Source organism: Hyphomonas chukchiensis (genome assembly GCF_000682695.1).
GTDB lineage: Bacteria > Pseudomonadota > Alphaproteobacteria > Caulobacterales > Hyphomonadaceae > Hyphomonas > Hyphomonas chukchiensis.
In genome coordinates, this window is the sequence record NZ_AWFG01000010.1 from 1 (window position 1) to 106,191 (window position 106,191).

A 106,191-nucleotide genomic window follows, 5' to 3' on the forward strand; every position below is an offset into this window, starting at 1 on the left:
AATTGACAATACAAGGGTGGGTTGAGCGGAGCGATACCCACCTACAGGCCTCTCCCTCACAACACACAATTCCCAATCCCGCGTCACCCCCGACCGCGTAGCGGTCTGGGGGCCCAGCTCTAAACCTCTCCCCACATCCGTGATCCCGGACTTGATCCGGGATCTCAGGCGAAGGCTTCCGGGCGCCGTCGCATGAGACCCCGGCTTTCGCCGGGGATGCGGAGAGGTTTAAAATACCGGGCTTGACCCGTGATCTCTCACCGTGATTTTCTCGACCCTTCGCATGAGGCCCCGGCGCGCGCCGGGAACACGGGGAGCGGGGGCAAGAAGGTGGCTTTCTTCACCTATATCGTGACGAACAAGCCGCGCGGCTCGCTCTATTGTGGGCAAACGGACGATATCAACCGCCGCGCCTGGGAACATCGCAACCGCGTCCTCAAGGGCTATTCCCATCAATACAATTGCACCGCGCTCGTCTGGTTCGAGACATTCGAGTCCCGTGAGAACGCCCTTGCCCGCGAACGCCAGATCAAGAACTGGAAACGCGACTGGAAGATCGAGCTGATCGAAGCCGCCAATCCCGACTGGCGCGATCTCGCCGATACACTGATCTGAACCCACTCTCCTCATCCGCCTTCCCGGGCTTGACCCGGGATCTCGTGCGAGGGCTTCCCTGCGCCGCCGCGAGAGCCCCCGGGTCGAGCCCGGGGATGCGGCGTGAGGGAAGCAAGTTCCTGATCCAATCCTTCCCCACACACGTAAGAATCCCCATGACCACACCTTACGAAACCGGCACACGCGTCGAGTGGGACTGGGGCCGCGGCACGGCGCAGGGTTTCATCACCGAGACCTTCACGCAGCCCGTCGCGCGCACCCTCAAGGGCGCCCACGTCAAACGAAACGCCAGTGATGACAACCCCGCCTATCTCATCCGCCATGACAGCGGCTCGGACGTGCTGAAAAGCCATTCCGAACTGCGCGAGGCCTGAGAGACCCCCACCTCTCCACATCCGCTTTCCCGGGCTTGCCCCGGGATCTCATGCGAAGGCTTCCGGGCGCCGCCGCGGGAGACCCCGGATCAAGTCCGGGGATGCGGATATTTTGCAAATATCTGTCTCAAGCCAGCCGCATCTCCACGCCCGCCACGCGCACGCTGCGCCCGTCCACATCCAGCCCGGCCTCGCGTGCCCGCGCCAGCACGGCCTCGCCATCCGGCAGCGACAGGTCAAACGCCACCAGCCGTTCCACGTCGCCCTGGCTGAACACGATATCCCCGTCATCCATCTTGAGTGCGTTGCCGCTGCCCTCCGCGCCGAGCGCGCTCGCCCAGCGCGCCATCAGGCGTATCGGGTCCGGGCTCGTCAGTTCCGCGCCGATCAGACGCCCCACCGTACTGCGTCGGCGCCAGTCCGGCCCGCCCCAGCGCCACTCGCCGGCCGGCTTTGGCTGGTCCACCGAGACAATCGCCCCGCCCAGGTCTGCCGGGTGCAGATGGCTCGCGGCAATGTCTTCAAGGTCAATATCCCACACCCGGCGAATGCCGAGCGTATCCACCCGCGCGCGCGTCGCGGCCAGGTCCTCCACCTCGAAGATCGCCATGTACCCGCCCGGCCCGCCGCGCGCCATGAACCGCGCCGCCGGCGCCGTCTCCACCGTCGGCACCACGACTTCCAGAAACTGGTCGCCAATCGCGAACACGCCATTCACCAGGCCAAACTCCGCCACGCCGGGGTCCGGGAATGGCGCGTCCAGCCCGAACACGGTTTTCAGCGTGTCGATCGTGTCAGTCGTCTCGCTGGCAATCACCAGCTGGCGCAGGCGCGGGAATGGCATGGGTGGGCTCCTCCTAGGCTTCATTTTTGCGGACATCAGCGCATGCACGGCACCTTCGTGCAAGGGGCCGCCCGTTCGTGCAGGCTCCGTGCACTTTCCGTGCTTTTTACGTGCAATCATTCGTGCAGGCCGGATGGGGGAAAGCTCCGCGCTTTTGCAACGCTATCACACACGAATTGACCCCGGCCCCAAAGAACGCCACCTGAAGCCCATGAGCAGTCATTCACACGACCACGATCACGACCACGCCGATCATCAGGGCCATGGCCACAGCCATGACCATTCCCATGCCGCAGACATGACCTCGGCCGACAGCCGCCGCCGTGTCGCGATCGCTGCCGTTCTGACGGGCGCCTTCATGTTCGCCGAAGTGGCGGGCGGCCTCCTCTCCGGCTCCCTCGCCCTGCTCGCCGATGCGGCCCACATGCTCACCGATTGCGGCTCGCTCGTGCTCGCCTGGGTCGGCTACAAGCTGGCCGAGCGCCCGGCCGACCCGCAGCGCTCCTTCGGCTTTGCAAGGATGAAGATCCTCGCCGCCTTCACCAACGGCATCCTGTTGATTCTATTGGCCATCTGGATCGTCTGGGAAGCCATTCACCGCCTCATGGACCCGGTCGAGGTCATGGGCGGCATGCTCATGGCCGTCGCCGTGGGCGGGCTCGTGGTCAACATAATCGCCTTCTTCGTGCTGCATGGCGGCAGCAAGGAAGACCTCAACATGCAGGGCGCGCTCTGGCATGTCGCGGGCGATATGCTGGGCTCGGTCGCGGCCATTGCGGCCGCCGGCATCATCATGGCCACGGGCTGGATGGCGGCCGACCCGATCCTCTCCGTCCTTGTGGCCGGGCTCGTCCTCGTGGCGGGCATCCGCATCGCGCGCCAGTCCGGCCATATCCTCCTCGAGGGCACGCCGGAAGGTCTCTCATCTGCAGATATCAGTGCAGATCTCATCATGAGCATCCCGGCCGTTTCCAGCGTCTCCCACGTCCACGCCTGGGCCCTGACGGAGACAAAGCGCCTGATCACGCTGGAAGTTACCGCTGAGCCCGGCGCGTGTATCGAGACCGTCCGGCGCGACGTGAAGGCCCGCCTGTCAGAAGCGTTCGACCTCAGCCACGCCACCGTGGAAGTGGTTTCCGAGCCGCTTTAGCCCTGCTGAACGCGCACATGAGACACCCCGCCCCTTTTACTTTGGGCCGCGAGTCGCCATACCAGTCCTGAACAGTTTCCACGCCCCTTCAGGGAGGCCCCGATGGCCGATACAGACACGAATACCCGCCACGCCGAAATCCTTATCATCGGCTCCGGCCCCGCTGGCTGGACCGCTGCCGTCTACGGCGCCCGCGCCCTGCGCGATGTCCTCGTCGTCACCGGCATCCAGCCGGGCGGCCAGCTCACCATCACGACAGAGGTCGAGAACTGGCCCGGCGAGACCCAGATCATGGGCCCTGCCCTGATGGAAAAAATGCACGAACACGCCGTCGCCATGGGCGCCAAGGTCGCCGACGACCATATCTCCAGCGTCGATTTCGATTCGCGCCCCTTCCGCGCAATTGGCGAAAGCGGCACGGTCTATACCGCCGATTCCGTCATCATCTCGACCGGTGCCCAGGCCAAATGGCTGGACCTTCCCTCCGAGCAGAAATTCAAGGGCTTCGGCGTCTCCGCCTGCGCCACATGCGACGGCTTCTTCTATCGCGGCCGTGAAGTCCTCGTCGTTGGCGGCGGCAACACAGCTGTTGAAGAGGCCCTGTTCCTCACGAACTTCGCTTCCAAGGTCACCGTCATCCACCGCCGCGACCATTTCCGCGCCGAGAAAATCCTGCAGGACCGCCTGTTAAAGAACCCCAAGGTCGACGTGCGCTGGAACACGACGCTCGAAGACGTTCTGGGTGACACCGATCCGCTCGGCGTCACGGCGGCGCGGCTGAAAAATGTCGAGACCGGCGAGATCGAAGACCTGCCGGTCCACGGCATCTTCATCGCCATCGGCCACGCCCCGTCCACAGAGCTCTTCACCGGCAAGCTGGCCATGAAGCCGAACGGCTATCTCATCACCGCGCCCGATTCGACCGCGACCGACATTCCCGGCGTCTTCGCAGCGGGCGACGTCACCGACGAGAAATACCGTCAGGCCGTCACCGCCGCCGGCATGGGCTGCATGGCCGCGCTCGAAGCCGAACATTTCCTCTCCGAACAGGAAGCGCATGCAGAGGCCGTCGCGGCCGAATAGGCCCTACAGCATCCCCTCTGCCAGGGCCTCGATATCCCGGTTTTTCTGCGTCGCCATGGCCTGTGCCAGTATGCGGGCCCTGTCCTGCATGACGCGCTCAAGCTGATCGTCCACGGGCGCGGCCAAAGCCGCGTCCAGCGCCGCGGAAATCTCGTCGCGATACTTGCGGGCATTGAGCGTCGCCAGTGCCCTTGCGAACTGCCAGTTCAGGGCGGCGTCGCCCGGGGAGGCCGCCGCCGCAGCCTCGTAATGGGCCTCGGCCGCATCCAGGCTCGCGCCCATGATCATCGCGCCCAGCATGCCGCCGCGTCGCATCACTTCCAGGTTCCAGACGGCCAGAAAACCATGCGCATAAGCATTCTGCGGGTCGTCCCGCAGCACGCTCTCGGCCAGCTGGCGCGCCTCTTCGCCATAACCGGAATCGCGCGCTTCCCTGAGGCTCATCGGACGGGCCATCAGCGACAGGGCAATCGCCTTCTGCAGGCGCCCCTCGATATGGCCGGGATCAGCCGCCAGGGCGGCATTGGCCTCGTCCAGCGCGCCCTGCAGCAGGCCGGGCGCCGGCTGGGCCTCGCCGCTGATCGCCTTGGCCAGCAGGCTGCGCGCGCTGAAAGCACAGGCATCTGCCCCGCGATCTGCAGCGACATCAGCGATTGCCGCATCATAATGGCCAGCCGTATAGGCCTCCATAGCCGACGGACTCTGGCCCCAGGCAGCCTGGAAAACCACAAAAATCAGGAATGACATCACCGACAGCATGACGCGTATCATATCGCCAATCTAGGGCGGTCGGAGAGGTTCGGCCAGCGTATTGTAAAATGCCGCGCAAAAGCAGCAGGAGACACGCTTGCGAGGCGGCTCACACCCGTGTAAGAGGCGCCCTCGCATCCAGCGAAACGGTTCGGTAGCTCAGCTGGTTAGAGCGCGCGACTCATAATCGCGAGGTCGGGAGTTCAAGTCTCCCCCGAACCACCACTTTTCCTTCCGCAATGGATCAATTCGCCTGCAGGGCGATGTCGGCATACTGGATGTCGTGTCGGTCGTCGCCCACGGTCACGGGCACGACCAGTTGGCTGATGCGCGGCATGGGTTTGCGAAAGGCGACTTCGAAACTGGTCGTTACGCCAGCGGGAATGCGGGCCTCCCTCTCACCGTTCATTTCCACCAGACTTGATGATGACTTTATCTCCTCCCCGGCTTCATCGGTCGCCCGGGCCCCGTCCACCCTGAACCGGACCGTCTCGTCGGTGGGATTGCGCACATCGAAAACGCATTTCGGATTGTCCGGGTTTGCGCAGCCCAGGAAAACGAATTCCATGTCCCCCAGCTCGAAAATGCCGTCCGGCACATAGGCCGCGTCGCGCCTCAGCGCCTTGATGGCCGGCGGCTCCGCATCACTCAGGTTCAGGTTTGTGAATGCCCTGGGATAGGACTCGTATTCGATATTGAGATCGGGCCAGAAGGACTGAAAGAATTCGGCCGGCGTGCGGAACGTCACGTCCCAGCTGGTAACGATTCCCGGCGGCAGCTTGCCGTCCGACTTGCCCGTCAGGCTGAGGACTGATTGGGCCGCTTTCCGCTGCCGGCTCTGGCTGTTGACGGCCAGGCCGCCATAGGTGGAAATCATCCGGTCGCTGGTGCCGGTGTTCGTCAGGTCGAACCGGCAGATCGGCGCGTCGGGATTGGAACAGCCGAGGAAATGCACCGCCACATTGTCCACCTCATAAGCATATTCCGGGTGATCCGCAGGGACAGGGCGCATGGCCCGCACATCCACCTGCCGTCCGCCGCGAATGGCAATGTCCCGGAATTCCTTGTTGAATTCGACATTGTTCACATGCAGTTCGAAACGGACCAGCTGGAAGGTGTTGGCGGGGCGATTATAGGTCACCTCGATCTGCGAGGCCTCCAGCGAAGGGATGTTCCACGTATAGTGTGATGAGGCGACGATATTACGTCCCTTGTCGTCCAGCCACCGGCCCTGCTCATTGATGGCCGAGGATGACCCGATCCAGAAATTCACGGTGTCGGGCGTCGTGTTCATGACTGACAGGACGCATTTTGGCGCATCGGGGTTTTCACATCCCTGAAATTCGAATTGCAGGCCGGAGAGTTCGAACTTCGCCCGGGGGATGGCCTTTACCGCATTCTTCTCGGCCGTTTCGGCCTTCAGTTTCTTCACCCGCGTTTGCAGGACCGGATTGTCCGGGTCGAGTTCCAGCGCCTTCTGATAGGCGGACAGCGCCTTGGCCGGGTCGGAGGGCACGAGAATATCGCCGGCATTGCGCAGCAGGTCGGCGCGGCCCTGCGCCGGGATCGCTTCGCTCGCGCCGGAGGTTTCGGCCGTCGTGACCAGCTTTTCGGCGGCCGCTTCGGCCTGCCCCGAAACCGCCAGGAACCGCGCATCGGTCAGCGTGGGGTCTTCGGAGGCCAGCAGGGATGTCAGCGCGGCCTCGTAATTGTCCTGTTGATCGGCAGACACATTCTCACCGCGCGCATCCGCGCCAGCCATGGCGGACGTGATGGAGGCCTGAACGATCATCGCGATCCGTTCCTCGCTGAGCTGGAGCTGTTCCTTCACATCGGCGCGGGTCGCGGCGTTCTGGTCCGGAAAGAGGCGGCCCCGGACTTCGTCATTGACGAAGACATAGATGCCAAGAACCGCTGAAAGGACGCCGACGGTCCATGCAAAGCGCGACCAGAAATGTCCCCTGGATTGATTGTCGTCGGCCATGCTGCCCTCCCCTGAATCTCCAAGGAGAAAAAGCTAACCAACGTGCCTCGCAAGGCCAGAATTTTCTGGATTTGCGCGGGTCTGCCTGAGGGAGTGTGATGCATTTATGCAACATATCCTGCAGTGGCCCTTTCGCGGGCAGGCTGTCCTCTCAGGGAACCATTGCCTTCACGTTCCGTTGGTTTTTTTGACACAGCTCACACAACAGGACATTCCCATGATTAAATTAGCGCTCCTATTTCTGGTGATCGCAATAGTGGCCGGTATTCTTGGGTTCAGCGGCCTCGCCGGCGCGGCCGCAAATATCGCCATGTTTCTGTTCGGCTTGGCATTGATCATCTTTATCGTACTGCTGGTTCTAGGGCTGACCGTATACAAGAAAATCACGTGAGCGGCGGCAGAGACCCGTCCACTTTATGGGGCTTCACGGCACGACTGTTATTGACGATTCTTCTGGTCGCCCTCGCGCTGTTCCTGTGGGTGGTGAAGGATGCCGTCCTTCTTGGATTTGCAGCGGTGCTGCTGGCCATTGCAGTGCACGGAGTCGCGGATGCCTTGATGAAGGTGGCGCCGCTCCCCCGTAGTGCTGCCTTGGGCCTCGGCGCGCTCCTGCTAATTGCCATCATCACAGGTATTCTCTGGCTTTTCGGCGCGCAGCTCAGCGCCGAGCTATCCGGCGTTTTTGATCGTCTTCCTTCGGCGTGGGAGCAGGCCAAGGAAACGCTGCAAGGCAACCCTGTTGGCGCTGCCATCGTCTCCGAAATTCAGCATCTTACATCAGGCGACAGCGGCGGCTCCGCGATTGACATGGTCTCCAGCGCAGGCGGCTTTGCCTTGCCCGCAGCGTCAGCCATGACAACGGCGCTCCTCGTTTTCTTTACTGCGGCATTTCTGACGAGCTCCGCGTCTGTTTATCGCCGGGGTGCGCTTCTCCTCATCCCCAAGGGTCCCGATGAAAAGGTGGCGGCAGCCCTCGACCATTCAGCGCTCGCGCTGAAAAAGTGGTTGCTGGGCATAACGGTGGACATGATGATCATCACCGTTCTTCTTGCCGTCGCACTATGGGCATTGGGTGTCCCGGCATTCATCGGGCTTGCATTGCTGGCGGGCTTTTCGCAATTCGTACCGACGGTCGGTCCGCTGATAGCGGCCATTCCCGGTATATTGCTGGCTTTCACCCTTGGTCCCATGACCGCCTTGTATACAGCAGCGGCCTATCTCGTCATTTCACAGCTTGAGGCCAATCTGATCTATCCAATCATCCAGAAACAGGCAGCGTCCATTCCCCCCGCCCTGAATCTCGTGGCCATACTTGCCTTTGGGATGCTCTTCGGGCCTCTCGGTGTGCTCCTCGCAACGCCCATCCTGATTGTCGTCACCGTGTGGATAACGAAGCTTTACGTGCAGGACACGCTTGGCAAGGATGCTGCGATTCCCGGCGATTAGCGGCAGGACAGCCCGGCGGGATGGGGGTCGTGATCACGCCCGTTTTGCGCTGAGTTCCCAGCCGGTGTCTTCATCCGCCATCAGCACGTCAGCGAGCGTTGCCACCAGCGCGCGCGGGCGGATGGGCTTCTCGATGAGCGCCGTAAAGCCGGCCGCCTCGCAGGCGGCGCGGCGCTCGGCGCTGAGGTCGGCAGTCACCGCCAGGATCGGGGTCAGCTGGTTCGGCCCGTCCGAGCGGCGCAGCGCCCGGACAACCATTTCACCATTGGCGCCCGGCATGTGAATGTCGGTGAGGATCGCCTGATATCGCCCGGCCATGGCATTGGCGATCGCGGCTTCGCCATTCGCGACCGTGTCGACCTTCCAGCCCGCCGCAGTCAGGGCCCGCGACATGACCATCATGCTGACTTCATGGTCTTCGGCGATCAGGATATGGCCCAGCGTCAGGCTGCGCCTGCGCGGCTTGGGCGGCGTCTGTGCGGCGAGGCGCGGCCCGGCCCGCAGCACAGGCAGCGTGACCGTGAAGACCGAGCCACCGCCCGGATTGTCCGCCAGGGCGATCTTGCCCCCGAGGCGCGCCGTCAGCCCCTTGGCGATGGAGAGGCCGAGGCCCGAGCCGCCATGCGTCTGCGCCGTCGTGGCGCTCGCCTGCTCGAATGCCTCGAACATGCGAGCCTTGTCGCTGTCAGAAATGCCACAGCCCGTGTCGGAAACCGTCATGCGCAGCGACAGCTTGCCCGCCGTGTCGTCCGTTGCGAGCACGACGCTGACATGGCCCTGCTCGGTAAATTTCAGTGCATTGCTCATCAGGTTGAACAGGATCTGACGGATGCGCATGGCATCGGCCTCAATCCGCATCACGCTGCCGGACTCCACCTGGATGCGCAAGTCCAGCCGCTTGCCGGCAATGCGCGACTGCCAGAGGTCGCGCGCCTCGGCGGCAAATTCATGCAGGTCGAACGGCAATGGGTTGATGGGGAGCTTGCCGGCCTCAAGGCGCGACAGGTCCAGCAGGTCGCCCAGCAGGCGGTCGAGATGATTGCCGCTCTCGCTGATCGTGCGCGCGAGCCGACGCGGTTCGGCGCCGGAGACGCTGTCCTGCAATATGTCGGCAACGCCAAGGATGCCGGTCAGCGGCGTGCGGATTTCGTGGCTGAGAACGGCGAGGAAGTGTGACTTGTCGCGCGCGACGTCCTGCGCGCTGGTGCGGGCCTGGGCGAGGCGCTTGCTGGCTGACTGCATGGCACGCGCCCGCTGGGCATTTTCCTGCGCCACGGCCGAGAGGATGGCGCCGGGACTGACCAGGCCGCTATAGCGCCCGTCCCGTATTACGATCACGCCGTCGGTCAGGGCAGACGTATTCCCGTCAGCGGCCAGCTTTGCGATCAGGGCAACGGATGTGCCCGTTTCGACCATCACCGGATGCGGCGTCATGAAATTGGTGATGCAGCGCGCGGCGTAGATATCCCGCCCGCCGGGCCCGGCCATGATTTCGGTGAGCCGCCCGCGCGTGACATGGCCAAGCGCGGCGCCATTGACCACGATCGGCAGGGCAAAAAGGGCAGAATCGGAGAGGAAGAGACCGAGCGCCGCAGAGGCGGAGGTTTCGGCATCGATGGGACGGATGGCGACCGCAATATCCTCTATACGCACCGGCATTGCTTAAGACGCATCCCTTACCCGTTAAGGATGTGACCTTCCGTCAAAATCGTTTACGCGCCGCAAACGTATCCCTAACGGAAAGTAAACCCGGCGCCGGATGCATGAACGCCCGGACGCGAGGGCCCGGGCGTTTTTAAGGTCTGCGGAAGGGGCGTTGCGGCCCGTTCGCTGCCTATTTGATCTCGCCGCGATGGGTGACGATCTTGTTCACGAGGCCGTATTCCACGGCTTCCTCGGCGCTCATCCAGAAGTCACGGTCGGTGTCCTTCTTGATCTGGTCGAGGCTCTTGCCTGTGGCATCGGCGAAGATCTGGTTCAGGCGTTCGCGCATCTTGATGATCTCGCGGGCCTGGATTTCCACGTCCGTGGCCTGGCCGCCAACGCCGCCGCGGGGTTCATGAAGCAGGAAGCGGGTGTTCTTCAGGGCGAAACGGTTCTCTTTCTTGGCCGCCGAATAGATCAGCGCGCCAGCCGAAGCGACCCAGCCCGTGCCGAGGATTTTCACAGGTGCCCCGACAAACTTGATCATGTCATGGATCATGTCGCCGCTCTCGACGTGGCCGCCGGGCGAGGAAATCACGAGCAGGATCGGGTCGGTGCTCTCCGAGGACAGGGCCAGCAGGCGTTCGCACACGCGCTTGGCCTGTTTGAAGTCGATCCCGCCGGTCAGCAGGATGGTGCGGGCCTTGAAGAGGGCTTCTTCAAGGAACGCATTCGGCTCGCCCATTGGCGGGCTTTCGGCTTCTTCGTCGTCAAGGCGTGAATAAGGGGACATGTCATCTCCGGCAGAGGGATATTCGATTGGCACCATAGGTGAGGCGCCACGGCGCCCGGGTCAAGGCTGGAGAGGTTAAACCCGTGGAAAACGCTGTTTTTGCTGGATTGTGGGATTCAGCGCTTACGCCGCTTCCGCGATAATCCGGGCCACGTCTTCAGCGTAGCGCTGGGCCTTTTTCTCGCCGACGCCGCTGATCTGGCGCAGGGCATCGGGCGATCCGGGGCGTTCGCGGGCGATTTCGGCGAGGGTGCGGTCGTGGAAGATGACGTAAGGCGGCACGCCGCGCGCCTTGGCCGTATCGGTCCGCCAGGTTCGCAGGGCATCGAACAGGTCCTGGTCGCGGCCTGACAGGTCAGCGACGGCGGCCGCAGAGGCCACTGAGCGGCCCTTCGCGGGTTTCTTGCGGGCGGCGGCCACATCCTCGCGCAGCATCAGCGTCCGTTCGCCCCGGAACAGGGCGCGGGCCGCCTCGCCATCGGGCACGATGATGGAGGGCCGCATCAGGTCGCCGCCCTCGGCCAGCATCCCGTCAAACAGCAGCGCATCGAACACGCGGTCCCAGCCGGCCTTGGGCAGGTCCTTGCCGACGCCGAACGTGGACTGGGTGGAGAGCTGCTCGTCGAAGCCGTCTTTCGTGGTGCCCATCAGGTGCAGCACGAGCCGTCCCCGGCCCACTTTCTGACCGCATCGGATGACAGCCGAGACCGCCATCTGGGCCCAGCGGGTCGCATCATGCGCCTGCCCCGGCTCGGCCGTGCAGACATCGCAGACGCCGCAGGGCTCGACCTTTTCCTCGCCGAAATAGCGCCGCACCGCGCCGCGCCGGCATTCATCGCCATTGAAGAAAGCGAACAGTTGCCGCGTCTTGGTCAGCTGGACGCGTTTGACCTCTTCCGGCGCATCGCCCTGATGCGTCCACGAGAGGGACCGCGCCATGTCCGAGGGTCCGTAAAGCGCGATGCCTTCAGCCGGTTCACCGTCACGCCCTGCCCGGCCGACTTCCTGCCAATAGGCTTCCAGTGTCTTCGGCGGATCGGCATGGATCACAAAGCGCACATCCGGCTTGTCGACGCCCATGCCGAAGGCAACTGTGGCGCACATGACGAGGCCCTCTTCGAGCAGGAACCGGCGCTGGCGCTCGGAGCGCACTTCCGCGTCGAGACCGGCATGATAGGCGAGCGCGGGAATGCCTGCCCGTTCCAGCGCCTCGGCCACGTCTTCGGTGCCCTTGCGCGTGGCGGCGTAGACGATGCCCGAGACCCCGCCGCGCGCCTTGACCAGCTGGACAACACGCGCCGTGCGGCCGCCGCCCTTCGGCTCAGCCGAGAGGGTGAGGTTCGGGCGGTCAAAGCTCGCCACGTGGAGAGCCGGATCGGTCAGCTGCAGCTGGGCGAGAATGTCGTCGCGGGTGCGTGTGTCGGCGGTGGCGGTCACGGCGAGGCGGGGCACGCCGGGGAAGAGTTCCCGCAGGCGGCCAAGGGCGCGATAGTCCGGCCGGAAGTCATGGCCCCACTGGCTGACGCAGTGCGCTTCATCGACGGCGATAAGCGACACGTCCATGCCCGCAAGGCGCTGGGCAAGGCCGGTGCCGAGGCCTTCCGGCGACACATAGAGCAGGTCCATCTCGCCGCGCTGGGCCGCATTCAGCGCCTCGGTGCGCGCATTGAAATCCATCGAGCTGTCCAGCCGCTCGGCCCGCACGCCGACCTGTTTCAGCGCGTCGACCTGGTCCGACATCAGCGCGATCAAAGGCGACACGACAATGGCGCAGCCGGGCCGGATCAGCGCCGGGATCTGGTAGCAGAGCGACTTGCCGCCACCGGTCGGCAGCACGGCGAGGGCGTCGCGGCCCTCAAGCACATCGCTGATCACGTCTTCCTGAAGGCCGCGAAAGGCCTTGAAGCCGTAAACGCGCTGCAGGATCGCACGGGCTTCATCGAGTTGGGGGCGGGTCGGCATGGAATGTGTTGTGGCGGCTCGCGTGAGTCGGAGCAAGAGGCGGTGTGCGAACGGCTAGCTGACGAAATCGATACAGTCGTCATAAATCTCGAACGACCAGCTGCTGGCCTGCTGGCGCTGCGTTTCCTCGGCAACGAAGGCGATGATGGCCTCGCGCTCTGCGAGCGGACGGCCCGTCACGCTTTCCCACCGATCCGGTGATGGCAGGTCAATGCTGAAATGGACCCGGCCAGTACACATCTCGTGCGGGAAAGGGATACGGATATCGCCGTCGACATAGGTGATGGTTCCGGCGCGGGCATTGCCGTCGAACTCAAGATGCCGACCAAACTGCGAAACCATTCGCCCCAGCACGCGCGCACGCAGCGCAAGGTCCTCGTCCGGAAGGATATTTCCAAAGCCGTCGCGGTATACGATGGGTCCAGTCGAGGGCTCGGGCTCTGGCATGGGTTCAGGCGGAGGTGCGATGCCTGCTTCCAGCTTCTCGAGCGGCAGGACATGGCACCAGCCATCGGAATGGTGGATCTCGATACGGTAAGGGCCGGGCGGCCACGGGAAGGTATCAATCAGAATCTGGACCCGGCCATTCAGGCGCGCCGTGACGTCTGCCTCGTCGACGACACCCCCGCCGGGGCCAAGAATGCAGAACCTGCTATAACCCGCATAGCCGTCCTGCGGCAGCCATAACGTGACCTGCTGACTGCCGGGATAGCGCACGAACCGGGATGCAAGATCACCGACACCCGCCACCGCTTCGGACAGCGTCGTATTGCCCAACACGATCGCGCCTTCAAACCCTTCGCCACCTGTCATGGATGTCCCGCCTGATCGTCGCGGCGATCTAGGACCGGATGCCGCAGGTTGCCAAGGGCCATTCCCTCACCTCCCATCGCTGCGCGATGGGCCCCTCCTCTCCCAGAGGGAGAGGGGTTAAGTGGCTCTTCCGGTCAAACTCCTCTCCCTCTGGGAGAGGAGGGACCCGCGCCCGTTAGGGCGTGGGAGGTGAGGGCCTAGGCCAGCGCCGCCACCAAGCCGCAATGCCGCCGGGCGACAGCGCTGGCATCGAAGCTGTAGCCGCCGCCGAGGACGGCGCAGAGCGGCACGTCCGCTGAGGCGCAGGCCTCGGCCACAAAGCGGTCGCGGGCGGCGAGGCCTTCATCGCTCAGGCTGAGCAGGCCGAGGCGGTCGTCGGCATGGGGATCGACCCCCGCATTGTAGAAGACCAGGTCAGCCCCACTGGCGAGGGCTTCCGCGACGAGCCTCTCCAGCGCTGCGAGATAGGCCGCGTCGCCCGTGCCTTTCGGCAGGCCGATATCAAGATCAGAGGGCGGCTTCTCGCGCGGCCAGTTCTGTTCGCAATGGAGCGAAGAGGTGAAAGCGCGCGGCTCTGATGCGAGGATCAAAGCCGTGCCGTCTCCATGGTGCACGTCGCAATCAATCACGGCCACGCGGCGCACAGCGCCTTCTTCAAGGAGCAGCCTGGCCCCCACAGCGACATCATTGAATACGCAGAAACCCGCCGCGCCGTGGTCCAGCGCGAGGCGGGCCGCGAGGCAGGTGCCGCCGACAGCCGCGCGCGACCGCCGGGCAATCGCGGGCGTGATCTCGAATCCGATCCTGCGGGCGGCTTTGGCGTCCAGCGTCTGGCTGAGGATGGCGCCGACATAGGCCGGGTCATGCGCCAGGTGCAGCCAGGCCTCCGGCGCCAGCAGCGGCTCGATGAAGTCATGGCCCGCCGCGCGGAGCATATCCGCCACCAGCGCGTATTTGCGCATGGGGAAGCGATGGTCGTCCGGCACGGTGCGGGCGTCATAGTCAGGATGATGAACGAGCGGGAGCATGGGCATTGAGGTAGCGGATTTCGCAGCGGCGTCCAGCCATGCAGGAATCGCATAAATGTGATCCAGCCCCCGCCCTACACGAGATTTCCAGCCATGCCATATAGGTCTCAACACCAACACATAGCTCATGGAGCACACCGATGATTGACATTCGACGCTTTGAAAACCTGGGCCGCTTCAAGAATGAGTGGCTCAATGCCAACTACCACTTCTCCTTCTCGGGCTATCACGACCCGCGCCGCATGGGCGAAGGCGCCCTGCGCGTCTGGAACGATGACACGATCGAGCCGCATACCGGCTTCCCGCCGCATGGCCACCAGTCCATGGAGATCATCACCTATGTCCGCAAAGGCGCGATCACCCACAAGGACTCGATGGGCAATCATGGCCGCACAGAGGCCGGTGACGTTCAGGTGATGAGCGCGGGCAGCGGTATCCAGCATGCGGAATGGAACGAGGAAGACGAAAAGACGACCCTGTTCCAGATCTGGATCCAGCCACGCTCGGCCGGCGGCAAACCCAGCTGGGGCGCCCGCAAGTTTCCGAAAGGCGAACGGTCCGGCAGCTGGGCCCTTCTGGCCTCCGGTGACGGCGACAAGGACAGCCTTGTCATCAACCAGGACGCCAAGGTGCTCGGCGCAACCCTCAAGGCCGGCGAAAAGCTGACCTATGAAGTGACCGCAGGCCGCCACGGCTATCTCGTCCTCGCTGACGGATCGGTCACGCTGAACGGCGAAACGCTGAAAGCCCGCGACGGCGTTGCCGTGACCGGGGCCGAGACGCTGACGCTGGAAGGCGTTGAGGATGCCGAGATCGTCTTTGTTGATACGATCTAACGGTAAGCTCACAGCCCCGTGACTTCAGGAACAGGCGGCAGCATGCTACGTTGATCATGAGGACAATTCAGGAGAATGATCCCATGAAATACCTACTTGCTGCTGCCTCTTTCGCCCTCTTCGCCACGCCTGCTGCGCTGGCGACCGAAATCGATGTGGGCTATTCGCCGGACTTTCAGGAAAAGCTCCAGGATGATTATGGCGCACGCGAAGGCACCTATCTTGCCGACTCGATCAGGGAAGACCTCATGCGCGAATTCAAGGCCGCCGGCCTGAATGTCGAGCGCGTCAGCGTCACCATCGAGAAAGCCACACCGAACAAGCCCACGTTCAAACAGCTCGGCGACAAGCCCGGCCTCGATTACGGCGCGTCCCGCAGCATTGGCGGCATGAAACTGTCCGCCACGGCGTTCGATGCGAGCGGCTCGGAAATGGGCACGATGACCTATGACTGGTTCGAGACGGACATCCGCTATTCCGGTATCGCCACATGGCAGGACGCCAAGCGCGCCTCTGACCGGTTTGCCCGCAAGTTTGCGAAACAGCTGGCCGGCGCGCCCGCTGACGACGTGGAATCCTGATCGCTTGCGCGAGCCGGTTTAAAGCACCAGTTCGCAGCGCTCATTGAGGCTTGGCCGGGCCACCGCAACGCGGGTGAGGCCCGGCAGGCCCGGCGCCAGGTCAGCCGCTGCCCAGAGGCAGATGCGCTCCAGCGTCGGCACGTCCAGCCCTTCAATCTCGTTCAGCAGCTTGTGGTCCAGCTTCGCAGCTGTCGCTTCGAGCGTCGCTGTGAGATGCGAGAAATCCTCGACCCACTGCTCCCCGGCCTTCACCGTTCCGGCCACCGTTGCTTCAAGACGGAAGGAATGCCCGTGGACATTGCGATAGGGATGGCCCTCGGGCTTGCCGCCCATGAAGTGTGCCGCCTCGAAGGTCACCGCTTTGGAGATTTCGAAGACACGGCCTTCCACGCTCAGGGAAGCCCGATCAGTTTGTGCGTTTGCAAGCTCAGTCGCCATTGGGGATTCTTCATACAATAGGTCGTTGCGGCCTGAATATTTCGGGCCTGATCGGGGTCGTCCTTCGGTTGCAGGAAAAAGTGCGAAAAGTCCAGTTTCGAGAACCGTTCGGGCTGCGCTTCGGCCTCGTCCTGCGGATAGACCAGTTTCAGCTCGCTGCCGCTTGTCTGCACCAGGGGCGCATTGGCCTTGGGGCTGACGCAGATCCAGTCGAGCCCATCAGGCGCCGCAATGGTGCCATTGGTCTCGACGCCGATCTCGAAGCCTTCGGCCTTGAGAGCGGCAATCAGAGGCGCGTCAAGCTGCAGCAGGGGCTCGCCGCCCGTGCAGACGACATAGCGCGGGCCTTCATCGCCCGCCTCGGCCTCCCAGATCGCTTTCACATGGGCCGCAAGATCTTCCGCCGCGCGGAACTTGCCGCCATTGACGCCATTTGTGCCGACAAAGTCTGTATCGCAAAAACGGCACACGGCCTTGTCACGATCGCGCTCAAGCCCCGACCACAAGTTGCATCCGGCAAAGCGCAGGAAAACCGCCGCCCGGCCGGTCTGCGCGCCTTCGCCCTGAAGCGTGTAATAGGCTTCCTTGACGGTCCAGGTCATGCGCCGGCTTTCCAGCGCTGCCAGCCACTGGAGCGCAATTCGCAGGCCGGGCATGTGCCGCAGCCATAGCCCCATTCATGCCTGTGGGTGCGGTCGCCGAGATAGCAGGTATGGGTCTCTTCCGTGACCAGATCGACCAGCGCCTGACCGCCGGTCGCTTCGGCGAGCGCCCATGTGCCCGCCTTGTCGACATACATCAGCGGCGTCTCGATCCGGACCGTGGAATCGAGCCCGAGCTGGAGCGTCTGCTCCTGCGCGGCGAGGGTGGCAGCGCGGCAGTCGGGATAGCCGGAATAGTCGGTTTCGCACATGCCGCCGACAAGGACGTCAATGCCCCGGCGATAGGCCAGAGCCCCGGCCAGCGTGAAGAAAAGCAGGTTGCGGCCGGGCACGAAAGTCGACGGCAGGCCCGCCTCTGTCATCTCGATGGCAACGTCGTCCGTCATGGCGCTTTCGCCCAGCGACTTCAGCACGCTCGCGTCCAGCATGTGGTCCACGCCGAGGCGCTCGCCCCATGCGGGAAACTGCGCGCGAAGCGAATCGATGAAACGCGTCCGGCATGCCAGTTCCACACGGTGGCGCTGGCCGTAATCGAAGCCCAAAGTCTCGACCCTTCCGTAACGAGATAACGCTACGGCAAGGCAGGTGGCCGAGTCCTGTCCCCCTGAGAAAAGCACGAGTGCGGATGTGTTCTTGTCTGTCATGGATCGCCTGTAACAGCCTGTAGGTATTGGGCCAAGCGGCAGCGTTACATTTATGACACCTGCGTCAAACCAAATGCATGGGGGCCATGCAAATCTGTTGACATTGGGGGCCCACTCAATTTCTGATGATCAATGAAGTCGTCCCGTCAATGAGGACACTCGTCAAAATCATATAAATCGCGGCCTGCCATCCCGACGGGCCCGAGGGGAGGAAAATTTAGAATGACTCGGAAAACAGACTCGAAAACCGTCTTGTTTGCCGGCGCTTCGGTGCTCGCAATCGGACTGTTCGCCCAGGGTGCCTGGGCCCAGGAAGACGACGCGCCGGAATCGACCCGCACGCTCGCCACGGTCACGGTGACAACCCAGAAGACAGAACAATCCATCCAGGACGTCCCGATCGCCGTTTCGGCGTTCGATGAAGACGCCATCAACCGCCTGCAGCTGACTGGCGGCGCCGACCTCGTGAAAGCCGTTCCGAACGTCTCGTTCACCAAGGGCCAGTTCACGGGCGCCAATTTCAAGGTCCGCGGTATCGGCAACGACGCCGTGGCGCAGTCCTCCGATGCCGGTGTGGGTATCCACCAGAACGACGTGCCGCTTGGCGCCAACTTCCTTTTCGAACAGGAATATTTCGACATCGAACGCGTCGAAGTTCTGCGCGGACCACAGGGCACGCTGTACGGCCGTAACGCAACGGGCGGCGTTGTGAACGTCATCACGCGCAAGCCTGTGCTCGGCGAATTCCAGGCTGATGCCGAACTGACCTATGGCAACTATAACACGATCAAGGGCAAGGGCATGGTCAACATGCCCATCGGCGAGTTTGCCGCCCTGCGTGTTGCAGGCGCACTCACGCAGCGCGACGGTTACACGAAAAACACCGTCGACGGGAACGATATTGACGGACGTGACATCTGGTCGATCCGTGCGACGCTCGGTTTCGAGCCGACCGAGAATTTCCGCGGCTGGATTTCCTGGGAGCACTTCGAGGAAGACGACGATCGCCAGCGCTCAGGCAAACAGCTTTGCAAGAAAGACCCTCTGAAGACGAGCTTTGCCGGCATACCGATCACCGGCTCCGACCTGCTCGTCACCTCACTCGGCTGCCAGGATGCATCGCTTAACGACAGCTATGAAAAAACCAACTCCGTCGGCAACCTCGCAGGAGGTCTTGCCATTGCGGCCGGCCTTCTTAACGGCGACGTCTTTACCTCACCACTCGACAAGGACCTGCGCCACATCCAGTCGGCTTTCAAACCGATCTACAAGGCTGAACAGGATCTCTACACCCTGAAGCTGGAATATGATGTCACCGACGCCCTAAAGCTGACATCGATCACCAGCCAGAACGAGACGAGCCAAGCCTCAGTCCAGGACGTCAACAGGCTGGTTCCGGACGTGTTGTTCAACGACCTGACGGGTGCAGGACCTGCAGCGGCGCTGTACAATTCCCTCTTCCCAGGTGGTTACGTTGCCGATCCGCAACTCGGTACGCTGAACACGTTGGTTTCAGCCGACCTCTCCGGCGGTGGGACGAAAACGTTCACGCAGGAAATCCGCCTGCAGTCTGATTTTGACGGCAAGCTGAACTTCAACCTGGGTGCGATCTATGTCGATGGCGAGGCCCTCGATCCGCAAGATCAGAACGCTAGCTATTACGTGTTCTCAAATGCTCTGACCGCCCTCACCCAGTTCAACAACGCACTGGTCGGACTCAACATCCCAACAGCCACCTCCACCTGTCCGGACCTGGGGGCCGGGAAACTGCCTGGCCTGTTCTGCGGTACTGTGCCGATTGCCACATCGGACGGAACAGCCAGCCTGTTCAATGGCCAGGTCGATGGCGACAGCGGCAACTATTTCCGCTCGATCTCACCCTACCGGCTGAAGTCCACAGCGTTCTTTGGCGAACTGTATTATGACGTCACCGACACGCTGAAATTCACGCTCGGCCTGCGCAACACGAAGGACGACAAGGAACAGGACGTCCTGCCGACCTTCCTGTTCACGCCGACTTTTGCCTATCCAGCCGTTCAGAATGGCGATCCTCTGACACCGACCGGCATGCTCAAGGCGAACTTCAAGGAAACGACCGGACGGATCGGTCTCGACTGGTCACCAGAAGTCAGCTTCACTGATGATACGCTGATCTACGGCTTCTACTCCAAGGGCTACAAGGGTGGTGGCATCAACCCGCCGCAGCCGGTCGAAAATCCATCCGCGTTTCCATCAACCTTCGAGCCTGAATTCGTGAACGCTTACGAAATCGGTACAAAGAACACGTTCGCGAACAATACCCAGTCTCTGAACGCGACGGCGTTCTACTATGACTATGAAGGCTACCAGATCTCCCAGATCGTTAACCGGACAGCGGCAAACTTCAACGTGAATGCCGAGCTCACCGGCCTCGAACTGGAATACCTCTGGACCCCCGCCGACAACTGGCTGCTGACGGCAAATCTCGGCCTGCTCGATGCCAAGCTGGTAGATGTAGACAGTGTTGACGTGCTTGACCGGACGAATGGCAATCCGAACTTCGTTACCCTGAAGAATGCGTCGACCTATGCAAACTGTGTCGTGTCGGCCCAGGGTTACGCCACGCTTCTGGGGGCAATCGCCACCGCTCGGGCACCTAACGGGGCGACCCGCGGGATCTGTAGCGGCGCCTTCGCATCGGGCCTCTATGACCAGGTCAACGGCACCACCGGCGGCAGCGGCGACACGGCCACCAATATAGCGTTCGCAGAAGCGGCGCTCGGTCTCGGCACTGTCACCTATGTCGATGGCGCAGGTGTGACCCACACTGTTGGTGCCCTCACCCCGTTCGACGGCATCTCGAAAAATGTCGACGGTAACAAGCTGCCAGGCGCGCCGGACATGACGCTGAACCTCGCTGCGGAATACACATTCCAGTCGGTACGGGATTCCAACTGGGATCTGACCATTCGCGGCGACTACTACTACCAGGCCGACAGCTACGCGCGGATCTTCAATACGGTCCATGACGAGCTCGACAGCTGGTCGAACGTCAACCTGTCCGTTATCCTCACCAATTCGGACAATGGCTGGGGCGTTGAAGCCTTCGCCAAGAACCTGACCAATGAGGAAGTCATCACAGGCAGCTATGTCGGCGATGACAGCCAGGGTATTTTCACCAACGTCTTCCTGACCGAGCCAGCCCTTTACGGCATCACGCTCCGTAAATCCTGGTAGGACGCCACGAACTGCGCGGCAGGCCTCAAGACCCGCCGCGTCATAAACTGGGGCAGCTCTCGCGAGCTGCCCCTCTTTTTGTTTGGCCCCAAAGCCGCAGCAGACTATCCTCCGCGCACATTGCAGAACAAGGATACGGGCTATCATGCGCTTTTACCCAGCAGGCCTCGCCGCCGCCCTCATGCTCGCCGCCTGTGGCAGCGCCGCCGAAAACACACCGACCGTCAGCAGCGACGTCAAACTGAAGCTCACCCCGGTCGTCACCGAAGCCGAATTTCCCTGGGGCATGGCCTTCCTGCCGAATGGCGACCTGTTATTCACGGAAAAGGAAGGCGGCCTGAAATATGTCGCCGGCGGCGAAGGCACGCCGACGCCTGTCAGCGGCCTGCCGCCAGCCTATACGGAAGGCCAGGCCGGCTATCTCGGCATCGCGCTGGACCCGGACTTTGCCACCAACCGGCAGGTCTATATTTCCTATTCCAAAGGCGATGACGCGGCCAATGGTGCGGCGATCATCCATGGCCGCCTCAGCGATGATGGCAGCGCGCTGGAAGACGTGACTGAAATCTTCTGGGCCGATCGCCGCGATACGGCCTATCATTTCGGCTCGCGCCTTCAGTTCGCCAGCGACGGCACGCTCTATGCGACGCTGGGCGAGGGCTTCAAATACATGGAGCAGGCGCAGGACCCGAAGATCACGCATGGCTCCATCATCCGCATCAACAAGGATGGCAGCATCCCGGCCGACAATCCGTTCGCCGATGGCGCGGTCGGCAATCCGGCGGTCTGGTCCTATGGCCACCGCAATGAGCAGGGCCTCTATTACGATGCCGATACGGACACGCTCTACGAGACGGAACACGGGCCGAAGGGCGGCGACGAGTTCAACATCATCAAGAAGGGCGCCAATTATGGCTGGCCCAAAATCACCTATGGCGTCGACTATGACGGCACGATCATCACCGACCAGACCGAAGCCGAAGGCATGGAACAGCCGCTGACCTATTGGGTGCCATCCATCGCGCCGTCAGGCCTCACCAAGCTGACCAGCGATGTCTATCCGGGCTGGAAAGGCGACATGTTCACGGGCGGCATGAACGGCCCGGCAGGCCTGAAACTGGTGCGCATCGACATGGAAGACGGCAAGGTTGCAGGGCGTGAAGACCTGCTGGTGGATGAATATCCGATCCGCGACGTGATCCAGGGGCCGGACGGCCACCTCTATGTCGCGACCAAGGACATGGACGGCATCTTCCGCGTGGACCTGGCGGAATAGCGCCTAGCGCTTGACGTCCCGGCGCGACCTGAGGGCGGCGGCCAGCGTGCCGTCGTCCAGATGGTCCAGCTCGCCGCCAACCGGCACGCCATGGGCAAGGCGCGTGACTTCCACGCCCGTTCCCTCCAGCATGTCGGCGACATAATGGGCCGTTGTCTGTCCGTCCACGGTGGCATTGAGGGCGAGAATGACTTCGCGAATGCCGCCCGCCTCGACGCGGCCGACCAGCGGTCCGATATGGAGGTCATCCGGGCCGATGCCGTCAATCGCCGAGAGGACACCACCGAGCACGTGATAGCGGCCGCGGAATGATCCGCCGCGCTCCAGCGCCCAGAGGTCCGGCACGTCTTCGACAACGCAGATGACACCATCGTCGCGGCCATCGGCCTGGCAAACGGCGCAGGGCTGGACCGTGTCGAAGTTCCCGCAGATCTCGCAGCGATCGATCTTCTCGCCTGCGTCGCGCAGGGCATCGGCCAGCGGCAGCAGCATCTGGTCCTTGCGTTTCAAGAGGAACAGCACGGCGCGCCGGGCCGAGCGCGGGCCAAAGCCGGGCAAACGGGCCATCAGCTCGATCAGGCGAAGAAGTTCAGGACCAGCGGAGCGTTGGGACATGCGACCAGTCTCTGCCCGAGTCTGCCGTGACAAGGCAAGGCCGAATGCGGGTTCAGCCCCGTCGGACGTCAGTCTTCGCGGTCCTTGTCAGCCAGAACCTGTTTGATCGTGTGACGCGAGCGCTCTGAAATATCGGGGTTGATATCCCGGTAGTAGGCCAGTGCCACCAGCGCGACGGAGAGGGCCCATCCGCGCCCGCGCGCCCATGTGGCTGCATCAACGGACAGGGCGGATCGGAAGACAGCACGGGAGGATGGCGTCAGCAGGCTCCAGCCAACCATCAGATCGCAGGCCGGGTCGCCAATGCCCATCAGGCCGAAGTCGATCAGGGCGCAGAGCCTCCCCTCATGCGCGAGGAGGTTGCCGGAATGGATATCGCCATGAATCCAGACGGGTGCTGCGGTCCAGACGGGCGCCGCCAGGGCCGCATCCCACAGGGCGGTGAGCACCGGGAGGTCATATTCGTCTCTCAGCGTTTCCATCGCCTTGCGGGTCACGCCATCGCGCAAGGCAAGGGGCACGCCGCGATATTGATTATGGGCGCCACTTGGCGGGCCGTCTGCGGCATCCACTTTCTGAAACGCGTTGAGCAATGCAGCTAGTGTTGCGGCGGCCTCATCCATATCGGCAATCTGGTCGGGCGTGGCGGGTGCGCCTTCAATCCAGCTATAGATCGACCAGCTCCAGGGATATGGGGCATCGGTCCATCCATGGCCGAGGGGCACCGGAATGGCGAGGGGCAGACCGCCGAGCCGGGGTAGCCAGACCTGTTCCTTGTCGACCTGCCCGGCCGCCCGGGCAACACGTGGCAGACGCACGCACATCTCTGTGCCCAGCCGGAACATGACATTGTCCGTGCCATCGGAGGCGACAGGCGTCAGCGGCAGGTGAGCCCATTGCGGGAACTGCCTGTCCAGCAGATGGCGGACAAGCGGCACATCAATGGACAGATCAGGTGGGAGAGCTTCGCTGATGTTCAGTCCTTCACGATCACTCTGTCAGGCAGCCCTCGGCACGGGGCCATAGTCGCAGGGCGGCGTGGCATGGAGCCATCGCATCGCCTCAGAATGGCAGCTTGAAGCCGGGGAGCATGCCGCCGCCGAGGCCCTGGGTTGCGGCTTTCATGGCCTCTTCCATCGCTTCGTCGAGGCGCTTGCGGGCATCGGAATGGGCGGCCTTGAGCAGGTCTTCGAGGATTTCCGGATCGTCACCCATCAGGGACGGATCGATCTGGACGGAGATCAGGTCGCCCTTGCCCTTGAGGCGGATGCGGACGAGGCCTGCGCCAGCGACGCCATCGGCCTCGGTGGCTTCGATCTTGGCTTGCGCTTCCTGCATCTTGCCCTGCATTTCCTGGGCCTGCTGCATGATCTTGGCGAGGTCTTTCATGGCGGTGCTTCCTCTTATTATTAGCGCCGGGCGGCGAGCTGGATGACATTGTCACCCGCTGGCCCGGTTTCAAGCGGTTCGGGGTCGATCACATCCACAATCACTGCGCCCGGCAGGCTGGCCAGCGCCTCGGCGACGGCCGGATGGGCGGCGGCGGAGGCAAAGCGCTCCTCGCGGGTGCGGATCTCGGTCTGGCGCACGGTCTCGCCGCCGCCGGAGACGCGCTCGACCACCCAGTCCATGTCGGTTTCGTTCTCGAGGAATTTCTTCAGCCGGGCCAGCAGGTCTGCGGGGGCGCCGGGCTCCAGCTCGCACTGGAGCAGGCCGGGCGTGATCTTGCCGGGGCGGACGTATTTCTCGAGTTCGACCTGAAGGTTCACTTCGCGCAGTTCGTCGAGGCAGGCGATGATATCGGCAAAGCTTGTGATGCCGCCGGGATGGTGCGGCGCCTCAGGGGGGGCGTCAGACTTTCCCGGCGAATCTGTGCCTCCGCTGGCGAGGAGGCGCGCGGCCTCCTCGGGCGATGGCAGGCTGCAGGCGGCGGTCAGGCGCAGCAGCACCATGTTCAGCGCCGTCGCCGTGTCGGGCGCGGTCTGCAGATCATTGAAGCCGGAGAGCAGGATTTGCCAGCAGCGCGAGGCCTGCGCCGGTGTCAGCTTCTGCGCGAGGGCCTGCGTGCGGGCGGCCCAGTCGGCCGGGCCGCCCGGATCGTAGTCGCCGCCCGTGGCCTGCGCGACGGCGACGTCGGCGGCAATGTCCATCAGGTCCTTCAGGATGACCGAGGGGTCAGCCCCGGCATGGACCTGATCCTTGATCTCGGCGAGGGCGGCCTTGGCGTCGCCATTGATGGCAAAGCTGAACGCATCGAGCAGGCGGCCCCGGTCGCCGAGGCCGAGCATGTCGCGCACGGCGGGGCCGGTGACCTCGCCGCCATCCATGGTCTGGACGATGGCCTGATCGAGAATGGAGAGCGCATCACGCACAGAGCCTTCGGCGGCGCGGGAAATGAGGGCGAGGCCTTCTTCTGACACCTTGGCGCCTTCGCGCTCGGCGATGCGCTTGAGGTGAGCGGCGAGTTCGACCGAGTCGAGCCGCTTCAGGTCAAACCGCTGGCAGCGCGACAGGACCGTGACCGGCACCTTGCGGATTTCCGTCGTGGCGAAGATGAATTTCACATGCGGCGGCGGCTCTTCCAGCGTCTTCAGCAGCGCGTTGAACGCGGCGGTCGACAGCATGTGAACTTCGTCGATGATGTAGACTTTATAGCGGGCCGAGACGGGGGCGTAGCGGGCGCCGTCCAGCAGGTCGCGCATGTCGGCGACGCCTGTGCGGGAGGCGGCATCGAGTTCCAGCACGTCCGGGTGGCGGCTGGCCATGATGGCTTCGCAATGATCGCCCGGCGGGTCGAGATGGATGGAGGGCGCGTCGTGGCCCTCGCGTGTGTAGTTGAGGCCGCGGGCGAGCAGGCGCGCCGTGGTGGTCTTGCCGACGCCGCGCACGCCGGTGAGCATGAAGGCATGGGCGATGCGGCCCGTCTCGAAGGCGTTCGAGAGCGTGCGCACCATGGCCTCCTGACCGATCAGGTCGGTGAAGAGGCGCGGGCGATATTTACGGGCGAGGACCTGATAGGCCTTGGGCTTCGCGCCAGCCTCTTCCTCTCCGAACATGGAGAAGGTCTGGTCGTCGCGCTCGGGGGTATCAGATTCGCTCATCGCGGGGACATTAGCGGCTTCGCAGGCGCGGGGGCAATGGGGAGTCTCCCGCCACCTGCCATGAGACTGCGGCACTACCTCTCGAATTCGTAACTCAAGCTGTGATTGGCTTGCTGCTATGCCTGCAATCATGGGTGGGATGAAACATGCGCAGAGGCTGGCGAAGGCCATGGCAGGGTCGCGCTGGGCGAGAGCCTTGCTGTCGGTCGGGTTGCATGCGCTGGTGCTGGGCGCCGTGCTGCTGGTCAATCCGTGGCGCCCGCGCCCGCCGGTTGCGACTGCACCGCTGATTGTCGACCTGATCGTCGAGCCGCCTCCCGAGACACCCCCGCCGCCAGCCCCTGCCCCGCCCGCGCCCGTCGAGACAGTCCCTGCCCGCCGCGCCCTGCCGAAGCTGGAGACACAGGCGACGCGCGCACCGCCTGCCGCCGCGCCTGACGATGCGCCGGGCGAGACGCTGATCCTGCCGGAGGAGAGCGCCCCCGGCACACAGGAAACGGGCAATGTGCCCGAGGGGCCGGGCGTGGACCCTGCCGTGCAGACAGCTTTGGCGATGATGTTTTGCGGGCGCATGAGCCCGGAGGAACGCGAGGCCGCAGACTGCCCGCCGGAGCCCAAGCCTGATCCGTTTGACCGGGAGCCCTGGTTCAGGCTGGCCACGCCGGAAGAGAAACGCCTGCAGGCGCTGTATAGCGAAAAACTGGCGCGGACAGGTGGCTATGACAATCTGCTGGAATGGTATGTCGAACATGACAAGCCCATTCCCAAGGTCCTGCCGGGCGGGATCGACAATTCGATCTTCGTCGACCGCAAGAGCGAGGCGGATATCCAGCATGACCGTTTGATGCGCGGCGGCACGATGGAGTGGGAAGACGATATCCGCCGGGCGCACGGCCAGTAGGCGCCCGCTGAAGACCGGGCGACCGGCGCAAGGCAAACACGGTCAAATCGCAGGTTTGACCATTTCACACCGACCCATAAAGTGTGGAGCATAATGCCGCGTATCGGTCTGCTTTTCATGATGGTCTTCCTGTCGGCGTGCGCAAAACAGCCGCCGCCGGTGGATGACGCCCTGTGCCAGGACGCTCCCGCCATAAAGAAAGCGATAAAGAGCGACCAATTGAATTATGCCCCCGATCACGTTCTGAACCCTGCCCTAAACGCCCGCGAGCCATCCCTCCTCGATCCCATCAAGATACGGCCGTGTGATGTGGTGGCGCTGGATATCCAGACGTGGGGCGAGCACCCTAACGGAAGACTGTTTCATAACTCTTTTGACAAATTCGACGGTGAGGGACGTCTTGAGTTTGTATCCGAGACCTGGGAGCGCAGCTTTGTTCGAAACACGGACGACGACAGCTACCATGTTGCGGTGCAGACTCGAAAATTTTACCTCGTCACCTCGGCCAAGCCTGTGACATGGCAAATATACTATTCACATGAATCAGACACCGTCTGGATGGCCCCGGACCTTCTGATGTCCGTTCAACTTGGGCCCTAGCGCTCGATCAACCGGTCGCGAATCGCCTGCTGCATGGCGTCGTCGACGCCGAGATGGTCGGTCAGGTAGGCGTCGATGGAGCCGGATTCGGCGTTCATCGTGGCGAAGGCGGTTTCGAGATAGCGCAGGCGCACGCCGAGGAAGGGCCGGTAGACTTCCGTGTCATGGTGCTTGCCCAGCATGTCGTTGAAATACTTCGCGGCGTCCGGGAGGAAGAGCGAAACATTCACCGCCTTGTTGGTCAGCTCGTAATCCTCGCGAATGTCGGCCTCGCTGACGCCCAGGACATGATGCGTGAGGGCGCAGAGGATGCCGGTGCGGTCCTTGCCGGCGGCGCAATTGACGAGGCCCGCCTGATCGCCGTCCAGGGCGGCCAGTTGGCGGAACCAGTCACCAAACATCTCGGTATGGTGGGCCTTGTAGGGGGCCATCTGGTAATAGGTGTTCATCCAGCCATCGGCGGCCTCGGCATTGACCTCGACTTCCTGCAGGAAGCGGGTGTGCGGGGCCTCGGTCTCACGTCCGCCATCATGGGTGATCGTGGTGGGAGCCGACCAGCGGCCGGGCTGTTTCTCGCGCTCGTCAGGGCGGCGCAGATCTGCCTGCAGGGCGATGCCGAGCGCTTCGATTGCTGCGATATCGGCTGGGGAAGCCTCGCCATAATGGCCGGAGCGGAACAGGAGGCCGGGCTTCACCGCACCCCCGTAGCGGGAGGCGTAGCCGCCGAAATCACGGAAATTGCGGACGCCTTCGAGCGGGTAGATGCGGGTTTTCATGCCTTACCAGCTAGCGCGCGATCTTTCCCCCGTCCAGACAGGACCTTGCGTCAGCTGTGAATGGCCGGGAACCAAGTCCGTTCTTCCGCGTAGTGAGGGCCTACGGCATGTGTGCCGACAAAGGAGATACCTCTATGTCAAAATTCCGTTCTGCCCTACTCGCTGCCTGCCTCGTGGTTGGCGCGCCCGTCCTGACGACTGCGTGCACAAGCATGCCGGACGAAGTCAGCCGCGCTGATATCGATTCCCAGAGCACGCAGGCCCTGAACCGCCTGACCGCTGACAACTCGGCCGCAAAAGCGATCGCCTCGAAGGCGCGCGCGGTGTTGATCTTCCCGTCGATCGTCAAGGCCGGTCTCGGTGTTGGCGGCGCTTATGGTGAAGGCGAAATGCGCAAGGGCGGCGCCGTCCAGGACTATTACAGCACGTTCACCGGCTCGTGGGGCCTTCAGGCTGGCGCGCAGCAATATGGCTATGCCGTGTTCCTGATGAATGATGATGCCGTGAAATATGTTGAGGATTCCGATGGCTGGGAAATCGGCGTCGGCCCAACGGTCGTGCTGGTCAATGCCGGCGTTGCCGAGAACCTTTCGACCTCGACCCTTCAGGAAGACGCCTACGCGTTCATCTTCGACCAGAAGGGCCTGATGGCCGGCCTGAGCATCGAAGGTACGAAAATCACGAAGCTTGATGCCAAATAGGCTTTGGGCTTTTGAACTGAATGGCGGGCGCTCCTTCGGGGGCGCCCGTTTCGATTCCGGGTTGTCTCCGGGAAATTTTCGTCTGAAACTTTGCCCTGTGGAAACGGGACGGAGACGGAAAAGGGGGGACCGAAATGCCCGAATGGATTCTTCGCTGGATGGCCATCGGCCTTTTGGCGCTCATCACGTTCATATTCATCGTGCTGGGAGCAGCTGTACTCAGCGGCCTGACCAATGACCTGTTCCATGGCTTCCTGGAACTGACCTGGCCCGACAGGCGCGTGGCGGCCATGGCCTCGTTCGAACCGGATTCGCGCGAGCAGATTTCCTTCTCCATCCTGAATTATGGCATCACGGCGCTCGGCACGGCCTGGGTCGCGTCCTTTGCCTATCTCGTCGTGATGCGGAACCAGCAGAAGCAGACCGAGCAGCAACTCTCCATGGCGCGCCTGCAGCTGACGACGGACCTTGACGAGCAGATCCTCCAGGTACTGGAATCCGAAGGCGTCGTGGATTTCACCACTGACGGCAAGCCGACACGCGTGCGCCTGATCAGCGTGATGGACCGCAACACGCAATGGCGCACCGGATCGGACCGTGACTGGAAATACCGGGAGGGTGAACGCACGGTTGCCTTTGTCGACACCTCCACCGTGGTCAGCCAGAAGGCCGAGGTGAGCGTCTCGGCCCTGCAGCGCTATCTCGGCTGGATTCGGCGCATCATGCGGGCCATCGAGACGGGCGTGCTGCACGACCGCGACGTGCTGCTGTTCTGGCGATGGGTCGTGATCGGCTGCTACAAGGGACGATACCCCTTCATGCGCGACATCTTCTTCAAGGACGACCTGGATGATTTCGTGGCGCTGGTCGACCGGATCATCGTGACCGGCGCCCGGGAAGGCAGCGGCCGCGACTTTGTCGCCTACCTGCAGACTCTCGGCGAACCGGCGCTGATCGCCCTGCTGTCGGACGAGGCGAAGGCGATTGTGACGCCAGATGGGCCTTAGGTTTCCGGACTGAATGACGGGCGCTCCTTCGGGGGCGCCCGTTTTCTTTTGGGCGCGTGAAATAGCGTCACATGCCGACAATCAGACTGACTGCACACGCGATACGTGGGTGGCTTCCAGGTAAATGGCCGCTCCCAAATATGTCGTTATGACCTGAGCAAATACTCCGACAATTGAGAGTATGACCAGGGTGCTCACTCCCAGTGACAAGCCTTGATCCGCAAGCAGTATCAAGCCTGCAAAGACCATGACGGGCACCGTCACGACAAGGTAACAAGCCGCAACTCTCCAGAACCGCGGCAGGACCAATCGGGCGCCCTCAATCAGTGCCCCCATGATGCCTGTGTCCTCCCGAAAGAGGACAGACGGTGCGCAGCTGACCAGGATTGCCAGTGCTATACCGGGAAGGACCATAAGTTTGAGCCCGAGATGAAGCAGCACGAAGGTTATAAAGAGCACGACAACGAACTGGACATAAAGCAACCGGCCAGCCTTCAAGGCATTTGATAAAGTTGGCTGATTGGTTGAAAGCGCAGCCGCCGTAAATGCGGCAACGAAAAATGGCCCGACAAGTTGATTTAATCCGACAAAGCCTTGCACTTCAGACGGAATGTATTCTGACAGCATAGAGGCGATGGCGGCCACCACGGCCCAGATCACTCCTAGCTGGAGGATCAGGACGAGGTCCCGGGCGAGCAGCCAACGCAACCCCTTCAGCGCCCGCGCTATGTCAAAAGCCTCCCCGCCCATCGTTCCTACCGGAACGGCGGTTCGTCGAAGGCGCGGAGTTTGCGCGAGTGCAGCTTGGCGCCCTTGTCGGCGGCGAGCATTTCGAGGGTTTCGATACCGATGCGGATGTGTTCGCCGATGGCGCGTTCGTAGAAGCGGTTGGCTGCGCCGGGGAGCTTGATCTCGCCGTGGAGCGGCTTGTCGGAGACGCAGAGCAGCACGCCATAGGGCACGCGGAGGCGATAGCCGTTGGCGGCGATGGTGGCGCTTTCCATGTCGATGGCGATGGCGCGGGACTTGTTGAAGCGCCGGGCGCTGGCGGTGAAGCGCAGTTCCCAGTTGCGGTCATCGGTGGTGACAACCGTGCCGGTGCGCAGGCGCCGCTTCAGGGCATCGCCGGTTTCGCCGGTGACGCGGGCAGCCGCTTCCTGCAGGGCGACCTGGACTTCGGCGAGGGCCGGGACCGGGATTTCCGGTGGCAGGACGGAATCGAGGACATGGTCTTCGCGCAGGTAGGCGTGGGCAAGCACATAGTCGCCGATGGACTGGCTGTGACGCAGGCCGCCGCAATGGCCGACCATGAGCCAGACCTGCGGACGCAGGACCGCGAGATGATCCGTGATCGTCTTGGCGTTCGACGGGCCGACGCCGATATTGACCAGCGTGATCCCTGCCCCGTTGGGCGCGCGCAGGTGATAGGCCGGCATCTGGAAACGGCGCCATGGGGCGGCGTCGATGTCAGCGCGCGAGGCTTCGGTGACGTCGGAGACTTCCAGCCCGCCGGGGACGGAGAGCGAGGTATAGTGGCTGTCGGTGCCGATCTGGGTCAGCGCCCAGTCGCAGAAGGCGTCGACATAGCGGTGATAGTTCGTGAAGAGAACATAGTGCTGGAAATGCTCGACCGGCGTACCGGTATAGTGCTGGAGCCGCTTCAGCGAGAGGTCCACTCGCGGGCCGTCGAACAGGGCGAGCGGGTGGGTCTCGTAGGGCTCGTAGAGTTCGCCATCGGCCACTTCGTCGCCAATGTCCGCCAGTTGCGGGCTGGGGAACCAGCGGGCGAGTTCGGCGGGCGAGATTTCCTCAAGGCCTTCGGCCTGGCCCTGTTCCCAGACATAGGCATAGGGAATTTCCTGCGACGAGCGCTCGACGACGACCTCGATGTCATAGTCGCGCATCAAAGGCGTCAGCTGTTCGATCAGGTAGGGACGGAAGAAATCCGGCCGGGTGAAGCTGGAAATATAGATGCCGGCTTCGGACATCTTGCCGAAGGCGCGGGAGATGGGCGGCGGCGGGCCGTCGGGATCATAGGTGAGCCGGATCTGCGGATAGCAGAAGGCGCCGCTGTCGCGCAGATTGGTGTCGGGCGGCGTGCCCTTGTGGAGGTAAAGGTCGAGCGCGCCGGAAAGGGCCTCGACGGCTTCGCTGTAAAGCTTGTCCAGCGCGTCAACGACCGCTGCAGGTGTGGTGAGTTTCGTCATAGGCCCAGATGCCGGAAATGGACTGAGTCGTCAATTGCTGCTGCCAGCGAAGGCGATATCGCATGGCGCACTTCCCTCAGGAGTTGAGAGGGCTTGGCGCGCGCAAAAATCGGAATAGTTTCAGTCGCAACCTTGGGAGGGGATAATGCGTGCACGCCTGTTTGACGGCGCCGTGGCCCTGTCGGCCGCAGCGGGGGCCGGGCTGGAAATGATCCTGTCACTGGCTCCGCCCAATCCGCACGGGCTGGCGGGCACGGTGATCGAGTATTTCAGCTATTTTACGCTGGATACGAATGTGCTGGTCGCTGTGGCCATGGGCTGGAGCGCGCTGGCGCCGGAGAGCGGGCCGGGAAAATTCTTTTCGAAACCCGGCCTGCGGGCCGCCATCACGCTCTACATCCTGCTGGTGGCGCTGGTGTATCACTTCATGCTGCGCGAGCTGTGGACGCCCCATGGCTGGGAGAAGATCTCCAATTTCATCCTCCATTATGTGACGCCAGTCATGATGCTGAGCAACTGGCTGCTGATTTCGCGCAAGGACGGGCTGCGGCTGTCACAGGTTCCGGCCTGGATGGCGTTCCCGGCCGTCTATGCCACGCTGGTGCTGCTGCGCGGGCAACTGACCGGCATGTATCCCTATGGCTTCCTAAATGTCGCCGAGATCGGGTGGCGTGCTTCGCTGACCCATATTGTCGAACTGATCCTGGCCATGGGGCTGGCGGGATGCGTGATGGTCGTGGCGGCGCGCAGGCTGCCGCAAGCCCCGTTAAGCGTGATGCCCGCCAAATAGGCGCCCTGTCGATTATTGCGGCGTGAGAGACAGGGATTTTCGACGGCTCTCGTACATCGTGTAGAGGATCAGGCCGACGAGAATGGCCAGGAGAACCGCGCTTGAGCCCGCCGTGCCAATGCCGAGGCCGCCCTTGTCCGGTGACTTTGTGAGCAGGTCTCCCATCGTTGCGCCGAAGGGCCGCGTCAGCACGAAAGCCGCCCAGAACAGCGCCGTGCGGGAAATGGGCGTGAAGAAATAGCCGAGCACGCAGAGACCGATGGCGCCGGAGATTATGAGGTTCGACAGCCCGTAGCCAAGGCCCGAACTGTCAGCGAGATAGTCTCCCAGCGCCGTGCCCAGCGTGTTGGAGACGAGGATGGCCGCCCAATAGAACAGCTCGACCGGCGGGCGGTGGATATGGTCGACCCGGATGGAGCCCATGGCGAAGCGCCATGTCAGCAGCACGGCAACGAGGAGGCCGGCGAGAATGCCCGCGCCGGTGGCATAGCCAAGGCCGAGCGAGCGGTCCATGTAATCGGAAATCGTGGTGCCCGCCGTGGAGGTGGCCAGGATGACGGCCCAGTAGAGGAAGGGGTGAAAGCCTTTGGCGCGCATCTGCAGGGCCAGCGCGACGAGGAAGAAAGCGATGAGGATGAGCGAGCTGGCTGCGTAGCCGATGTTCAGTGTCATCGAGAGCAGGTCGCCGCCTGTCTCGCCGACCGTGGTGGCGCAGATCTTCATGATCCAGAAGATGAAGGTGACGTTTGCGACCTTGTTGGCAATCTCGGTCGTGTCATTGGCGGGTGTGGGGAGGATCATGCTGGCGCGTTCCTTTTGGGCAAGGCAGCCTGTGGTCTTGCGGACAGGTTCGGGGCTACACCCAATGACCACGGATGTAATCATATCTTTTTGTAATATTCCGAAGGCACTGCAGCACGGGCGACCGGTGCAGGTGGTCCCTGCCCGGCCGATCTTGCGTTGCGGTTGGCGCCTGCGGGGTCAGGACGTGTCGGCGTGCGCGAGGGCTTTCAGCGCGACAGCGTGAATGTCCTGCATGGCTTCGCGTTCGTCCCTGTCCTGACGGCGACTGCGCACGATTGGCGGCAGCTCTTCGGCGAGGAGCGGCGCAGGCTCGGGCGCGCCGAGGTCTTGCGCGAGGCGCTTTGCCATGCGGGCAATGTGGCGGGCCGGGTCGGCATAGACATCGCGCAGGGCGACGGCGCGGCGCACGAGCGCCTGGGCGGGAATGAGATCGTCCGGACGGGGCGGATATTCGCCGGGCTCCGGTGGCGGCAGGGGCTGGTCGAGATACAGCAGGCGCGGGCGCGGGGCCGCGGCGCGCCTCGGCGGCCTGGGCGCGATGGCACCGGGGCGCGGCCGGGGATCGGAGAGGCGGAAGACGGGACGCGTGAAGAGCGGGCGGCGCGCAGGGCGGGCTGGCCTGGGGCCGGGCTCTCTGGCCTGATCGCGGCTGCGCACGGGGAGAACCGGCAGAGGCTGTTCCAGAACCATCAGCACGAGCAGGCGGCGCGTGAGCATTTCCAGCCGGACAAGGCGCGCCTTCAGGAGGGCGCATTCGGCCCGCTTGAGGAAGGGCCGGCAGAGCGTGAGACCGAGGCGCAGGCTGCCCGCCAATTCATGGGCGTGATAGTCCGCCCGCCGCCAGGAGACGATGACAAGGCTGCGCAGGGAATCGGAAAGGCTGAACATGGGATTGATCATGCCACGGGTCCGGGAGGGGGCGGAAAGCGGAGGGGCAAAAGGGCCGGAATCGCCGATGCCTGCTGGAGTGTCGGCATGTACAGGTGTGGGACAGACTGGCGCCTGCGTGCGAATCAGCCGCCGGGACCACCGCAGGGTCTCGCGGGCGGTGCCGGGCGCACGATCCACCCACGATGGCGCTGGGGATCGTGTCCGGCCCCTGTAGAAGGCCTTGCAGATTGCGGCGCTGGCTGGCGGTTTGGCCCTGCCCTGTTATGCCGGGCCATGACAGGGCGCAGGGGCGGCGCGAGCCTGCGGAATTTTGGACCAAATCGACTCGAATCCCCACATGTATTGTTTTTATGATATTTATGGCCAAATATTCCGCTACGGAAGGCTGCGAAATGAGCCACTTATCATGCAAATATGCATGCCAGACCTCCAGATTTCGGGATTCTTAGCGCCATTTCAGATGAAGGTTTGGGCAACCGCGCCCGCTAAACAGGCGATGACAGAACAGACGCAGCGTTTGACATAAAATTCGCGTTTCAATCGTTGCGTTGCTGCGCCTGCGAGAACATTATTGCAGTGCAGCATGAGTTGGCTGTTCCCGGTTGGCCAGTGCGCGGATGAGCGCATTACGGGGAGCAGCGGTCATAAGGCTCAGTTGCGGGGGGAGTTTCCTGTCGGATTTTCCGGCGCTAACTTCTTGAAGGGCTAAACCCATGTTGAAACCAATTGCATCGATCATGGCCGCTGCCGTGATCCTCTCTCCAGTCGCTTTTGCGGAAGCGCAAACCCCCATCACTGTCGAAATCGAATACGACAAGGACCTGGTGGCGCTCGATTCCGGCGCACCTGTCGTGATGGCTTCCATCGAATCCCAGGCCAAGAAAGCCTGCACGAGCTATGTTCCCGTCTTCGGCGGCTATTACACAGACCGCAGCTGTGTCGACGATATCGTGTCGGCCGCCATCTCCAAGATCAACGAACAGCAGGCAAGCGAAGGTCGTAAAACGGCTGACAAATTCGCTCAGCAGGCCGTGATGATCCTCGCCGACGCGGAACAACGCTAGGCCATTTCCTCCCGGTCTTGTGCGTTGGAGGGGTCGCCCACGGCCACGGGCGGCCCCTCACTTCACCTATTGAGGGAAATCTGTATCCTGTTCTAGAATCTGAAGGACAAAGTGATCGAACCATGTATGTTCGTGCTTTGAACAGGGCGGCGTGAGAGCGCCGCCTTGTCTGCTTTGGTGACTGGACCGGCCATTATGGCCGATGATGGATACGGGATGATTTTCAAGCACGGAAACGGCGCGTTTCCTTCCAGTCCGACTGACCCGCGGATGCTGCAGCTCGCGATGAATGCGGCTGGCATCGGCGTATTCCTGTATGACGTCGCCAATGACCGGCTGAGCTGGGATGCCCGCACCCGCGAATTGTTCGGCGTGCCGCATTTCGACAGCGTGCAGCCCATCGACATCATGATCCAGCTGACCCATGAGGACGACCGGGCCTGGGTGGCGCGGGCGGCCAGTGATGCCCTGAACCCGAAGGGGAGCGGCACCTATACGGTCGAGCATCGCACCCTGATGCAGGACGGTAGCGTGCGCTGGGTGGCCGTGAACGGACGCACCGATTTCGAAACCGTGGGCGATAAGCGCCGCGCGGTGATGACCTGCGGTGTCGTGCGCGACATTACCGAGGAACGCGCCATCATGGACGAGCTGATGGTGACGCAGACGAACCTGACCACCGCGGTCGAGGCGGCCAATCTCGGCATATTCCAGTCCGACTTCATCAATAATACATCGCGCTGGGACCGGCGCGCCGTGATGCTGTTCGGGGCTGACGCCGAGGGCGCGCAGCTGGGCGAGCGGGAAATCTTCGAGTCGATCCATCCCGATGACTATGAAGAGGTGATGGCGGCGATCCAGCGCTCGATGGACCCTGATGGCGATGGCGAATACAAGGCCGACCACCGCATCAAGGGCCCCGACGGCGCGTTCCGCTGGATCGGCGTGCGCGGCAAGACCGAGTTCGGAATCCACAAGGGCCAGCGGGCGCCCCTCTTCCAGCGCGGCGTCGTGTTCGACCGGACCGAGGACAAGCTGCGCGAGGAACTCTCGGCGCTGCATGTGCGCGAGATGAACCACCGCGTGAAGAACACGCTGTCGCTGGTCACGTCGATCATGAACCAGACGCTGCGCTCGTCGGAAGACCTCGACGATTTCCGCGAGAAGTTTTCCGGACGGGTCGGGGCGATTTCATCGGTGCACTCGATCATCGTGGATGGCACCAGCACGCCGGCGCGCCTGCGTGACCTGATCGAAAGCCAGGTGCAGCCCTATGTGCCGGACACGGGCGACTGCCTGGAAGTCGAGGGCGAGCCGGTGCTGCTGACCGCGGAGCGGGCGCGGGCGCTCGGCCTCGTGCTGCACGAACTGGTGACGAATGCCAGCAAGTATGGCGCGCTGAGCGTGGCCGAGGGCAAGGTGCGGATTGGCTGGACGCGCGTGAGCGAAGACGGCCACGACTTTGTCGACATCCGCTGGGAAGAGACGGGCGGGCCAGCCGTCTCGCCGCCGGAGCGCACGGGCTTTGGCAGCAAGCTGATCCAGAGCCTGCTTGGCAAGGGTGACGGATCTTTCGCCAACATGGATTACCTGCCCGGCGGCGTGCAGGTTCACATGCGGGTCGGCCTCGAAGCGGACTGATCCGGCCGCCGGGCCATTCCTCCATTTCGATTGAAGCGAGGCCCCCTTCCGGCGGCCCTGCCCAGATTTCGATTGACGCGCGCCGTATTTGTAACAGTATTACATTACATTAATTGACACGGGACCGGATGACCGGCCCGGCAAAACCGGAGGAAACACGCATGCTGAACTCAACTGCAACTCGCACACCGGCCGCCGCACTGATGGCCCTGCCCGTCGCTTATGGCCTGTTCCTGCTGATGAATTCGCTGATCGACGTGAAAGAGATCACGCTGGAGCCGGTCGCCTCGCGTATCCTGGATGTGATCACGCCGCAGCGGCCGGACCCGGATGCGCCGGTGACAAAGCGCACAAAGCCCACTCCGCTGGAATCGGCCACACAGCCGCCCCCGCCGCCACGCGCCTCAGCCACGCATACGGACATTATCCTGCCGACGCCGTTCATACACGGCGCCGTGCCGACCGGCGTGCCGACCCATGTGAAGATGCCGACCATCGGCCCGGTGATGATTTCCTCGCGCGACTATCAGGTCGTGCGCCCGCCTTTGCCCACCTATCCGCGCCGGGCCGCCGAGCGGGGCATTTCGGGAACCTGCAACGTGGCCTTCAGCATCGACCCGCGCGGCAAGCCGTTCCGCGTCTCGGCGGTGTGTTCGGACCCGATCTTTGTGAGCGAAGCGGAAGGCTCTGTCGCGAAAGCCGAGTTCGCCCCGCAACTCGTCGACGGCCAGTTCGTGACCGTGACGGGGCTGGAATACCCGCTGGAGTTCAAGTTGGGGGAGTGAACGTCTCCGCCTCAACCTCCCCCGCGTGCGGGGGAGGTTGAACGGGACTACTCCGCCGGAACGGAGGCGGATTTGCGTTTGTCGAAATTGGTCCAGACGCCGTCTTCGCCGTGCCAGTCGCCGCGGGTTGCGCCCTTGGAATATTCGGTGGCGCGCTGTTCGAAGAAGTTGGCGTGCTCGACCCCGTTGAGGATTTCCGAGAGCCAGGGCAGCGGGTGCTTTTCGAGGCCGTAGATCGGCTCGAGCTTCAGCTGGCCGAGGCGCCAGTCGGCGATATAGCGGATGTATTGCTTGATATCGTCGGGTGTCATGCCTTCGATCTCGCCGGCTTCGAAGGCCAGTTCGATGAACTTGTCTTCAAGGGCAACCACGGTGCGGCAGCATTCGCGGATCTTCTCGCGCAGGGCGTCGGTCATCACGCCGGTTTCCGCGCAGAAAGCGTGGAAGAGCTTGATCATGCCTTCGCAGTGGAGCGACTCGTCCCGGATCGACCAGGTGACGATCTGGCCCATGCCCTTCATCTTGTTGAAGCGCGGGAAGTTCATCAGCATGGCGAAGCTGGCAAAGAGCTGGAGGCCCTCGGTGAAGGCGCCGAAGACGGCCATGGAGACGGCGATGTCTTCATTGGTCTCGCAGCCGAACTGGCCGAGATAGTCGTGCTTGGCCGACATCTCCTGGTATTCCATGAAGGCGGAGAATTCCGAATCGGGCATGCCGATGGTTTCCAGCAGCAGCGCATAGGCCGCGATGTGGATCGTCTCCATGTTGGAGAAGGAGGCCAGCATCATCGACACTTCGGTCGGCTTGAAGAGCGGCATGTAATTGGTCATGTAGTTCGCGCCGACTTCGACGTCGGACTGCGTGAAGAAACGGAAGATCTGCGTCAGCAGGTTCCGCTCGCCGTCAGACAGCTTGACCGCCCAGTCCTTGCAGTCCTCACCCAATGGCACCTCTTCGGGCATCCAGTGGACCTGCTGCTGCTTCTTCCAGAACTCATAGGCCCACGGGTAGCGAAACGGCTTGTAGGCAAAGCTGGGGGTCAGCAGTCCTGGCAAATTCTGGTGTCCGTCAGCCATGGGGGCCTCCTTGGGTGTTCATGTCGATATGTGGAGCAATATACACCACATATAGTGCTTCAATCAGGTTAATGCCGCAAGATGTTCCGGTAACGATTGCGACACTTGTCCACAGGCCTGCACACAGGAAATGCGCTGGCGACGGCTTTGCGGGCAGCTGCGCGCCCCTCATCCTTATACGCCGAAACCGGGCATGAGTCCCTCCCGGGCTGATAAGGGGTGTGGCGGCAGAAACGCGGACAGCCTGAAAGCGCATTATCGCATCGGATTTGCACGTCACATTAGCTTATTGTTTATCACATAGAATATATGGTCGTGATGTGTGCAGTTGATAGCCCTTCCTCCGACCCTGAATGGCCTGCGCTCTGGCTAGCGCATCCATAGGCTCAGTAGAGACACTCCCGATGATCGTCGCACTTGAACACCTTCGACAGGTTTTTGATGCCCTGCCTTATCCGATCTTCGCCAAGAACGCGAAGCATCAATGGATCTATGGCAACACCGCCTTCGAGCATCTCATTGGCACCAAAGACTATATCGGAAAGGATGATACTGCCTACTTTCCGATGGAGCAGGTCAAGGTGTTCCGCACCCAGGACCGCCGCGTCTTTGGTAGCGAAGAGAGCCTCAACGAGGAAGAGATCGGCGAGGGCCTTTTTGCGCTGACCCGCAAGATGCCCCTGACACTGCCGGACGGCTCGGTCGGCCTGGTCGCCATCATTCTCGCAACGCTCAAATCCGATAAAAACCGCACGGATAGATCATGGATATCCGAAGCCCTGAAACGTGAGCCGGCAGCCCAGGCCGAGCATCTTGAATCGACCTGGTCGCAGCGGACCGAAGAGCTGCAGAAGCGCCTGAACGCCGTCGAGAGTATGCACTCCAGTACACTGCAGATTGCACGGACGGATACGGCGACAGGCCTGATGAACCGTCTCGGGTTTGATGCCGAACTGGAAAAAGCCATTCATGCCGCCAAGGAGACCGGCAAGCCTTTCGGCGTCGCGTTCATCGATGTCGACCGGTTCAAGCAGATCAATGACCGGTTTGGCCATGCCGCCGGCGACAAGGTGCTGACCGCAGTGGGAAGGCGTCTGAACGAGTTGCCTGATGTCTTTGCGGTGGCGCGCTGGGGCGGCGATGAATTCGCGCTTCTGACCGAACTGCCAAATATCGGCCAGGAAGCCTTGAGGCAGGGATTTGAAGAGGCGCGCCAATACGCCTTCCGCCCAGTCAAGGACCATAATCGCAGGATCAATATTTCCGGTTCTGCCGGAATGTCTGTCTATCCTGATGATGCGACCGATCCCGAAGAGCTGATGCGTTATGCAGACATCGCCCTGATCCAGGCCAAGCAGTCCGGTCGCGGGCGCGTGGTGCTTTTTGACCACAAGCTCAACGAGGCCGAAAAGCGCCGCACACAGATCATGCGTGACTTGCCGGAAGCCATCACAAATGGTGAAATCGTTCCCTATTATCAGCCCATCATCTGCACGTCGAAGCGTCTTGTACGCGGCGTGGAAGCGCTGGCGCGCTGGACGCACAAGGATTTTGGTCCCATCGATCCGGCTGAATTGTTTGAACTTGCCCATATGTGCACAATGGCCGGTGATCTCGACAAGCATCTGCGCGGGAAGGCCTTTGAGCAGGTCAAGCCATGGCTGGACAATGGCCTGATCAATTACCTGTCCCTCAACATTTCGCCGCAGGACATCGCCTGTGAGGATTTCGCGACGAAATTGCTCGGCAGGCTCGCCGCTATGGCAATCAGTCCCGAGCAGATATGCGTTGAGATTCTGGAATCTGCCATTGTCGGCGATCTTGAGTCAGCGCAGGCCAATCTTGAGCAACTCAGTTCAGCCGGCGTGCAGATTGCGCTGGACGATTACGGCACGGGATTTTCAAACCTGCGGGCGCTGCTGGACCTGCCGCTGGACAAGCTGAAACTGGACCAGTCCCTGGTGCGCGCGCTTGGCGCGAACAACAAGGTGGCCAACCTGCTGACCTCGATCATGGAACTGGCAAAGGCGATGAATGTGCGCGTGGTGGCCGAGGGTATCGAAACGCGGCTTCAATCCACCTTTGTCACCTCCATCGGATGTGACCTGATGCAGGGCTATCTGTTTTCACAGCCCCTGCCCTACGCCCAGATGGATGCGTGGCTGTTTGAATATCGCGAGAAAGTCGCCTGAGACCCGACAGCTGAAAGCGCCGGCGACGGATTTGCTGACTGACGCCGTTGAATGATATCCTGAGCCAAAGCGAGGATCGCGTGGAATGCGGATATGGATCTGTCTGGCGGCCGTCATGGCCTTTTGGCTCGCGCCCGTGCCCTCCGCGCAGGCGGAAACCTATCTCGATGTGCCCTATGCAAGCCTGCCGGGCGTCGATCCCGAAAGCCTCAGTCTCGACATTTATACGCCGGAAGGGGCGAAGGATGCGCCGGTCCTGGTGATGGTGCATGGGGGCGGATGGCGACGTGGCAGCAAGACCAATGCGGTCGGCGACAGCCATGTGCCCTATTTCACCGGGCAGGGATTTGTCTACGTCTCGATCAATTACCGGCTGGCGCCGGATGACCCTTTCCCGGCCTTCATGGAAGATGCCGCTGCAGCGGTCGCCTTCGTGCACCGCGAGATTGGACGCTATGGCGGCGACCCGGACAATATTTTCCTGATGGGGCATTCGGCGGGGGCGCATATTGCGGCGCTGCTGTCGGTGGATGGGCAATACCTTGCGGCGCAGGGCCTGACGCCGGCGGTGCTGAAGGGCACCGTGCTGCTGGATGGGGCGGCCTATGACATTCCGGACCTTGCCCGCTTTGGCGGACGGCGCCTGCCTCGGCTTTACCGCCAGCCCTTTGGCGACGACCCGGCCGTGTGGCGGGCAGCATCGCCGACGCTGCAGGTGAAGGCCGGAACACCGACGCCGCCCATGCTGATCTTCCATGTCGACCGGCCCGGCGCTGGCGAGGCCTCGAACGCGCTGGCAGATGCGCTGCGCGGCGCGGGCCATTCAGCACGCGTGGTGGAGGCGGCGGACCGCTCGCACCGTACGCTCAATCGCAGCCTTGGCGAGGCTGACGATGCCTACGCCCCGATGATCGCGGAATTCATCCGGCAGGAATAGCGCTTCAGCGCGCGTGGCGCGGACGGGGCGACGCGGGCGGTGGCGGGAGGATGGAACGCGCCGCGGTCGGACCCACGGCGTTTATGCCAGCGCCGATGGCTGGCATCGTCGGCATGTCGAGTGGGACGACCTCCGTTTCGGACTCCAGCCGGTGCTCGGCGCGTATTGCGCGGCGATAGACCACGAAAGCCAGAACGGCGAGGCCGACAACCGAGATGGCCAGCGCGATGTTCACGATTGTCTGAGGGGTGTGGAGTTCCGCGAGGAGGGTCCAGACGGCGGTGAGGTCGACTATGGCCGTGATCTCCATGATGAGGAGCGTCATGACCAGGGCTTTCAGGAAGCGGCCCATGAGATGTGTTGTCCATGAAAACACCAGCAAGCGCTGGCACAGATGACATTATCTGCTTCTGCCGAATGGCCCGCAAGATGGATTTCTCAGATGCCTAGTGAATCGCCGCGCAGGCCGCCGGGACATGCGCGCCGAGCATGGGGAGGCCCTCGGTGCAAAGCTCAAGCCCGCCCTGCCACATCATGTGCAGCGCGACATAGACGATGATGCCAAGGCCGACAAAGGCGATCCAGCGATGCTTGCCGAGTATGCGCGCGATGAATGATGAGGCGAGCCCCATCAGCAGGATCGACAGCGTGAGGCCGAAGACCAGCACCCAGGGGTGTTCGCGCGCGGCACCGGCGACGCCAAGCACATTGTCGAGCGACATGGACACGTCGGCGAGAATGATCTGCATGACGGCGGCGCGCAGGGACTTGGCAGGCTTTTGCCCGGCAATGGTGCCATCGCCGTCAAGGTCTTGCCCCGCAAGGGCTTCGGCCGCGTCATGGGCGGCGTGTTCCTGCAGCTCGCGCCACATCTTCCACGCGACCCAGAGGAGCAGGACACCGCCGGCAAAGAGGAGGCCAACGATCAGCAGCAGCTCGGCCGCGATCAGCGCGAACAGGATGCGCAGCACGGTGGCGGCGATGATGCCGATGAGGATGGCCTTGGCGCGCTGGTGCTTTGGCAGGCCAGCTGCCGCCATGCCGATGACCACGGCATTGTCGCCCGCCAGGACGAGGTCAATTGCGATAACGGCGAAGAACGCCTGAATGAGTTCCGGCGTCAGGAAATCTGGCGTCATGGGGGACCCTTATCCCCGGAACGGGCCGGAGGATTGCTGCACCTTCAATATGGGAGGCGTCGCGCGGCGGGGCAATGGCACAGGTTCAGGCGCAGGTGTGGAGAATGCAGTTCGTGCAGGGGCAGCATGTATCGGAATGCGGGCGCGCGTCGGCAGGCGTAAACCCCATCCATGCCAATATGGAGACGGACATGAAAGACCTTGAGAGACTGGTTTACGGATTTGGCGACACACCGCACGGGCGGATCGTGGTGGCCCGGAGTGAGAGCGGCATCCGCGCGGTGCTGTTCGGCGCGGATAATGCGGCGCTGGCGGAAGACTTGGCGGCGCGCTTCCCGGACGCCGACCTTGTGCCGGCCGGGATGGGGATGGACCGGGCGATTGCGCAGGTCGTTGATGTCATGCTGGGCGAGGCGCCGGTGGGCGAGTTGGTGCTGGACCTTAAGGGCACCGCGTTTCAGCTGGCGGTGTGGGATGCCCTGCGCGCGATACAACCCGGCGACACGGCCTCCTACGCGGAAGTGGCGGCGGCCATCGGCAAGCCGGGCGCGGTGCGAGCGGTTGCGGCCGCCTGTGCAGCCAATCCGGTGGCGGTGATTGTGCCGTGCCACCGCGTGGTGCGGAGCGATGGGAGCCTGAGCGGCTATCGCTGGGGCGTCGAGCGCAAGCGGGCGCTGCTTGCCTGGGAGACGGCTGCGTGAATGTTGCGGCGATTGACTGGACCTCTGTTGAGGCAGGGCTGGATGCGACCGGCTTTGCCTCGCTGGGCGTATTGATCGAGGCGGATGCGCGGGCGGGCCTGATCGGTGCCTATGGTGAGAGCGACCTCTACCGGAGCCATGTGCATATGGCGCGGCACGGGTTTGGGCGGGGCGAGTACAAGTATTTCCGCTATCCCCTGCCCGGCCCGATCGCAGCGCTGCGCGAGGCGCTCTATCCCGCCTGCGCAGACATCGCCAATCGCTGGGCCGAGCGGATGCGGACGGAGATGCGCTACCCACCAGATCATGCTGAGTTTATCGCGACATGCCATGCAGCGGGACAGACGCGGCCGACGCCGCTGATGCTCTCCTATAAGTCCGGGGACTATAATTGCCTGCATCAGGACCTGTATGGCGGGATCGTTTTTCCGCTCCAGGTCGTTATCCTGTTGAGTGAAGCAGATGATTTTGACGGCGGTGAATTCGTGATGACCGAGCAGAGACCGAGGATGCAGTCGCGGCCGCACGTGGTGCCGCTGCGCGCTGGCGAAGCGGTCGTGTTTGCGGTCAACGAACGGCCCGTGAAAGGCGCGCGCGGCGAGTACCGCGTGAAGATGCGGCACGGTGTCAGCACGCTGACGCGGGGCGCGCGGTTTGCGACGGGCATTATCTTCCATGAGGCGACGTGATGGCTGACCTGTTGAGCGATCTGAGGCCGGGCGAGGCGTGGCATGGCGAGGGCGTGCTGCACCTGCCGGGCTTTGCCGATGCGGCGGCGATGTGGGCCGCGCTGCAGCCTGTGCTGGCGGCGGCGCCGTTCCGCCACCTCGTGACGCCGGGGGGCAAGACCATGTCGGTGTCGATGACGAATTGCGGACGGGTCGGCTGGGTGTCTGACAGGGCGGGTTATCGTTATCAGGCGGTTGACCCGCTGAGCGGGCGGCCCTGGCCGGACATGCCGGAGGCTTTGCGCGCTGTCGCGGTGCGGGCGGCGACGGCGTTCGGAGCGGCAGGTTTTGACCCGGATGCCTGCCTGATCAATTGCTATGAGGTGGGCGCGCGCCTCACGCCACATCAGGACCGGGACGAGCAGGACCTTGGCGAGCCGGTCGTGTCCGTATCGCTCGGCCTGCCGGGGCGATTCGTGATTGGCGGGACGGAACGGTCAGGGCCGAAGCAGACAGTGCTGCTGGAGCATGGCGATACGCTCGTATTCGGGCGCAGTGCGCGCCTTGCCTATCATGGCGTGCTGCCGGTGAAGGCCGGTGATCACCCGATGATGGGCGCAAGGCGCATCAGCCTGACGTTTCGCAAGGCGGGGTGATTGCCTCGACAAAGCCCCTGCCCGCGTGTCACGCTGCAAAAAAACGAGGGAGAAGACGATGCAAGTTGCCGCCTATGCCGCCAAGAGCCCGGAATCGCCGGTTGAGCCACTCGAGATCACCCGGCGCGACCTGCAGCCGAATGATGTGCTGATCGACATTACCTGGTGCGGGGTGTGCCACAGCGACATTCATACGGCACGCAATGAATGGGGCCGGACGAAGTATCCCATCGTGCCCGGACACGAGATTATCGGAAAGGTCAGCGCGGTTGGCGCGGATGTGACCAAGCACAAGGTGGGCGACACGGTTGGCGTGGGCTGCCTTGTCGATGCCTGCCTCTCGTGTGGCGCCTGTCATGATGGCGACGAGCAATATTGCGAGAAAGGTTCGGTCGGCACATATGGCGGCACCGAGCCGGTGATCGGCGGCGTGACGCAGGGCGGCTACTCGAAACAGATCCTCGTGCGCGACGAATTCGTGCTGAAGGTTTCAGACAAGCTCAATCCGGCGGAAGTGGCGCCCCTGCTGTGCGCAGGCATCACCAGCTGGTCGCCACTGAAACACTGGAACGTCAAAAAAGGCGACAAGGTCGGCGTGATCGGGCTGGGCGGGCTTGGCCATATGGGCGTGAAGTTTGCCGTGGCGATGGGCTGCGAAGTGGTGATGATCACGACGTCGGAAGAGAAAGGCGCCGATGCCAAGCGGCTGGGCGCGCATGATGTTCTGGTGTCGACCGACCGGGAGGCGATGAAGGCGCAGCGGGGCAGTTTCGACTTCCTGCTGAACACCGTGCCGGTGAAGCACGACCTGAACCCCTACCTGATGCTGCTGGCGCGCAATGGCACGATGGTGATTGTCGGTGCGATCGAACCGCTGGAGCCGATGCATGGCGGCCTGCTGCTGAGCGGGCGCAAGCGCGTGGCGGGATCAGGCATTGGCGGCATCGCGGAGACGCAGGAGATGCTGGACTTCTGCGCCGAGCATGGCGTGACCAGCGACGTGGAAGTGATCGCGATGAAGGATATCAACGCCGCCTATGACCGCGTGGTCAAAGGCGACGTGAAATACCGGTTCGTGATCGATATGGCGACGCTCTAGCGGGCGACCGAGATGGAGAAGGCGCCAAAGCGCTGCGGCGTGATCTGGGCGTCGAATTCCTCGGTGCGGTTCACATAGGTGAAGGCGAACTGGACTTCGCGATAGTGTATTGCGAGGCCGGCCTGCAGGTCGCCGACATAGGTCTTGCGATCATCGACGCGGGGGCTGTCGCGCCAGAGGTTGCCATCGAGGAACATGTCGCGGCCGACGGCGCGGCCAGCGACGCCCATGAAGAAATAGCCGCCCATCGGATTCTCGTCGGTGCCGGGGATGAATTCGCCCGCGCCTGACAGGGCGGGACGGATGCGCGGCGGGCCGAAACTGGAATCGAGATCCCAGCCGATCCGCGCGGTCAGGCCGGAGGAGGCATAGGTGCGCACATTGCCGAGCGCACCGCCAAGGTCGAAGCCGAGATCGGTCTCGACGCCGAGCGGCAGCGTTGGCCCCGGAAGGCGGTAAAGGCGCTGGGCGATGATCTCGACGCCGGGCTCATCCTTCAGCTGGCTGGTCCAGCCCTGTGCCTCGGCAACGCCGATGATCCGGTGGAAATTGTTCTGGACGAACTCGCCGCCGGCCGAGGGACCGACAATGCCGAGATTGACCTGCAGCGTGTCCTGCGTGTTGCCATTCGTGCCGACAATCGTGCCTGAAGCATAGAGCCAGCCGGCATAGGGCCGGTCTGTCGGGTCGGGCACGGCCAGCGTCTTGTCCTCGGGCGTGAAGATGACGTGGCTGAGGGCAAAGCCCTGGCGCAGCTCCTGGCGCTTCAGATCAAGGAAGGGAATGCGGTCGGCAACCCATTCGAGCGCCGGAAAGATCTCGTCGGCACCGGATACGCGTTCGATGCGCAAACCGTTGGAATAGTTGCGATCGGTGCCGCCGCCGAACTTGTCATTCTCGACGGTGAGCGAGACCACAGCGGGCTTCTTCACCTCCTGGGCATGAGCCAGAGGCGCAACAAAAAGGGCCGCGACAAGCGCGACCCGTGAACATGTGTGGGTCAACTTCATGACCGGTGAAATAGCACCTATCGGCGCATCGTGAAACTTACACCTGCGAAATCTTCAGTGTTGCTGAAGCTGCCATTGCGATCGGAATATTTCACTTCGCGGCGGATATAGCTGAGCGAAAGCTCGCCCCCTGCCCGCTGGATCGATACGCCGGCCTGCATGTCGCCCACAGTGATCTGGTCTGTCAGGGACATGTCGTTGAGATTGGGCGCGAAACTGGTCTTGCCGGCATCCCAGACGAGGGCTTCACCATCGGCCCCGGCGAAGATGTACCATCCCTGTGGCTGGCCGTTCTTGTCGAGGATGTTGAGGTCCCGACCGATCCGGACTTCACCACCGACGCGCTGGCTGAGCAGTTCGCCATCGTCGCGCACGGCAATACGCGGGGCCACGCCCACGTCGAACTTGAGGCCTGTGACCGCGCTCGGCGCCGCGAAAGCGACTTCGGCGGCAATGTCTTTTTCAATCTGGGTTGGCGCGCCCATGCGAAGCTTGCTGCGCTCGGCCGCGAGGGCGACCAGCGCAGGGCTGCCTGTCCACGAAAGTTCCGGCAGGTCCGACGGGACAATGCCCGAAATCGAACCGAAGCTGGCGGCCGTCTGATTATTGAAATCTGCCACCGGGGCTGGCAGCGCGCCGAGGACTGTGCCCGAAAAATGCGCAGGCGCGCCATCGACGACATGAACCGACACATCTGCGGCCGGATCGGCTTGAATATTCTGGGTTCCAAGCGCCGAAGGCACCGCCATGCTCATGCCAAGGCTTGGCGGCACGACCGGTTCGCTCCGGACAAAATCATGCGGAGATGTAGACACACAGCCCTGGCAGGCCATCGTCATGACTGTTGATGCTATTGCGAATACCATACGCCTGACACCCTTCATGGCTAATCCTCGTACGCTTGCGCTTGTAGAGAATTACACCTCACCTGACTTAATGTAGCATAAAGGACACAGGACCCCCAAATGCCTTTCGCCCGTAAAAGATTAATTCTGTCCGATTGTACGCCTTCCTGCAGTTACGGTTCCACAACCCGCAATCTTTTCGTTTTTTCCCGCAAGAACCGCGCCATTTGGCCGGTTTATCTTCTTAATGCGTGTGAATTTTTGTGCGAATTGTGGCAACCTGGGAAGCAACTGCACGCATTTCAGCCAGCCAGACCGTCAACCGGAAAGCGAAAGGCGACCAGCCCGATTGGACTGACCGCCTTGCTGTGAGTGAATTGTATGGCCCGGCCTACTGGCAGGCGAGGCACTCGTCATAATCGGTATTCGGCGTGTCGAGCGTCTGGCCTTCGACACGGTCGGAACCGGCAAAGGCGGCGCGCTGCACCGATTTGGAACGGCAGTAGTAAAGCGACTTCAGGCCGCGTTCCCATGCCGTCCAGTGGAGCATGTGCAGGTCCCACTTGGAGACGTCACCCTTGAGGAACAGGTTCAGCGACTGCGACTGGCAGATATAGGGCGTGCGGTCGGCCGCCAGCTCGATGATCCAGCGCTGGTCGAGTTCGAAGGCCGTCTTGAAGACGTTCTTCTCGTGCTCGTCGAGGCATTCAAGGTGCTGGACCGAGCCCTCATGCTCGAGGATGGACGTCCAGATCTCGTCACTGTTGAGCCCCTTTTGCTCGAGCAGGGTTTCGAGCTGCTGGTTCTTCACCGTGAACGAGCCCGACAGGGTCTTGTGCGTGTAGACGTTGGCCGGGATCGGCTCGATGCCTGCGGATGTGCCGCCGCAGATGATCGAGATCGACGCGGTTGGCGCCACGGCGAGCTTGTGGCTGAAGCGGGCCATCATGCCGACATCGCGGGCATCCTCGCAGGGACCACGTTCCTTGGCGAGCTTGACCGAGGCGGCATCGGCGCCCTGGCGGATGTGCTTGAACATCTTCTCGTTCCACACCTTGGCCATCGCGCCTTCCATCGACACGTTCATTGACTGGAGGAAGGAGTGGAAGCCCATGAGGCCGAGGCCGACCGAGCGTTCGCGCTTGGCGGAATAGACGGCGCGGGCCATTTCCGGCGGGGCGCGCTCGATGAAGTCTTCGAGCACGTTGTCGAGGAAGCGGAAGATGTCTTCGAGGAAGCGCTCTTCCTTCGACCATTCCATGAACTTCTCGGCATTGACCGAGGAGAGGCAGCAGACCGCCGTACGGTCCTGTCCGCGATGGTCGACGCCGGTTGGCAACGTGATCTCGGAGCAGAGATTCGACTGGGTGACCTTGAGGCCGAGCTTGCGCTGGTGGGCAGGCATCGAGTTGTTCACGGTATCGGTGAACAGGAGGTAGGGCTCGCCGGTCTGCATGCGCAGCTCGAGGATTTTCTGCCAGAGCTTGCGGGCATTGATCGTGCGCAGGACTTCGCCCGATTTCGGGCTGACCAGACCATAGTCCTCATCATTGCGGACGGCTTCCATGAAGTCGTCGGTGATATTGATCCCGTGGTGCAGGTTGAGGCTCTTGCGGTTGAAGTCGCCGGACGCCTTGCGGATTTCGAGGAATTCCTCGATTTCCGGGTGGTGCACGTCGATATAGCAGGCAGCCGAGCCGCGGCGCAGGGAGCCCTGGCTGATCGCGAGCGTCAGCGAATCCATCACGCGGATGAAGGGAATGATGCCGGACGTCTGACCGTTCTGGCCGACCTTTTCACCGATGGAGCGGACATTGCCCCAATAGGTGCCGATGCCGCCGCCATTGGAGGCGAGCCAGACATTCTCGGTCCAGGTCTCGACGATATCGTCAAGCGAATCGCCGACCTGGTTGAGGAAGCAGGAAATCGGCAGGCCGCGCGCAGCGCCGCCATTCGAGAGAACCGGCGTCGACGGCATGAACCAGAGCTTGGACATGTAGTCGTAAAGGCGCTGGGCGTGCTCGGCATCGTCGGCGAAGGCCAGCGACACGCGGGCGAACATGTCTTGATACGACTCACCGGGCAGCAGGTAGCGGTCGCGCAGGGTCGTCTTGCCGAACTCGGTCAGCAGGGCGTCGCGCGACGGATCCGTCTGCACGGGCGCGCCTTCGACCACGCGCAAAACCGCCTCGGCACCGGCTTTCGGCTTGCCTTTACGGGGCGAATTTTTGGTCACAGACTTGGCCTCGGATGCAGACATGTGCAGCCCTCCAGTTTCGTTGTTAAATATAGGAACTGAAGCCCCCGGTTGCCAGATATGGCGCCCAACTTCTCTCCTGACACTACATATAGTGTCCGAAGGTTAACGGTCGGTCAACGGGACAATTCTCAAAAGTGTCAAATTTGGCGTGGAATTCGGGTTAATCAAACGTTAACGCGGGGCCGGATCACCCGTCCCAAAAGGCGAATTGCGCCACTGCTTATTCGTGCAGCAGGCGACCCTCTGGGTCAATCCGGAAATCGGGGAAAAAGGCGGAGACAGGCGAACGACCCGGGCGGAACTCGTTGGGGCTGCTTCGTTCCCGATCTGACCCGATTGGCGAATGGCCCGTCCGCCACCTGCCTCCTCCGGGCTATATGCGCGGAGAGACAGCGAATCGCAAGGGCGGGGATGAGTCGGTTTCAGGTATCCCCAAGAATCGCGCGCTCTTCGGGAGAGAATGTGCGGGCCCGCGAGAGGAAGCGCTGCTCGCGGCCATTGTCGAGCGAAAACATGCCGCCACGGCCCGGCACGACATCCAGGATGAGCTGGGTATGCCGCCAGGCGTCGAACTGGCTGGACGATATATAGACGGGCACACCGTCGACGGTGCTGAGGCAGATGTCGACGTCGCCAAGATGGAACTCGCCCGCCGGGTAGCACATGGGGCTCGACCCGTCGCAGCAGCCGCCCGACTGATGGAAGATGATGTCGGGATGATCCTTGCGAATCTCCGCAATGAGCCGCAGCGCCGCCGGGGTGGCGGTGACGCGTGGCGGGATGGTCTGGGCGTCGGTCATGCGACCTCCGGTTTCCGGCACCTGGTAAAGCCTGGGCGTGTTCCGGCGCGCGACAGGGAGGCATGCGCGCCGGAACCGCTTATCGGCCTGAAGGGGCGCCTTCAGGCGATCAAAAGAAGCCGAGCTTTTGCGGGGCATAGCTGACCAGCATGTTCTTGGTCTGCTGGTAGTGATCCAGCATCTTCGAATGATTCTCGCGGCCGATGCCCGACTGCTTGTACCCGCCAAAGGCCGCATGGGCCGGATAGGCGTGGTAGCAATTGGTCCACACGCGGCCCGCCTGAATGGCACGGCCGAAGCGGTAACAAGTGTTCGCGTCGCGGCTCCAGACACCGGCGCCGAGGCCGTAGAGCGTGTCATTGGCGATGGCGAGGGCTTCGGCGTCATCTTTGAACGTGGTGACCGAGACGACCGGGCCGAAGATCTCTTCCTGGAAGACGCGCATCTTGTTGTGGCCTTTGAGGACCGTCGGCTGGACGTAGTAGCCGCCTGCAAGGTCGCCGCCATGGTCGACAGCGGCGCCGCCGATAAGGACTTCAGCGCCCTCCTGACGGCCAATGTCGAAATAGGAGAGGATCTTCTCTTTCTGCTCGGAGGAGGCCTGCGCGCCGACCATGGTGGACGGATCGAGCGGGTTGCCGAGCTTGATGGCCGCGACGCGCTTCAGGGCCCGTTCCATGAAGCGGTCATAGATAGACTCGTGGATCAGGGCGCGCGACGGACAGGTGCAGACCTCGCCCTGGTTCAAGGCGAACATGACGAAGCCTTCGATGGCCTTGTCGAGATAGTCGTCATCCTCGCGCATGACGTCAGCGAAGAAGATGTTCGGCGACTTGCCGCCGAGTTCAAGCGTGACCGGGATGATGTTCTCGGAGGCGTATTGCATGATCAGGCGCCCGGTCGTTGTCTCGCCGGTGAAGGCGATCTTGGCGATGCGCTTGCTGGAGGCGAGCGGCTTGCCGGCCTCGAGGCCAAAGCCGTTGACGATGTTCAGCACCCCGGGCGGCAGGATGTCCGCGATCAGCTCGGCAAAGACGAGAATCGAGGCGGGCGTCTGTTCGGCGGGCTTCAGCACGACGCAGTTACCGGCAGCGAGCGCCGGGGCGAGTTTCCACACAGCCATCAGCAGGGGGAAGTTCCACGGGATGATCTGGCCCACGACGCCGAGTGGCTCATGGAAGTGATAGGCGACCGTGTCATGATCGATCTCGCTGATGCCGCCTTCCTGCGCGCGGATGCAGCCGGCGAAATAGCGGAAGTGATCGACTGCGAGTGGCATGTCGGCGGCCATGGTTTCGCGGATGGGCTTGCCATTGTCCCAGGTCTCGCAGGTGGCGAGGAGTTCGAGGTTTTCCTCCATGCGGTCCGCGATACGGTTGAGCATCAGGGCGCGTTCGGCAACCGAGGTCTTGCCCCAGGCGTCTTTCGCGGCATGGGCAGCGTCGAGAGCGAGTTCGATGTCTGACGCATCCGACCGCGCGATGGCGCAGATCGTCTGGCCCGTGATGGGCGACGGATTGTCGAAATAGCGCCCGGCCCTGGGGGCGACAAACTTGCCGCCGATGAAATTGTCGTAACGCTCCTTGAACGGAGACGTCATTGTCGTGGAATCGAGAAACTGGGTGTCGGCCATGCTGATATTTCCTCCATTGGCTTCTTCGTCGTGATGCGAAGACTGGAGGCAAACATTGTCCCGAACGGACGTGCTGTCAGGTGGGGCGAAACGGGGAGCGGTGGCCAAGTGTCTCAGAACTGAGACAGGTTGCGCCAGAAACGTCAATCCGTGCTGAGGCCCAGCCGGTCCATGCGGCGATAGAGCGTGGCGCGGCTGATGCCGAGGGCGCGCGCGGCGGCGGCCATGTTGCCGTCTGCGCGGGCAATGGCGCGCTTCAGCTCGCGCCGTTCAGCGCTGTCGAGACCCACGCCGCGCTGGTCGGAATCGCCGAAAATGTCGCCGGCGGGGCGCGGGGTGGCGAAGGCGCCCTGGCCAAGATTATAGGCCTGCCGGGCCGCGCGGGTGGCACCGATGACGAGGTCGTCGCCATTGACGGCGAAGAGGACGGCGCCGCGCTGGCCATCGCCCTGCCCGCGCACGATGCGCTGGCCGGCAAAGGCGCTCTGGAAATGATCCGCTTCGATCTGGCGTGCGGCGTCGGCCACGGTCTGCGCGATCAGTGTGGCAAAGGGCTGGGTCAGGTCTGAGCGGCAGGAGGAGACATCAAGCACGGCGGCGAGTTCGCCATGCTCGTCGAACACGGGCGCACCCATGCAGGTCATCACCGTGTTGCTGTCGTGGAAGTGCTGGTCGCGATAGATGGTGACAACCCGTTCCTCGGCAATGCAGGTGCCGATGCCGTTTGTGCCCTGCGTGGCTTCGGACCAGTCGGCGCCCTGCCAGAGCCCGGCGGAGCGGAACATCTTTTCATCCGAGCCGGGTGCGCGCTGGTCAAGCACGATGCCGCCGGTGTCGCAGAGAAGGATGCTGCAGCCCGCAAGGCCGAGACTGGCATGGAGACGGTCCATGACCGGATTGGAAATGGCAAGCATGCGGCCGAGGACGTCGCGGCGCTCTGCGAGGGCCGCTTCGTCAATTCGGACATCCCTGTGCGGGGCATCGGGCGCGAGGCCGTGCGTGGTGAGGGAGCGGGCCCAAGAGGCGGCAATGGCGGACTTGGCTGCGGCACTTCTTGAGAGCGCGATCTGGCGCACATGGTCCGCATGCGCCCCGGTGGGCACGGTTGCGGACGGATCAGGCTTGCTCTCCATGGGCAGAGCCTAGCACGCGGCATCGCGGCCTCAAAGTGGGCAAGACATGCCCCGTTTTTGAGTTGTCCGGGGCAAAGCCTGCTGGTAGGTCTCGCTCTCGCGAAAAACCAGAAGGGGGAAGCGATGACATTCCGACACATCTTGTTGGCAGGCGTCTCTGTCATGTTGGCGGCAGGCAGCGCCGTGGCGAAAGAGGACGAGGCCCCATCCCGGCGCTTCACCGCAGACCGCGTGTTCGACATGGAATACGCGACCGACCCGCAGGTCTCCCCCGATGGCAAGAGCATTGTCTATGTGCGCCATTCGATGGACCGGATGACCGACAAGGACACTGGCCAGATCTGGATGATCGACCTTGCGACAGGTTCCAACCGTCCTCTGGTAAATGGCGGCACGGGCGCATCGTCGCCGCGCTGGTCGCCGGACGGCACACGCCTCATCTATGCGACCGCAACCGACGGCAAGCCGGAAGTGCGCCTGCTTTATCTCGACAGCGGACGGAGCTTCCCGCTGGCCCAGTTCCTGGAAGGCCCGTCAGAGGCGGTGTGGTCGCCAGACGGCAAGCATGTGGCGTTCAGCATGTTCGTGAAGGGCGAGGCGCCGAGCTTCGCCAAGGCGCCAACGCCGCCGGAAGGCGCGACATGGAATGACGGCGTCAAGGTGATCGACAAGCTGACGTTCCGTTTCGATGGCGCAGGCTATCTGGAAGACGGCGCGACGCAGGTGTTCGTATTGCCGGTCGATGGCGGGACGCCGCGTCAGGTGACGTTTGGCGACGCTGACATGCAGAGCCCGGAATGGCTGGACAATGACACGCTGCTCGTTTCGGGCAACACGGCCGACGACCGCGATCTCGACCCCGTCGAAAGCGAGATTTATGCGGTGGAGCTGTCTGACCTGTCGATCAAGCCGCTGACGACGCGTGACGGGCCGGACATGTCGCCCGTTGTTTCGCCAGACGGCAATACGATTGCCTATCGCGGATTTGACGACAAGACGCTCTCCTACCAGCAGGCCGACCTTTACCTGATGAATGCGGACGGCTCGAACCAGCGTCCGCTGGCGGCAGACTTTGCCGGCGAATTTGGCGAGACGGTCTGGGCGCCTGACGGCAAGAGCCTTTACAGCCTGTCGGAAGACCATGGCGTGCTGTCGGTATATCAGATCGACCTCAAGGGCAACGTATCTCAAGTGGTAACGGGGCTTGGCGGCGCGTCAATCGGGCGCCCCTATGCCGAAGGGAGCTTCTCGGTGAGCGGCGGCAAGAAACCTGTGATCGCCTATACGGCCGGCTTCATGGACAAGCCTTCGGAAATCGGGGTGATCGGCGCAAATGGCAAGGATGCCAAAGTGCTGACCGATCTCAATGCGGATGTTCTGCCCTATCTCGACATGGCGAAAATCGAGGAAGTGAAGGTCAGCTCGAAACATGACGGCAAGGAGATCGAGGCATGGGTTGCCCTGCCGCCGGACTTCAAGGCCGATGGCAGCTTCCCGCTGATCCTGGAAATCCATGGCGGGCCCTATTCGATGTACGGGCCGTTCTTCGCAAGCGAGATCCAGCGCTATGCGGCGGAAGGCTATGTCACGATCTGGTCGAACCCGCGCGGGTCGACAGGCTATGGCGAGGATTTCGCGCTGGAGATCGACCAGGCCTATCCGGGCCATGACTATGATGACCTGATGACGGTCGTCGACGAGATGGTGGCGCGCAAATATGCCGACCCGGACCGCCTGTTCGTGACGGGCGGATCAGGGGGCGGTATCCTGACGGCGTGGATCGTGACGCAGACGGATAGGTTCAAGGCGGCCGCGTCGGTCAAGCCGGTGATCAACTGGATGACGATGGCACTTGCCGGCGATATCGCTCAGGTCGTGCGGCGCCACTGGATACGTGCCGAGCCATGGTCTGACCCGGAAGCCTTCCTGAAGCATTCGCCGATCCGTTTCGTCGACAAGGTGGTGACACCGACGATGATCATGGTGGGGGAAGAGGATTACCGCACGCCTGCCTGGGAAGCAGAGCAGTTCTATACGGCGCTGAAGATGCGCGGTGTGGATACGGTTTATGTAAGAGTGCCGGGATCACCGCACTATATTGCTTCGCGCCCGAGCCGCCTGATTGCCAAGACGGATAATATCATGGGCTGGTTTGCGAAATATGATCCTGCGAAGAAGGACGAGGCTGACGAAAAAGCCGGGGACGAATAATCCCCGGCTGGATCAGCGGCCGGTCTTGCGACGGGTGCGGGCGGGAACTAGGGCACGTTCCTGCTTGCGCGCGATGAGGGCTGCAAAAAGGCCCATGACGGCTTCCTGCATGATCTCATCGGTCATCGTCTTGAGACGCAGATCGATATGATTGGTCAGGCGCTGGACACCGTTACGGGCCAGAAGGTCGACGCCGCGCTTGCGCTTGGGGCTGGATTTAGTCGGCTGGCGATTCATCTTTGGTCCTCGTCTTTGCGACCCCGGTAATTATGCCGAGGCCAATGAGAATAACGGAACAGATACCGATCCAGATAAGCGCCACGCCGAGCATGAATGCGCCATAGGCCAGGCCAGCGATAAGTATGATGAAGCCGATGAGATAGAGCGCAAAAGAGGACATGGGGAATACCTTCGGGTCTGACTGTACTGATGGCATAACTCCAGTCAGACGCCCCGGTTCCCCGCCTGCACGGATATCCTCCTAGTGCGCCCCTAACCCGCCGGAAGTCATGATGGGCCATAGGGTGGCGAGTAGCAGCAGCGCGGCGGTGATATTGAAGGCGCGCAGCCGCGCCGGCCGGTTGAGGAAGCGGCGCACCTGCGTTCCCAGGACGGCCCAGGTGGACGTGCTGACAAGGCCGACCATGGCGAACACTGTCACCATGATGCCGAGGCTGACCAACGGGTGGTCTGGCAGGGTGTAGGCGCTGATCGCTGTGAGAACCATGGCCCAGGCCTTTGGATTGACCCATTGAAACGCAGCCGCCTGAAGGAAGCTGAACGGCTTGCCGGTCGCTTCGCCCTGCCCGGCTTCCGGCGGCGGCGCGGCATTTGCGATCTTCCAGGCCAGATAGAGAAGATAGACGGCACTGACTGTCTTCAGGACGACGAGCGCAAAGGGAAAGGCTTCGAACACCCGCGCGAGCCCAAGGCCGACCAGAACGATCATGATGGCAAGGCCGACAATGATGCCGCTCATGTGTGGCAGGGTGCGCTTCAGCCCGAAATTCGTGCCGGACGCCATGAGCAATAGATTGTTCGGCCCCGGTGTGATCGAGGTGATGAACGCGAAGGCCATAAGGGCGAGAAGGAGCTGTATGGGCATGATGCCGCAATAATATGCGATATACGGCGCAATGTGCTTGTGTTTTGGGGCGCGTAAACAGTATTTATGCAATCCATGAGCGATATGGACACCATAAACCGCAATATATTGCGTGAACTTCAGGCCAATGGCCGGATCAGCAATCTTGAGCTGGCCGAAAAGGTGGGGCTGTCGCCATCGGCTTGCCTGCGCCGTGTGCAGGAGCTGGAGCGCACAGGCGTGATCCAGGGATACCGCGCTTTGGTCGACAGGAACGCCATTGGCGGCGGCTTCCTCGCCTATATTACCGTCGGGCTGTCACAGCACACGAAAGCGCACCAGATGGCCTTCGAGAAGGCCATGCAGCGGGCGCCGGAAGTGCGCGAGTGCCATAACGTGACGGGCACGATCGAATACCTGCTTCGCGTGGAGGTGGCCGACCTTGCGGCCTACAAGCATTTCCACACGGAAGTTCTCGGCACCGTGCCACAAGTCAGCTCGATCACGTCCTATATCGTGATGGGCTCGCCCAAGGACCAGCGGGCCTGACAGGCCGGCCTAGCGCGGGCGGTGCTCTGTTCCCTCGCCAGCCGTGATGAAGACCGCTGTGGCGCTTTCAGGAACGTCAGCGATGTGCCAGACGCCGGGCGGGTTGATCGCATACTCACCAGCCGACAGCGTGACGCTCTGCTTGCTGCCGTCCGGATACTCCTGGTGCAGGGTCATGCTGCCGGCTGTGCAGAGCACAAGCTCTGATCCATGAGGATGAACCTCCCAACCGGACCAGTCTTCGGTGAACGTGTGCATCGAAACCAGCCGCCCTTCGATGCCGTCATTCGGATGGAGCCTTCCATAGGCTTCGTACCATTCCATTCCGCCCGTCATTTCCGGCAGCACATGCGCCGTGGCGCCGAGGCCGAGATGGACGGGAAACTGCGTGAGCGTCATGGGTTTGGTCATGAGAGCCTCCTGTACTTCAGGAGTCTAACATCCCTTGCCGGACGATCAAAATCTTCCAGCCAGACTTGTAAGGCCCAGCGAGCGGGCGCAAAATCAGGTCAGGATCGCGGGAGAGCGCAATGATTCTGATCGGCATGTATGACAGCCCCTTTGTTCGGCGCGTCGCCATTGCGATGAAACTCTACAAGATGGAATTCGAGCACAAGTCCTGGTCGACCTTCGGCGATGCCGAGAAGATCGTGGCGTACAATCCGCTCATTCGCGTGCCGACACTGATGCTGGACGGCGGAGAGGTGCTGATCGAAAGCGCGGCCATCCTGGATGCGCTGGACGACATGGTGGGCCCTCAGCGGGCGATGACGCCCACCAATGGTGCTGCGCGACGTTCGGCGCTCAAACTGTGCGCGCTGGCCTCAGGCATGGCCGACAAGGCCGTGTCGCTTGTTTACGAGCGTCACGTGCATGAACGTCCGAACCCGAAATGGATCAAGCGATGCACGGGGCAGATTTCCCGTGTGTTGAACGTGCTGGAAGTCGAGCGCGCCGGCCAGCACACACCCTACTGGTTTGGCGAGCACATGGCGCATGGCGATATCATGGTGAGCTGCGCAGTGAACTTCATGCGAGATGCCCTGGCCGACGATATCGACCTTTCACCCTGGAAAGCCCTGAGCGAACATACCGACAAATGCGAAAGCCTCCCGGAATTCCGGGAGGCCTTCATGAAGTTCAAGATCGGATAGAGGTCTGGCCTAGTAGTCGTGGTTCGACTTGGCGTGGCGCTTGCGCTCATGCGGGTCGAGATAGATCTTGCGCAGGCGAATGTTCTGCGGCGTGACTTCGACCAGCTCATCGTCGGCAATATAGGCCAGCGACTTCTCAAGCGTCATCTGGAGCGGCGGCGTGAGGCGGACGGCCTCGTCCGTGCCCGACGCGCGCATGTTGGTGAGCTTCTTGCCCTTGAGCACGTTCACTTCGAGATCGTTGTCGCGCGTATGCTCGCCAATGATCATGCCGGCATAGACCTTGTCACCCGGATGGATGATCATCGGGCCACGGTCTTCGAGGTTCCAGAGCGCGAAGGCCACGGCCTCGCCCTGTTCCATTGCGATCAGCACGCCCGTGTGGCGACCCTGGATACGGCCCTTGTGCGGGGCGTATTCATGGAAGATGCGGTTCATGATGGCTGTGCCGCGCGTGTCGGACATCAGCTCGCCCTGGTAGCCGATCAAGCCGCGTGTCGGCGCGTGGAAGACCATGCGCGTGCGGCCGATGCCGGAGGGACGCATGTCCAGCATGTCGGCCTTCCGCTCGGAAAGCTTCTGGACGATGATGCCGGTATGGTCGTCATCGACGTCGATGATGACTTCCTCGATCGGCTCAAGCTTCTCGCCGTTCTCGCCTTCCTGCATGACGACCTGCGGACGCGAGACGCCGAGTTCGAAGCCTTCGCGGCGCATGGTTTCGATCAGCACGGCGAGCTGGAGTTCGCCGCGGCCTGAGACGGTGAAAGCTTCAGCGTCGGTGGCGCGCTCAACCTTGAGGGCGACGTTGCCTTCGGCTTCCTTCACGAGACGGTCCCAGATGATGCGGGACGTGACCTTGGTGCCTTCGGTGCCCGCGTAAGGGGAGTCGTTGACGCGGAACGTCATCGAGATGGTTGGCGGGTCGATCGGCTGGGCTTCGATCGGCGTATTGACCGACGGGTCGCAGAACGTGTCGGCGACGTTGGCCTTGGTCATGCCGGCGAGCGAGACGATGTCGCCTGCCATGCCTTCGTCGACCGGGATGCGCTCAAGGCCGCGGAAAGCGAGCACCTTGGACACGCGACCCTGCTCGACGAGCGAGCCATCACGGGCGAGGACCTTGATCGACTGGTTCGGCTTGATCGTGCCGGACGAGATGCGACCGGTCAGAATACGCCCGAGGAAGGGGTCGGACGAGATTGTCGTGGCGAGGAGGCGGAACGGACCCTCTTCGACTTTCGGGGTCGGCACGTGGTCGACAACCATCTGGAACAGCGCGTCCATGTCGGTGGTCGGGTTCTCGTATTCGGTGTTCATCCAGCCCTGCTTGGCCGACCCGTAAAGGATCGGGAAGTCGAGCTGCTCGTCAGTCGCATCAAGGTTGGCGAAGAGGTCGAACACTTCATTGATGACTTCGTCAGGACGGCGCTCGGGCTTGTCGATCTTGTTGACGGCCACGATGGGGCGCAGGCCGACTTTCAGGGCCTTGGACACAACGAACTTGGTTTGCGGCATCGGGCCTTCCGATGCGTCAACCAGCACGATGGCACCGTCAACCATCTGGAGGATGCGTTCCACCTCACCGCCGAAATCGGCGTGGCCTGGCGTATCGACGATATTGATACGGTAGCCATTCCATTCGACCGAGGTCGTCTTGGCGAGGATGGTGATGCCGCGCTCGCGCTCGATATCATTGGAATCCATCGCGCGTTCGACGGTTTTCTCGTTTTCGCGGTATGTGCCGGACTGTTTGAGCAGTTCGTCGACCAGCGTTGTCTTGCCGTGGTCAACGTGGGCGATGATCGCGATATTGCGCATTTTCTCGATAGACTGGGACATAGGGATATAAAGGCTTTCGGGAGGAGGAATCGGGTGTCTGGCGCGCCCACTAGCCGAACATGGAGCTTTTGGCCATGGGGGATGGGCAGGATTGCCGACGCCGGGTAAGGAATTCCCTTCTTTTGGCAAACCGGTAGTGTCCCATTCCATGACAAACTCCAATGACATGCCGCTGGCGGCAAAACCCCTTGATCGCGCTGCCCACAGGCGCACAGACGAAGCCTGGCTGGAAAAAGCCATGCAGGATGATGCGTCCCTTTTCTTCCTGATGCGGGCCGGTGAACCCTTCGTGGAAAAGCGCGGCCTGTTCTGGATGGGCCCCGAAGCCCGCAAACTGTCTCCCGGATCGCCGGTCTTGTTCATGGGAGAGGACAAGACCGGCGCGCCCGTGTTCGCGATGAACCTGCCGGAGCGTTTTGACGTCGCTGCATCGCTGATTGCCGGAACAGGCGAGTTCATGGATTTTCGCGGGGCGGTCGGCGCCATGGCAGAGATGGAAGCCAACCTTGCCTCGACCGCGCGCAGCCTGTTCGCCTGGCATTCGAGCCACGGGTTTTGCGCCAAGTGTGGCGGCGTGGTCGGGATTGTCGACGCAGGCTGGAAGAGCCAGTGCCAGGCCTGTGGCGCCGAGCATTTTCCGCGCACGGACCCGGTCGCCATCATGCTGGCCGTGAAGGACGGGAAATGCCTGATCGGACGCCAGGCGATGTGGCCGGCGGGTTTCATGTCGTGCCTAGCGGGCTTCTGCGAACCGGGCGAGACGATCGAGCAGGCCGCCGCTCGAGAACTGTTCGAGGAGGCAGGCATAAAATGTGATCCGGCGAGCGCCGAATACGTCGCCTGCCAACCCTGGCCCTTCGCCTCGTCGCTCATGGTGGGACTCATTCTGGAAGCGGAAACGACGGAAATTACGGTCGACAAAACAGAGCTCGATGAAGCCCGATGGATCACACGCGCCGAAGCACGCGAAATTCTTTCCGGCAAACATTCTGAACTTTACGCGCCGCCGCCGATGGCAATTGCGCATCATATATTGAAGACCTGGGCCCTTCGCGACGAATAGACGTGTACGGATATTCGGTTGCTGCTCGCGCCTCAGGTGAAAATCAAGAGTTGATTTCCCGCGAATCACAATATTATTGGCTCGCCACTGACAGGAGATTGGAAATGGCGACTGCAACGAAAAAACCGGCCGCAAAAAAACCGGCCGCAAAACCAGCAGCAAAAAAGCCGGCCGCTAAGCCAGCCGTAAAAGCTGCGACCAAGACTGCTGCTAAACCAGCTGCGAAAAAACCAGCTGCGAAGCCTGCTGTGAAAAAACCGGCCGCTAAGCCTGCTGCGAAAGCCGCTGCCAAGCCAGCCGTGAAAAAAGCTGCTGCGAAACCAGCCGCGAAAAAGCCAGCCGCAAAAAAGCCGGCCGCAAAAAAGAAATAAGTCTACGGACGATAATTCGAAAAACGGGCGAGCATGTCTCGCCCGTTTTTTTATTTGTTTTCAGATATTTATGCAGGTTTCCAAAAAGAAGCCCCCGCACTCGCTCGGAGCACGGGGGCTGTCCTGCCTTGCGGTCAATTCAAGGGCTGCCCGCTTGGTCGGACCTTCAGAAGCGGCCTAGAACTTCAGGACATAGGCAATGTCGATCACGTCGACGGAGTCGTCATAGTCCAGATAGGTATAGCCGAGACGCACGCCCTGGTTCGGGGCGAAGTAATAGTCGCCGCCAATGCCGAGGGCCGCTGCATCATCATCCGCAGAAGCCGAGAAGCCGCTGGCGGATGCCTTGATTTCCGTGCTCACGTAACCGACGCGGCCGAACACGTCAGCCTTCTCGGAAAACGGGATCCGGCCCACGGCATAGGCGCCGTAGGAATTTTCCAGTTCAACGTCCACGTCGACGCCAGCGATCGAGGTGGACTCGTCGGCAACGCCGATCGCGCCCTCGATTTCGGCACCCAGGAATTCGTTGAAGTTGTAGCCTCCACGCAGCTGGATGGCGCCAAGGTCGGCATCATCGGCACTGTAGTTTCCGTAACCGAACGTGCCGTAAAAACCCTTCTCCTGCGCGAGGGCGGGAGTAGCGGCGAGGGCAGCGATCGTCAGGGCCGTGGTGAGTGCAAGTTTCATGGGAGGTATTTCCTTATGTTGTTCCCGTCTCCGGGAAACCGGAATCTAGCGACGGATTGTGGCAAGGTGTGTGAATTCGGATTCATGTTTGCATACGGCCAAACTGTGTGGCCGGCGCGCAACGCCTGTGATTCCGTGCCTTGAGAATACATGGAAAAACATGCGGTCCGCCGTCGAAATGAGGGCGGGCCGAGGTAAAAATGCGATTCAGATATGTGGCAAAACCTGCCTTAATGGTTAAGCGCGGACCATTCAGTATCGGCTTTGGAAACGAAGCCCGGAATGTCCGCATTCCATTTACCCTGGATGTCGGAATTGTAATTCAGGTAGAGCTTTCCATCGACGATCTTCCAGTAGCGCGCATCGCCCTTGGCGTACTTCCCATCCGCCATCGCCCATGCGCAGTAGCCGCCATATTGCGGGGCGTAAGCCTCAGGGTCTGCGATGAAGGCGTCGCGATGCTCGGCGCTGGTGAACAGGAATGTCGCGCCCTTGTATTCGGTCGAGATGTCCTTCGATCCCTTGGCGGGCGCACCGGTCTCGAAATAGGCGACAGGGTCGTATCCCTGCAGCGCCGTGGTCGAGAAGCGACCGGTATAGATCGCGGGTTCGGCAGCAGCCGCGGGAGCATAGGCCATGGCTGGCGCGAGGAGCAGCGCGGCGACGAAGAGCGTGGAACGGATTTTCATGATGGCACCCATGGTATGGATTGAAAAAAGGGTCGCCGGGGCGGAGAGCGAACGAGGCAGGAAGGGGCAATGCCTCGCCAACAAATCCCCGGCGACCAGACAGGAACTCAGACAGCTTTCGCCTGCGTTCCTGTGACGGTTGACGACGGGGCGCGATCCACCCCGGGAAGAATGGCCTCGCGGATGCCGCCAAGAATGCTGAAAAGCGTCTCGCGCCTGAAGATGAGCAGGGCCAGCGACCCCAGCCAGACCGTGACAGCCATGGCGAAGAGACCGCCGCCATCATTATTCGGATCAATGCCGAGCGGCGTGAAAAGGTGGAAACTGACAGCGCCGCTCATCACCGCCACGGCAATCAGGGCGGCCAGTGTCTGGAGGCGGCGCAGGGCCGGGAAAAGACCGAGCAGGAAAAGGACCGAAGCCACAAGCTCGGCCGAGCCGATCACATATTGGCTGAAGAGGCCCGTTTGCGCGAACAGGCCCCCTGCCCCGAAACTGGCAGCCCAGGCATCCAGCCGGCCGAAGATGACCTGCGTTTCGACCGCATTGGTAAACTTGTACCGCAGGCTATCGAGGAACACCGCTGCAGCGATAAGGCTGAAGATGATCGGTGCGTACGTCTTGATCCTGGCGAGCATGTGAGCGTCCCTCTCCCTGTTTATGAACGCAATATCTCATGGAAGACCGCCGCCTGACAAAGCAAACCGGCGTAACGCGGGCCCACAATTCCGTGAGCGGCCCATTACCGGTTGTGAAGCGGCAAAGCGCACGCCTAACCCGCAAGACAGGCCCTTGTGCAGGGCGCCCAGGCAAAGGGTTTGTAGGCCTTGTTGAGCGGTGTTTCGGCGACATGGTTGGTGTAATTGGAGAGGGTCTTGAGGGACACGCCCAGGATCACGCCCAGAATATCGGCCTTGTCCCATCCGGCATTCAGGAAGACCGAGACTTCCGTATCCGACACGAAGCCCCGCTGACGCACCATGCGCCGCGTGAACACGCGCAGGGCTTCCAGACGGACATCGGCAATCGGCTTGTTGTTTCGCACCGCCGTAATGACAGCCGGATCGAGCCCCGCCTTCGCCGCCGCAGCCGAATGGGCCGCTACGCAGAAGTGGCAGGCATTCTCGATGCTGACCGTCAGCAGCACAACCTGACGCGCGAGGGGATTAAATCCCGAGTGCTCGAAGCTATGCGACAGGGCGAGATAGCCTTCCAGCGCCGCGGGATTCTCTGCCAGTACGCCCAGCATGTTCGGGATCATGCCATGGGTTTTCTTCACGCGCGTAAGCGCATCGCGCGCATCAGCAGGGGCTGTTGCCTCGTCATGTATCTTCAGGTCACTCATCGGATGGCTTTCCTGGATCAATTGCGGGACGGGGAATTACCGGCCCTGTTGATAGAGGATTTAGGCGCTTTGGCTCTTCGCAGAACGCCGAGAGACCCCATATGCTTCATTCTGAATATGCATAGGAGGCCCGGGGTTGGACCGTATTGATGCCATGCGCCTGTTCATTCGCGTTGCGGATGCAGGCAGTTTTTCGAAAGCAGCGAGTGATCTCGGCCTTGGTCAACCGACCGTTTCACGACGGATACAGGACCTTGAGGGGACGCTGGATGCCGCGCTGTTCATGCGCACAACCCGTTCGCTGAGCCTGACGGAGGCGGGCGAGCGCTTCTACAAGCGCGCCGCCGATATCCTGGCCGACTTCGACGATGCGGAGGCCGAAGCGCGCGGGCTGGACCATGAACCGGTTGGCCTGCTGCGGATTTCCTGTGTCTCGTCCATGGCAAGGCTGGTGATCGGGCCCCGGATTGCGAGCTTCATGAAGCTCTATCCGCATATCCGCGTCGATGTTCTGACCGACGACACTTATACCGATCTCGTTGGCGAGGGCGTGGATCTCGCCTTCCGGATCGGGACTCTGGTGGATTCGAGCCTGATGGCGAAAAAAGTGGGCGAGGCACCGCGCGCCCTGTTTGCGGCCCCGGAATATCTTGAAGCGCGGGGCGTACCCCAGCATCCACGCGATCTGACCCAGCATGACGCCGTCACGTTCCGCCAGACGTCGACAACCGAGTGGACGCTGTCGCGCAATGGCGAAACGGAGACGGTCAAGGTCGATGGCCGGTTCAAGGCCTCGTCCGGCGACCTGCTGCTACAGGCGGCCCAGAACGGCCTGGGCCTGTTCCTGGCCGCAAGCTGGCTCGTACATGGATGCGTCAATGATGGCACCCTCGTGCGCGTCCTGCCCGAGTGGACAGCGACACCGAGCCCTATCCATTGCGTGTGGACGTCCGGCAAACTGCGCGGCAAGGCGAAACTGTTCGCCGAGCATGTCGCCGACGCGCTGAAATTCGAAACGCCGGTCTGCTAGAGACCGGCCATCGGCTTGGCGGGGAAGACGCCGAGGATTTTCAGGGATTGGGAGAAGAAGCCAAGCTCTTCGAGGGCAATCTGTACGGGGCGTTCGTCCGGATGGCCTTCGATTTCGGCATAGAACTGCGTTGCCGTGAAGGAACCGCCGATCTGGTAGCTCTCCAGCTTGGTCATGTTGATGCCATTGGTGGCGAAACCGCCCATCACCTTGTAGAGCGCGGCGGGGATGTTACGCACTTCGAACAGGAAGGCCGTCTTCGCAGGCCCTTGCCCTGCTTCGATATCCTTGGCGGTGCGGGACATGATGATGAAGCGGGTCGTATTGTGGGCCGCGTCCTCGATGTCCTCGGCCAGAATATCCAGGCCATAGACCTTGGCGGCGAGGCGGGGCGCGATCGCCGCGACAGCGCGGTTGCCGGCCTCAGCGACTTCACGGGCCGCACCGGCAGTGTCTGCAGCCGTTACGGGCTCGATATTATGGGCTTTCAGGAAGTTACGGCACTGGCCAAGGCCCATGATATGGGACCGCGCCTTCCTGATTTCGTCCAGTTTCACGCCCGGCAGGGCCATTAGCTGGAAACGGATGGGCAAATAATGCTCGGCAACGATCTGGAGGTTCGTCGTGGGCAAAAGATAGTGAATGTCGCCGACACGGCCGGCGATCGTGTTTTCAACCGGAATCATGGCCAATTCGGCTTCACCCTTTTCCACAGCCGTGAAGCAGTCCTCGAACGTACGGCAGGGGAGCGGCGTGAGGCGCGGGTAGGCCTCGTTGCACGCGATATGGGAATTTGCGCCCGGTTCGCCCTGATACGCGATGTGATTAGCCATTCAGCGTCCTTTTTAACCTTCTATGCATGCGTCGGATCGCCGCGACGAAAGGAGAAGCGCCCCTTCCTCACAGCCTTTATGTTGTCTGCACTCCGTTAGCGTGCCAAAAGGCGCGCGCCAAGACACATGACAGATAGATTCGAAGGAATGCCCCAATGGGAGAACTCGGTCTCAACAAGATCCTCGGCGCGTTGCTCGCCACCGCGCTCGGCCTGATGGCCCTGCACCAGCTCTCAGCCATCGTGTTCAGCCATGACGGCGAAGGCCATCATGGTGAAGAGCAAGCTGAAGCGACCTCCCTGAGCGAGCAGATGTGCGCCAAGTACGCCTACTGCGTTGCTGTTGCCGATAGCGGCGGCGGCGGCGAAGCCGCAGAAGAAGTGTTCGATCTCGGTGCCGCGCTTGCAGCCGCTGACGTTTCCAAGGGCGAACGCACTTTCAAGGCGCAATGCTCGACCTGCCACACGATCGACGATGGCGGCGCAAACGGCACTGGCCCGAACCTGCACGGCGTGGTCGGTGCGAAACAGGGTTTCCATCCGGGCTTCGCCTATTCCGCAGCTTTCGGTTCGCTGGACGGGACATGGACCTATGAGCACCTCAATGAGTGGCTGAACAATCCCGGCAGCTATGTCCGCGGCACGGCCATGTCATTTGCTGGCCTGCGTCGCGATGGCGACCGCGCCAACGTGATCGCCTATCTCGCCTCCAATACGCCAAATGCACCGGCCTTCCCGGCCCCAATGGCCGCCTCAGGCGACGAGGCCACGCCAGCTGAAGGTGAAGCTGCTCCTGCCGCTGAGGGTGAAGCTGCCCCAGCCGAAGGCGCATCGACGGAAGCTGTTGAAGGCGACGCGCCAGCTGAAGCTGCGCCAGAACCCACAGAGACGGAAGCCACGCCGGCTGAAGCTCCTGCTGCCGAAGAAGAGCCTGCGATGGAAGCAGCGCCTAACTAGGCGACGGGTTCTTTTTTCCAGTGGGGCACCTGCCCCGCCAAAGTACCCATATCAATGCGCCGGGCCCCTATGGGCTCGGCGTAATACGTTTTGATACGGGTGATCGCCTGCTCGAGCGGCTCGCGTGCGACGGCCATATGCCAGGCATTCGCATGCAGCAGATGGTGCGGGTCTGTCATGATACCGGCATGACCCTTCCAGAAGATGAGATCGCCCCGCTTGAGGGCGCCTGAGACCTTCCAGTCGACGATATCGTCTCCTGCCCAGGCATATTGCATGTCGCTGTCGCGCGGCAGGAGCACGCCAGCCGCCTCAAAGGCCTGCTGCGTCAGGCCGGTGCAATCGAGGCCCATACTGTCGCGTCCACCCCACCGGTAGGGCGTGTGGAGATAGGTTTCGGCGACGGAGACCGGGTCCGCCTCCAGCGTTTCCAAGGGCGCGACATGGCGCGTGTGGATCCATCCGGCGCGACACTGGACGTATTGGCCCTCCGTTGCCCCCGGCGCCAACGTGGCGCCCCGGCTGAGCACGCACTGAACGGGCGCTTTCAGGTCCGGCGCTGCATAGGCGAAGGTTCGCAAGGCTGAGACTTTATGGGTGGGTGTGGCGATCTCTTCTGAAAGGTCTGATGCCAGGATCCAGCCGACATAGTGGTCGCGCCGGGAGCGCACCTTTGCGTAATCGCCTTGGCGCGCGAAGACATCGACAATCTCGCCGAACAGGGCCTGCGTGGCCAGGCGCGCTGTGGCATCTGGCCCTTCCAGCAGGTCTGCTGTTCCAGTGATCACCTGAGAAGCCTGGGCCTGCCCTTCCGGACGGGCAAGGCGGCTGTCTGTAAGTTCGGGCATATTCGGGCCTCGGCAAGCGGCGCCTAGGCAGCTGCGGTCGACTTCCCGCCGCGCCGTGGCGTCATGGTTTCGTCAGTTTCGCCTGAAGCTGCGGCCATAACAAGACCGGCAAAGGACCGAAGATAGGTCATTCCGGCAGGCGTGCGCTCAATGAAGATGTTACGCAGGTCATTGTCATCCTTGATGCGGCGGATGAAATCGAGCCGGGAAAGCGTGTCGAGGGCACGCGTGACGGCTGGTTTGGCAATGTCGAGATGGTCGGCCAGCCCACGAACCGTGTGCGGGCCGGGAACAAGCGCGATGGTCATGAGAATGGCCTGCTGGCGCGCCGTCAAATCCGGCGCATCCGAACGCACTGAGGCTGTTACCGCCCGCCGCCAAAGCTCCAGTCCGCCGCGTTCCGACAATTCCATCTACATATCCTCTTGATTCGCCTCAGAAACGAATCTCGGGTGATTTGCGAAGGCCGTCCAGACCGGAAACAGGCGTTAACCGCTTGCCTCTTCACATTGGCACCAAAACACACGACATTGCGGGCATGGCCACTGCACACACACACGATCACATTCACGCCAACACGCCCTGCAGCCCGCAGGATGTGGAGACGTTCCTGAATGACGCCGAAGCGCTGGTGATGCGCCGCGGCGCGCGGATGACGCGTATCCGTCGCAAAGTCCTGCGCCTGTTGCTGGAAAGCGCCGAGCCCGCCAAGGCCTATGACCTGCTGGCGAACCTCGACGGCGAAGGATCGGCCAAGCCACCCACAGTCTATCGCGCGCTCGACTTTCTTCAGGAGGCCGGTCTCGCCCACAAGATCGAAAGCCTCAACGCCTATGTCCCTTGCGGGCATACGAGCCACAGCCATTCGGCCGTATTCCTGATCTGCGATACGTGCGGTGGCGCCGAGGAGCTGCACGCGGTTGCGACAAGCGACGCGCTGAAAGACGAAACGGCCGCTGCAGGCTTCAAAATGACGCGCGCCGTTGTTGAAGTGCGCGGCACCTGCCGGGATTGTAACGCGTGATCACACTTTGGCGGGGCAGTTGCAATCAATGGGATTGCGACGAGATGGGCCACATGAATGTGCGCCTATATGTCGAGAAGCAGGTTGAGGGGCTGGCCTCTTTCGCCCATGCGCTGGACATGCCGCAGGCCTTCCAGCAAAGCGCGCCCTCCACGCTCGTGCCGGTCGATCAGCATGTCCGCTTCATCCGCGAAGTGCTGCCGGGCCGCCCGATCAGCATGCAAGGCTGTGTCGTCAGCGTCGGCGAGAGTGATGCCGTCATCTATCAGGAACTTCGCCACAGCGATGGCGCCCTCTCGGCCGCCTTCCTGACGCGCGTTGCACATGTCGATACCAAAGCCCGCGAACGCTTCGCGTGGAGCACGCGCGCCCGTGCGGCGCTTGAGGCGCACATCGATACGCCGCCCGCCGAAGCGGCGCCCCGCTCCTTCGATCCCGATGCCCCTGCCCTGTCGACGACCGACATCAACATTGCGACGGCCCGAGACCTTGGCATTCCCATGATCGGCAAGGGCGCCGTGCCGCAGCATCATCTGGATGTGCACGGATGCATGTCGCCTTCCTGGATCATCGGGCGGATTTCCGACAGCGTGCCAAACCTGCTGTACGATTGGCGCAAGCGCGTGGCCGAGGCCGCTGGCGGCGTGCGCATGGGTGCGGCGGTGCTTGAAAACAGGCTGCGCTACCACCGCTGGCCCAAGGCGGGCGACCTTTACGAGATCCACACCTCGCTCGGCTCAACAGCCGAGAAGACGCATTCTCTGGTACACTGGGTCATGGACCCCGTAACAGGCCTGCCATGGGCCACCAGCCAGGTCGTGGCGATTACGCTGGACCTTGACGCGCGCAAGGCCATCGCAACGCCTCCTGCCATGCTGGAAGACCTTGAGCGGATCGCCCCGCGCGGCCTCAGCCTCTAGAGATATTCGGCCAGGATTTCCGCTATGCGCGGGATATCGGCCTGCCGCAGGCCGGCAATGTTCATGCGGCCCGAGGATGGCAGATAAAGGCCATGACGCTCACGCATTTCGACCGTTGCTTCCGGCGTGACCGGAACCTGGCTGAACATGCCGTTCTGGCTGGCAAGCGCGGCAAGGCGGTTGGAGCCTGTACGGGCAACCAGTTCATCTGAAAGCGATTTGCGAAGGCCGATCATGCGTTCGCGCATCTCGGTCAATTCGGCCTCCCATTCGGCGCGCAGTTCGGGATTGCCGAGGATCGTCGCCACGATAGCCGGGCCGTGGGCGGGTGGCATGGAATAGCTGGTGCGGGAAATGTCGGCCACATGGGTCATCACGGCCTGCGCAGCCCGGGCGGTATAGGCCTGGCCGAGGAAACAGCCGGCGCGCTCACGATAGAGACCGAAATTCTTCGAGCAGGAATAGGAGACCGTCGAGTCTTCGGCGATCTGGAGGAAAAGGCGCGCGCCTTCCATGTCGGCATCAAGGCCGCTGGCAAAGCCGTGATAGGCGATATCGAGCATAGGGATCACACCGCGCTCGACGGTCAGCATGGCCAGATCGATCCATTGCTTGACGCTCAGGTCTATGCCGGTCGGGTTGTGGCACGGGCCCTGGATGATGATGCCATCGCCGCGTTTTGTTTGCGACAGGCTGGCCATCAGGCCTTCGAAGTCGACCTTGCCAGTTTCCGGATCGGCATAGTCATACTCGGCGACGGCCAAGCCGGTATTCTTGATCAGAGCAGGATGGTTCGGCCATGTCGGGCGGCTGACCCAGACGGTCTTCACGCCGAGACGCCGCATAAGGCCGACGCCCAGATAGAGCGCGCCGCAGCCGCCGGGCGTCGCCAGCGAAACGAGACGCCCCTTCTCGATCAGGTGCGAGCTATCGCCGAACACGAAGCGCTCAATCGCGGCACAGAAATCCGCGTTGCCGCGCGGGCCTTCGTAAACCTTGGTTGTCTGCTGTTGCAGGATGATCGCCTCCGCCTTGGCGGCGGCCGACATGACAGGCGTCTGGCCAGCGTCATCCTTGTAGACTCCCACACCGAGATCGAACTTCTCGGCACGCTTGTCTTCGCGATAGGCGGTCATCAGACCGAGCAAGGCGTCGGGCGCAAGAGCCGTGAGGGATTCGAAGGCGGGGTTCATGATGTGTCCAGTTCAGGCGAGATAGTTTCAAACGCAACCAATAAGCAGGTATGCCTCTTCTCGCAACATCAGAGGTGCGCGGGCGGAACAAGCAGGCCTTGAAGCAGTAATCCCATTAGCGCTGTCGCGCACTGATGGGAAACATATGGTCAAAAACCTCAACACCGCACTGGGCTGGCTGATGCGGGCGGGCTATGCCGCGCGCGGCCTGGTCTACCTTGTGGTTGGCGCGCTGGCCCTGTTTGCGGCCATCAACGGCGGTGAAGCCGAAGGCACGACAGGTGCACTGGCCTATATTTTCAAACGCCCGCTTGGCGCCTTCCTTCTGGCATTCGTTGCTGCAGGCCTCTTCGCCTACACGCTGTGGCGCCTCGTCGACGGCTTGATGGATCTTGAGAATGAAGGCGACGATGCCGAAGGCTATGCCAACCGGGCCGGGCAGATCATGTCGGGCCTCACTCACGCCGTGCTCGGCGTATCTGCGCTAACCATTCTCTGGAAAGGCCATGCCAGCGATGACGGCAACTCGGCCGCCAACTGGAGCGCCATGCTGATGCAACATCCGGCGGGACGCGCCTTGGTCATCGCGGCGGGGGCAACAACGCTCGGCGTCGGGATATATCTCTTCATCAAGGCTTGGCAGGCGTCCTATCGCAAGGACATTCGCTGCACCCCGGTGACGGAACGGCTGGCACCCTTCCTGCGCTATGGCCTCGCGGCCCATGGCTTCGTCCTGCTGATCGTCGGCGGGCTGATCCTCTATGCGGGCCTCACCGCCCATGCCGAGCATGCCGTGGGCTTTGGCGAAGCATTGGAGAAGCTGGAGACACAACCCTTCGGGCGGACATTGCTCGGCGCAACCGGCGTGGGCCTGATGGGCTTTGCGCTCTATTGCTTCGTGCTGTCGCGTTACCGGATCGTGCCGCGCCTCGCGCCATCGGACCTGCCGACGCTGGGTTGAGAAAATGATCATTGCGATTTGCGCTGTGATGATCATCTATTCTCGGAAACAAGAGTGAGAGGAAATGCCGATGTCTGCTTACGTGATCCTGATCCGAGACCGCCTGCGCGATGAAGAAGCGATGGCCCGCTATGCCGCGGCCGCCGGGGCCGCGCGCGGGGATCACAAGATCACACCGCTCGCCTTCTATGGCGCCCATGAAGTGCGCGAAGGCGCAGACGCCGATGGCGTGGTGATCCTCAGCTTCCCGGACATGGCAGCAGCCAAGGCCTGGTATGACAGCCCGGAATATACAGCGGCCCGGGAACACAGGTTCCAGGCCGCTGATTACCGCGTGATCTTCGTTGAAGGCGTTCCGGCCAGCTAGTCGACGAGCGTCGCTTCGGTCTTGGACTTCACTTCGTCCATGGTCACGCCCGGCGCGAGCTCGATCACTTTCAGGCCGCCGGGCACCACGTCCATGACGCAGAGATCGGTGATGATCCGGTCGACAACGGCCTTGCCGGTGAGCGGCAGGGTGCATTCCTTCAACACCTTGGTCTCGCCTTTCTTGTTGGCGTGATCCATCACGACGACGATGCGCTTGACGCCGGCGACGAGGTCCATTGCGCCGCCCATGCCCTTGACCAGCTTGCCGGGGATCATCCAGTTGGCGAGATCGCCATTCTCGGCCACTTCCATGGCACCGAGGATGGCGAGGTTGATATGGCCGCCGCGGATCATCGCGAAGCTCGTGGCGCTGTCGAAGAAGCTGGAGCGTGGCAAGGTGGTGATCGTCTGCTTGCCGGCATTGATGAGGTCCGGGTCTTCTTCGCCTTCATAGGGGAACGGGCCCATGCCGAGCATGCCGTTCTCCGACTGGAGCGTTACGTCAACGCCTTCAGGGATGTGGTTTGCCACCATCGTGGGAATGCCGATGCCAAGGTTCACATAGAACCCGTCTTCCAGTTCCTGCGCGGCGCGGGCCGCCATGTCGTCACGTGTCCAGGGCATTAGTGGGCCTCCCGCTTGCGTGTGGTTCGCTGCTCGATGCGCTTTTCGAAAGTGCACTTGACGATGCGCTGGACGAAGACGCCCGGCAGGTGGATTTCGTCCGGGTCGAGATCGCCCGTGGGCACAATTTCCTCGACCTCGGCCACGGTTACCTTACCGGCCATGGCCATCGGCGGATTGAAGTTGCGGGCGGTCTTGTTGAAGATCAGGTTGCCCTGCGTGTCGGCCTTCTCGGCCTTGACGATAGAGAGGTCGGACACGAGGCCTGTTTCGAGGATATAGGTCTCGCCATTGAATTCGCGGTGTTCCTTGCCGTCGGCGATGATCGTGCCGACGCCGGTCTTTGTGTAGAAGCCGGGAATGCCTGCGCCGCCGGCGCGGCAGCGTTCGGCCAGCGTGCCTTGCGGGTTGAATTCGAGTTCCAGTTCGCCGGAGAGATACTGGCGCTCGAACTCCTTGTTCTCACCGACATAGGACGAGATCATCTTCTTGATCTGACGCGTCGCAAGCAGCAGGCCGAGGCCAAAACCATCAACGCCCGCATTGTTCGAGATCGCCGTGATATCCTTCACGCCGCTGTCGCGAAGCGCCGCGATCAGGTTTTCAGGAATGCCGCAGAGGCCGAAGCCCCCGGCCATAACGGTCATGCCGTCGAATGTGAGGCCTTCGAGAGCCTCTGCTGCCGTCTTGTAAACCTTGCTCGCCATCAGGCTGATGCCACCTTCTGCTCAATTGCGCCGAAAATCGAATGGCCTTCGCCATCCAGCATTTCAATGCGTACCACATCGCCGGGAGACATGAAGGGGGTCTCGGGTGCATTTTTCAACAATTGTTGAATCATGCGGATTTCCGCGATGCAGGAATAGCCGCGACCGCCCTCGCCGACCGGCTTGCCGGGGCCGCCATCCTCGCCCTTGTTGGAGACTGTCCCGGAGCCGATGACCGTGCCAGCGCTCAGCGGCCGGGTCTTTGCGGCATGAGAGACAAGGCGCGCGAGGCTGAACGTGGCGTCCTGCCCGGCTTCGGCACGGCCAAAGGCTTCGCCATTATAGTCCACACGCAGCGGCAGATGTACCAGGCTGCCTTTCCAGGCAGTGCCGAGTTCTTCCGGCGTGACGGCGACGGGGCTGAAAGCGCTTGGTGGCTTGGACTGGAAGAAGCCGAAGCCCTTGGCGAGTTCGCCGGGGATAAGGCCGCGCAGCGAAACGTCATTGCAGAGGAGGACGAGCTTGATGTGGCCAGCGGCGTCTTTCTCGGAGACACCGGCAGGCACATCATCGGTGATAACGGCGATTTCGCCTTCCATGTCGCAGCCCCAGCTCTGGTCGCCGAGGGGGATGTCATCACGGGGGCCAAGGAAAGCATCGGAGCCGCCCTGGTACATCAGCGGATCATCATAGAAGCTTTCGGGCACTTCGGCGCCACGTGCCGCGCGGACCAGTTCGACATGGTTGATATAGGCCGAGCCATCGGCCCATTGATAGGCGCGCGGCAGCGGGCTTTCGCAGTCATGCTCGTGGAAACGGAAGGTCGGCACCGAACCAATTTCCACCTGCTCGGCCAGCTGCTGCAGCTGGGGCGCATAGACGGCCCAGTTGTCGAGCGCGGCCTGAAGCGTCGGCACAATGCGCGCGGCGTCTGTGCATTTGGTGAGGTCCTTGGAGACAACGACAAGGCGGCCATCGCGGGCGCCGTTCTTGAGGGTGGCAAGTTTCATGTGCGGTCCTGTTCTTTTTACACCCTCATCCCGAGCAAAGCGTAAGGGACGAGAGTGGGGCTCCCTGAAAGTAAATGTATGGCATATCGCCCGCCGCGCGTCCTTCGCCTTCGCTCAGGATAAGCGGCTACGGGAAATCAGTGGCTTTCCGTCTCGATCTTTTCGTGCAGCCAGGCAGCATGTTTTGGGGCCTTCTTCGTGCGGCTCCACTCTTCCAGCATCTCCGGCGCAACGCGCTTCAGCTCGGCCATCTGTTCCGGCGTGCCGGTATTGCAGGCGAGCTCAAGCCGATGACCGTTGGGGTCGAAGAAGTAGATCGAGCGGAAGATGCCGTGATTGGTCGGGCCGATCACATCGAGGCCGTGCGCTTCGGCGCGCGTCTTGGCATTCAGCAGGTCGTCCATCGTGGCGACCTTGAAGGCGATATGCTGGACCCATTGCGGCGTGTTGTGATCGCGGTCCATGTCCGGCTGCTCGGGCAGCTCGAAGAAGGCGAGCACATTGCCGTTCCCGGCATCGAGGAAGATGTGCATGTAGGGATCATAGGCCCCGGTCGAGGGCACATGATCCTCCGCGATGGCGAGCTGGAAATCCATGCCGAGCACATCGTGATAGAACTCGACCGTTTCCTTCGCATCCTTGCAGCGATAGGCGACGTGATGGACGCCGCCGAGCTTGGGGGCATCCATCAGGCCTTCTCCTCGACCTTCAACACACCGCGCTCGACCTGGTCGCGCTCCATGCTTTCGAACAATGCCTTGAAGTTGCCTTCGCCGAAACCGTCCTTGTAGTCGCCCTTGCGCTGGATGAATTCGAAGAAGACAGGGCCGACCTGGGCTTGCGCGAAGATCTGCAGCAGGAGGCGTGGCTCGCCGCCTTCGGTTGTGCCGTCGAGCAGGATGCCGCGCATCTGCAGCTCGTCGACAGGCTGGCTATGGCCGGGAAGACGGCCATCGAGCATTTCGTAATAGGCGGCTGGCGGCGCGGTCATGAAGGGCACGCCAAGCGCCTTCAGGCGGTCCCAGCAGGCGACGAGGTCGTCGCAGATGAGGGCGATGTGCTGGATGCCTTCGCCGTTGAACTCGCGCAGGAATTCCTCGATCTGGCCCTTGCCGCCTTCGCCCTCTTCGTTGAGCGGGATGCGGATCTTGCCGTCCGGCGCCGTGAGCGCCTTGGAGGTGAGGCCGGTATACTCGCCCTTGATGTCGAAATAGCGGATTTCGCGGAAGTTGAAGAGCTTCTCGTAGAAGTCCGCCCAATATTTCATGCGGCCGCCATAGACATTGTGCGTCAGGTGATCGACGAGCTTGAAACCTGCACCCTTGGGCTGACTGTCCACGCCGGGCAGGTATTCGAAGTCGATGTCGTAGATCGAGAGTTCATTCTTGCCGGTGTCATAGCGGTCGATGAGGTAAATGATCGAATTGCCGATGCCGCGGATGCCGGGGATGTGCAGCTCCATCGGGCCGGTGCGCATTTCGACGGGCTCGGCGCCCTGTTTCAGCAAATGGTCATAGGCCTTGCGGGCATCCCGTACGCGGAAGCCCATGCCGCAGGCCGAGGGGCCATGCTCGCGGCTGAAATACCAGGCCGGGGATTTCGGCTCGTAATTGGTGATCAGGTTGATGCCGCCCTGGCGCCAGAGTTCGACGTCCTTCGAGCGGTGACGCGCCACTTTCGTGAAGCCGATGGTTTCGAACACTTTCTCGAGGTGGCCCTTTTCCGGGGCGGAGAATTCAATGAACTCGAAGCCATCAAGCCCGGCGGGGTTGTCAAACAGGTCGGCCATGGTTCACTCCTCTGGTGATGCAATAATATAGTTTCATATGTAACTAATTTGCACGGCTTTGGCAAGCCTGAAAGCGGAATGGATTGATGTCTGACACTCCCTCGAAACCCTCCCTGAGGCTGAGCCAGTTCCTGCCCTACCGGCTGTCGGTGCTCTCCAACACCGTGTCGCGGAACATCGCGGACCTCTACGACCGGGCGTTCGGCCTTTCGATCTGGCAATGGCGGGTGATGGCCGTACTGGGCGAAAATTCCGGCATCACGGCTACCGAGATCGGCCAGGTTACAGCCATGGACAAGGTGGCCGTCAGCCGCGCAGTCTCCGGCCTGCTGGACAGCGGCCATATTGCGCGCAGGGCCTCGAAAGAGGATGCGCGCCGGGCGATCCTGACGCTCACGGCCAAGGGCAAGGAGGTCTATGACCAGATCGTCCCGATCGCCCTTGCCGCCGAACGCGACCTCGTCGAAACGCTGAGCGGGGAAGAGCAGGCGCAACTGGCCAGCCTGATGGAGAAGCTCGCCCGCGCGGCGGAGCCGGATCGCCCGCTCTGGTAATCCCCTTCGCGGTCGTTCCGCGCCAACCACAGCACCGCCAGTCGTCGCGTAAGCCATCCCCACCCTGTCTTGTTTTTGCCAATTTTTACGGCAATCCTCAGTCGCAAAGCTGGGGAGATTCAATCATGAAGTGGACCATAATAGGGGCGGCAACCGCGCTCATGCTAAGCGCGGCAACACTGGCAAGCGCGACGCCGCCGCCACCCCAGCCGGAGCCGGTCTGGTCGGAGCCGCCGATCGAGCAACCGGCCATGGTCTATATCATCTATGACTCCAGCCGCTGGAGCGACTGCTCCTTCACCAGCGCCTTCGGGCCGCGTGGCGCGCGATACACGCCGAAGAAGGGGCAATACGCCCGCGCCGAGGCCTGGCCGGGCACCTTGGCTGTGAATATCGAATACGATTCCATGTTCGGTAACTGGTGCGACAACCGGACGAACGCGCTTACCTTCCAGATAACACCCGGTGAGAACTTCCTGCTCTATGGGCCAGTCGCTGGAGAAACCGCAAGCAACTATACCCGCCTGACGACCGAACAGGGCCGCGCGATGATAGCGGATCGCAAGATGATATCCCATACCAGGGTCACCGAAACGGCGGACATGACGCAATTCGGCGGAGGCCAATATTATGGCCCTGCACCCTTTACCTATCAATTCATTGACATGCCCACCCCGCGCGAAGTGCGCGGCCAGGTGACGTGGCCAGATGGCCGTGTCTATCGCGGGCAACTGGACCGCAACGGCCTGATCGATGGCGAAATGCACTTCAGCTTTTACACCCGCTATGACGGCACTTTCAAAGGGTTCCTGCCATCCGGCGAGGGGCGGATGTGGTATGAGGACGGTACGTTTTATGAGGGCGCCTTCGTGGACGGCGTCCGGTCAGGCCCTGGCCGCGAAGTGAAGGCGGACGGCTCGGTTTTCATCGGCAACTTCAATCGGAATGTCGCCGACGGCGAAGGCATTTGCGGCGTGCCGGGCCAAGGCGCTGCCTACTGCGCCAAGGCGCAGGGCCAGGATTCCGAACCGAAACCGCTTGAAGCCGTGGCGAAGCAGATCGTCGACGAAAATGAACGCAAGGAAGTCGCCGAGGCTCTGGCCCCGCTTGATGCAACGATCGCAGAGGCTGACACGCTCGTGGGGCAATATTCCGATATGAAAGTGAATGAGCCCAACGCACATTACCGCGCCATCGACGAGATGACCAAGCACTGCCAGTGTTACCTTCATGGCTGTATCGAAATAAAGGACGCAGGCGTCGTCTACACTGAAGCGCAAAAGCAGGCCTTCAAGGAAAAGGACGCCCTCGAGACAAAGCGATGCGTCGCCTGGCGGGACGGTCGCGCAGGCCTGGATGACGAGGCCGAGATCGCAAGGCAGATCGCGTATTATGAAGGGATTATCCAGAGCGAGAATGCAAAGCGTGAGGAGGCCGAGCGCCGGAAGGCGGCCGAGACGGCCCGGCTCGCGCGCGAGCAGGCTGAGGCCCGGGCTGCCCGACTAGTCGCTGCGAAACAGGCGGCCGCTGAAAGCAGGCAGGAAGCGGCCAACCGCCAGCGCAACATGTGCGCGCAACGCCCCACCATGTGCGGCTGCAACGCCATTCTCGGAAAGCCTGAACCCGCCCGCCAGCCCGGCGAGCACTGGGCCTGCGCGCAGTGAGGCGGCTTAGACCAGCGGCCAGAAGAACGGGATGACGAACATCGAGACCACGAACATGATTATGTTCAGGGGTAGCCCCACCTTGATGAAATCCATGAACCTGTAACCACCCGCCGTATAGACCAGTGTATTGGTCTGGTAGCCGATGGGCGTCGCGAAACTGGCGCTGGCGGCAAACATGACGGCTACCACGAAGGGGCGCGGGTCGATGCCGAGGTGGGTGCCGAAGCCGATGGCGATGGGGGTCAGCAGCACAGCAGCGGCATTGTTGCTGATGAATTCGGTCAGCGCGGTCGTCACCAGATAAATCATGGCGAGCAAGGCCAGAGGGCCAAGACTGCCCATGGGCCCGGCGACAAGATCAATCACAAGCTGGACAGCACCGGTCTTCTCCATCGCCTGCCCGAGCGCGAGCATGCCGAAGATCAGCATGAGAATGTCCCAGCGGATGGCCTGATAGGCTTCCTGATGGTCGAGGCAGCCGAGTGCGACGACAGCGGTCGCCCCGATGATTGCAAGCGCCGCAATCGGCAGGACTTCAAAGGCAGCCAGTCCCATGACCAGTAGCAGCGCGATGACCGCGATACCCGCCTTGTCCCGGCGTACGGACCGGTCGCTGGTGGCCGTCAGGTTGTTGAGCGCCCCATCCTCGAACATCTGGCGCATGCCTGCCGCTGGCCCCTCGACCAGAACCGTATCGCCGACATCAAGGCGCATCTCGCCAAGCTGGTCCGCCATGTTCTCGCCGCGCCGGTGTACGGCCATGATGTAAACGCCATAAAGCCGGGCAAGACCAAGGCCGAGCAGGCGGCGGCCGATCAGGCGCGACTGCGGGCCGATCACGCCCTCGGCAATGATCACTTCGCTCGCCTGAACCGGCTCAAATGCTGTGCCCTCCTGGGCATCCGCGCCGATGGCGACATGGCCCAGCTCCTTGAGGCTGAGCATTTCCGACACGGGCGAGCGCAGGACGATCCGGTCGCCGCCGCGCAGGATGAGCTTGCCCAGCGACGCCTTGAGCGACACGCCCTCACGCAGGACATCAATGATCGAGAATCCGCGCTGGGGCGAGAAGCCCGTCTCGGAGAGGGGGCGCCCGATGAGCACGGAGTCGATAGGGATCAGGATCTGTGCAATGAAACGGCGCTCTTTCTGGTCGGGCAGCATGCCGGCCAGCGTGTCGCGCTTGGGCAGCAGCCACCATCCGACCAGTGAAAAATAGGCCATGCCCGCGAGCGCAAGCAGCGAACCGGCTGCCGTGATCTCGAACATGCCGAACGGCTTGAGGCCACCTGACTGGGCGACACCGTCAACAAGCAGGTTGGTGGACGTGCCGATCAGGGTGGTGGTGCCACCGAATATGGAGGCAAAGGAGAGCGGGATCAGCAGTTTCGACGGCGATATCTTCAGCGACTTGGCAAGCCGGATCGCAACTGGGATGAGCACGACGACAACGGGCGTGTTGTTGATGAAAGCCGACAGGAAGATCACGGCCAGCATCATTACAAGAATGGCGAGGATCGGCGACCAGCCATGCGTGGCTTGCGTCACCCATCGCCCGGCCTGATCGATCACGCCTGTCCGGTCGAGCGCGGCGGACATGACGAACATGGCGGCAATGGTCAGCGGCGCGGCATTGGAGAAGACCCCCAGCGTTTCCTTGACGCTCATGATGCCGGTCAGCATCAGCGTACCCATGGCCAGGAGCGCAATCACGTCTGCAGGAAGCGATTCCCGTACGAAACCAAAAAACACGACAGTCACGAGGAACAGGACGATCGTGATCTGTACGGGGGACGAGGCCAAAAACTCGACCATGCGGATGAACTCCAAAATTCTGGAGCGATTAGACCTGAAGCCCTAATCGACGCAACGGCTCTTGCGCGTTCGGCACGCAAACGACGATACAGATTTTCTAATCGATGAGCCTAGCTGACCCGTCGGCGACGGGCGTAAAGCGAGCGTGACACAGGGCCGTCTTCCTCGACCGTGAAGCCTTCAACGAGACGCGCGATGAAGGCCGATAGCTGGTCGCGGACTTCATAGGGCGCTTCCATGGGCAGGAAATGGGACGTTCCGCGCACCTGTTTCATCATCAGGTTGGGGTACATCTGGATGAGCTGGGCGCGCACCTTGCCGCTGATGACGGAATCCGAATTAGGCCTGAGGATGGTGATCGGGATCTTCTTCTTTCTCACCTTGCGCATCGCGCCCCAGGGACGGTTGCGCTGTGCGGCAAAAGTTGCCGCTTCCCATTTCGGTTCACACAGCAGTCGCCATTCCTGTTCTGCGTTGGCAGCTTCGTCATGATCGACACGATCAATGCCATCCAGCAGGTAGTCGGCCAGAAAGGGCTCGCGCCAGCTGCTGAATGCGCCACGGCCCGTATAGGAATCGAGCGCATCGCGGAAGGATTTGAACACCGGTTTGCGCTTGCGCGCCCGCTTGGCCATGCCATTGCGCGCGATCAGCATCGAAACTGGCGGGAAGACGTGGTTCCAGAAATAGACCTTGCGCGACAGGATGACCGGATCGACCAGCACGAGGCCCTTCACCAGATCCGGCCGCTTGCCTGCAACCATCAGCGCGACGCAGCCTCCCATGGAGTGCCCGCCAAGGACAACGCCGTGGGGCGCCTCCTTTTCCAGCCACTCTATGACATCGTCACGAAACCGGCTCCAGGATTTGAGGCTGCGCGGCTTGGCAGCCAGCGTGGTGCGCCCATGCCCGCGCATGTCGAGCGCCGCGATACGGGCCCGAAGCCCCAGCGGCGCGAGCAGCGATTGATAGGTCATGGCATTGAAGCCGGTCGCATGCAGCCACACGGCGGCATAGGGCTTGATGGGGTCCCCAAACTCGATGCCGACAAGTTCGCCGCCGGCCTTCAACTCACTTTTAATTCTGCGCATCAGGCGCGATTCCCGAATACACGGCGCAGGATTTCGCTCGTACGTGCCACTGGGTTTTCCCGAATCTTCTTTTCCTCTTCCGCCACATAAAGGAAGATTCCGTCAAGTCCGAGGCCCACGGCATGTTGCGTCAGATCGTTCTGAAGGCTGCCCGTCACACCGCCGAAACCATACTGGCCGGCAACCTGTTCAAGTTGCGTGAAGGCACCGGACTGCGCGAGCGTCTGTTTCACATAAGGCGTGAACGCCTGGCGCAGCTGTGTCTCTGTTCGGGAACGGAGATAATCGGTGGCAGCCGTGTCGCCGCCATTCAGTATCTGCAGGGCATCATTGATCGTGATGGATTTCACGGCGCCCAGTATCAAGGTCCTGGCCTCTGGCACGGCCGCTTCTGCCGCGCGGTTCATGCGCATTTCAAGATCATCAAGCGGGCCGCTCGCCCCAACGCGAGCCAGATTAGTCTGGATGTCGCGATAGGTCTTTGGCAGCGGAATGCGTATGCGCGGATCGCCGAAATAGCCGTTTGTCTTGCCGAGTTGCGAGGCGACGAGATTCGTACCGACCGTCAGCGCCTCGCGCAGGCCCGCATCGATCTCGGCCTGCGTCAGGGCGCTCTGGCCACCCGGCGTGCCCATGATATCGCCAAGAATCGCGCCGTAGTCGCCCGCAGTTCCGGTTGTTGCGCAGCCCGTTGGCAAAAGCGCCAGCGCCAGCGCACTGAATGTCGCTATTCTCATCGCCCTCTCCTCAACTTGCCGCCCTGACCACCCGCCGGGACCCTACAGGAGCGCCCAGGTGAATAGAAGAGACAAGAACACCGCTGCGGCATCAAAGCGATGGGTTACAGTCTTGTCATCAGAAATGCGTTGACCACACATGTAGTCTTCGCTTAAGACTACGCGTGTAGTCCAATCTCGGGGAGAGAGCAGGAATGAAAATATCGGCCGCAGAACTCGAAGTCCTGAGCGTGCTGTGGGAGCAACCCGGCATCGCGGCAAGCGATGTGCATGAGGCGCTCGCAAATGACAAGGACTGGACCAGCCGCACCGTAAAGACACTCCTGTCGCGCCTCGTCGAAAAAGGCGCCGTCAGCACGCAGGAAGACGGCAGGCGATATCTTTACATTCCGGCGATTGACGAAGAATCCTACAAGGCCAAGGCAGCTGGCCAATTCATAGACCGGGTTTTCTCCGGACGCGCTGCACCACTCGTTGCCTACCTGGCAGACAGCCGCGGCCTGACATCCCAGGATATCGAAGACCTGGAAAAACTTTTGGGGGACCTCAAGAAATGATCACCGAATTTCTCACGCCTGATCCGAAATCGGTCATGGAAATGGTTCTTGCCGTTTCGCTGCTGCTCCTTGTGGTTCTCTTTGCCCGCAAGGCTGTCGCCCGCGAATTCGGCCCTGGCCTCGCCTATGCGCTCTGGCTGTTGCCTCTGGCGCGCCTTGTCATGCCGCCTTTGCCGACGGGCATGTCCTGGATCAGCCTTCTCGGCCTCGCGCCAAGCCTGCCGCTGACAGACGCGGCAAAGGTCTCGGCATCAACGGCGACCCAGGTCTGGGCATCCAGTGATGCGCACACCGTCACGATCGCGCCTGTGACACACACAGTGGACGCCGTGCCAGTCGCGCCTGTCACAACGGATGGCAGTTTCCTCCCTGGCATGGATATGGCCGCATCGGTCATGACCCTCCTGCTGGCGGTCTGGGTTATCGGCACGCTGGTTGCCCTTGTCCGCAACAGCGCCGCACAGCAGAGCTTCATGCCCGTCGTTGCCCGCGAGAAGATGCCGGCCTCACCGCAGCTGCAAGCCCTTGCAGATGACGTTGCCCGTCAGGTCGGCCTGAAGCGGACACCGCAGATTGCCACCAGCCTGATCTCGAACGGCCCGCTCGTGACCGGACTCTTCCGCCCGATCGTGCTCCTGCCCGCATGGTTCGAGGCCGATTATGATCGGGTCCAGCAACGTGCCGCCCTCGCCCATGAGCTGACGCATGTGAAACGCGGCGATCTCTGGGCGCTGCAGATCGCCGAACTCTTTGTTGCCTGCCTCTGGTTCAACCCATTGGCCTACATGTCCCGTGCGGCCTTTCGCACAGACCAGGAAGCAGCCTGCGACGGCGATGTCCTGCGCTGCGGCGCCGCCAGCCCGCACGCCTATGGCTCGACGCTGCTGAAAGCCGTGCGGATTTCGGTGCCGGAACGCCTGCCAATGGCGGCCAGCCTGCCGCTGACCCATTCCCTGAAGGAGCGTATGCGCCGCATGGCCTATCCGGCGCCGACGAAGCGCCGCCGGCTGGCGGGTGTGGGGCTGACGGCCCTGCTCGGTTCGGTGGCAGTCATCTCTACGGCGTCCGTGACGGCCAGCGCCGGAGAAGCAAAAGCAGAGCTGACGCGCAGCCTGAAGATCGACAACTCCACGCTGTATATCAATGGCAAGAAAGTCGAGGATCGCCAGTTCGTCCTGCTGGGGGATCCGATCCAGACGCCTGATCCGTCCATCGAAGCGGATATCGCCGAACTGAACCACCGGATCAGCCTGGAAGCCCGCAACATCAACGTACCCGATGCCATGCCGCCTCTGCCACCGATGCCTGTCATGCCGGCGCAACCGCCTGCGCCGCCCGTACCGCCAGCCCGTGATGTTTCCGAACTCGATGGCGGCACGCATAGCCATGCATTTTCAGAAGAAGCGGCTGAGGCTGAAGCAGAAGCAAATGCGGCGGCCTGGGAAGCCTGGTCCGACGAATACGAAAGCCGCATGTCGCAATGGGAAGACGAAGTGGATCATATCGTCTCCAAATGGGAAGACACCTACGGCGAAGACCTTGAAAGAACCAATATGGAGATCGAAGCGCGTATCGAGAGCTGGACCGGCCAACTCGAAGCCAAGATTGAAGCAGCCTACGGCGACGGCCAGGAGGGCCGCGAAGAGCAGACCACCCAGGCGCTAGAAACACTCGCGCTTTCCTGCCGAGACGCGAAGCTGGCCCCGGGCGAGACCCGCATCCTGGCTGCCCCCGGCCCGTATGGCGACGATCTTCATGTCGCCTGTGTCGAAGGCAATGCCGCTCGCCTGAAGGCCGCCGAGACACTGGCCGCCATTAAGGAAAGCGGTCTTCTGCGCGATGAGGAAAAAGCGGCTTTCCGGAAGATCGGAACGTTCCGCCGCACGATCGAGATCAACAAATAGGCGTTGTAACCTCACCTTTTGCCAACGCTTGAGGCCCCGGTGTGTCTCCGACACCGGGGCCCTTTTCTGTTCAACGCGCTTTGCGCCTGCGTGCCCCGGCTTTAGGGTGCGCCATGATCAGCCAGACGGGACGTTGCAATGATGAAAACCAGATTCGCCGCCATCCTGCTTGGCCTTGCCTGCCTCACAGCCTGCGCCTCCGTCGAGCCGAAGCCCTGCACGGCTGAATGGGTCGACTACAAGACCGACAAGGTGCTGAAAAAGTTCGCGTCGAACAACCGCGGCATGATCAACGACCTGCGCCGCTTGCAGAATGCCGATGGCGATGTCGACCCGTTTGTGGCCATGCAGCTGCTCTCCAAGAAGGATCGAATCCAGCGCTTTGCCGATACGTTCCAGACCATCGTCGTTCCCGAACTTCAAGCGGCTGTCGATCAATGCGGCGACGAAGAACTGACCCCGGCCTTCACCGAGTTCCTGCGCAATGAAGGCGTTGGCGACGCGACACTGCAATGGGTTGGCCCGCTGATCGGATTGATGCAGGACATGCGCGAGCCGCAAAACCAGCGGCCGAACACGCTCTAGGCCCCACGCCAAGGTAATGCCTGCATGAAGACGCTCATTGTTGTCCCGGCCCGCTATGGCTCGACCCGATTCCCGGGCAAGCCGCTGACGCTGATTGCCGGCCAGTCCATGGTCAGCCGCGTGGCCACCATGGCGGCCAAGGCGGCTACCGCGCTTGAAGACGCTGCGCATGTGGTTGCAACCGACGACGCGCGGATCGAGGCGCATTGCAGGGAGCGCAACATTCCCGTCGTACTGACCGATCCGGCCCTGCCGTCAGGGAGCGACCGCGCGCTGGCCGCCGCAGATGCACTGGGTGTCCTGCCGCAGGTCGTGGTCAACCTGCAGGGGGACTCGCCGTTCACGCCGCCGGCCCACATCATCGCGGTGGCCGAAGCCGTTCTGACCTCCGGAACGGATGCGGCGACGCCTTATGTGCGGCTGACATGGGACGCGCTGGACGACCTGCGCGCGCACAAGCTGGACACGCCCTTTTCGGGCACCACGCTGACGCATGATACTGACGGCCGCGCGCTCTGGTTCTCGAAAATCATCCTGCCCGCCATGCGCAAGGAAGCCGCCCTGCGCGCCGCCGGCAACCTGTCACCGGTCTGTCGGCATATCGGGCTTTATGCGTTTCGCCTCGAAGCTTTGCGGCGGTATGTGAGCCTGCCCGAAGGCCATTACGAACAGCTGGAAGGGCTGGAACAGCTGCGCCTTCTGGAGAATGGCATGTCGATCCAGTGCGTTGAGGTTGCCCCGGACACGATTGCGATTCCCGGCATCGACACACCGCAAGACGTTGCGCTGGCCGAACGGCTGATCCGCGACCATGGCGACCCGGCGGGGGCGTAAGACCCTTGGCCCGCCTGATCATCCTGCGCCACGGCAACACGTTCGACAAGGGTGAAACGCCGACCCGCGTCGGCGCACGGACGGACCTTTCCCTGTCCGTTTCGGGGCGCACGCAGGCCCATGCACTGGCCGCGCATTTCCAGGATACGGCCTTCTGCGCCGCCTTCTGCTCACCCCTGCTACGCACGCGCCAGACGGCCCGCACCATTCTTGATGCCCGGCCGCATGCGCCCGCCTTGCGCATCCTGACCTTCCTGACGGAAGTGGATTACGGCCCGGACGAGAACCAGACGGAAGACACGGTGATTGCACGTATCGGCGCCGAAGCCCTCGCCGCTTGGGACCGGGATGCAACACCGCCGCCCGGCTGGCAGGTTGACCCCGCCGCCTTGCGCGCCGCCTGGGCGAGCCTGCTGGAACGCGCATCAACTCTGGAAGCAGATGCAAACGTGCTGATCGTCACCAGCAATGGCATTGCGCGATTCCTGCCGGATGTGGTGGATGCGCAGCCTGATGGCTTGGACCGGAAGCTGAAGACGGGGGCCTGGGGCGTGGTGGATGTCAGCCCGGACGATTCGCGCATCCTCGACTGGAATCTGCGGCCCTAGGCAACTTCGCGGGCGTCTTCCTCGGCGACGCGCTCGCTGGCACCCGAGATGGGCAGAAGGATAGAGACAGTCGTGCCTTCACCCTCGATGGACGAGAGGCTCATCTGCCCGCCATGCATCTCGGCGAATGACTTGGTGAGCGCAAGGCCGAGGCCTGTGCCTTCATAATTGCGGTCGCGCGAGCCTGACACCTGCTCGAACGGCTTGGCGAGACGCGGCAGGTCCTCGATCGGGATGCCGATCCCGGTGTCGGTAACACCGATCTGGATATCCGCGCCGCTCTGTTCGACCGTCACCGTGATCGTGCCGCCGGAATCGGTGAACTTGATCGCATTGGACAAGAGGTTCAGCACCATCTGGCGGATGGCGCGGTGGTCGGCGTCCAGGTCCGGCAGGCCGGGCTGGGCCTCAAGCACGATCTGGATACCCTTGTCTTCGGCCTTGCGGCGGATCATGCGCACGGCGGCATCGACCGGGTCAACCGGATCAATGGGCTGCGGATTGATCGTCATCTTGCCGGCTTCGATCTTCGCCATGTCGAGAATATCGTTGATCATGTCGAGCAGGTGCTGGCCGGATGTCAGGATGTCGTGGGCATAGCCCTTGTAGCGCTGATCGCCGAGCGGACCGTAGAGCTCATGCGCGAGGATTTCCGAGAAGCCGTTGATCGCGTTGAGCGGTGTGCGCAGCTCGTGGCTCATATTGGCCAGGAAGGCCGACTTGGTGTGCGCCGCGTGCTCGGCCTTGGCCTTCTCTTCGGCGTAGCCCCGGGCCAGTTCGTTCGCGCGACCTTCGGATCGCTCAAGCTCGAGGTTGATCTTGCGCATGCTCTGCTTCTGGCGCTTGAGCTCCTCCTCATTGTGGACGTTCTCGGTCACATCAATGCCAACCGTGATCAGGCCGCCATCAGCCGTCGGCCGCTCCACCAGCTTCAGCCAGCGGTCGGTCTGCAGCTCGACTATCATTGTGCGGGCATCCTCGGAGGATTGCTTCTCGGCGCGGATGGCGCCCGTGCGGGCGATCATGATCGTGTCGTAACTGATGCCGGGGCGCAGCGTGTCCTGAAGGCCGAAGTCGAGCGCGAAGGCCCGGTTCCAGTAGAGCAGCCGCTTGCGATGATCCCAGAGCGCGAACGGGCCGTTGAAGCCCTCAATCGCGGACCGCAGGCGACGCTCGGCCGCTTTCACGCGGTCTTCCGATTGCTTGCGATCTGTAATGTCGAGCACGATACCGCCGAAGATCGACGTCTTTCCAGTCGGGTCTTGCGTCATGCTGCCACGCATCTCGATCCAGAGCGGGGGCTCCGAATGGGAGAGGAACTGCGTCTGGATCCACCCTATGTCGCGGGCCTTTTCGAGTGTCTCGATCATGCGGGCCTGATGCTCAGGATGCACCTGCCGCAACATGTCCTGCACGTCGATCAGGCCGGAGCCGTCCATGCCGAAAAGGTCTGAGGCGCCATCGCTCAGGAAGACGGCCGAACTGCCCGGTGCCCATTCCCAATAGCCGGCACGCGCACTGCGCATCACGAGCCCCATGATGCGGTCGGCTTCATCCTCGCGGGTTTCCTCGATCAGGCTGACGGCATCCTCGCGGGATAGACGGTTCATCAGGCCGACAATCGCCAGCACCGGCGCAGCCAGCAAGAGCGCAAAGATGAGGAGGCGAACGAGATCGTCCAGCGTAAACAGGGGATGGAGCACGCTCTCGCAAACCGCAGCAGGGCTGCCGTCCAGCGGAACGCATGCGGTCGCGAGACGGTTGAAATCTGGGGCCGATGTCAGGCGGGTCTGGCCGGGATTGAGGGACGCAATGGCCGCTTCCAGGGCCGGGTCGCCAGAACCAACGCGGGTATTTCCGGAGACAAGCGTGACCCTGCGACCTGCTCCGACCGCCGGCAACCAGGTTCCCGCCGGCGCGATGGCCAGCATGGCACCGGCTTGTTCAGGATTGGAGACGAGAATGATATCGCCCTGCGAAGAGACCCCGAAGCGATAGCCCTGCTCAAGCAAGGAGGCAGCCGTCACAGCGGCGACCTGAAGGCGGCTTCCTGCAGGCGATTGCTGGGCATCCTTGAGTGACAGAACAGCGTCCACACCCGGTGTCGCGGCCGCAATCGCCGAGCGCGACGCGCCGGATTCGGCCACGAGGCGGATGGCGACTTCAGCGGTCTCGGCGCGGCCCTCCATGCGTCCCGCAATGGCGGCGGCCTGGGCCTGAAGGGCCGACAGCATGGCCACATGGGCGCTCTGGCGTTCTTCCCAGGCCTTGAGGCCAAGGGCGCCAGCCATAAGGACGATGATGGCCAGGATGGTCCATTTCAGTCGCACGGCAACCCTTGCAGACGCCTTGTCTGCAGCGGTCATTCCATCAGAACTGACGACTTGATCCGCCAAGGAGGCTCCATTCACCCAAATTGGACATACTTACCCGTATACCGTTTTCCGGTGGAATCATTGCCTAAGTGTTAATAATCCTGACGAAATCGTTAACTACTTCACCCGAGGGCCCGACCGACAATGTCGGCGGAGTTGGGCGACAGTTTCGCTTCCTGCAGACGCTTGAGTGTCGCCTGCGCTGCAGCGCCGGCCTTGGGTTCCAGCACGCGCCATTGCTCGAAGGCGGTGATGAGGCGGGCCGCCAGGGCCGGGTTGGCCGCATCAGCCTTGAGGATAATGTCTTCCACGGCGCGGTAACCGGAACCGTCCGGCGCGTGGAAGGCGGCGAGGTTGGCAGTGGAGAAGACGCCGACGACGGACCGCACGCGGTTCGGGTTTTTCAGGTCAAAGTCCGGATGGGCGGCCAGTTCCGCAACCGTCTCGGCGGTTCCCTGCCCGGCCTGCACGGCGAACCACTTGTCCATGACGATGGGGTTATGCTTCCAGTTCGTCTCAAAATCGGCCAGCGCTTCGTCACGCTCCGGGCATTTTCCGTCCATTGTCAGGGCACGCATGGCGGCGAGGCGCTCCGTCATGTTCGTCGCCTTCTTGTACAATACCAGCAGCTTGCGGCGCGCATCCTTGTCTTCGGAAGCTCCGAGCAGGTTGATGCACGCCCCGCGGAAGGCCCGCACACCGGCCTGTTCCGCCGAAGGTGCATAGGGTGCAGGCGATGGGGCTTCGAGGGTGGTTGCCACCGTGCCCGAAAGCGCTTCGGCAAGGGCCGCCTGCAAACGCTTGCGGGCAGAATGGAGGGCGACCGGGTCGGCCGGCTCACGCTCCAGGAACAGTTCGCCGACTTCCGGCAGGCGGGTCAGCAGGGCCGCGAGCGCGGGATCGTCGCCCGCATTGCGGATGGCGGCGGCAATCGCAGAGACGAGTTCGCTGTCGGGCTTGGCCTGGCTGCCTTCGGAGAGCTTGAGGATTTCCTCGGTAACGAGCGTGCGCACGCCTTCCCATTGGTTGAAGGGATCGGTCTCGGCCACGACAAGGGCAAGGCGCTGGTCGCGGGTGAGGTCACGCTCAACACGGATTGGTGCGCTGAAGTCGCGGTTGACCGACAGGAGCGGGCGGCCGCTGGTTACCTTGCGCTTGATCGTCGTTTCAGCCGTGTCGAGCACGGTCAGCCAGGCATCAGTGCCGCCAGTGCCGTTGAGCAGGGCCAGTTCCAGCGGGATGGGAACGGGCTTCTTGTCACTCTGGCCGGGTGTTGGCGGCGTTGTCTGGGAGAGGTTGATGGTGAGTTCCCTGGCGGCCTCGTCCCAGCTTTCCTCGACTGTGACGCGCGGCGTACCGGCCTGCGCGTACCACAGGCGGAACTGGGTGAAGTCCTTGCCGGTCACGTCCTCGAAGCACTTGTAGAAATCTTCTATGGTCACGGCCTGACCATCATGGCGCTCGAAATAGAGGTCCATGCCTTTGCGATATGTTTCCTCGCCAATGATACGGCGGAGCATGCCGATGACCTCGGCGCCCTTCTCGTAGACCGTGGCGGTGTAGAGGTTGTCGATCGACCCGTAATGATCCGGACGGACCGGATGGGCGAGCGGGCCGGCATCTTCGGCGAACTGGCGGGCGCGCAAGCGGATGACATCCTTGATGCGCTGCACCGGGCGCGAGCGCATGTCGGCGGAGAAGTTCTGGTCACGGAAGACGGTGAGGCCTTCCTTCAGGCAGAGCTGGAACCAGTCGCGGCAGGTGATGCGGTTGCCGGTCCAGTTGTGGAAATATTCGTGGGCAACGATGCTCTCGATGGCTTCGAAGTCTGCATCGGTGGCGGAGTCTTCATCGGCGAGCACATAGGCCGAGTTGAAGACGTTGAGGCCCTTATTCTCCATGGCGCCGAAATTGAAGTCGCGCACGGCAACGATGTTGAAGACACCGAGATCGTATTCGCGGCCATAGGTCTGCTCGTCCCAGGCCATCGAGCGCTTGAGGCTGTCCATGGCCCAAGCCGCGCGGTCTGCATCGCCCTTGTCGACATGAATGGCGAGGTCGATGTGCTTGCCGCTCATGGTGGTGAAGCTGTCGCGATAGACATCATAGTCGCCGGCGCAGAGCGCGAAGAGATAGGAGGGCTTCTTGTGCGGATCGTCCCACGTGATCGTGTGGCGACCATTGCCGGCGTCTTTCACATCGCCGGGCGTGCCATTGGACAGCATGATCGGGCAGGCGGCCTTGTCGGCGAGGATAGTGACGAAGAAACGGCTCATCACATCCGGGCGGTCCGGATAATAGGTGATACGGCGGAAGCCCACAGATTCGCACTGCGAGCAGAAACGCCCGCCCGACATGTAGAGACCGGACAGCGCCGTATTCTTCGATGGCGCGATCACCACCACGGTGCGGAGGGTAAACTGATCCGGCACATCCGGCAGCGTCAGGCCCTGCTCGGTGAGGCTGTAATCGGAGGGCGTTAGCGCGCGGCCGTCGATTTCCACCGAGACCAGTTTCAGCGCTTCGCCGTCCAGTTCGAGCGGCGCATTGCCCGAACCTTCCTTGCGGGTGACCTTCAGCGTAGCAGTCACCCTTGTTGCATCCGGGTCCAACTCAAAGGAAAGGTCAACATGCTCTATATCGAACGGATAGGGCGTGTAGTCGGCGAGCTTGACGGCAACGGGGGTTTCAGTGCGCATGATGTCTCCGGAAAACGGCAGCGGGATAAGGGCTCGATACGGGCTGAGACAGGCCGCGTCGAGGGTTTGCCTCACTGACATCGGGACGGAACGGTCCGTTTCCAAGGGGCAGAGCGCCCCGGGACTGCAGGAAACACAAGGGAAAACGCGCGGATGAACCAGCTATTGTCCTTCCTGGCTTCGCCCATCGTCCGTCGGATCGCCGGGATAACAAGCCTGCTGGTCGCTGTGGCCATCGCGATCCTGTCGCTCGTGCCGGGACAGGACCTGCCGGACGTGCATCTCAGCGACAAGGCAGAGCACGCGATTGCCTACATGGTTCTGGCGGGACTGATATGCTTCTGGCTCGGCCGCGAGCGCATCGTAAGGGGCGTCATCGTCGCCGTGGGCTATGGGGCGGTGCTGGAGTTTGCGCAGGCGCTGGCGGGCACGGGGCGCACGCCTTCGCTGCTGGATGCGGGAGCGAACCTGCTGGGCGCCTGTATCGGGGCAGCGCTGGCATGGGCAGCCCTCGCCATCGGGCGCGCGCGCTGAAGCGGCCTATTCGGCGGCGGCGGCCACGGCGTCTTCTTCAGACTGATACACGTGGCGCAGGATCAGCGCGCAATGGCTTGCCAATTGCCTCGCCTCCTCCGGCAGGTCTTCCGGAATTGCGCCAGCCATGTCGGCAAGGCGTCTGGCGATGCGCAACAATTCCGGCGTATGGACGATCATTCGGGCTTGGTGCTCGATGCGGTGGGGATCGCGGTCATACTCGCTGCCCGTCACACGCCAGCCTCCCCAGTCGCCATCATCGGTGACAATAACAGGGAAGGTTGCAGGGTTGGGATCGACCCCCAGCATGGTCGTGGAGCGCCACTTGATCAACTTGCGGTCAATCCGCCATTGTTCGAGCAGAAAATCCTCTTCGTCATCCTCTGGGCGCTGATGCTTGTGGACCGTTTGTTCGGACAGAAGCTCGTGCGCTTCGAAGCGGCGACCGAGGCCACAATCATAGGACACTTTCAGAGGCTCTTCGACATTCTTCACCCATTGCGGAATGACCTGTTCGACCAGCGCCCATGTGCCGACAGGTTTGACGAATACGCGTTGCGACTTGTGGAAGGTTGCCTTGGCCATAGTTCGGTGTCCCCTGAACCAATACCTCAGCCTGCCCGAATCCCCTTTCTTTGAGCTGAAAACGATAGATCAAATTTCATCTATCGCTGGGTGAGCATCAATTGAAATCGAGGATTTCCGCTGGGTCACGGCTTTCCGCGCACGTAAAGGGCGCTAGATTGGCACCATAGCAAAGTTATGCGCCTCCACAGGGGGCCAGGGAGCCAGACGCAATGAATTTCGATTTTTCCGAGGACCAGAAGTTTCTCGCCAATGAGGCGCGAAAGTTTCTCGAAAGCCAGTGCGGGATGGGCGAAGTCCGCGCCGTCCTGAACGACGACTCCAAGGCCTATAATGAAGGCGTGTGGAAGAAGGTCGTCGAGATGGGCTGGCTCGGCACGAGCATTCCGGAAGAACATGGCGGCCTCGGGCTCGGCATGCTGGAAATGTGCGTCCTGGCCGAAGAGATGGGCCGCGTCCTGGCGCCTGTGCCATGGGCCTCGACCGCCTACTTCTTCACCGAAGCGCTTAAGCTTGCAGGCTCCGAAGCCCAGCAGGCCGAGATTTTCCCGAAGATCGTTTCAGGTGACGTGATCGGCTGCTACGCCGCCAGCGAAGGCCCGGGCAACCCCGACGCCGCTTCGCTCAAGACGACATTTGACGGCAAGACAATCAGCGGCGTGAAAGTTCCTGTTACGGATGGTGACGTGGCCACGCACGCCGTCGTGCTGGCCAAGGACGGCAAGGGCGCGAGCCTCGTTCTGGTCGACCTGTCCGGCAAGGGCGTCTCGAAGAAGGTTCTCTCGACACTGGACCCGACCCGCAGCCATGCCGAACTCACCTTTGACAAGGCCCCCGCCACATTGCTCGGCAAGTCGGGCGACGGCGCGGTCCTGAACGATGAACTGCTTAACCGTGTGGCCGTGCTGATCGCGTTCGAGCAATTGGGCGGCGCCTCGCGCTGCCTCGAAATGGCGAAAGACTATGCCATGGAGCGCTACGCCTTTGGCCGCCCGATCGGTGGCAACCAGGCGATCAAGCACAAGCTGGCCGAGATGTACGTGAAGAACGAAGTGGCACGCTCCAACTGTTTCTACGGTGCCTGGGCACTGTCGACGGATGCGGCCGAACTGCCTGAAGCCGCCGCTGCTGCCCGTGTGGCCGCATCGGAAGCCTTCTGGTTTGCCTCGAAAGAGAACATCCAGACGCATGGCGGCATGGGCTTCACGTGGGAAGTCGACTGCCACCTCTTCTACCGCCGGGCCAAGCTGCTCGCGGTTCAGGCCGGCAGCCCCAAGGTGTGGAAAGAGAAACTCGTCCGCGCCATCGAAACCAAGAACGCAGCGTAGGAAGGATCAGACAAATGGACTTCAACGATACCAAGGAAGAAGCAGAGTTCCGCGCCGAAGCCCGCGCGTTCCTCGACAAGCACCTCGAACCAAAAACGGGCGCACGCCCGCGGCCAGGTTCCGGCAAGGACGCACTCCAGCGCGCCAAGGACTGGCAGAAGATCAAGGCGGAAAACAAGTTCGCCCAGATCACTTGGCCGGAGGAATGGGGCGGCCGCGGTGGCACGTCCATGCAATCGGTCATCTGGGGACAGGAAGAGTCGAAATATGATGCGCCGACCGGCCCGTTCGCCATCGGCCTCGGCATGTGTGTGCCAACCGTCATTGCGTTCGGCTCCGACGCCCACAAGAAGCGCTATGTCGAGAAGGCCCTGAAGGGCGAGGAGATCTGGTGTCAGCTCTTCTCCGAACCATCGGCAGGCTCCGATGTTGCCGGCCTCAAGACGAAAGCCGTCAAGGACGGTGACGAGTGGGTGATCAACGGCCAGAAAGTCTGGACCTCCGGCGCGCACTATTCCGACTTCGGCATCGTGCTCGTGCGCACCAACCCGAAAGTGCCCAAGCACAAGGGCCTGACCATGTTCATCGTGAACATGAAGCAGAAGGGCGTCGAAGTCCGTCCGATCCACCAGGCCTCCGGTGGCCGCGAGTTCAACGAAGTCTACTTCACGGATGTGCGCATTCCGGATTCCGACCGCCTCGGCGAAGTCGGTGCCGGCTGGAAAGTGGCGCTCGTGACGCTGATGAACGAGCGCCTTGCCGTGGGCGGTTCACCCGGCCCGGACTGGGGCGAGATCATGGAATACGCCAAATCGTCCGGCACGATCACCGATCAGGCTTTCCGCGAGAAACTGGCTGACTGGTATGTCGCGGCGCAAGGCTACAAGCTGACGAAATTCCGCACCATGACGGCCCTCTCACGTGGCCAGACACCGGGACCGGAAAACTCGATTGGCAAGATCATCACGGCCAACCATTTGCAGGACATCTGTAACTCGGCCATCGAAATGCAGGACCATTACGGCATCATCAACGATGCCGAGACGATGCCCGGCGACGCCATCTTCCAGCAGAGCTTCATGTGGGCGCCGGGCCTGCGCATTGCGGGCGGCACCGATGAGATCCTGAAGAACATCATCGCCGAACGCGTGCTGGGCCTGCCCCAGGACGTGCGCGTCGACAAGGATCTGCCATTCGACGAGATGAAAGCCGGCTAAGGCCGCCGCGTCAGGACTTCGGTTCTGGCGCGACCGCCTTTTCGGCGACAAAGGCAGCGACATCACTGACACAGGCCCTGCCCGCATCGGTCAGGGCCTTTGCACGTGAGGCGTTATCATTGCCCTGCGCGACAGCCGATGTTGAGACGCTTGTCTGCGCGAGCATCTTGCGCGAGCGCCCTTCAAGCAGCGTCGCCTGAATCCGGCAACGCGCCGTCGTGCCCGAGAGCGTGAAGTCGGACATGCGCCAGGCCAGCTCGAAATCCGCATCCGCGCCGGTATCAGAGCCGATGGCGACACCGCCGCCCTCGCCGCCAAGAGAATCCAGGAGGGCAATCTGCATCATGCGCGTGGCACTGTCGGTCCATTCCACACCGGGCACGAGGCGAAGCGCCCCGCTGCCGTCCTCTGATGCAATGGCGCGTCCGCCAAAGAGGCGCGAGGCTTCGGGCTCCCGAATGATGATAGAAGCATCAATGGGATGCACCGTCTCGGTAGGACCGAACCGGTAGAGACCCTCAGGAACCTTTTGCTCCGGTAGAAGCGATACACATGATGCGAGGCTGGCAGCAGCCAGCGTAATAGCAATTCGGCGCAACATCAGCGCTCTCCTTCATAGGGAATGGGATCGCCAGCGACGAAGCTCTGGGGATTGCGTTCGATTTCGCGGGCGACTCGGTCAAGCCGGTTGATCAGGACGCGCAGGTCCTGGCTGGCGAGGCGCGCGTCCTCAATGGCAGATGTTGCAGGCCCCTCAATGGCGTCCGCCGCAGCCGAGACAGCGCGATTGCTCTGTTCGATCGTTTCATTGGCGGTCTTTGTGATGCTGCGCACATCACTGACGACGAGGTCCAGCTGGTCTGCCAGTTCGGCAACGCGCGTATTGGTTGTGGTGCTGAGCGTCTCGAACGAGGCTGAGGCGGCTTCGAACTTGCGCGTGGCTTTTGACACATCGTCCAGTGTGGCCGAGGCCTTGTCGGCCAGGCCATTGTCCTGGGCGATCTTGCCGCTAAGCAATTCGAGATTCTTGAGCGTCGCGGACAACGCATCGATATTCTCGTCGGTGAAGACGAGGTTCACGCGCTGGATGGCCTGGTTGGCGTTCCCGAGCACTTCCGTGCCGCCGGAAAAGAGTTCGTCCAGCTGGGTGCGTTCGGCCTTGATGACAGGAACAGGCTCGCCTGCCCGCGCTTCGAGCGGCTCGCCGGTACCCGCTGTGATCTGGATAAAGGTCGTGCCCGTAATACCGGCCAGCTGAATGGAAGCGGTCGAGTCCTTGCGGACCGGCGTTTCGCGGTCGATGCGGATACGGGCGCGGACCTTGGACGTATCCGCCCGGTCAATGCGCACGGTCGAGACTTCACCGACCTTGATACCGATATAACGGACCGCGGATCCTTCCTCGAGCGAGACAGGGCCTTCGAACACGATGTCGTAGGCCTTGAAGTCCTGCCGGAACTGGGCCTGCCCCAGCCACATCACGAAGCCCGCGACCGCGAAGGCCGCGATCAGCACAAAGGCGCCGATGAGGGCATAATTAGCGCGCGTTTCCATATCCGGTCTCCATTCTAGTGTCCGGTGGCGGCACGGCCACGCGGGCCGCCAAAGTATTCCTGCACCCACGGGTGATCGAAGGCGCGTAGTTCGTCGATCGTTCCAATCGCCAGTACTTTTTTCTCGCCCAGCACGGCAATCCGGTCGCAGACAGCATTCAGCGTATCCACATCATGGGTCACAAGAAAGACGGAGAGCCCCAGCGATTTTTGCAGCTGGCGCAATAGCGTGTCGAAACCGGCCGCCGTGATCGGATCGAGACCCGCCGTCGGCTCATCAAGAAACAGAAGTTCGGGATCGAGGGCCAGAGCGCGGGCGAGCGCCGCACGCTTGCGCATGCCGCCGGAAAGGTCTGACGGGAACTTGTCGCCTGCATCCGGCTCAAGCCCCGCGAGACGGATTTTCATGTCGGCCAGTTCTGCGCTGAGTTTGGGCCCGAGGTTCGTGTGTTCCTTCATGGGCACCATGACATTCTCGCGCACCGTGAGGTTCGAGAACAGGGCGCCATCCTGGAACATCACGCCCCAGCGCCGCTCGAGGCTGCGGCGCTCTTCGTCGCCAAGCGTATCGAGCTTCCTGCCAAAGACCTCTATCGAACCGGCCGAGGGATGTTTCAGCCCAACGATGGCCCGTAGCAGGACCGACTTGCCGGTGCCAGAAGGCCCGACCACGCCAAGCACTTCGCCGCGCTCAACGTCGAGGTCCAGATGCTCATGCACGGTATGCGTGCCGAAGCGCGTCTCCAGATCGCGGATACGAATGATCGGATCGGCGCTCATATATCGAGCTCCATATAGAAGATCGCAAACAGCGCATCGATCGCGATGATCGAGAACAGGGCCTGCACCACCGATGTTGTGGTTGCGCGGCCTAGCGACTGCACGCTGCCGCCCACATTCAGCCCCTGACGGCAGGCGATGAGGACGCAGACAAGACCGAAAACAGGCGCCTTGGACATGCCGACCCAAAACTGGTCGAGGGGCACGGAATCCCTGAGGCGAACGATGAATACGCCCGGATTGATATCAAGGGCCAGCCACGCCACCATCACGCCGCCGGCAATGCCTGCCAATGTCGCAGCAAAGGCAAGCACGGGCGTCATGATCAACATGGCCAGCACGCGTGGCACGACCAGCACTTCCATCGGCTTCAGGCCGAGCGTCTGCATGGCGTCGATTTCCTGACGCATCTTCATCGTGCCGATCTGGGCGGTGAAGGACGAGTTGGTGCGGCCCGCCAGGACGATACCGGTCAGCACGACGCCAAACTCACGCAGCTCCGAATAGCCGATCAGTTCGACTGTATAGATCTCGAGATCGAAACTCTTCAGTGTGGTCGCACCGATAAAGGCGATGACCATGCCGACGAAGAAGGAAAGGAAAGTGATGATCGGCAGCGCGTCGAGCCCGGATTCCTCCATGACGGCGACAATGCTGGTCCAGCGCAGCTTCCAGGGCTGCAGGAGCATGCGGGCGCAGGTGGCGAGCGTTTCACCGAGAAAAGCCAGGGTTGCGATGCTCTCCGAAGCGATGTGCATGAAAGACCGACCGGTTCGGTCGAGCAACGCCATGATACTGCCATCCTGGGCCGGGCTCTCGGGCGCCGGCGTGGACACGGCATGGATCTGCGCGATCAGGCGCGTGGCGTTTGGATGGTCGCCGATAATCTCGGGTTCGCCCTCTTCGGCAGAGCCGGCGGCGCGCAGCGTGCGGTCGATGACGAAGGCACCGGCGGTATCGAGCTTGCCAAGATCCGAGACATCCACAGCGAGCGGAGACGAGACGTTGAGCGCACGCAAGGCATCGTCGACGTCCTGCACATGCTGGACGGTCCAGTCCCCGGTCAGCCGGAGGACGGTGCGTTCGTCGCTTTCATCAAGCGCGAATTCGGGGGAGACTGTTTCTGCCATCAGCGTGTAACTACCTGACTTGCCTAGCAAAACATGCTTAAGGCAAGGGCATTCAAATAGATGAAATTTCATCCATCGGGACAAGGTATGAGCAATCGGCACCTCGAAATCACCGCTGTTTCATCGCCCCTGAGGGCCGCCTTTGCCATTTCCAGGGGGGCGAAAACCGAGGCCGTCACCCTCCGCGTCAGGCTTCAGCAGGACGGCGCGACCGGTTGGGGCGAGTGTGTTCCTTATGCGCGCTACGGCGAGACGGTCGAGAGCGTAACCGCCGCCATTGAGGCGATGCGCGGGGCCATTGAAGAAGGCCTCACGCGCGTGGAGCTGCAGGAGCGGATGCCCGCTGGCGCCGCCCGTTGCGCGCTGGACTGCGCGCTGTGGGACCTTGAGGCGAAGACGAGCGGCACGCCGGTCTGGCAACTCGCGGGTCTGCCGGAACCGAAACCAGTCGAGACCGCCGTGACGGTGACCCTCGATACGCCGGAGGCCATGGCCGAAGCCGCGAAGACAACACAAGGTCGCCTGCTCAAGCTCAAACTCGGCGGCGCGGAAGACCTGAAACGGATCGAGGCTGTGCATCTGGCACGTCCCGATGCGCGTCTGATCGTCGATGCCAATGAGGGTCTGCTACCCGCAGACTTCCCCGCCATTTCGAAGGCGGCGGCCGGTCTGGGCGTCGTGCTGATCGAACAACCCTTCCCGGCATCAGATGATGAAGCGCTGGTCCGCCGCCCGGCCCCGGTCGCGATATGCGCCGACGAAAGCGCCCATACGAGCAGCGACATACAGGACCTCGCCAGACGTTATGACGCCGTGAACGTGAAGCTCGACAAGACGGGCGGCTTGACCGAGGCGCTCGCCATGGTGCACGCCGCCCGGGCCAGCGGCATGGGCGTCATGATCGGCTGCATGGTGGCGGGGTCGATCTCGATGGCGCCCGCTGTGCTGCTCGCTGGCCTCTGCGACGCCGCCGACCTCGACGGGCCGCTCTGGCTGAAAGAGGATGTCGCGAACGGGCTCACCTATCGCGACGGCTGGGTCGAGCCGCCCACAGGCGCGCTTTGGGGCTAGGCTGACGCGACGCGATGCGTGGGGCTGGCGATCTTCCCGTTGCCGTTGTGCAGCTGACCTCCTAGGATTTCAGGAGAACAGACCCGGGAGGAAATGGGCATGGCGAAGGCCGAGGTGCAGGGATTCGTGCACGATAAATTCGAAGGCGTGCGGGACCAGTTCCAGACGCATCTGGACACGGGCGCAGATATTGGTGCGTCCTTCTGTGTCACCAAGGATGGCGAAACAGTCGTCGACCTCTGGGGCGGCCATGCCGATGTCGAGAAGACACGGGCTTGGGAAAAGGACACGATCGTCAACGTCTATTCGACGACGAAAACCATGACGGCCCTGACGGCCCTATTACTGGCCGATCGCGGCGAGCTCGACTTCGATGCGCCGGTTGCCAAATACTGGCCAGAATTTGCCGCCAATGGAAAAGCTGACATCAAGGTCAGCCATTTGATGAGCCACTCGGCGGGCCTGTCAGGCTGGCGCGAACCCATTACCAATGACGACCTCTATGACTGGGAGAAGGCCACCAGCCTGCTGGCGGCGCAGGCCCCGCTCTGGGAGCCGGGCAGCGCGCCCGGCTATCACGCCATCACGCAGGGCTATCTCGTGGGTGAAGTCATCCGCCGCATAGCCGGCAAGACGGTCGGCACCGTTTTCCGCGAGGAGATCGCCGGACCGCTGGGCGCGGACTTTCATATCGGCCTGCCAGCCTCGGAAGACGCCCGCGTCGCAGATCTGAAACCGCCAGCGGACGCCAGCATCTCGGCGGACCCGACCCTGACCGACATCAAAAGGGTTACGCTTACCAATCCCGGCATTGATGTCAGCGAGACCCGCACCCGCGCCTGGCGCGGCGCGGAAATCCCGGCAGCGGGCGGCACGGGCAATGCGCGCTCGGTGGCGACGATCCATACGATCCTTGCCAATGGCGGCATGGCGAACGGCAAGCGCTTCATGAGCGAGGCCGGTTGCCGCAAGGCGCTGGAAGAACAGATCCAGGGCACGGACCTGATCCTTGGCATCCCCGTGCGTTATGGCCTCGGCTTTGGACTCTCAGGGCCAATGTCACCGGCGCTCAATGAGCATTCCATGTTCTGGGGCGGCTATGGCGGGTCCATCGCGCTGATCGACATGGAATCGCACACGACCATGTCCTATGCGATGAACCTGATGCAGGGCACGACGACAGGCGACATGCGGGCGATCACCCTCGCCATGCAGGCATGGCAAGGACTGAACGCTTAAGGCCTCAGGCCCCTATTTCGCCGGGTCGAGGATGTCCTTGAATCCGCTCGGCGCATGGGGGCCGAGGAAAAGCTGCTCGAACGTGCCGATGCCTTCGGAGCCGAGGCCGTCGGGGCCTTCGTGCTTGGCACGGACGATTTCCTGGATGTGCAGGTTCTCGATGACGTGCCACGGCATCTTTGCCGGCTCGAAGTCCTCGCGTGCAATGGCGAGCTGATCACCCCGGAAGGCGCCATGGCGATACTTGTCGTGGCCATAGCCGATGCCCTTCATCAGGAAGGTGCCCATCGGCTCGAATGTCACCTTGTGGGCGCGGCCGCTCGGGTCTGTCATATCCAGCTGAGCGCTCTGCATCCGACGGGTGCCGGGGGCGTAGACCGTATTCATCTTGGCATCGGCAAGATGAATACCACCGCCCTGATCTGCCCCATCAGGCACGATGACGGCGCGCGTGTTCCACGGTGTGCCGGTCTCATCATGATTGACGTGATAGAACATGGAAAGGTTCGGGAAATTGGTCGGCGTCCAGATCCAGTAGAATTGCGGTGGCGGCGCCGGGATCAGCGGCTGGGCGTCCGGCGCGCCGATCGGGCGCACGCCCCATGAGCGGTCGCGCGTTCCCGTAAAGTCGGCAGGCTTGATGTCGATCTCAGTGCCGTCCATGCGCAGGCTGCCGGACCAGCGGCCATTCTGCGTCATGCGCGTCAGGTCCATCATCATGCGTGGGCCTTGGCGGCGGGTGAAGCGCGGCTCTTCAATCGGAAAGGCGCGGCCTTCGAATTCGACGTCAAGCGCAAGGCCCTCGGTTTCCTCAAGGCGCAGGCGGATTTTCTTCAGCGGCTCGACCACCTCGACCGAGAGCGGGCCGACATGCGTGTCCATGCGCTCCATGTTGAGCGGGCGCGAGAGATAGACGCTGGCCTGCTTGCCATTGCGGAGGATGGAGACCGCGCCGTCGATGATATTCAGATGCGGGTAGACACCCATGGCGGCGGCAAAGAAGGTTGAGCCGTCGGCGCTGTAGCCGTTGAAGAAATACCGGTCATAGAAATTGCGGTCGGAGCCGGAATAGGCAACGGGTTCCGGGGTCTGGTGGATGGGGTATTCGTCACCGGCGCTCAGCATGGGATATCCTTCCTTGGGGTCACCTCTTGGCGGGTGATCTGTCGTGCTTACGGTGGACGATGGAGATCAGCCCATCAAGGGGTGACGCAAAGGGAGGCAGCGCAATTCATGTCACAGATGACAGCGGCAGAGGCCAATACATTCCTGTCGGGCGCATTCAAGAGTTCCGGGAACCGCAGCGAAGTGACGCTGATGGAAAAGGGCCGCGCCGTGGTAAGGCTGGTGGCTGATGAGACGCACTTGCGGCCGGGCGGCTATATTTCCGGGCCAACCCAGATGAGCCTCGTCGATACGGTCGCCTATATGGCGGTGATGACGCTGACAGGACACGAGCCGATGACGGTGACCAGCAATCTGAACATCAACTTCCTGCGGCCCTGTATCGGCCCCGTGGTTGTCGCTGACGCGCGCGTCATGAAGATCGGCCAAGCGCTGGCTGTCATGGATGTGGATGTGCGCATCGAGGGCGCCGAGAAAGCCGCGAGCCATGCCATCGTGACCTATGCCCTGCCCCGCAAGCCGGAAGCTGGCGCATGAACCGGCTGGGCCTCGCCGCCGCACTCACCGGCTTTGCCGCCGTGGCCCTCGGAGCGTTCGGGGCGCATGGGCTGAGCCTTAACGGGGATGCGCTGGACTGGTGGAACAAGGCGACGCTGTACGGGCTGGTGCACGCAGCTGCCGCGCTGGCGATTGCGATCAGCGTTCAGGCCGGGCTTTTGCGCCGGGCCGGCTGGGCCTTCATTCTGGGCGCAGTGATTTTTTCAGGCTGCCTCTATGCAATGGCATTGGGCGCGCCGCGCGGGCTGGGCGCAGTCGTTCCGTTGGGTGGGGTTTCGTTCCTGACGGGATGGGCGCTGGCCGCAGCAAGCGCGGTGCGGCGCTAGCCGACGATCGAGTTCAGCGAGGCGTATTTGTCGGCCAGCTTGTCGGCCGTATGGCGGGCAGAATCGATCGTGTCGGCGAAATCGGAGAGTTCGGCATCGACCGGGGCCGTATCCATGTCCATGTCAGCGCGGGCGGCCACAGTGTTGAGCGCGCTCTGGAAGTTGCGATAGGCCGTCTGGGCACGTACGAGCGCGCGTTCATAACTCATGACATCGGTACGCGTGGCAGCATCAGCAGCGGCGCTGTTCAGGACGGCTTTGGCTTCAACCGAGACGGCTGCGAGGCCGGTACGGGCCGCTTCACTGTCGGCCGAGATGCGCGAGAGGACGATGGCGGGGGCGTTCGTGGCGGCGCCGATGCGGCTCGCATAATCGTCAGGCGCGTCGCTACGGCCATTGATCAGCATATCGGCGAAGCCAGCGAGACCGCCGGAGGCCTCGACCCAGCCCTCTTTGGTGGCAGTGTCAGAATATTCAGCCGAAACCTTGCGCAGGGCAGACTGGTTGTGCGAGAGGCCGCTTTCCACTGTCGCTTCGCCCGGCATCATCGAGACGGTTGCGCAACCGCCAAGAAGGCATAGGGATAAACTCAGGAATACGCTACGCATCAATCGGCCACCTAAACACCTGTCTGGGTCCCCACCCGTAATAACTTCTACGAATGGTAATTAGCCAAGTCCAGTATTAGTTCCCAGACTTGCTGAGAAATAGTGAAGAACGCATGAATAAGCGCCAGACCCGACGCACTTTGTACCCCAGACACGAATCGAGGCGCAGCGGACGGCTCCGCGTATCGGATATTCACGAGATCTACTGGGAAGAATCAGGCAACCCGGACGGCGTTCCGGTCGTCGCCCTGCATGGCGGCCCGGGCGGCGGATCGAATCCCGAGATGCGCCGATTCTTCGATCCGACCCGGTATCGTATCTTCCTGTTCGACCAGCGCGGCTGCGGCCGCTCGACCCCGCATTCGGAACTGCGCGAGAACACGACCTGGGACCTGGTCGATGACATGGAGACCCTGCGCGAGCATGTCGGCGTCGACCAATGGGTCGTTTTCGGCGGTTCCTGGGGCTCGACCCTGTCGCTGGCCTATGCCGTGACGCACACGGAACGGGTGCTGGGCGTGGTACTGCGCGGCGTGTTCCTCGTGTCGAAGGCGGAGATCAGCTGGTTCTACCAGTCGGGCGCGAGCCGCCTGTTCCCGGATTCCTATGACCGCTATGTCGCGCCGATCCCCGAGGACGAGCGCGGCGACCTGCTGAATGCCTTCCACAAGCGCCTGATCGGCAGCGACAAGAATGCCCGGATCGAAGCGGCCCGCGCCTGGGCCCGCTGGGAGGGCGAAACGCTCTCGATCAAGGGCCCGGTGACAACGCCGCCGCGCTTCAACGAGGATGACTTTGTTGACGCCTTTGCGCGGATCGAGTGCCATTATTTCGTCAATCGCGGCTTCTTCGCGCATGATTCCTGGCTGCTGGAGGAATGCGAGCGCAAGCTGAAAGACGTGCCGGGCATGATCGTTCATGGGCGCTATGACGTGGTGACCCCGCTGTCGACGGCTTGGACGCTGTCCAAGGCCTGGCCGAAAGCACAGCTGCACATCATTCCCGATGCCGGCCACTCGTCGATGGAACCCGGCATTGTCGACCACCTCATACAGGCTACGGATGATCTGGCCGAGATGTTCGGACCGGCAAAAAAGGGCTGATGTGCCAGCGACGCCTGTGAGGGCGCTTGGGGACTGGTTTCTGGTTTTTCGGGAGGGGGATTCCGGGTCAGGTATCCGGCAGCGGCAGCCAGTAGCCCCGTGTCCCCTGCGCAGGCAGGGGCGCGGGCGTGCGACGGGCCGGGATTCGCCGCCCCTGCCTGCGCAGGGGACACGG

General features: G+C 62.3%; 109 protein-coding genes, 1 tRNA gene and 1 other RNA gene. 51 read left to right on the top strand and 60 right to left on the bottom strand.

What is annotated here, in order from left to right:
• The first annotated feature begins 249 nt into the window (after nt 1–249).
• Both HY30_RS03520 and HY30_RS03525 read left to right on the top strand, forming a co-directional pair.
• Entirely contained in the window at nt 250–615 is a 366-nt protein-coding gene (locus HY30_RS03520) for a GIY-YIG nuclease family protein (protein ID WP_241765633.1), read from the top strand.
• 155 nt (nt 616–770) lie between these two features.
• Nucleotides 771–989, top strand: coding sequence for a hypervirulence associated TUDOR domain-containing protein (locus HY30_RS03525; protein ID WP_034737206.1), 219 nt, complete (start codon nt 771–773; stop codon nt 987–989).
• 127 nt (nt 990–1,116) lie between these two features.
• Here the strand turns inward: HY30_RS03525 and HY30_RS03530 are convergent, their stop codons facing one another.
• Nucleotides 1,117–1,833: a VOC family protein gene (locus tag HY30_RS03530; protein ID WP_034737207.1), complete on the bottom strand. Its 717-nt coding sequence runs from the start codon at nt 1,831–1,833 to the stop codon at nt 1,117–1,119.
• Nucleotides 1,834–2,044: 211 nt separating this feature from the next.
• Between HY30_RS03530 and HY30_RS03535 the strand changes: the two genes are divergently transcribed.
• Both HY30_RS03535 and trxB read left to right on the top strand, forming a co-directional pair.
• Nucleotides 2,045–2,983: a cation diffusion facilitator family transporter gene (locus tag HY30_RS03535; protein ID WP_034737371.1), complete on the top strand. Its 939-nt coding sequence runs from the start codon at nt 2,045–2,047 to the stop codon at nt 2,981–2,983.
• 102 nt (nt 2,984–3,085) lie between these two features.
• Entirely contained in the window at nt 3,086–4,066 is a 981-nt protein-coding gene (trxB, locus tag HY30_RS03540) for a thioredoxin-disulfide reductase (RefSeq protein ID WP_034737209.1), read from the top strand.
• Nucleotides 4,067–4,069: 3 nt separating this feature from the next.
• On the opposite strand, the gene HY30_RS03545 is transcribed toward trxB, so the two are convergent.
• Complete coding sequence (locus HY30_RS03545) at nt 4,070–4,837, bottom strand: hypothetical protein (RefSeq protein ID WP_155839236.1); 768 nt, start codon at nt 4,835–4,837, stop codon at nt 4,070–4,072.
• A 127-nt stretch (nt 4,838–4,964) separates the two neighbouring features.
• On the opposite strand from HY30_RS03545, the gene HY30_RS03550 reads away from it, so the two are divergent.
• A tRNA-Met gene (locus HY30_RS03550) sits at nt 4,965–5,041 on the top strand.
• 19 nt (nt 5,042–5,060) lie between these two features.
• Here HY30_RS03550 and HY30_RS03555 read toward each other — a convergent pair.
• Complete coding sequence (locus HY30_RS03555) at nt 5,061–6,800, bottom strand: YfgM family protein (RefSeq protein ID WP_034737212.1); 1,740 nt, start codon at nt 6,798–6,800, stop codon at nt 5,061–5,063.
• A 106-nt stretch (nt 6,801–6,906) separates the two neighbouring features.
• Here HY30_RS03555 and HY30_RS20435 point away from each other — a divergent pair, with 106 nt between their 5' ends.
• The gene (locus HY30_RS20435; protein WP_051614759.1) at nt 6,907–7,191 is read left to right on the top strand and encodes a DUF1328 domain-containing protein; all 285 of its coding nucleotides are present in this window, start codon (nt 6,907–6,909) and stop codon (nt 7,189–7,191) included.
• 50 nt (nt 7,192–7,241) lie between these two features.
• Complete coding sequence (locus HY30_RS03565) at nt 7,242–8,246, top strand: AI-2E family transporter (protein WP_051614761.1); 1,005 nt, start codon at nt 7,242–7,244, stop codon at nt 8,244–8,246.
• A 33-nt stretch (nt 8,247–8,279) separates the two neighbouring features.
• On the opposite strand, the gene HY30_RS03570 is transcribed toward HY30_RS03565, so the two are convergent.
• From HY30_RS03570 to HY30_RS03590, 5 genes are all read right to left on the bottom strand, one after another.
• Nucleotides 8,280–9,905, bottom strand: a complete 1,626-nt coding sequence (locus HY30_RS03570) for an ATP-binding protein (RefSeq protein ID WP_034737214.1) — start codon at nt 9,903–9,905, stop codon at nt 8,280–8,282.
• A 175-nt stretch (nt 9,906–10,080) separates the two neighbouring features.
• The gene (locus tag HY30_RS03575) at nt 10,081–10,683 is read right to left on the bottom strand and encodes an ATP-dependent Clp protease proteolytic subunit (protein WP_034737379.1); all 603 of its coding nucleotides are present in this window, start codon (nt 10,681–10,683) and stop codon (nt 10,081–10,083) included.
• A gap of 123 nt (nt 10,684–10,806) precedes the next feature.
• The gene (recQ, locus tag HY30_RS03580) at nt 10,807–12,645 is read right to left on the bottom strand and encodes a DNA helicase RecQ (RefSeq protein ID WP_034737216.1); all 1,839 of its coding nucleotides are present in this window, start codon (nt 12,643–12,645) and stop codon (nt 10,807–10,809) included.
• A 54-nt stretch (nt 12,646–12,699) separates the two neighbouring features.
• The gene (locus HY30_RS03585) at nt 12,700–13,458 is read right to left on the bottom strand and encodes a hypothetical protein (RefSeq protein ID WP_034737218.1); all 759 of its coding nucleotides are present in this window, start codon (nt 13,456–13,458) and stop codon (nt 12,700–12,702) included.
• Between the two features lie 197 nt (nt 13,459–13,655).
• On the bottom strand, nt 13,656–14,486 hold the full coding sequence (locus tag HY30_RS03590) for a histone deacetylase family protein (RefSeq protein WP_034737220.1): 831 nt from the start codon (nt 14,484–14,486) through the stop codon (nt 13,656–13,658).
• Between the two features lie 140 nt (nt 14,487–14,626).
• Here HY30_RS03590 and HY30_RS03595 point away from each other — a divergent pair, with 140 nt between their 5' ends.
• On the top strand, nt 14,627–15,322 hold the full coding sequence (locus HY30_RS03595) for a pirin family protein (protein ID WP_034737221.1): 696 nt from the start codon (nt 14,627–14,629) through the stop codon (nt 15,320–15,322).
• Between the two features lie 83 nt (nt 15,323–15,405).
• Nucleotides 15,406–15,903: a hypothetical protein gene (locus HY30_RS03600; protein ID WP_034737223.1), complete on the top strand. Its 498-nt coding sequence runs from the start codon at nt 15,406–15,408 to the stop codon at nt 15,901–15,903.
• Between the two features lie 18 nt (nt 15,904–15,921).
• Here the strand turns inward: HY30_RS03600 and HY30_RS03605 are convergent, their stop codons facing one another.
• The 3 genes from HY30_RS03605 to queC are packed head-to-tail and all read right to left on the bottom strand — an operon-like array spanning nt 15,922 to nt 17,647.
• A complete protein-coding gene (locus HY30_RS03605) occupies nt 15,922–16,341 on the bottom strand; it encodes a 6-carboxytetrahydropterin synthase (RefSeq protein ID WP_051614763.1) in 420 nt (139 codons plus the stop codon).
• Nucleotides 16,296–16,943, bottom strand: a complete 648-nt coding sequence (queE, locus tag HY30_RS03610) for a 7-carboxy-7-deazaguanine synthase (protein ID WP_034737227.1) — start codon at nt 16,941–16,943, stop codon at nt 16,296–16,298. Before queE ends, HY30_RS03605 begins: the two co-directional genes overlap by 46 nt.
• Nucleotides 16,940–17,647 carry a 7-cyano-7-deazaguanine synthase QueC gene (gene queC, locus HY30_RS03615; protein WP_034737228.1) on the bottom strand — a complete coding sequence of 236 codons (708 nt, stop codon included), beginning with the start codon at nt 17,645–17,647 and terminating at the stop codon, nt 16,940–16,942. The genes queE and queC overlap by 4 nt, the downstream gene beginning before the upstream one ends.
• Before the next feature lie 222 nt (nt 17,648–17,869).
• Between queC and HY30_RS03620 the strand changes: the two genes are divergently transcribed.
• On the top strand, nt 17,870–20,863 hold the full coding sequence (locus tag HY30_RS03620; protein ID WP_034737229.1) for a TonB-dependent receptor: 2,994 nt from the start codon (nt 17,870–17,872) through the stop codon (nt 20,861–20,863).
• Nucleotides 20,864–21,008: 145 nt separating this feature from the next.
• On the top strand, nt 21,009–22,139 hold the full coding sequence (locus HY30_RS03625) for a PQQ-dependent sugar dehydrogenase (protein ID WP_034737230.1): 1,131 nt from the start codon (nt 21,009–21,011) through the stop codon (nt 22,137–22,139).
• A 3-nt stretch (nt 22,140–22,142) separates the two neighbouring features.
• On the opposite strand, the gene recR is transcribed toward HY30_RS03625, so the two are convergent.
• The 4 genes from recR to HY30_RS03645 form a co-directional block, all read right to left on the bottom strand.
• Nucleotides 22,143–22,754 carry a recombination mediator RecR gene (gene recR, locus HY30_RS03630; protein WP_034737231.1) on the bottom strand — a complete coding sequence of 204 codons (612 nt, stop codon included), beginning with the start codon at nt 22,752–22,754 and terminating at the stop codon, nt 22,143–22,145.
• Between the two features lie 68 nt (nt 22,755–22,822).
• Nucleotides 22,823–23,692: an aminoglycoside phosphotransferase family protein gene (locus HY30_RS03635; RefSeq protein ID WP_206741405.1), complete on the bottom strand. Its 870-nt coding sequence runs from the start codon at nt 23,690–23,692 to the stop codon at nt 22,823–22,825.
• 124 nt (nt 23,693–23,816) lie between these two features.
• Nucleotides 23,817–24,143 (bottom strand): YbaB/EbfC family nucleoid-associated protein, encoded by a 327-nt coding sequence (locus tag HY30_RS03640; RefSeq protein ID WP_034737233.1) that lies wholly within the window; start codon nt 24,141–24,143, stop codon nt 23,817–23,819.
• 20 nt (nt 24,144–24,163) lie between these two features.
• Nucleotides 24,164–25,855 carry a DNA polymerase III subunit gamma/tau gene (locus HY30_RS03645; RefSeq protein WP_034737234.1) on the bottom strand — a complete coding sequence of 564 codons (1,692 nt, stop codon included), beginning with the start codon at nt 25,853–25,855 and terminating at the stop codon, nt 24,164–24,166.
• A gap of 130 nt (nt 25,856–25,985) precedes the next feature.
• Here HY30_RS03645 and HY30_RS03650 point away from each other — a divergent pair, with 130 nt between their 5' ends.
• Both HY30_RS03650 and HY30_RS03655 read left to right on the top strand, forming a co-directional pair.
• A complete protein-coding gene (locus HY30_RS03650) occupies nt 25,986–26,756 on the top strand; it encodes a hypothetical protein (protein WP_162176885.1) in 771 nt (256 codons plus the stop codon).
• Between the two features lie 93 nt (nt 26,757–26,849).
• Nucleotides 26,850–27,356 carry a hypothetical protein gene (locus HY30_RS03655; protein ID WP_034737237.1) on the top strand — a complete coding sequence of 169 codons (507 nt, stop codon included), beginning with the start codon at nt 26,850–26,852 and terminating at the stop codon, nt 27,354–27,356.
• Here HY30_RS03655 and HY30_RS03660 read toward each other — a convergent pair.
• Nucleotides 27,353–28,132, bottom strand: coding sequence for a tyrosine-protein phosphatase (locus HY30_RS03660; protein ID WP_034737239.1), 780 nt, complete (start codon nt 28,130–28,132; stop codon nt 27,353–27,355). The genes HY30_RS03655 and HY30_RS03660 overlap by 4 nt on opposite strands.
• A 134-nt stretch (nt 28,133–28,266) precedes the next feature.
• Between HY30_RS03660 and HY30_RS03665 the strand changes: the two genes are divergently transcribed.
• Both HY30_RS03665 and HY30_RS03670 read left to right on the top strand, forming a co-directional pair.
• Complete coding sequence (locus HY30_RS03665; RefSeq protein ID WP_034737241.1) at nt 28,267–28,833, top strand: lipid-binding SYLF domain-containing protein; 567 nt, start codon at nt 28,267–28,269, stop codon at nt 28,831–28,833.
• Nucleotides 28,834–28,967: 134 nt separating this feature from the next.
• On the top strand, nt 28,968–29,840 hold the full coding sequence (locus HY30_RS03670) for a hypothetical protein (protein ID WP_034737243.1): 873 nt from the start codon (nt 28,968–28,970) through the stop codon (nt 29,838–29,840).
• A gap of 81 nt (nt 29,841–29,921) precedes the next feature.
• On the opposite strand, the gene HY30_RS03675 is transcribed toward HY30_RS03670, so the two are convergent.
• Nucleotides 29,922–30,590: a YciC family protein gene (locus tag HY30_RS03675; protein ID WP_034737245.1), complete on the bottom strand. Its 669-nt coding sequence runs from the start codon at nt 30,588–30,590 to the stop codon at nt 29,922–29,924.
• Between the two features lie 5 nt (nt 30,591–30,595).
• Nucleotides 30,596–32,047 (bottom strand): AMP nucleosidase, encoded by a 1,452-nt coding sequence (locus HY30_RS03680; protein ID WP_034737247.1) that lies wholly within the window; start codon nt 32,045–32,047, stop codon nt 30,596–30,598.
• 145 nt (nt 32,048–32,192) lie between these two features.
• On the opposite strand from HY30_RS03680, the gene HY30_RS03685 reads away from it, so the two are divergent.
• A complete protein-coding gene (locus tag HY30_RS03685) occupies nt 32,193–32,837 on the top strand; it encodes a Pr6Pr family membrane protein (protein ID WP_051614767.1) in 645 nt (214 codons plus the stop codon).
• 12 nt (nt 32,838–32,849) lie between these two features.
• Here HY30_RS03685 and HY30_RS03690 read toward each other — a convergent pair whose 3' ends face one another.
• Nucleotides 32,850–33,638, bottom strand: a complete 789-nt coding sequence (locus tag HY30_RS03690) for a COG4705 family protein (RefSeq protein ID WP_034737249.1) — start codon at nt 33,636–33,638, stop codon at nt 32,850–32,852.
• Between the two features lie 180 nt (nt 33,639–33,818).
• A complete protein-coding gene (locus HY30_RS03695) occupies nt 33,819–34,541 on the bottom strand; it encodes a hypothetical protein (RefSeq protein ID WP_034737252.1) in 723 nt (240 codons plus the stop codon).
• A gap of 704 nt (nt 34,542–35,245) precedes the next feature.
• Between HY30_RS03695 and HY30_RS03705 the strand changes: the two genes are divergently transcribed.
• The 3 genes from HY30_RS03705 (at nt 35,246) to HY30_RS03715 (ending at nt 38,022) form a co-directional block, all read left to right on the top strand.
• Nucleotides 35,246–35,596, top strand: coding sequence for a UrcA family protein (locus HY30_RS03705; protein ID WP_034737256.1), 351 nt, complete (start codon nt 35,246–35,248; stop codon nt 35,594–35,596).
• A gap of 195 nt (nt 35,597–35,791) precedes the next feature.
• The gene (locus HY30_RS03710) at nt 35,792–37,237 is read left to right on the top strand and encodes a sensor histidine kinase (protein ID WP_034737258.1); all 1,446 of its coding nucleotides are present in this window, start codon (nt 35,792–35,794) and stop codon (nt 37,235–37,237) included.
• 161 nt (nt 37,238–37,398) lie between these two features.
• Nucleotides 37,399–38,022 carry an energy transducer TonB gene (locus HY30_RS03715; protein ID WP_051614769.1) on the top strand — a complete coding sequence of 208 codons (624 nt, stop codon included), beginning with the start codon at nt 37,399–37,401 and terminating at the stop codon, nt 38,020–38,022.
• A 47-nt stretch (nt 38,023–38,069) separates the two neighbouring features.
• Here the strand turns inward: HY30_RS03715 and HY30_RS03720 are convergent, their stop codons facing one another.
• Nucleotides 38,070–39,098 (bottom strand): ribonucleotide-diphosphate reductase subunit beta, encoded by a 1,029-nt coding sequence (locus HY30_RS03720; protein WP_034737260.1) that lies wholly within the window; start codon nt 39,096–39,098, stop codon nt 38,070–38,072.
• A 404-nt stretch (nt 39,099–39,502) separates the two neighbouring features.
• On the opposite strand from HY30_RS03720, the gene HY30_RS03725 reads away from it, so the two are divergent.
• Both HY30_RS03725 and HY30_RS03730 read left to right on the top strand, forming a co-directional pair.
• Nucleotides 39,503–41,290, top strand: a complete 1,788-nt coding sequence (locus tag HY30_RS03725) for a sensor domain-containing protein (RefSeq protein ID WP_034737262.1) — start codon at nt 39,503–39,505, stop codon at nt 41,288–41,290.
• Between the two features lie 115 nt (nt 41,291–41,405).
• Nucleotides 41,406–42,227: an alpha/beta hydrolase gene (locus HY30_RS03730; RefSeq protein WP_162176886.1), complete on the top strand. Its 822-nt coding sequence runs from the start codon at nt 41,406–41,408 to the stop codon at nt 42,225–42,227.
• Nucleotides 42,228–42,231: 4 nt separating this feature from the next.
• Here HY30_RS03730 and HY30_RS03735 read toward each other — a convergent pair whose 3' ends face one another.
• Nucleotides 42,232–42,579, bottom strand: a complete 348-nt coding sequence (locus HY30_RS03735) for a hypothetical protein (RefSeq protein ID WP_034737267.1) — start codon at nt 42,577–42,579, stop codon at nt 42,232–42,234.
• 94 nt (nt 42,580–42,673) lie between these two features.
• The gene (locus HY30_RS03740) at nt 42,674–43,366 is read right to left on the bottom strand and encodes a TerC family protein (RefSeq protein WP_034737269.1); all 693 of its coding nucleotides are present in this window, start codon (nt 43,364–43,366) and stop codon (nt 42,674–42,676) included.
• A 191-nt stretch (nt 43,367–43,557) separates the two neighbouring features.
• On the opposite strand from HY30_RS03740, the gene HY30_RS03745 reads away from it, so the two are divergent.
• The 4 genes from HY30_RS03745 to HY30_RS03760 are packed head-to-tail and all read left to right on the top strand — an operon-like array spanning nt 43,558 to nt 46,490.
• Entirely contained in the window at nt 43,558–44,067 is a 510-nt protein-coding gene (locus tag HY30_RS03745; RefSeq protein ID WP_206741406.1) for a methylated-DNA--[protein]-cysteine S-methyltransferase, read from the top strand.
• A complete protein-coding gene (locus HY30_RS03750) occupies nt 44,016–44,756 on the top strand; it encodes a 2OG-Fe(II) oxygenase (RefSeq protein ID WP_051614799.1) in 741 nt (246 codons plus the stop codon). Before HY30_RS03745 ends, HY30_RS03750 begins: the two co-directional genes overlap by 52 nt.
• On the top strand, nt 44,756–45,391 hold the full coding sequence (gene alkB, locus HY30_RS03755; protein WP_051614773.1) for a DNA oxidative demethylase AlkB: 636 nt from the start codon (nt 44,756–44,758) through the stop codon (nt 45,389–45,391). The genes HY30_RS03750 and alkB overlap by 1 nt, the downstream gene beginning before the upstream one ends.
• A gap of 58 nt (nt 45,392–45,449) precedes the next feature.
• Complete coding sequence (locus tag HY30_RS03760; RefSeq protein ID WP_034737271.1) at nt 45,450–46,490, top strand: NAD(P)-dependent alcohol dehydrogenase; 1,041 nt, start codon at nt 45,450–45,452, stop codon at nt 46,488–46,490.
• Here the strand turns inward: HY30_RS03760 and HY30_RS03765 are convergent.
• From HY30_RS03765 to HY30_RS03790, 7 genes are all read right to left on the bottom strand, one after another.
• Entirely contained in the window at nt 46,487–47,500 is a 1,014-nt protein-coding gene (locus HY30_RS03765) for a lipid A deacylase LpxR family protein (protein ID WP_051614775.1), read from the bottom strand. The two genes, HY30_RS03760 and HY30_RS03765, sit on opposite strands and share 4 nt — an antisense overlap.
• Nucleotides 47,501–47,517: 17 nt before the next feature.
• Entirely contained in the window at nt 47,518–48,339 is an 822-nt protein-coding gene (locus tag HY30_RS19020; protein WP_162176887.1) for a lipid A-modifier LpxR family protein, read from the bottom strand.
• A gap of 397 nt (nt 48,340–48,736) precedes the next feature.
• Nucleotides 48,737–50,605: a ribonucleoside-diphosphate reductase subunit alpha gene (locus tag HY30_RS03775; protein ID WP_034737274.1), complete on the bottom strand. Its 1,869-nt coding sequence runs from the start codon at nt 50,603–50,605 to the stop codon at nt 48,737–48,739.
• 274 nt (nt 50,606–50,879) lie between these two features.
• Nucleotides 50,880–50,969: signal recognition particle sRNA small type (gene ffs, locus HY30_RS19625), an RNA gene on the bottom strand.
• Between the two features lie 58 nt (nt 50,970–51,027).
• The gene (locus HY30_RS03780; protein ID WP_034737275.1) at nt 51,028–51,405 is read right to left on the bottom strand and encodes a DUF779 domain-containing protein; all 378 of its coding nucleotides are present in this window, start codon (nt 51,403–51,405) and stop codon (nt 51,028–51,030) included.
• Nucleotides 51,406–51,514: 109 nt separating this feature from the next.
• Nucleotides 51,515–53,038 (bottom strand): aldehyde dehydrogenase, encoded by a 1,524-nt coding sequence (gene adh / locus HY30_RS03785; protein ID WP_034737277.1) that lies wholly within the window; start codon nt 53,036–53,038, stop codon nt 51,515–51,517.
• Between the two features lie 143 nt (nt 53,039–53,181).
• Nucleotides 53,182–54,171 (bottom strand): GAF domain-containing protein, encoded by a 990-nt coding sequence (locus HY30_RS03790; protein WP_051614780.1) that lies wholly within the window; start codon nt 54,169–54,171, stop codon nt 53,182–53,184.
• Between the two features lie 123 nt (nt 54,172–54,294).
• On the opposite strand from HY30_RS03790, the gene HY30_RS03795 reads away from it, so the two are divergent.
• Nucleotides 54,295–56,382 (top strand): alpha/beta hydrolase family protein, encoded by a 2,088-nt coding sequence (locus HY30_RS03795; protein WP_034737279.1) that lies wholly within the window; start codon nt 54,295–54,297, stop codon nt 56,380–56,382.
• 12 nt (nt 56,383–56,394) lie between these two features.
• Here HY30_RS03795 and HY30_RS03800 read toward each other — a convergent pair whose 3' ends face one another.
• The 3 genes from HY30_RS03800 to HY30_RS03810 form a co-directional block, all read right to left on the bottom strand.
• Entirely contained in the window at nt 56,395–56,619 is a 225-nt protein-coding gene (locus tag HY30_RS03800) for a hypothetical protein (protein ID WP_034737281.1), read from the bottom strand.
• Complete coding sequence (locus HY30_RS03805; protein WP_034737283.1) at nt 56,600–56,782, bottom strand: hypothetical protein; 183 nt, start codon at nt 56,780–56,782, stop codon at nt 56,600–56,602. The genes HY30_RS03800 and HY30_RS03805 overlap by 20 nt, the downstream gene beginning before the upstream one ends.
• An 81-nt stretch (nt 56,783–56,863) precedes the next feature.
• Nucleotides 56,864–57,487, bottom strand: coding sequence for a LysE family translocator (locus HY30_RS03810; protein WP_034737286.1), 624 nt, complete (start codon nt 57,485–57,487; stop codon nt 56,864–56,866).
• Between the two features lie 75 nt (nt 57,488–57,562).
• On the opposite strand from HY30_RS03810, the gene HY30_RS03815 reads away from it, so the two are divergent.
• On the top strand, nt 57,563–58,015 hold the full coding sequence (locus HY30_RS03815) for an Lrp/AsnC family transcriptional regulator (RefSeq protein WP_034737288.1): 453 nt from the start codon (nt 57,563–57,565) through the stop codon (nt 58,013–58,015).
• A 9-nt stretch (nt 58,016–58,024) separates the two neighbouring features.
• Here the strand turns inward: HY30_RS03815 and HY30_RS03820 are convergent, their stop codons facing one another.
• Nucleotides 58,025–58,426 carry a cupin domain-containing protein gene (locus HY30_RS03820; RefSeq protein ID WP_034737290.1) on the bottom strand — a complete coding sequence of 134 codons (402 nt, stop codon included), beginning with the start codon at nt 58,424–58,426 and terminating at the stop codon, nt 58,025–58,027.
• Between the two features lie 119 nt (nt 58,427–58,545).
• On the opposite strand from HY30_RS03820, the gene HY30_RS03825 reads away from it, so the two are divergent.
• The gene (locus HY30_RS03825) at nt 58,546–59,169 is read left to right on the top strand and encodes a glutathione S-transferase family protein (RefSeq protein ID WP_034737292.1); all 624 of its coding nucleotides are present in this window, start codon (nt 58,546–58,548) and stop codon (nt 59,167–59,169) included.
• 9 nt (nt 59,170–59,178) lie between these two features.
• On the opposite strand, the gene typA is transcribed toward HY30_RS03825, so the two are convergent.
• A complete protein-coding gene (typA, locus tag HY30_RS03830; protein WP_034737295.1) occupies nt 59,179–61,011 on the bottom strand; it encodes a translational GTPase TypA in 1,833 nt (610 codons plus the stop codon).
• 148 nt (nt 61,012–61,159) lie between these two features.
• Between typA and nudC the strand changes: the two genes are divergently transcribed.
• Nucleotides 61,160–62,074 (top strand): NAD(+) diphosphatase, encoded by a 915-nt coding sequence (gene nudC / locus HY30_RS03835; RefSeq protein WP_051614781.1) that lies wholly within the window; start codon nt 61,160–61,162, stop codon nt 62,072–62,074.
• A gap of 104 nt (nt 62,075–62,178) precedes the next feature.
• A complete protein-coding gene (locus tag HY30_RS03840) occupies nt 62,179–62,445 on the top strand; it encodes a hypothetical protein (RefSeq protein WP_081812043.1) in 267 nt (88 codons plus the stop codon).
• 177 nt (nt 62,446–62,622) lie between these two features.
• Here HY30_RS03840 and HY30_RS03845 read toward each other — a convergent pair whose 3' ends face one another.
• The 4 genes from HY30_RS03845 to HY30_RS03860 all read right to left on the bottom strand — a co-directional run bounded on the left by HY30_RS03845 (nt 62,623) and on the right by HY30_RS03860 (nt 65,169).
• Nucleotides 62,623–63,135: an outer membrane beta-barrel protein gene (locus tag HY30_RS03845; RefSeq protein WP_051614783.1), complete on the bottom strand. Its 513-nt coding sequence runs from the start codon at nt 63,133–63,135 to the stop codon at nt 62,623–62,625.
• 230 nt (nt 63,136–63,365) lie between these two features.
• Nucleotides 63,366–63,824 carry a YHS domain-containing (seleno)protein gene (locus tag HY30_RS03850; RefSeq protein ID WP_034737404.1) on the bottom strand — a complete coding sequence of 153 codons (459 nt, stop codon included), beginning with the start codon at nt 63,822–63,824 and terminating at the stop codon, nt 63,366–63,368.
• Between the two features lie 107 nt (nt 63,825–63,931).
• The gene (locus HY30_RS03855; RefSeq protein WP_051614785.1) at nt 63,932–64,462 is read right to left on the bottom strand and encodes a hypothetical protein; all 531 of its coding nucleotides are present in this window, start codon (nt 64,460–64,462) and stop codon (nt 63,932–63,934) included.
• Nucleotides 64,463–64,596: 134 nt separating this feature from the next.
• A complete protein-coding gene (locus HY30_RS03860) occupies nt 64,597–65,169 on the bottom strand; it encodes a carboxymuconolactone decarboxylase family protein (RefSeq protein WP_034737298.1) in 573 nt (190 codons plus the stop codon).
• Nucleotides 65,170–65,305: 136 nt separating this feature from the next.
• On the opposite strand from HY30_RS03860, the gene HY30_RS03865 reads away from it, so the two are divergent.
• A complete protein-coding gene (locus tag HY30_RS03865) occupies nt 65,306–66,199 on the top strand; it encodes a LysR family transcriptional regulator (RefSeq protein ID WP_034737299.1) in 894 nt (297 codons plus the stop codon).
• Here HY30_RS03865 and HY30_RS03870 read toward each other — a convergent pair.
• Nucleotides 66,196–67,032, bottom strand: coding sequence for a prephenate dehydratase (locus HY30_RS03870; RefSeq protein WP_034737302.1), 837 nt, complete (start codon nt 67,030–67,032; stop codon nt 66,196–66,198). The genes HY30_RS03865 and HY30_RS03870 overlap by 4 nt on opposite strands.
• A 155-nt stretch (nt 67,033–67,187) precedes the next feature.
• On the opposite strand from HY30_RS03870, the gene HY30_RS03875 reads away from it, so the two are divergent.
• Nucleotides 67,188–67,988, top strand: a complete 801-nt coding sequence (locus HY30_RS03875; RefSeq protein ID WP_034737304.1) for a c-type cytochrome — start codon at nt 67,188–67,190, stop codon at nt 67,986–67,988.
• Here HY30_RS03875 and HY30_RS03880 read toward each other — a convergent pair.
• Both HY30_RS03880 and HY30_RS03885 read right to left on the bottom strand, forming a co-directional pair.
• Nucleotides 67,985–68,836, bottom strand: a complete 852-nt coding sequence (locus HY30_RS03880) for a C40 family peptidase (protein ID WP_034737306.1) — start codon at nt 68,834–68,836, stop codon at nt 67,985–67,987. The two genes, HY30_RS03875 and HY30_RS03880, sit on opposite strands and share 4 nt — an antisense overlap.
• Before the next feature lie 23 nt (nt 68,837–68,859).
• Nucleotides 68,860–69,249 (bottom strand): MarR family transcriptional regulator, encoded by a 390-nt coding sequence (locus tag HY30_RS03885; protein ID WP_051614788.1) that lies wholly within the window; start codon nt 69,247–69,249, stop codon nt 68,860–68,862.
• 125 nt (nt 69,250–69,374) lie between these two features.
• On the opposite strand from HY30_RS03885, the gene HY30_RS03890 reads away from it, so the two are divergent.
• Nucleotides 69,375–69,860: a transcriptional repressor gene (locus HY30_RS03890; protein ID WP_034737409.1), complete on the top strand. Its 486-nt coding sequence runs from the start codon at nt 69,375–69,377 to the stop codon at nt 69,858–69,860.
• The gene (locus HY30_RS03895) at nt 69,857–70,780 is read left to right on the top strand and encodes a thioesterase family protein (protein WP_034737308.1); all 924 of its coding nucleotides are present in this window, start codon (nt 69,857–69,859) and stop codon (nt 70,778–70,780) included. The genes HY30_RS03890 and HY30_RS03895 overlap by 4 nt, the downstream gene beginning before the upstream one ends.
• Here HY30_RS03895 and HY30_RS03900 read toward each other — a convergent pair.
• A complete protein-coding gene (locus tag HY30_RS03900) occupies nt 70,777–71,973 on the bottom strand; it encodes an amino acid aminotransferase (protein ID WP_034737310.1) in 1,197 nt (398 codons plus the stop codon). The two genes, HY30_RS03895 and HY30_RS03900, sit on opposite strands and share 4 nt — an antisense overlap.
• A 145-nt stretch (nt 71,974–72,118) precedes the next feature.
• Between HY30_RS03900 and HY30_RS03905 the strand changes: the two genes are divergently transcribed.
• Together HY30_RS03905 and HY30_RS03910 are read left to right on the top strand one after the other, a co-directional pair.
• Nucleotides 72,119–72,934: a DUF1206 domain-containing protein gene (locus HY30_RS03905; protein WP_051614790.1), complete on the top strand. Its 816-nt coding sequence runs from the start codon at nt 72,119–72,121 to the stop codon at nt 72,932–72,934.
• A gap of 70 nt (nt 72,935–73,004) precedes the next feature.
• Entirely contained in the window at nt 73,005–73,301 is a 297-nt protein-coding gene (locus tag HY30_RS03910; protein ID WP_034737312.1) for a DUF1330 domain-containing protein, read from the top strand.
• Here HY30_RS03910 and HY30_RS03915 read toward each other — a convergent pair.
• The 5 genes from HY30_RS03915 to hppD form a co-directional block, all read right to left on the bottom strand.
• Nucleotides 73,298–73,927, bottom strand: a complete 630-nt coding sequence (locus HY30_RS03915) for a CoA transferase subunit B (protein ID WP_034737314.1) — start codon at nt 73,925–73,927, stop codon at nt 73,298–73,300. The two genes, HY30_RS03910 and HY30_RS03915, sit on opposite strands and share 4 nt — an antisense overlap.
• The gene (locus HY30_RS03920) at nt 73,927–74,634 is read right to left on the bottom strand and encodes a CoA transferase subunit A (protein WP_034737316.1); all 708 of its coding nucleotides are present in this window, start codon (nt 74,632–74,634) and stop codon (nt 73,927–73,929) included. Before HY30_RS03920 ends, HY30_RS03915 begins: the two co-directional genes overlap by 1 nt.
• Nucleotides 74,634–75,644, bottom strand: coding sequence for a fumarylacetoacetate hydrolase family protein (locus HY30_RS03925; RefSeq protein ID WP_034737318.1), 1,011 nt, complete (start codon nt 75,642–75,644; stop codon nt 74,634–74,636). Before HY30_RS03925 ends, HY30_RS03920 begins: the two co-directional genes overlap by 1 nt.
• A gap of 137 nt (nt 75,645–75,781) precedes the next feature.
• Nucleotides 75,782–76,333: a VOC family protein gene (locus HY30_RS03930; RefSeq protein WP_034737320.1), complete on the bottom strand. Its 552-nt coding sequence runs from the start codon at nt 76,331–76,333 to the stop codon at nt 75,782–75,784.
• Nucleotides 76,333–77,433, bottom strand: coding sequence for a 4-hydroxyphenylpyruvate dioxygenase (gene hppD / locus HY30_RS03935; RefSeq protein ID WP_034737322.1), 1,101 nt, complete (start codon nt 77,431–77,433; stop codon nt 76,333–76,335). Before hppD ends, HY30_RS03930 begins: the two co-directional genes overlap by 1 nt.
• A gap of 86 nt (nt 77,434–77,519) precedes the next feature.
• Between hppD and HY30_RS03940 the strand changes: the two genes are divergently transcribed.
• Together HY30_RS03940 and HY30_RS03945 are read left to right on the top strand one after the other, a co-directional pair.
• Complete coding sequence (locus HY30_RS03940; RefSeq protein WP_034737324.1) at nt 77,520–77,987, top strand: MarR family winged helix-turn-helix transcriptional regulator; 468 nt, start codon at nt 77,520–77,522, stop codon at nt 77,985–77,987.
• Between the two features lie 125 nt (nt 77,988–78,112).
• Nucleotides 78,113–79,651: an MORN repeat-containing protein gene (locus HY30_RS03945; RefSeq protein WP_034737326.1), complete on the top strand. Its 1,539-nt coding sequence runs from the start codon at nt 78,113–78,115 to the stop codon at nt 79,649–79,651.
• A 6-nt stretch (nt 79,652–79,657) separates the two neighbouring features.
• Here the strand turns inward: HY30_RS03945 and HY30_RS03950 are convergent, their stop codons facing one another.
• The 3 genes from HY30_RS03950 to HY30_RS03960 all read right to left on the bottom strand — a co-directional run bounded on the left by HY30_RS03950 (nt 79,658) and on the right by HY30_RS03960 (nt 83,297).
• Nucleotides 79,658–81,469, bottom strand: coding sequence for an SLC13 family permease (locus HY30_RS03950; RefSeq protein WP_034737328.1), 1,812 nt, complete (start codon nt 81,467–81,469; stop codon nt 79,658–79,660).
• A gap of 110 nt (nt 81,470–81,579) precedes the next feature.
• Nucleotides 81,580–82,560 carry an alpha/beta fold hydrolase gene (locus HY30_RS03955; protein WP_034737330.1) on the bottom strand — a complete coding sequence of 327 codons (981 nt, stop codon included), beginning with the start codon at nt 82,558–82,560 and terminating at the stop codon, nt 81,580–81,582.
• Nucleotides 82,560–83,297, bottom strand: coding sequence for a DUF4197 domain-containing protein (locus HY30_RS03960; RefSeq protein ID WP_034737332.1), 738 nt, complete (start codon nt 83,295–83,297; stop codon nt 82,560–82,562). Before HY30_RS03960 ends, HY30_RS03955 begins: the two co-directional genes overlap by 1 nt.
• A gap of 194 nt (nt 83,298–83,491) precedes the next feature.
• Here HY30_RS03960 and HY30_RS03965 point away from each other — a divergent pair, with 194 nt between their 5' ends.
• From HY30_RS03965 to HY30_RS03985, 5 genes are all read left to right on the top strand, one after another.
• Complete coding sequence (locus HY30_RS03965) at nt 83,492–83,854, top strand: BlaI/MecI/CopY family transcriptional regulator (protein WP_034737334.1); 363 nt, start codon at nt 83,492–83,494, stop codon at nt 83,852–83,854.
• Nucleotides 83,851–85,758, top strand: coding sequence for a M56 family metallopeptidase (locus HY30_RS03970; RefSeq protein WP_034737336.1), 1,908 nt, complete (start codon nt 83,851–83,853; stop codon nt 85,756–85,758). Before HY30_RS03965 ends, HY30_RS03970 begins: the two co-directional genes overlap by 4 nt.
• Before the next feature lie 138 nt (nt 85,759–85,896).
• Nucleotides 85,897–86,343 (top strand): hypothetical protein, encoded by a 447-nt coding sequence (locus HY30_RS03975; RefSeq protein WP_034737338.1) that lies wholly within the window; start codon nt 85,897–85,899, stop codon nt 86,341–86,343.
• A 24-nt stretch (nt 86,344–86,367) separates the two neighbouring features.
• Nucleotides 86,368–87,177 carry a 3-deoxy-manno-octulosonate cytidylyltransferase family protein gene (locus HY30_RS03980; RefSeq protein WP_034737340.1) on the top strand — a complete coding sequence of 270 codons (810 nt, stop codon included), beginning with the start codon at nt 86,368–86,370 and terminating at the stop codon, nt 87,175–87,177.
• A 5-nt stretch (nt 87,178–87,182) separates the two neighbouring features.
• Nucleotides 87,183–87,785: a histidine phosphatase family protein gene (locus HY30_RS03985; protein WP_034737342.1), complete on the top strand. Its 603-nt coding sequence runs from the start codon at nt 87,183–87,185 to the stop codon at nt 87,783–87,785.
• Here HY30_RS03985 and HY30_RS03990 read toward each other — a convergent pair.
• Together HY30_RS03990 and pepN are read right to left on the bottom strand one after the other, a co-directional pair.
• The gene (locus tag HY30_RS03990; protein WP_162176888.1) at nt 87,782–90,181 is read right to left on the bottom strand and encodes a sensor histidine kinase; all 2,400 of its coding nucleotides are present in this window, start codon (nt 90,179–90,181) and stop codon (nt 87,782–87,784) included. The two genes, HY30_RS03985 and HY30_RS03990, sit on opposite strands and share 4 nt — an antisense overlap.
• A 101-nt stretch (nt 90,182–90,282) precedes the next feature.
• Nucleotides 90,283–92,859, bottom strand: coding sequence for an aminopeptidase N (gene pepN / locus HY30_RS03995; protein WP_034737344.1), 2,577 nt, complete (start codon nt 92,857–92,859; stop codon nt 90,283–90,285).
• A 153-nt stretch (nt 92,860–93,012) separates the two neighbouring features.
• On the opposite strand from pepN, the gene HY30_RS04000 reads away from it, so the two are divergent.
• Nucleotides 93,013–93,393 (top strand): VanZ family protein, encoded by a 381-nt coding sequence (locus HY30_RS04000; RefSeq protein ID WP_034737346.1) that lies wholly within the window; start codon nt 93,013–93,015, stop codon nt 93,391–93,393.
• A 6-nt stretch (nt 93,394–93,399) separates the two neighbouring features.
• On the opposite strand, the gene HY30_RS04005 is transcribed toward HY30_RS04000, so the two are convergent.
• Entirely contained in the window at nt 93,400–93,978 is a 579-nt protein-coding gene (locus tag HY30_RS04005; RefSeq protein WP_034737347.1) for a hypothetical protein, read from the bottom strand.
• Nucleotides 93,979–94,190: 212 nt separating this feature from the next.
• Here HY30_RS04005 and HY30_RS04010 point away from each other — a divergent pair, with 212 nt between their 5' ends.
• Both HY30_RS04010 and HY30_RS04015 read left to right on the top strand, forming a co-directional pair.
• On the top strand, nt 94,191–95,306 hold the full coding sequence (locus HY30_RS04010; RefSeq protein WP_034737350.1) for an acyl-CoA dehydrogenase family protein: 1,116 nt from the start codon (nt 94,191–94,193) through the stop codon (nt 95,304–95,306).
• A 14-nt stretch (nt 95,307–95,320) separates the two neighbouring features.
• Entirely contained in the window at nt 95,321–96,523 is a 1,203-nt protein-coding gene (locus tag HY30_RS04015) for an acyl-CoA dehydrogenase family protein (RefSeq protein ID WP_034737352.1), read from the top strand.
• 10 nt (nt 96,524–96,533) lie between these two features.
• Here HY30_RS04015 and HY30_RS04020 read toward each other — a convergent pair whose 3' ends face one another.
• From HY30_RS04020 to HY30_RS04035, 4 genes are read right to left on the bottom strand one after another with little or no spacing between them, the layout of a single operon-like run.
• Nucleotides 96,534–97,124: an ABC-type transport auxiliary lipoprotein family protein gene (locus HY30_RS04020; RefSeq protein ID WP_034737354.1), complete on the bottom strand. Its 591-nt coding sequence runs from the start codon at nt 97,122–97,124 to the stop codon at nt 96,534–96,536.
• On the bottom strand, nt 97,124–98,077 hold the full coding sequence (locus tag HY30_RS19025; RefSeq protein ID WP_051614795.1) for an MlaD family protein: 954 nt from the start codon (nt 98,075–98,077) through the stop codon (nt 97,124–97,126). Before HY30_RS19025 ends, HY30_RS04020 begins: the two co-directional genes overlap by 1 nt.
• A 14-nt stretch (nt 98,078–98,091) precedes the next feature.
• Entirely contained in the window at nt 98,092–98,856 is a 765-nt protein-coding gene (locus tag HY30_RS04030; RefSeq protein WP_034737356.1) for an ABC transporter ATP-binding protein, read from the bottom strand.
• Nucleotides 98,853–99,986, bottom strand: coding sequence for an ABC transporter permease (locus HY30_RS04035; RefSeq protein WP_034737358.1), 1,134 nt, complete (start codon nt 99,984–99,986; stop codon nt 98,853–98,855). The genes HY30_RS04030 and HY30_RS04035 overlap by 4 nt, the downstream gene beginning before the upstream one ends.
• An 87-nt stretch (nt 99,987–100,073) precedes the next feature.
• Between HY30_RS04035 and dgcA the strand changes: the two genes are divergently transcribed.
• Both dgcA and HY30_RS04045 read left to right on the top strand, forming a co-directional pair.
• A complete protein-coding gene (gene dgcA, locus HY30_RS04040; protein ID WP_051614797.1) occupies nt 100,074–101,057 on the top strand; it encodes an N-acetyl-D-Glu racemase DgcA in 984 nt (327 codons plus the stop codon).
• A 99-nt stretch (nt 101,058–101,156) separates the two neighbouring features.
• Nucleotides 101,157–102,296 (top strand): EstA family serine hydrolase, encoded by a 1,140-nt coding sequence (locus HY30_RS04045; RefSeq protein ID WP_034737419.1) that lies wholly within the window; start codon nt 101,157–101,159, stop codon nt 102,294–102,296.
• Nucleotides 102,297–102,308: 12 nt separating this feature from the next.
• On the opposite strand, the gene HY30_RS04050 is transcribed toward HY30_RS04045, so the two are convergent.
• Complete coding sequence (locus HY30_RS04050; protein WP_034737360.1) at nt 102,309–103,421, bottom strand: Rv3169 family protein; 1,113 nt, start codon at nt 103,419–103,421, stop codon at nt 102,309–102,311.
• A 108-nt stretch (nt 103,422–103,529) separates the two neighbouring features.
• Here HY30_RS04050 and HY30_RS04055 point away from each other — a divergent pair, with 108 nt between their 5' ends.
• Nucleotides 103,530–103,958: a PaaI family thioesterase gene (locus tag HY30_RS04055; RefSeq protein ID WP_034737362.1), complete on the top strand. Its 429-nt coding sequence runs from the start codon at nt 103,530–103,532 to the stop codon at nt 103,956–103,958.
• Complete coding sequence (locus HY30_RS04060) at nt 103,955–104,305, top strand: DUF423 domain-containing protein (protein ID WP_034737364.1); 351 nt, start codon at nt 103,955–103,957, stop codon at nt 104,303–104,305. Before HY30_RS04055 ends, HY30_RS04060 begins: the two co-directional genes overlap by 4 nt.
• Here HY30_RS04060 and HY30_RS04065 read toward each other — a convergent pair.
• Nucleotides 104,302–104,913, bottom strand: a complete 612-nt coding sequence (locus HY30_RS04065) for a hypothetical protein (protein WP_155839238.1) — start codon at nt 104,911–104,913, stop codon at nt 104,302–104,304. The two genes, HY30_RS04060 and HY30_RS04065, sit on opposite strands and share 4 nt — an antisense overlap.
• Nucleotides 104,914–105,026: 113 nt before the next feature.
• Here HY30_RS04065 and pip point away from each other — a divergent pair, with 113 nt between their 5' ends.
• Entirely contained in the window at nt 105,027–106,016 is a 990-nt protein-coding gene (pip, locus tag HY30_RS04070) for a prolyl aminopeptidase (RefSeq protein ID WP_034737368.1), read from the top strand.
• Nucleotides 106,017–106,191: the final 175 nt, after the last annotated feature.

Excerpts from the sequence above, each read along its gene's own strand:
- HY30_RS03675 (WP_034737245.1), bottom strand. The coding sequence starts at position 30,590 with ATGGGCGGGGAGGCTTTTGACATAGCGCGGGCGCTGAAGGGGTTGCGT.
- HY30_RS03790 (WP_051614780.1), bottom strand. The coding sequence starts at position 54,171 with ATGGAGAGCAAGCCTGATCCGTCCGCAACCGTGCCCACCGGGGCGCAT.
- HY30_RS03955 (WP_034737330.1), bottom strand. The coding sequence starts at position 82,560 with ATGCGCAGAATTAAAAGTGAGTTGAAGGCCGGCGGCGAACTTGTCGGC.
- HY30_RS03600 (WP_034737223.1), top strand. The coding sequence starts at position 15,406 with ATGAAATACCTACTTGCTGCTGCCTCTTTCGCCCTCTTCGCCACGCCT.
- HY30_RS03535 (WP_034737371.1), top strand. The coding sequence starts at position 2,045 with ATGAGCAGTCATTCACACGACCACGATCACGACCACGCCGATCATCAG.
- HY30_RS04010 (WP_034737350.1), top strand. The coding sequence starts at position 94,191 with ATGAATTTCGATTTTTCCGAGGACCAGAAGTTTCTCGCCAATGAGGCG.
- HY30_RS03595 (WP_034737221.1), top strand. The coding sequence starts at position 14,627 with ATGATTGACATTCGACGCTTTGAAAACCTGGGCCGCTTCAAGAATGAG.
- pepN (WP_034737344.1), bottom strand. The coding sequence starts at position 92,859 with ATGCGCACTGAAACCCCCGTTGCCGTCAAGCTCGCCGACTACACGCCC.
- HY30_RS03620 (WP_034737229.1), top strand. The coding sequence starts at position 17,870 with ATGACTCGGAAAACAGACTCGAAAACCGTCTTGTTTGCCGGCGCTTCG.
- HY30_RS03970 (WP_034737336.1), top strand. The coding sequence starts at position 83,851 with ATGATCACCGAATTTCTCACGCCTGATCCGAAATCGGTCATGGAAATG.
- HY30_RS03585 (WP_034737218.1), bottom strand. The coding sequence starts at position 13,458 with ATGACAGGTGGCGAAGGGTTTGAAGGCGCGATCGTGTTGGGCAATACG.
- queE (WP_034737227.1), bottom strand. The coding sequence starts at position 16,943 with ATGACCTGGACCGTCAAGGAAGCCTATTACACGCTTCAGGGCGAAGGC.
- HY30_RS03975 (WP_034737338.1), top strand. The coding sequence starts at position 85,897 with ATGATGAAAACCAGATTCGCCGCCATCCTGCTTGGCCTTGCCTGCCTC.
- HY30_RS04060 (WP_034737364.1), top strand. The coding sequence starts at position 103,955 with ATGAACCGGCTGGGCCTCGCCGCCGCACTCACCGGCTTTGCCGCCGTG.
- HY30_RS03740 (WP_034737269.1), bottom strand. The coding sequence starts at position 43,366 with ATGACGCCAGATTTCCTGACGCCGGAACTCATTCAGGCGTTCTTCGCC.
- nudC (WP_051614781.1), top strand. The coding sequence starts at position 61,160 with ATGACAAACTCCAATGACATGCCGCTGGCGGCAAAACCCCTTGATCGC.
- HY30_RS03980 (WP_034737340.1), top strand. The coding sequence starts at position 86,368 with ATGAAGACGCTCATTGTTGTCCCGGCCCGCTATGGCTCGACCCGATTC.
- HY30_RS03940 (WP_034737324.1), top strand. The coding sequence starts at position 77,520 with ATGTCTGACACTCCCTCGAAACCCTCCCTGAGGCTGAGCCAGTTCCTG.
- HY30_RS19025 (WP_051614795.1), bottom strand. The coding sequence starts at position 98,077 with ATGGAAACGCGCGCTAATTATGCCCTCATCGGCGCCTTTGTGCTGATC.
- HY30_RS03810 (WP_034737286.1), bottom strand. The coding sequence starts at position 57,487 with ATGCCCATACAGCTCCTTCTCGCCCTTATGGCCTTCGCGTTCATCACC.
- HY30_RS03670 (WP_034737243.1), top strand. The coding sequence starts at position 28,968 with ATGCCCGAATGGATTCTTCGCTGGATGGCCATCGGCCTTTTGGCGCTC.
- HY30_RS03650 (WP_162176885.1), top strand. The coding sequence starts at position 25,986 with ATGGGTGGGATGAAACATGCGCAGAGGCTGGCGAAGGCCATGGCAGGG.
- HY30_RS03735 (WP_034737267.1), bottom strand. The coding sequence starts at position 42,579 with ATGGGCCGCTTCCTGAAAGCCCTGGTCATGACGCTCCTCATCATGGAG.
- HY30_RS03555 (WP_034737212.1), bottom strand. The coding sequence starts at position 6,800 with ATGGCCGACGACAATCAATCCAGGGGACATTTCTGGTCGCGCTTTGCA.
- HY30_RS03850 (WP_034737404.1), bottom strand. The coding sequence starts at position 63,824 with ATGAAAATCCGTTCCACGCTCTTCGTCGCCGCGCTGCTCCTCGCGCCA.
- HY30_RS03880 (WP_034737306.1), bottom strand. The coding sequence starts at position 68,836 with ATGCCCGAACTTACAGACAGCCGCCTTGCCCGTCCGGAAGGGCAGGCC.
- HY30_RS03690 (WP_034737249.1), bottom strand. The coding sequence starts at position 33,638 with ATGATCCTCCCCACACCCGCCAATGACACGACCGAGATTGCCAACAAG.
- HY30_RS03710 (WP_034737258.1), top strand. The coding sequence starts at position 35,792 with ATGGCCGATGATGGATACGGGATGATTTTCAAGCACGGAAACGGCGCG.
- HY30_RS03765 (WP_051614775.1), bottom strand. The coding sequence starts at position 47,500 with ATGAAGTTGACCCACACATGTTCACGGGTCGCGCTTGTCGCGGCCCTT.
- HY30_RS03915 (WP_034737314.1), bottom strand. The coding sequence starts at position 73,927 with ATGCCCTGGACACGTGACGACATGGCGGCCCGCGCCGCGCAGGAACTG.
- HY30_RS03965 (WP_034737334.1), top strand. The coding sequence starts at position 83,492 with ATGAAAATATCGGCCGCAGAACTCGAAGTCCTGAGCGTGCTGTGGGAG.
- HY30_RS03605 (WP_051614763.1), bottom strand. The coding sequence starts at position 16,341 with ATGGCGACTGAGCTTGCAAACGCACAAACTGATCGGGCTTCCCTGAGC.
- HY30_RS03815 (WP_034737288.1), top strand. The coding sequence starts at position 57,563 with ATGAGCGATATGGACACCATAAACCGCAATATATTGCGTGAACTTCAG.
- HY30_RS03960 (WP_034737332.1), bottom strand. The coding sequence starts at position 83,297 with ATGAGAATAGCGACATTCAGTGCGCTGGCGCTGGCGCTTTTGCCAACG.
- recR (WP_034737231.1), bottom strand. The coding sequence starts at position 22,754 with ATGTCCCAACGCTCCGCTGGTCCTGAACTTCTTCGCCTGATCGAGCTG.
- HY30_RS03885 (WP_051614788.1), bottom strand. The coding sequence starts at position 69,249 with ATGGAATTGTCGGAACGCGGCGGACTGGAGCTTTGGCGGCGGGCGGTA.
- HY30_RS03870 (WP_034737302.1), bottom strand. The coding sequence starts at position 67,032 with ATGGCTAATCACATCGCGTATCAGGGCGAACCGGGCGCAAATTCCCAT.
- HY30_RS20435 (WP_051614759.1), top strand. The coding sequence starts at position 6,907 with ATGCAACATATCCTGCAGTGGCCCTTTCGCGGGCAGGCTGTCCTCTCA.
- HY30_RS04015 (WP_034737352.1), top strand. The coding sequence starts at position 95,321 with ATGGACTTCAACGATACCAAGGAAGAAGCAGAGTTCCGCGCCGAAGCC.
- HY30_RS03745 (WP_206741406.1), top strand. The coding sequence starts at position 43,558 with ATGAAAGACCTTGAGAGACTGGTTTACGGATTTGGCGACACACCGCAC.
- HY30_RS03575 (WP_034737379.1), bottom strand. The coding sequence starts at position 10,683 with ATGTCCCCTTATTCACGCCTTGACGACGAAGAAGCCGAAAGCCCGCCA.
- HY30_RS03800 (WP_034737281.1), bottom strand. The coding sequence starts at position 56,619 with ATGAATCGCCAGCCGACTAAATCCAGCCCCAAGCGCAAGCGCGGCGTC.
- HY30_RS03855 (WP_051614785.1), bottom strand. The coding sequence starts at position 64,462 with ATGCTCGCCAGGATCAAGACGTACGCACCGATCATCTTCAGCCTTATC.
- HY30_RS04030 (WP_034737356.1), bottom strand. The coding sequence starts at position 98,856 with ATGAGCGCCGATCCGATCATTCGTATCCGCGATCTGGAGACGCGCTTC.
- HY30_RS03820 (WP_034737290.1), bottom strand. The coding sequence starts at position 58,426 with ATGACCAAACCCATGACGCTCACGCAGTTTCCCGTCCATCTCGGCCTC.
- HY30_RS03685 (WP_051614767.1), top strand. The coding sequence starts at position 32,193 with ATGCGTGCACGCCTGTTTGACGGCGCCGTGGCCCTGTCGGCCGCAGCG.
- HY30_RS03570 (WP_034737214.1), bottom strand. The coding sequence starts at position 9,905 with ATGCCGGTGCGTATAGAGGATATTGCGGTCGCCATCCGTCCCATCGAT.
- HY30_RS03900 (WP_034737310.1), bottom strand. The coding sequence starts at position 71,973 with ATGAACCCCGCCTTCGAATCCCTCACGGCTCTTGCGCCCGACGCCTTG.
- trxB (WP_034737209.1), top strand. The coding sequence starts at position 3,086 with ATGGCCGATACAGACACGAATACCCGCCACGCCGAAATCCTTATCATC.
- hppD (WP_034737322.1), bottom strand. The coding sequence starts at position 77,433 with ATGGCCGACCTGTTTGACAACCCCGCCGGGCTTGATGGCTTCGAGTTC.
- HY30_RS03875 (WP_034737304.1), top strand. The coding sequence starts at position 67,188 with ATGGGAGAACTCGGTCTCAACAAGATCCTCGGCGCGTTGCTCGCCACC.
- HY30_RS03780 (WP_034737275.1), bottom strand. The coding sequence starts at position 51,405 with ATGACCGACGCCCAGACCATCCCGCCACGCGTCACCGCCACCCCGGCG.
- HY30_RS03920 (WP_034737316.1), bottom strand. The coding sequence starts at position 74,634 with ATGGCGAGCAAGGTTTACAAGACGGCAGCAGAGGCTCTCGAAGGCCTC.
- HY30_RS03845 (WP_051614783.1), bottom strand. The coding sequence starts at position 63,135 with ATGAAACTTGCACTCACCACGGCCCTGACGATCGCTGCCCTCGCCGCT.
- HY30_RS04005 (WP_034737347.1), bottom strand. The coding sequence starts at position 93,978 with ATGGCCAAGGCAACCTTCCACAAGTCGCAACGCGTATTCGTCAAACCT.
- HY30_RS03775 (WP_034737274.1), bottom strand. The coding sequence starts at position 50,605 with ATGTCTGCATCCGAGGCCAAGTCTGTGACCAAAAATTCGCCCCGTAAA.
- HY30_RS04045 (WP_034737419.1), top strand. The coding sequence starts at position 101,157 with ATGGCGAAGGCCGAGGTGCAGGGATTCGTGCACGATAAATTCGAAGGC.
- alkB (WP_051614773.1), top strand. The coding sequence starts at position 44,756 with ATGGCTGACCTGTTGAGCGATCTGAGGCCGGGCGAGGCGTGGCATGGC.
- typA (WP_034737295.1), bottom strand. The coding sequence starts at position 61,011 with ATGTCCCAGTCTATCGAGAAAATGCGCAATATCGCGATCATCGCCCAC.
- HY30_RS04000 (WP_034737346.1), top strand. The coding sequence starts at position 93,013 with ATGAACCAGCTATTGTCCTTCCTGGCTTCGCCCATCGTCCGTCGGATC.
- adh (WP_034737277.1), bottom strand. The coding sequence starts at position 53,038 with ATGGCCGACACCCAGTTTCTCGATTCCACGACAATGACGTCTCCGTTC.
- HY30_RS03640 (WP_034737233.1), bottom strand. The coding sequence starts at position 24,143 with ATGAAAGACCTCGCCAAGATCATGCAGCAGGCCCAGGAAATGCAGGGC.
- HY30_RS03590 (WP_034737220.1), bottom strand. The coding sequence starts at position 14,486 with ATGCTCCCGCTCGTTCATCATCCTGACTATGACGCCCGCACCGTGCCG.
- queC (WP_034737228.1), bottom strand. The coding sequence starts at position 17,647 with ATGACAGACAAGAACACATCCGCACTCGTGCTTTTCTCAGGGGGACAG.
- HY30_RS04065 (WP_155839238.1), bottom strand. The coding sequence starts at position 104,913 with ATGCGTAGCGTATTCCTGAGTTTATCCCTATGCCTTCTTGGCGGTTGC.
- HY30_RS03530 (WP_034737207.1), bottom strand. The coding sequence starts at position 1,833 with ATGCCATTCCCGCGCCTGCGCCAGCTGGTGATTGCCAGCGAGACGACT.
- HY30_RS03725 (WP_034737262.1), top strand. The coding sequence starts at position 39,503 with ATGATCGTCGCACTTGAACACCTTCGACAGGTTTTTGATGCCCTGCCT.
- HY30_RS03645 (WP_034737234.1), bottom strand. The coding sequence starts at position 25,855 with ATGAGCGAATCTGATACCCCCGAGCGCGACGACCAGACCTTCTCCATG.
- HY30_RS04055 (WP_034737362.1), top strand. The coding sequence starts at position 103,530 with ATGTCACAGATGACAGCGGCAGAGGCCAATACATTCCTGTCGGGCGCA.
- HY30_RS03760 (WP_034737271.1), top strand. The coding sequence starts at position 45,450 with ATGCAAGTTGCCGCCTATGCCGCCAAGAGCCCGGAATCGCCGGTTGAG.
- HY30_RS04050 (WP_034737360.1), bottom strand. The coding sequence starts at position 103,421 with ATGCTGAGCGCCGGTGACGAATACCCCATCCACCAGACCCCGGAACCC.
- HY30_RS03890 (WP_034737409.1), top strand. The coding sequence starts at position 69,375 with ATGGCCACTGCACACACACACGATCACATTCACGCCAACACGCCCTGC.
- pip (WP_034737368.1), top strand. The coding sequence starts at position 105,027 with ATGAATAAGCGCCAGACCCGACGCACTTTGTACCCCAGACACGAATCG.
- HY30_RS03825 (WP_034737292.1), top strand. The coding sequence starts at position 58,546 with ATGATTCTGATCGGCATGTATGACAGCCCCTTTGTTCGGCGCGTCGCC.
- HY30_RS03930 (WP_034737320.1), bottom strand. The coding sequence starts at position 76,333 with ATGGATGCCCCCAAGCTCGGCGGCGTCCATCACGTCGCCTATCGCTGC.
- dgcA (WP_051614797.1), top strand. The coding sequence starts at position 100,074 with ATGAGCAATCGGCACCTCGAAATCACCGCTGTTTCATCGCCCCTGAGG.
- HY30_RS03655 (WP_034737237.1), top strand. The coding sequence starts at position 26,850 with ATGCCGCGTATCGGTCTGCTTTTCATGATGGTCTTCCTGTCGGCGTGC.
- HY30_RS03525 (WP_034737206.1), top strand. The coding sequence starts at position 771 with ATGACCACACCTTACGAAACCGGCACACGCGTCGAGTGGGACTGGGGC.
- HY30_RS03720 (WP_034737260.1), bottom strand. The coding sequence starts at position 39,098 with ATGGCTGACGGACACCAGAATTTGCCAGGACTGCTGACCCCCAGCTTT.
- HY30_RS03715 (WP_051614769.1), top strand. The coding sequence starts at position 37,399 with ATGCTGAACTCAACTGCAACTCGCACACCGGCCGCCGCACTGATGGCC.
- HY30_RS04035 (WP_034737358.1), bottom strand. The coding sequence starts at position 99,986 with ATGGCAGAAACAGTCTCCCCCGAATTCGCGCTTGATGAAAGCGACGAA.
- HY30_RS03910 (WP_034737312.1), top strand. The coding sequence starts at position 73,005 with ATGTCTGCTTACGTGATCCTGATCCGAGACCGCCTGCGCGATGAAGAA.
- HY30_RS19020 (WP_162176887.1), bottom strand. The coding sequence starts at position 48,339 with ATGACGATGGCCTGCCAGGGCTGTGTGTCTACATCTCCGCATGATTTT.
- HY30_RS03795 (WP_034737279.1), top strand. The coding sequence starts at position 54,295 with ATGACATTCCGACACATCTTGTTGGCAGGCGTCTCTGTCATGTTGGCG.
- HY30_RS03905 (WP_051614790.1), top strand. The coding sequence starts at position 72,119 with ATGGTCAAAAACCTCAACACCGCACTGGGCTGGCTGATGCGGGCGGGC.
- HY30_RS03805 (WP_034737283.1), bottom strand. The coding sequence starts at position 56,782 with ATGTCCTCTTTTGCGCTCTATCTCATCGGCTTCATCATACTTATCGCT.
- HY30_RS03680 (WP_034737247.1), bottom strand. The coding sequence starts at position 32,047 with ATGACGAAACTCACCACACCTGCAGCGGTCGTTGACGCGCTGGACAAG.
- HY30_RS03860 (WP_034737298.1), bottom strand. The coding sequence starts at position 65,169 with ATGAGTGACCTGAAGATACATGACGAGGCAACAGCCCCTGCTGATGCG.
- HY30_RS04020 (WP_034737354.1), bottom strand. The coding sequence starts at position 97,124 with ATGTTGCGCCGAATTGCTATTACGCTGGCTGCTGCCAGCCTCGCATCA.
- recQ (WP_034737216.1), bottom strand. The coding sequence starts at position 12,645 with ATGCCGACCCGCCCCCAACTCGATGAAGCCCGTGCGATCCTGCAGCGC.
- HY30_RS03695 (WP_034737252.1), bottom strand. The coding sequence starts at position 34,541 with ATGATCAATCCCATGTTCAGCCTTTCCGATTCCCTGCGCAGCCTTGTC.
- HY30_RS03840 (WP_081812043.1), top strand. The coding sequence starts at position 62,179 with ATGGCGACTGCAACGAAAAAACCGGCCGCAAAAAAACCGGCCGCAAAA.
- HY30_RS03660 (WP_034737239.1), bottom strand. The coding sequence starts at position 28,132 with ATGAAAACCCGCATCTACCCGCTCGAAGGCGTCCGCAATTTCCGTGAT.
- HY30_RS03665 (WP_034737241.1), top strand. The coding sequence starts at position 28,267 with ATGTCAAAATTCCGTTCTGCCCTACTCGCTGCCTGCCTCGTGGTTGGC.
- HY30_RS03705 (WP_034737256.1), top strand. The coding sequence starts at position 35,246 with ATGTTGAAACCAATTGCATCGATCATGGCCGCTGCCGTGATCCTCTCT.
- HY30_RS03945 (WP_034737326.1), top strand. The coding sequence starts at position 78,113 with ATGAAGTGGACCATAATAGGGGCGGCAACCGCGCTCATGCTAAGCGCG.
- HY30_RS03925 (WP_034737318.1), bottom strand. The coding sequence starts at position 75,644 with ATGAAACTTGCCACCCTCAAGAACGGCGCCCGCGATGGCCGCCTTGTC.
- HY30_RS03625 (WP_034737230.1), top strand. The coding sequence starts at position 21,009 with ATGCGCTTTTACCCAGCAGGCCTCGCCGCCGCCCTCATGCTCGCCGCC.
- HY30_RS03730 (WP_162176886.1), top strand. The coding sequence starts at position 41,406 with ATGGCCTTTTGGCTCGCGCCCGTGCCCTCCGCGCAGGCGGAAACCTAT.
- HY30_RS03950 (WP_034737328.1), bottom strand. The coding sequence starts at position 81,469 with ATGGTCGAGTTTTTGGCCTCGTCCCCCGTACAGATCACGATCGTCCTG.
- HY30_RS03545 (WP_155839236.1), bottom strand. The coding sequence starts at position 4,837 with ATGATACGCGTCATGCTGTCGGTGATGTCATTCCTGATTTTTGTGGTT.